109 protein-coding genes and 2 pseudogenes (2 of these 111 cut by a window edge) are annotated in these 114,813 nt (G+C 63.9%); 67 read left to right on the plus strand and 44 right to left on the minus strand.

The features are described from left to right. The 4 genes from F9288_RS12150 to F9288_RS12165 form a co-directional block, all read left to right on the plus strand. A protein-coding gene (locus F9288_RS12150) for a FadR/GntR family transcriptional regulator (protein WP_174837033.1) crosses the window boundary here: on the plus strand, positions 1-782 show its 3' portion. It extends 1 nt beyond the left edge of the window; the window shows 782 of its 783 coding nt (coding positions 2-783); its start codon straddles the left edge of the window (only 2 of its three bases are visible, at positions 1-2); it ends in the stop codon at positions 780-782. A gap of 103 nt (positions 783-885) precedes the next feature. Beyond that, on the plus strand, positions 886-1,956 hold the full coding sequence (locus F9288_RS12155) for a hypothetical protein (protein WP_254620859.1): 1,071 nt from the start codon (positions 886-888) through the stop codon (positions 1,954-1,956). Between the two features lie 29 nt (positions 1,957-1,985). Beyond that, the gene (locus tag F9288_RS12160) at positions 1,986-3,002 is read left to right on the plus strand and encodes a DUF2889 domain-containing protein (protein ID WP_174837034.1); all 1,017 of its coding nucleotides are present in this window, start codon (positions 1,986-1,988) and stop codon (positions 3,000-3,002) included. Positions 3,003-3,006: 4 nt separating this feature from the next. Beyond that, entirely contained in the window at positions 3,007-4,266 is a 1,260-nt protein-coding gene (locus tag F9288_RS12165) for an MFS transporter (RefSeq protein ID WP_174837035.1), read from the plus strand. On the opposite strand, the gene F9288_RS12170 is transcribed toward F9288_RS12165, so the two are convergent. Further along, on the minus strand, positions 4,245-5,378 hold the full coding sequence (locus F9288_RS12170) for an amidohydrolase family protein (protein ID WP_174837036.1): 1,134 nt from the start codon (positions 5,376-5,378) through the stop codon (positions 4,245-4,247). The genes F9288_RS12165 and F9288_RS12170 overlap by 22 nt on opposite strands. 107 nt (positions 5,379-5,485) lie before the next feature. On the opposite strand from F9288_RS12170, the gene F9288_RS12175 reads away from it, so the two are divergent. The 9 genes from F9288_RS12175 to F9288_RS12215 all read left to right on the plus strand — a co-directional run bounded on the left by F9288_RS12175 (position 5,486) and on the right by F9288_RS12215 (position 13,888). Continuing rightward, positions 5,486-6,160: a FadR/GntR family transcriptional regulator gene (locus F9288_RS12175; RefSeq protein WP_174837037.1), complete on the plus strand. Its 675-nt coding sequence runs from the start codon at positions 5,486-5,488 to the stop codon at positions 6,158-6,160. Further along, the gene (locus tag F9288_RS12180; RefSeq protein WP_174837038.1) at positions 6,157-7,365 is read left to right on the plus strand and encodes an alpha/beta fold hydrolase; all 1,209 of its coding nucleotides are present in this window, start codon (positions 6,157-6,159) and stop codon (positions 7,363-7,365) included. The genes F9288_RS12175 and F9288_RS12180 overlap by 4 nt, the downstream gene beginning before the upstream one ends. Before the next feature lie 55 nt (positions 7,366-7,420). Then, positions 7,421-8,647, plus strand: coding sequence for a thiolase (locus tag F9288_RS12185; protein ID WP_174837039.1), 1,227 nt, complete (start codon positions 7,421-7,423; stop codon positions 8,645-8,647). Continuing rightward, entirely contained in the window at positions 8,644-9,081 is a 438-nt protein-coding gene (locus tag F9288_RS12190) for a Zn-ribbon domain-containing OB-fold protein (RefSeq protein ID WP_254620860.1), read from the plus strand. The genes F9288_RS12185 and F9288_RS12190 overlap by 4 nt, the downstream gene beginning before the upstream one ends. After that, the gene (locus tag F9288_RS12195; RefSeq protein WP_174837040.1) at positions 9,024-9,587 is read left to right on the plus strand and encodes a hypothetical protein; all 564 of its coding nucleotides are present in this window, start codon (positions 9,024-9,026) and stop codon (positions 9,585-9,587) included. The genes F9288_RS12190 and F9288_RS12195 overlap by 58 nt, the downstream gene beginning before the upstream one ends. Further along, positions 9,538-10,709, plus strand: a protein-coding gene (locus F9288_RS12200) for an IS3 family transposase (protein WP_174834841.1) whose coding sequence is annotated in 2 segments (ribosomal slippage) — positions 9,538-9,805 and positions 9,805-10,709 — 1,173 coding nt in all. Because the reading frame shifts where the segments join, the coding sequence is not laid out codon by codon here. Before F9288_RS12195 ends, F9288_RS12200 begins: the two co-directional genes overlap by 50 nt. 64 nt (positions 10,710-10,773) lie before the next feature. Further along, the gene (locus tag F9288_RS12205) at positions 10,774-11,658 is read left to right on the plus strand and encodes a phenylacetate--CoA ligase family protein (protein WP_174837041.1); all 885 of its coding nucleotides are present in this window, start codon (positions 10,774-10,776) and stop codon (positions 11,656-11,658) included. Positions 11,659-11,660: 2 nt separating this feature from the next. Beyond that, the gene (locus F9288_RS12210; RefSeq protein WP_174837042.1) at positions 11,661-12,332 is read left to right on the plus strand and encodes a hypothetical protein; all 672 of its coding nucleotides are present in this window, start codon (positions 11,661-11,663) and stop codon (positions 12,330-12,332) included. After that, the gene (locus tag F9288_RS12215; protein WP_174837043.1) at positions 12,329-13,888 is read left to right on the plus strand and encodes an AMP-binding protein; all 1,560 of its coding nucleotides are present in this window, start codon (positions 12,329-12,331) and stop codon (positions 13,886-13,888) included. Before F9288_RS12210 ends, F9288_RS12215 begins: the two co-directional genes overlap by 4 nt. A gap of 41 nt (positions 13,889-13,929) precedes the next feature. On the opposite strand, the gene F9288_RS12220 is transcribed toward F9288_RS12215, so the two are convergent. Genes F9288_RS12220 through F9288_RS12230 form a run of 3 tightly spaced genes read right to left on the minus strand, consistent with a single transcriptional unit; the run spans position 13,930 to position 17,077 of the window. Then, the gene (locus F9288_RS12220) at positions 13,930-15,135 is read right to left on the minus strand and encodes an acyl-CoA dehydrogenase family protein (protein WP_174837044.1); all 1,206 of its coding nucleotides are present in this window, start codon (positions 15,133-15,135) and stop codon (positions 13,930-13,932) included. After that, positions 15,132-16,226 (minus strand): acyl-CoA dehydrogenase family protein, encoded by a 1,095-nt coding sequence (locus tag F9288_RS12225; protein WP_174837045.1) that lies wholly within the window; start codon positions 16,224-16,226, stop codon positions 15,132-15,134. The genes F9288_RS12220 and F9288_RS12225 overlap by 4 nt, the downstream gene beginning before the upstream one ends. Before the next feature lie 53 nt (positions 16,227-16,279). Next, positions 16,280-17,077, minus strand: coding sequence for an enoyl-CoA hydratase/isomerase family protein (locus F9288_RS12230; RefSeq protein ID WP_174837046.1), 798 nt, complete (start codon positions 17,075-17,077; stop codon positions 16,280-16,282). Here F9288_RS12230 and F9288_RS12235 point away from each other — a divergent pair. The 3 genes from F9288_RS12235 (at position 17,049) to F9288_RS12245 (ending at position 20,350) form a co-directional block, all read left to right on the plus strand. After that, positions 17,049-18,014 carry a FadR/GntR family transcriptional regulator gene (locus F9288_RS12235; RefSeq protein WP_174837047.1) on the plus strand — a complete coding sequence of 322 codons (966 nt, stop codon included), beginning with the start codon at positions 17,049-17,051 and terminating at the stop codon, positions 18,012-18,014. The two genes, F9288_RS12230 and F9288_RS12235, sit on opposite strands and share 29 nt — an antisense overlap. An 87-nt stretch (positions 18,015-18,101) precedes the next feature. Continuing rightward, the gene (locus F9288_RS12240; protein ID WP_174837048.1) at positions 18,102-19,298 is read left to right on the plus strand and encodes an acyl-CoA dehydrogenase family protein; all 1,197 of its coding nucleotides are present in this window, start codon (positions 18,102-18,104) and stop codon (positions 19,296-19,298) included. After that, on the plus strand, positions 19,295-20,350 hold the full coding sequence (locus F9288_RS12245; RefSeq protein ID WP_174837049.1) for an acyl-CoA dehydrogenase family protein: 1,056 nt from the start codon (positions 19,295-19,297) through the stop codon (positions 20,348-20,350). Before F9288_RS12240 ends, F9288_RS12245 begins: the two co-directional genes overlap by 4 nt. A 10-nt stretch (positions 20,351-20,360) precedes the next feature. Here F9288_RS12245 and F9288_RS12250 read toward each other — a convergent pair whose 3' ends face one another. The 3 genes from F9288_RS12250 to F9288_RS12260 form a co-directional block, all read right to left on the minus strand. Then, positions 20,361-21,341 carry an NADPH:quinone oxidoreductase family protein gene (locus F9288_RS12250; RefSeq protein ID WP_174837050.1) on the minus strand — a complete coding sequence of 327 codons (981 nt, stop codon included), beginning with the start codon at positions 21,339-21,341 and terminating at the stop codon, positions 20,361-20,363. Further along, positions 21,338-22,117: an enoyl-CoA hydratase-related protein gene (locus F9288_RS12255; protein ID WP_174837051.1), complete on the minus strand. Its 780-nt coding sequence runs from the start codon at positions 22,115-22,117 to the stop codon at positions 21,338-21,340. The genes F9288_RS12250 and F9288_RS12255 overlap by 4 nt, the downstream gene beginning before the upstream one ends. 186 nt (positions 22,118-22,303) lie before the next feature. Continuing rightward, positions 22,304-23,275: a nitronate monooxygenase family protein gene (locus tag F9288_RS12260; protein ID WP_174837052.1), complete on the minus strand. Its 972-nt coding sequence runs from the start codon at positions 23,273-23,275 to the stop codon at positions 22,304-22,306. 105 nt (positions 23,276-23,380) lie between these two features. Here F9288_RS12260 and F9288_RS12265 point away from each other — a divergent pair, with 105 nt between their 5' ends. The 14 genes from F9288_RS12265 to F9288_RS12330 all read left to right on the plus strand — a co-directional run bounded on the left by F9288_RS12265 (position 23,381) and on the right by F9288_RS12330 (position 39,873). Next, complete coding sequence (locus tag F9288_RS12265) at positions 23,381-24,361, plus strand: nitronate monooxygenase family protein (RefSeq protein ID WP_174837053.1); 981 nt, start codon at positions 23,381-23,383, stop codon at positions 24,359-24,361. 41 nt (positions 24,362-24,402) lie between these two features. Then, positions 24,403-25,185 carry an SDR family oxidoreductase gene (locus tag F9288_RS12270; protein WP_174837054.1) on the plus strand — a complete coding sequence of 261 codons (783 nt, stop codon included), beginning with the start codon at positions 24,403-24,405 and terminating at the stop codon, positions 25,183-25,185. Positions 25,186-25,233: 48 nt separating this feature from the next. Further along, entirely contained in the window at positions 25,234-26,337 is a 1,104-nt protein-coding gene (locus F9288_RS12275) for an acyl-CoA dehydrogenase family protein (RefSeq protein ID WP_174837055.1), read from the plus strand. A gap of 3 nt (positions 26,338-26,340) precedes the next feature. Continuing rightward, the gene (locus F9288_RS12280; RefSeq protein WP_174837056.1) at positions 26,341-27,546 is read left to right on the plus strand and encodes an acyl-CoA dehydrogenase family protein; all 1,206 of its coding nucleotides are present in this window, start codon (positions 26,341-26,343) and stop codon (positions 27,544-27,546) included. A gap of 33 nt (positions 27,547-27,579) precedes the next feature. Then, positions 27,580-28,875, plus strand: a complete 1,296-nt coding sequence (locus F9288_RS12285; RefSeq protein ID WP_174837057.1) for a MaoC family dehydratase N-terminal domain-containing protein — start codon at positions 27,580-27,582, stop codon at positions 28,873-28,875. Positions 28,876-28,955: 80 nt separating this feature from the next. Then, positions 28,956-31,001 (plus strand): 3-hydroxyacyl-CoA dehydrogenase NAD-binding domain-containing protein, encoded by a 2,046-nt coding sequence (locus F9288_RS12290; protein ID WP_174837058.1) that lies wholly within the window; start codon positions 28,956-28,958, stop codon positions 30,999-31,001. A gap of 38 nt (positions 31,002-31,039) precedes the next feature. After that, positions 31,040-31,780, plus strand: a complete 741-nt coding sequence (locus tag F9288_RS12295) for an enoyl-CoA hydratase/isomerase family protein (protein ID WP_174837059.1) — start codon at positions 31,040-31,042, stop codon at positions 31,778-31,780. Between the two features lie 79 nt (positions 31,781-31,859). After that, a complete protein-coding gene (locus tag F9288_RS12300) occupies positions 31,860-33,431 on the plus strand; it encodes an AMP-binding protein (RefSeq protein ID WP_254620861.1) in 1,572 nt (523 codons plus the stop codon). Positions 33,432-33,674: 243 nt separating this feature from the next. Next, on the plus strand, positions 33,675-34,355 hold the full coding sequence (locus F9288_RS12305) for an alpha/beta fold hydrolase (RefSeq protein ID WP_368076236.1): 681 nt from the start codon (positions 33,675-33,677) through the stop codon (positions 34,353-34,355). A gap of 185 nt (positions 34,356-34,540) precedes the next feature. Beyond that, on the plus strand, positions 34,541-35,008 hold the full coding sequence (locus F9288_RS12310) for a MarR family winged helix-turn-helix transcriptional regulator (RefSeq protein ID WP_174837060.1): 468 nt from the start codon (positions 34,541-34,543) through the stop codon (positions 35,006-35,008). Continuing rightward, a complete protein-coding gene (locus tag F9288_RS12315) occupies positions 35,005-36,072 on the plus strand; it encodes a phosphotransferase family protein (protein WP_174837061.1) in 1,068 nt (355 codons plus the stop codon). The genes F9288_RS12310 and F9288_RS12315 overlap by 4 nt, the downstream gene beginning before the upstream one ends. Positions 36,073-36,094: 22 nt before the next feature. Further along, entirely contained in the window at positions 36,095-37,411 is a 1,317-nt protein-coding gene (locus F9288_RS12320; RefSeq protein ID WP_174837062.1) for an acyl-CoA dehydrogenase family protein, read from the plus strand. Beyond that, positions 37,408-38,151: an SDR family NAD(P)-dependent oxidoreductase gene (locus F9288_RS12325; protein WP_174837063.1), complete on the plus strand. Its 744-nt coding sequence runs from the start codon at positions 37,408-37,410 to the stop codon at positions 38,149-38,151. Before F9288_RS12320 ends, F9288_RS12325 begins: the two co-directional genes overlap by 4 nt. Before the next feature lie 147 nt (positions 38,152-38,298). Then, positions 38,299-39,873 carry an AMP-binding protein gene (locus tag F9288_RS12330; RefSeq protein WP_174837064.1) on the plus strand — a complete coding sequence of 525 codons (1,575 nt, stop codon included), beginning with the start codon at positions 38,299-38,301 and terminating at the stop codon, positions 39,871-39,873. Positions 39,874-39,875: 2 nt separating this feature from the next. On the opposite strand, the gene F9288_RS12335 is transcribed toward F9288_RS12330, so the two are convergent. Both F9288_RS12335 and F9288_RS12340 read right to left on the minus strand, forming a co-directional pair. Further along, positions 39,876-40,028, minus strand: coding sequence for a hypothetical protein (locus F9288_RS12335; protein ID WP_174837065.1), 153 nt, complete (start codon positions 40,026-40,028; stop codon positions 39,876-39,878). 22 nt (positions 40,029-40,050) lie between these two features. Further along, on the minus strand, positions 40,051-40,758 hold the full coding sequence (locus F9288_RS12340; protein ID WP_174837066.1) for a FadR/GntR family transcriptional regulator: 708 nt from the start codon (positions 40,756-40,758) through the stop codon (positions 40,051-40,053). Positions 40,759-40,994: 236 nt separating this feature from the next. Here F9288_RS12340 and F9288_RS12345 point away from each other — a divergent pair, with 236 nt between their 5' ends. From F9288_RS12345 to F9288_RS12355, 3 genes are all read left to right on the plus strand, one after another. Then, positions 40,995-42,590 carry a tannase/feruloyl esterase family alpha/beta hydrolase gene (locus F9288_RS12345; protein ID WP_174837067.1) on the plus strand — a complete coding sequence of 532 codons (1,596 nt, stop codon included), beginning with the start codon at positions 40,995-40,997 and terminating at the stop codon, positions 42,588-42,590. Then, positions 42,578-43,123 (plus strand): hypothetical protein, encoded by a 546-nt coding sequence (locus tag F9288_RS12350; protein ID WP_174837068.1) that lies wholly within the window; start codon positions 42,578-42,580, stop codon positions 43,121-43,123. The genes F9288_RS12345 and F9288_RS12350 overlap by 13 nt, the downstream gene beginning before the upstream one ends. A 319-nt stretch (positions 43,124-43,442) precedes the next feature. After that, complete coding sequence (locus F9288_RS12355; protein WP_174837069.1) at positions 43,443-43,919, plus strand: MarR family winged helix-turn-helix transcriptional regulator; 477 nt, start codon at positions 43,443-43,445, stop codon at positions 43,917-43,919. Between the two features lie 54 nt (positions 43,920-43,973). Here the strand turns inward: F9288_RS12355 and F9288_RS12360 are convergent, their stop codons facing one another. After that, a complete protein-coding gene (locus tag F9288_RS12360) occupies positions 43,974-44,264 on the minus strand; it encodes a hypothetical protein (RefSeq protein ID WP_174837070.1) in 291 nt (96 codons plus the stop codon). A 119-nt stretch (positions 44,265-44,383) separates the two neighbouring features. Then, positions 44,384-45,256 (minus strand): alpha/beta fold hydrolase, encoded by an 873-nt coding sequence (locus tag F9288_RS12365; protein ID WP_174837071.1) that lies wholly within the window; start codon positions 45,254-45,256, stop codon positions 44,384-44,386. A 190-nt stretch (positions 45,257-45,446) separates the two neighbouring features. Here F9288_RS12365 and F9288_RS12370 point away from each other — a divergent pair, with 190 nt between their 5' ends. Further along, a complete protein-coding gene (locus F9288_RS12370; RefSeq protein WP_174837072.1) occupies positions 45,447-47,699 on the plus strand; it encodes a TonB-dependent receptor in 2,253 nt (750 codons plus the stop codon). 23 nt (positions 47,700-47,722) lie between these two features. Further along, positions 47,723-49,027: an MFS transporter gene (locus tag F9288_RS12375; protein WP_174837073.1), complete on the plus strand. Its 1,305-nt coding sequence runs from the start codon at positions 47,723-47,725 to the stop codon at positions 49,025-49,027. 2 nt (positions 49,028-49,029) lie between these two features. On the opposite strand, the gene F9288_RS12380 is transcribed toward F9288_RS12375, so the two are convergent. The 3 genes from F9288_RS12380 to F9288_RS12390 are packed head-to-tail and all read right to left on the minus strand — an operon-like array spanning position 49,030 to position 51,977. Beyond that, entirely contained in the window at positions 49,030-49,914 is an 885-nt protein-coding gene (locus F9288_RS12380; RefSeq protein WP_174837074.1) for an NAD(P)-dependent oxidoreductase, read from the minus strand. Continuing rightward, positions 49,911-50,930: an aldo/keto reductase gene (locus F9288_RS12385; RefSeq protein ID WP_174837075.1), complete on the minus strand. Its 1,020-nt coding sequence runs from the start codon at positions 50,928-50,930 to the stop codon at positions 49,911-49,913. Before F9288_RS12385 ends, F9288_RS12380 begins: the two co-directional genes overlap by 4 nt. Positions 50,931-50,936: 6 nt before the next feature. Further along, complete coding sequence (locus F9288_RS12390) at positions 50,937-51,977, minus strand: aldo/keto reductase (RefSeq protein ID WP_174837076.1); 1,041 nt, start codon at positions 51,975-51,977, stop codon at positions 50,937-50,939. An 86-nt stretch (positions 51,978-52,063) separates the two neighbouring features. Here F9288_RS12390 and F9288_RS12395 point away from each other — a divergent pair, with 86 nt between their 5' ends. Next, on the plus strand, positions 52,064-53,005 hold the full coding sequence (locus F9288_RS12395) for a 2-hydroxyacid dehydrogenase (RefSeq protein WP_174837077.1): 942 nt from the start codon (positions 52,064-52,066) through the stop codon (positions 53,003-53,005). Between the two features lie 4 nt (positions 53,006-53,009). On the opposite strand, the gene F9288_RS12400 is transcribed toward F9288_RS12395, so the two are convergent. Next, complete coding sequence (locus F9288_RS12400) at positions 53,010-53,924, minus strand: LysR family transcriptional regulator (RefSeq protein ID WP_174837078.1); 915 nt, start codon at positions 53,922-53,924, stop codon at positions 53,010-53,012. A 147-nt stretch (positions 53,925-54,071) separates the two neighbouring features. On the opposite strand from F9288_RS12400, the gene F9288_RS12405 reads away from it, so the two are divergent. From F9288_RS12405 to F9288_RS12485, 17 genes are all read left to right on the plus strand, one after another. Beyond that, positions 54,072-55,865, plus strand: coding sequence for a TonB-dependent receptor (locus F9288_RS12405; protein WP_174837079.1), 1,794 nt, complete (start codon positions 54,072-54,074; stop codon positions 55,863-55,865). Beyond that, positions 55,862-56,269: a TonB-dependent receptor gene (locus F9288_RS12410; protein ID WP_174837080.1), complete on the plus strand. Its 408-nt coding sequence runs from the start codon at positions 55,862-55,864 to the stop codon at positions 56,267-56,269. Before F9288_RS12405 ends, F9288_RS12410 begins: the two co-directional genes overlap by 4 nt. A 79-nt stretch (positions 56,270-56,348) precedes the next feature. After that, on the plus strand, positions 56,349-57,689 hold the full coding sequence (locus F9288_RS12415; protein WP_174837081.1) for an MFS transporter: 1,341 nt from the start codon (positions 56,349-56,351) through the stop codon (positions 57,687-57,689). Between the two features lie 3 nt (positions 57,690-57,692). After that, positions 57,693-58,910 (plus strand): CaiB/BaiF CoA-transferase family protein, encoded by a 1,218-nt coding sequence (locus tag F9288_RS12420; protein ID WP_174837082.1) that lies wholly within the window; start codon positions 57,693-57,695, stop codon positions 58,908-58,910. 46 nt (positions 58,911-58,956) lie between these two features. Then, the gene (locus F9288_RS12425) at positions 58,957-59,751 is read left to right on the plus strand and encodes an enoyl-CoA hydratase/isomerase family protein (RefSeq protein WP_174837083.1); all 795 of its coding nucleotides are present in this window, start codon (positions 58,957-58,959) and stop codon (positions 59,749-59,751) included. A 252-nt stretch (positions 59,752-60,003) separates the two neighbouring features. After that, the gene (locus F9288_RS12430; protein ID WP_174837084.1) at positions 60,004-61,518 is read left to right on the plus strand and encodes a class I adenylate-forming enzyme family protein; all 1,515 of its coding nucleotides are present in this window, start codon (positions 60,004-60,006) and stop codon (positions 61,516-61,518) included. A 331-nt stretch (positions 61,519-61,849) separates the two neighbouring features. After that, complete coding sequence (locus F9288_RS12435) at positions 61,850-62,299, plus strand: helix-turn-helix transcriptional regulator (RefSeq protein ID WP_174837085.1); 450 nt, start codon at positions 61,850-61,852, stop codon at positions 62,297-62,299. Between the two features lie 28 nt (positions 62,300-62,327). After that, positions 62,328-62,663, plus strand: coding sequence for a hypothetical protein (locus F9288_RS12440; protein ID WP_174837086.1), 336 nt, complete (start codon positions 62,328-62,330; stop codon positions 62,661-62,663). 55 nt (positions 62,664-62,718) lie between these two features. Beyond that, positions 62,719-63,240 carry a hypothetical protein gene (locus F9288_RS12445; RefSeq protein ID WP_174837087.1) on the plus strand — a complete coding sequence of 174 codons (522 nt, stop codon included), beginning with the start codon at positions 62,719-62,721 and terminating at the stop codon, positions 63,238-63,240. A 57-nt stretch (positions 63,241-63,297) separates the two neighbouring features. Continuing rightward, on the plus strand, positions 63,298-64,050 hold the full coding sequence (locus tag F9288_RS12450) for a LuxR family transcriptional regulator (protein ID WP_174837088.1): 753 nt from the start codon (positions 63,298-63,300) through the stop codon (positions 64,048-64,050). Positions 64,051-64,176: 126 nt separating this feature from the next. Further along, a complete protein-coding gene (locus tag F9288_RS12455) occupies positions 64,177-64,803 on the plus strand; it encodes an acyl-homoserine-lactone synthase (RefSeq protein WP_174837089.1) in 627 nt (208 codons plus the stop codon). Further along, positions 64,800-65,675, plus strand: coding sequence for a phytanoyl-CoA dioxygenase family protein (locus F9288_RS12460; RefSeq protein ID WP_174837090.1), 876 nt, complete (start codon positions 64,800-64,802; stop codon positions 65,673-65,675). The genes F9288_RS12455 and F9288_RS12460 overlap by 4 nt, the downstream gene beginning before the upstream one ends. Then, complete coding sequence (locus tag F9288_RS12465) at positions 65,672-66,277, plus strand: GntR family transcriptional regulator (RefSeq protein ID WP_174837091.1); 606 nt, start codon at positions 65,672-65,674, stop codon at positions 66,275-66,277. Before F9288_RS12460 ends, F9288_RS12465 begins: the two co-directional genes overlap by 4 nt. Before the next feature lie 681 nt (positions 66,278-66,958). Continuing rightward, positions 66,959-67,450, plus strand: a complete 492-nt coding sequence (locus tag F9288_RS12470; protein ID WP_254620863.1) for a sigma-70 family RNA polymerase sigma factor — start codon at positions 66,959-66,961, stop codon at positions 67,448-67,450. Continuing rightward, positions 67,447-68,544 carry a FecR family protein gene (locus tag F9288_RS12475; RefSeq protein ID WP_174837092.1) on the plus strand — a complete coding sequence of 366 codons (1,098 nt, stop codon included), beginning with the start codon at positions 67,447-67,449 and terminating at the stop codon, positions 68,542-68,544. The genes F9288_RS12470 and F9288_RS12475 overlap by 4 nt, the downstream gene beginning before the upstream one ends. A gap of 91 nt (positions 68,545-68,635) precedes the next feature. Beyond that, positions 68,636-71,188, plus strand: coding sequence for a TonB-dependent siderophore receptor (locus F9288_RS12480; protein ID WP_254620864.1), 2,553 nt, complete (start codon positions 68,636-68,638; stop codon positions 71,186-71,188). 128 nt (positions 71,189-71,316) lie between these two features. Continuing rightward, complete coding sequence (locus tag F9288_RS12485; RefSeq protein ID WP_217482511.1) at positions 71,317-73,335, plus strand: prolyl oligopeptidase family serine peptidase; 2,019 nt, start codon at positions 71,317-71,319, stop codon at positions 73,333-73,335. Between the two features lie 21 nt (positions 73,336-73,356). Here the strand turns inward: F9288_RS12485 and F9288_RS12490 are convergent, their stop codons facing one another. The 16 genes from F9288_RS12490 to F9288_RS12565 all read right to left on the minus strand — a co-directional run bounded on the left by F9288_RS12490 (position 73,357) and on the right by F9288_RS12565 (position 88,061). Then, positions 73,357-75,090, minus strand: a complete 1,734-nt coding sequence (locus F9288_RS12490; RefSeq protein ID WP_174837094.1) for an asparagine synthase-related protein — start codon at positions 75,088-75,090, stop codon at positions 73,357-73,359. After that, positions 75,087-75,734, minus strand: a complete 648-nt coding sequence (locus F9288_RS12495) for a lasso peptide biosynthesis B2 protein (RefSeq protein WP_174837095.1) — start codon at positions 75,732-75,734, stop codon at positions 75,087-75,089. The genes F9288_RS12490 and F9288_RS12495 overlap by 4 nt, the downstream gene beginning before the upstream one ends. Before the next feature lie 63 nt (positions 75,735-75,797). Beyond that, positions 75,798-75,935, minus strand: a complete 138-nt coding sequence (locus F9288_RS12500; RefSeq protein WP_174837096.1) for a benenodin family lasso peptide — start codon at positions 75,933-75,935, stop codon at positions 75,798-75,800. A 118-nt stretch (positions 75,936-76,053) separates the two neighbouring features. Then, positions 76,054-76,278, minus strand: a complete 225-nt coding sequence (locus F9288_RS12505) for a DUF2274 domain-containing protein (protein ID WP_174837097.1) — start codon at positions 76,276-76,278, stop codon at positions 76,054-76,056. Further along, on the minus strand, positions 76,278-77,525 hold the full coding sequence (locus tag F9288_RS12510; RefSeq protein WP_254620865.1) for a TrbI/VirB10 family protein: 1,248 nt from the start codon (positions 77,523-77,525) through the stop codon (positions 76,278-76,280). Before F9288_RS12510 ends, F9288_RS12505 begins: the two co-directional genes overlap by 1 nt. Beyond that, positions 77,522-78,535: a P-type conjugative transfer protein TrbG gene (trbG, locus tag F9288_RS12515; RefSeq protein ID WP_174837098.1), complete on the minus strand. Its 1,014-nt coding sequence runs from the start codon at positions 78,533-78,535 to the stop codon at positions 77,522-77,524. The genes F9288_RS12510 and trbG overlap by 4 nt, the downstream gene beginning before the upstream one ends. Next, entirely contained in the window at positions 78,532-79,215 is a 684-nt protein-coding gene (trbF, locus tag F9288_RS12520; RefSeq protein ID WP_174837099.1) for a conjugal transfer protein TrbF, read from the minus strand. Before trbF ends, trbG begins: the two co-directional genes overlap by 4 nt. Before the next feature lie 3 nt (positions 79,216-79,218). Beyond that, positions 79,219-80,496: a P-type conjugative transfer protein TrbL gene (gene trbL / locus F9288_RS12525; RefSeq protein WP_174837100.1), complete on the minus strand. Its 1,278-nt coding sequence runs from the start codon at positions 80,494-80,496 to the stop codon at positions 79,219-79,221. After that, positions 80,493-80,768: a putative entry exclusion protein TrbK-alt gene (gene trbK-alt, locus F9288_RS12530; RefSeq protein WP_174837101.1), complete on the minus strand. Its 276-nt coding sequence runs from the start codon at positions 80,766-80,768 to the stop codon at positions 80,493-80,495. Before trbK-alt ends, trbL begins: the two co-directional genes overlap by 4 nt. A gap of 9 nt (positions 80,769-80,777) precedes the next feature. Continuing rightward, positions 80,778-81,494: a P-type conjugative transfer protein TrbJ gene (gene trbJ / locus F9288_RS12535; protein WP_174837102.1), complete on the minus strand. Its 717-nt coding sequence runs from the start codon at positions 81,492-81,494 to the stop codon at positions 80,778-80,780. A 17-nt stretch (positions 81,495-81,511) separates the two neighbouring features. Beyond that, a complete protein-coding gene (gene trbE, locus F9288_RS12540) occupies positions 81,512-83,983 on the minus strand; it encodes a conjugal transfer protein TrbE (protein WP_174837103.1) in 2,472 nt (823 codons plus the stop codon). Next, positions 83,980-84,249 (minus strand): VirB3 family type IV secretion system protein, encoded by a 270-nt coding sequence (locus F9288_RS12545; RefSeq protein WP_174837104.1) that lies wholly within the window; start codon positions 84,247-84,249, stop codon positions 83,980-83,982. Before F9288_RS12545 ends, trbE begins: the two co-directional genes overlap by 4 nt. After that, positions 84,249-84,578 (minus strand): TrbC/VirB2 family protein, encoded by a 330-nt coding sequence (locus F9288_RS12550; protein WP_174839064.1) that lies wholly within the window; start codon positions 84,576-84,578, stop codon positions 84,249-84,251. Before F9288_RS12550 ends, F9288_RS12545 begins: the two co-directional genes overlap by 1 nt. Before the next feature lie 32 nt (positions 84,579-84,610). Beyond that, a complete protein-coding gene (trbB, locus tag F9288_RS12555; protein ID WP_174837105.1) occupies positions 84,611-85,591 on the minus strand; it encodes a P-type conjugative transfer ATPase TrbB in 981 nt (326 codons plus the stop codon). A 532-nt stretch (positions 85,592-86,123) separates the two neighbouring features. Continuing rightward, complete coding sequence (locus tag F9288_RS12560) at positions 86,124-87,083, minus strand: AraC family transcriptional regulator (RefSeq protein ID WP_174837106.1); 960 nt, start codon at positions 87,081-87,083, stop codon at positions 86,124-86,126. A gap of 108 nt (positions 87,084-87,191) precedes the next feature. After that, on the minus strand, positions 87,192-88,061 hold the full coding sequence (locus tag F9288_RS12565) for a DUF5710 domain-containing protein (RefSeq protein ID WP_217482512.1): 870 nt from the start codon (positions 88,059-88,061) through the stop codon (positions 87,192-87,194). 181 nt (positions 88,062-88,242) lie between these two features. On the opposite strand from F9288_RS12565, the gene F9288_RS12570 reads away from it, so the two are divergent. Next, positions 88,243-88,986, plus strand: a complete 744-nt coding sequence (locus tag F9288_RS12570) for a DUF3800 domain-containing protein (protein ID WP_254620866.1) — start codon at positions 88,243-88,245, stop codon at positions 88,984-88,986. Between the two features lie 224 nt (positions 88,987-89,210). Then, positions 89,211-89,426, plus strand: a pseudogene (locus F9288_RS12575) (transposase); the annotation flags it as partial. Positions 89,427-89,606: 180 nt separating this feature from the next. On the opposite strand, the gene F9288_RS22400 reads toward F9288_RS12575, so the two are convergent. From F9288_RS22400 to F9288_RS12590, 3 genes are read right to left on the minus strand one after another with little or no spacing between them, the layout of a single operon-like run. Further along, positions 89,607-89,840, minus strand: a complete 234-nt coding sequence (locus tag F9288_RS22400) for a hypothetical protein (protein ID WP_174837108.1) — start codon at positions 89,838-89,840, stop codon at positions 89,607-89,609. Continuing rightward, entirely contained in the window at positions 89,818-90,168 is a 351-nt protein-coding gene (locus F9288_RS12585; protein ID WP_174837109.1) for a hypothetical protein, read from the minus strand. Before F9288_RS12585 ends, F9288_RS22400 begins: the two co-directional genes overlap by 23 nt. 15 nt (positions 90,169-90,183) lie before the next feature. Further along, positions 90,184-91,902, minus strand: coding sequence for a long-chain-fatty-acid--CoA ligase (locus tag F9288_RS12590; protein ID WP_368076155.1), 1,719 nt, complete (start codon positions 91,900-91,902; stop codon positions 90,184-90,186). Positions 91,903-92,030: 128 nt separating this feature from the next. On the opposite strand from F9288_RS12590, the gene F9288_RS12595 reads away from it, so the two are divergent. From F9288_RS12595 to F9288_RS12610, 4 genes are all read left to right on the plus strand, one after another. Next, entirely contained in the window at positions 92,031-93,035 is a 1,005-nt protein-coding gene (locus tag F9288_RS12595) for an AraC family transcriptional regulator (RefSeq protein ID WP_174837110.1), read from the plus strand. Positions 93,036-93,184: 149 nt separating this feature from the next. Next, on the plus strand, positions 93,185-95,590 hold the full coding sequence (locus F9288_RS12600; protein WP_174837111.1) for an arylsulfatase: 2,406 nt from the start codon (positions 93,185-93,187) through the stop codon (positions 95,588-95,590). Positions 95,591-95,611: 21 nt separating this feature from the next. Next, positions 95,612-96,103: a 2,4'-dihydroxyacetophenone dioxygenase family protein gene (locus F9288_RS12605; RefSeq protein WP_217482513.1), complete on the plus strand. Its 492-nt coding sequence runs from the start codon at positions 95,612-95,614 to the stop codon at positions 96,101-96,103. Between the two features lie 2 nt (positions 96,104-96,105). Beyond that, positions 96,106-96,951, plus strand: a complete 846-nt coding sequence (locus F9288_RS12610) for an SDR family oxidoreductase (protein ID WP_174837112.1) — start codon at positions 96,106-96,108, stop codon at positions 96,949-96,951. Positions 96,952-96,973: 22 nt separating this feature from the next. On the opposite strand, the gene F9288_RS12615 is transcribed toward F9288_RS12610, so the two are convergent. Continuing rightward, a complete protein-coding gene (locus tag F9288_RS12615) occupies positions 96,974-97,600 on the minus strand; it encodes a TetR/AcrR family transcriptional regulator (RefSeq protein ID WP_174837113.1) in 627 nt (208 codons plus the stop codon). 184 nt (positions 97,601-97,784) lie between these two features. Between F9288_RS12615 and F9288_RS12620 the strand changes: the two genes are divergently transcribed. From F9288_RS12620 to F9288_RS12655, 8 genes are all read left to right on the plus strand, one after another. Beyond that, entirely contained in the window at positions 97,785-100,157 is a 2,373-nt protein-coding gene (locus F9288_RS12620; RefSeq protein ID WP_174837114.1) for a TonB-dependent receptor, read from the plus strand. A gap of 29 nt (positions 100,158-100,186) precedes the next feature. After that, on the plus strand, positions 100,187-101,146 hold the full coding sequence (locus F9288_RS12625; protein WP_174837115.1) for an alpha/beta fold hydrolase: 960 nt from the start codon (positions 100,187-100,189) through the stop codon (positions 101,144-101,146). A gap of 2 nt (positions 101,147-101,148) precedes the next feature. Further along, complete coding sequence (locus F9288_RS12630; RefSeq protein WP_174837116.1) at positions 101,149-102,576, plus strand: FAD-dependent oxidoreductase; 1,428 nt, start codon at positions 101,149-101,151, stop codon at positions 102,574-102,576. Then, a complete protein-coding gene (locus tag F9288_RS12635; RefSeq protein WP_174837117.1) occupies positions 102,576-103,271 on the plus strand; it encodes a hypothetical protein in 696 nt (231 codons plus the stop codon). The genes F9288_RS12630 and F9288_RS12635 overlap by 1 nt, the downstream gene beginning before the upstream one ends. Then, entirely contained in the window at positions 103,268-103,585 is a 318-nt protein-coding gene (locus F9288_RS12640) for a hypothetical protein (protein WP_174837118.1), read from the plus strand. Before F9288_RS12635 ends, F9288_RS12640 begins: the two co-directional genes overlap by 4 nt. A 49-nt stretch (positions 103,586-103,634) precedes the next feature. Beyond that, positions 103,635-104,711 (plus strand): tyrosine-protein phosphatase, encoded by a 1,077-nt coding sequence (locus F9288_RS12645; RefSeq protein WP_174837119.1) that lies wholly within the window; start codon positions 103,635-103,637, stop codon positions 104,709-104,711. A gap of 83 nt (positions 104,712-104,794) precedes the next feature. Then, positions 104,795-105,838, plus strand: a complete 1,044-nt coding sequence (locus F9288_RS12650) for a metallophosphoesterase (protein WP_174837120.1) — start codon at positions 104,795-104,797, stop codon at positions 105,836-105,838. Between the two features lie 140 nt (positions 105,839-105,978). Beyond that, on the plus strand, positions 105,979-106,251 hold the full coding sequence (locus tag F9288_RS12655) for a hypothetical protein (RefSeq protein ID WP_174834735.1): 273 nt from the start codon (positions 105,979-105,981) through the stop codon (positions 106,249-106,251). A 504-nt stretch (positions 106,252-106,755) separates the two neighbouring features. Here F9288_RS12655 and F9288_RS12660 read toward each other — a convergent pair. From F9288_RS12660 to F9288_RS12700, 9 genes and pseudogenes are all read right to left on the minus strand, one after another. Then, on the minus strand, positions 106,756-107,184 hold the full coding sequence (locus tag F9288_RS12660; RefSeq protein WP_174837121.1) for a ribbon-helix-helix protein, CopG family: 429 nt from the start codon (positions 107,182-107,184) through the stop codon (positions 106,756-106,758). Further along, positions 107,181-109,238: a conjugal transfer protein TraG gene (locus F9288_RS12665; RefSeq protein WP_174837122.1), complete on the minus strand. Its 2,058-nt coding sequence runs from the start codon at positions 109,236-109,238 to the stop codon at positions 107,181-107,183. The genes F9288_RS12660 and F9288_RS12665 overlap by 4 nt, the downstream gene beginning before the upstream one ends. Before the next feature lie 31 nt (positions 109,239-109,269). Further along, on the minus strand, positions 109,270-111,015 hold the full coding sequence (locus F9288_RS12670; RefSeq protein WP_174837123.1) for a DUF3363 domain-containing protein: 1,746 nt from the start codon (positions 111,013-111,015) through the stop codon (positions 109,270-109,272). A 364-nt stretch (positions 111,016-111,379) separates the two neighbouring features. Further along, positions 111,380-111,535, minus strand: a complete 156-nt coding sequence (locus F9288_RS12675) for a hypothetical protein (RefSeq protein ID WP_174837124.1) — start codon at positions 111,533-111,535, stop codon at positions 111,380-111,382. Between the two features lie 315 nt (positions 111,536-111,850). Beyond that, positions 111,851-112,606, minus strand: a complete 756-nt coding sequence (locus F9288_RS12680) for a lytic transglycosylase domain-containing protein (RefSeq protein ID WP_174837125.1) — start codon at positions 112,604-112,606, stop codon at positions 111,851-111,853. Between the two features lie 3 nt (positions 112,607-112,609). Further along, positions 112,610-112,954 carry a DUF736 domain-containing protein gene (locus tag F9288_RS12685; RefSeq protein ID WP_174837126.1) on the minus strand — a complete coding sequence of 115 codons (345 nt, stop codon included), beginning with the start codon at positions 112,952-112,954 and terminating at the stop codon, positions 112,610-112,612. A 180-nt stretch (positions 112,955-113,134) separates the two neighbouring features. After that, positions 113,135-113,608 (minus strand): annotated as a pseudogene (locus F9288_RS12690) (S26 family signal peptidase); the annotation flags it as partial. Next, positions 113,578-114,033 (minus strand): DUF2840 domain-containing protein, encoded by a 456-nt coding sequence (locus F9288_RS12695; protein WP_174839068.1) that lies wholly within the window; start codon positions 114,031-114,033, stop codon positions 113,578-113,580. The pseudogene F9288_RS12690 and the gene F9288_RS12695, both read right to left, overlap by 31 nt. Before the next feature lie 59 nt (positions 114,034-114,092). After that, positions 114,093-114,813 carry the 3' portion of a site-specific DNA-methyltransferase gene (locus F9288_RS12700; protein ID WP_174837127.1) on the minus strand. 50 nt of this gene lie beyond the right edge of the window, so only the last 721 of its 771 coding nucleotides appear in the window; its start codon lies beyond the right edge, outside the window; its stop codon occupies positions 114,093-114,095.

Genomic DNA, 114,813 nt, shown 5'->3' on the forward strand with positions numbered 1-114,813 from the left:
TGGCCGACAGCGACAATATCTCTCCTTCCCGCCGCATTCGCGTCCCCAAGACCTCCGAACTCGTCGCCGATCAGATCAGGGGTCAGATTGTGCGCGGCGAATTGCAGGAGGGAGATTATCTCCCTCCCGAAGGGCAGTTGCTGACGACGCTCGGGATATCGCGCCCGACCTTGCGCGAGGCATTTCGCATCCTGGAGGCCGAGGCGCTGATCAGCGTCGTTCGCGGATCGCGCACCGGGGCGAAGGTGCATAAGCCGTCGGTCGATCTGGTATCGCGTTATGCCGGCTATGTCCTGCAATCGAAGGGGACGACCATCGCTGACCTGTACGATGCGCGGCTGGCGATCGAGCCGCACGTCGTCCGCCGTCTCGCGCAGGCGCGAGACCCCGTAGCAATCGCACGGCTGCGCGAGGAAGTGGCGCGGCTGGAGACGATGCTGGGTGAGGAGAAGTTCATCGACTTCATCGCCGGCGTTTCGGAGTTTCACCGCGTCCTGATCGAGCTCAGCGGCAACAACACGATCATCTTCGTCAACCAGCTTCTACACCAACTGATCGCCGCGCATCAGGCGGACTATATCCAGCGTCATCCGCGTCCCGCGGCCGAGCATCGCAAATCGATGACGGTCGGTCCGCGCTCCTATATCAAGCTGATCGATCTCATCGAGGCGGGCGCGGTGGATGAGGCGATCGATCATTGGCGCCTGCATCTGCGGAATGCGAACGCAACCTGGGCGGCGCGCGGAGAGGCCGAACGCGTCGTCGATTCCCTGAGGCATTGACACATTGATCACCGTCCGCACCGCGACCACCAAAATAGCGCTTCACTAGTATAACTAGGTAATCTATCGTCGTTTCGACGAGAGTTCGACGAGAGGATGTCCTATGGAACGCGGCGCCGGCGGTATGATCCGTCGCGATCTCAGAATCGACGTGACCGATGCAGCGGGTATCGGTGAGCCGGCACATGTCGCACTGACCGTCGTCTTGCCCGATCGCCCGCCACAAAACCCGATCATCTGCTTCGCCAAACCGGGCGGAGGCTATTCTCGGGGCTATTACACCTGTGATCTTCCCGGCCCTACGAGTGGCGCGCAGGCCGACTGGCACGTCGCGCGCGGTTGGATATTCGTCGCGCTCGATCATTTGGGTGTCGGCGACAGCAGTCTGCACGCGCCGGAGGCATTGACCTATACGGTTGTCGCGGCCGCCAACGCGGCGGCGGAAGGCGTTGTTCGTGATCGCCTTGCCCGTGGCACGCTCGTCCCCGGCTATCCGGCGATCATCGAACCGGTCACGATTGGCATCGGTCAGTCGATGGGTGGATGCCTGACGATCGTCCAGCAAGGTCGGCACGCGAGCTATCACGGGATCGCCAGCCTCGGGTATAGCGCGATCCATACGCATCCGCCGGTCCGACCCGGCGAGCCGCCGATCGTCGCGCCATGGTTCGCGCGCGATACGCTGACGAATGCCCCGCCGCTCAATCTGACGGCATTGGCGCGCAATATCCCCGGACGTCGCGGCGGCGACGCGATGGCGTGGGGATTTCACTATGACGACGTGCCGCGCGAAGTGGTCGAGCGGGATCTCGCGCATTTCAACCGCAATATCCATGATCCGGCCAGTCAGTCAGGGGCGGCGGGCAATCCCTGGAATTCGCTGACGACCCCCGGCGCGGTCGCGCAGACCTGCCTCACGCCCGGCATCGTCGCGGTCGAGGCGGCCGCCGTCGACGTGCCGGTGCTCGTCGCCATGGGCGAGCGCGACGTATGCGCCGATCCGGCGGGCGAGCCGCGTGCCTATCGCTCGGCGCCTTCGGTCGATCTCTTCATCTGCCCGCGCATGGGCCACATGCATAATTTCGCGGGCACGCGCGCGTTGTTGTGGCAGCGTATCGCGAACTTTGGCGACTGGGTCGCGACATGGAAGGAGCATCATGCACATGGCGAATGACTCCGCACGAACGCGGGCGCACTGAACCCTTGTCCCATCCTTCGCAGGCTTTGACCGGGGCGGCGCCGCAGCGGCCATCCGGGCCTTCGCCGGTTCGGCCAGCAGCGTCGATCCGCCGCACCACGACGATCGACACCGTATGGCCGGAGGGCTTTGGTCAGCCGATGCGGATGGTGGCGCGCGGCCGCGATCTGGCTACGCGCGCGAGCGGCAGCATGGAGATATTGGACGAAGCGGAAATCGCGATCTCCGCCAGCGTCCGGCGGGAGATTCTCGCGATCGGCAGCGCACCTTCGATCCAGCGGCTGGATCGTCTGGTCGGCGTGCGGGCAGGGGGCGCCAGCCGTGCGACGCTCAACGACTTATTGGGCGAATTGCGCGGAACGGTCGCCTTCCAGTTGCTTGATGATTTCGCGGGAGCAAGCCTGGTCGCCGGCTGGGTGTGGTCGCGCTGGGTGCCTGATTGGGGCGCGGAACTCCGTCGCAGCGGAGCGAGAGGCAATGGCGGGCGCGGCGGGCAGATGATCGGTGTCTGCACCGGATTCGCGCCGGGATCGACCGCGCTCGCCGAAGACGGTGGTGCCGATCACACGCTGCAAAGCGCTTGTCCGGTCGGGCCGCTTGAAAACCCCGACGACCCTCACGGCTGGCATTCGATGACGCATCAGGACGGCGCGCCCGGAATGCGCCGCGCACGGCGGCTCGATCTGTGGCGCGAGGAAACGATGCTTCATGTCGATCTCGGTTTTCAGGACAGCGGCACCGCGCCATCGGGCGGCCGCATCGCGGTCCACGAATATCGCATGCGTGCCTTGATCGACCCGGCGGCGATGACACTCGTGTCGATCGACGCCGATCCGCGCATCCTGCCCTATCGCGAATGTCCTGGCGCGATCGCCAATATCGCCCGGATGGCGGGGGGGCGCGTCATGGATTTTCGCGCGGACGTGCTGTCGCGGCTCGCAGGAACGCTCGGTTGTACACATCTCAACGACGTCCTGCGCTCGCTCGCCGACGTCCCCGCGCTCGCGCGTCAATTGGAGTGACCGGATGACCGTAACCCTTGCCCGCCGCTGGGTGACGCTGGCGCTTGTCCTCATCGTCGCCGCGCTGAGCTACGTCGACCGGCAGGTGTTCACGCTGTTCATGGATGCGATCAAGCGCGACCTCGCCCTGTCCGATCGCGCGCTCGGTTTGTTGACCGGGCTGACATTTGCATTGTTCTACGCGCTCGCCGCCTTCCCGATCGCGCGCTACGCCGATCATGGCGATCGCCCGCGTGTCATCGCCTTGTGCGTGGTCATATGGAGCATCGCTACCGCCGCTTGCGGCCTTGCAACCGGCTTCTGGCAGATGGCGCTCGCGCGCGTCGGGCTGGCGGCCGGCGAGGCGGGGGCCGGGCCGGCCGGTCAGTCGCTCGTCACCGACGTGTTTCCGCCGGAGCGGCGTGTTACAGTGTTGTCGGCGATCCTCGCCGCCAGCTCGCTGGGGTTGTCGGGCGGCCTTGCGCTTGGTGGTTGGCTATCGACGATGTTCGGCTGGCGCGAGGTGTTCCTGCTCGTCGGGCTGCCGGGGATCGCGGTCGGCCTTGCGGTCTGGCTATTCGCGATCGAGCCGCGTCGGACGGGCGGTGGCGAGGGCGCGGTGACGCCGCTCGGATCGCTTGCCGTGTTGCGGGCGATGGCCGCCGTGCGGTCGCTGCGCTGGATCGGTCTCAGCGTGGCGGCGGTGCCGATGACGGGAATGGGCTATTTGTTGTGGTCGCCGGTATTCTTCCAGCGCGTTCACGGCTTTTCGGTCGCGGAAACGGGTTTCTGGCTGGGCGGCGCCACGCTCGTCGGGCTGGTCGCGGGGAACCTCGTCGCCGGCTGGCTGGGTGACCGCTTCGGGCGCGACGATCCACGCTTCAACGGGCGACTGGCGGGCATCAGCCTGCTTCTGTCCTTTCCCTTCGCCCTGATCTTCGCGCTGGCCGACGATCGCTATGTCGCGCTTGCGAGCTTTCTCGTCATGAAGTTTCTGATGACGCTCTATCTCGGGCCGACGATCGCGCTGGCTTTTGCGCAATTGCCTGCATCGATGCGGGCGATGACCGCGGCGACGATCAATATGTTCATCGGTATCGCCGGCACGGGTCTTGGCGGCTTTCTGGTCGGCGCGCTCAGCGATGCCTTTGCCGGTTATGGCGCAGCATCGCTGCGTTATTCGCTGGCCGTCATTTCGTTCGGGCTGTTGGCAGGCGGCTTCGCCGGATGGCGGGCGGGCGCGACGGCCCGCCCATTGCCGGCTCAGGCCACGTCGGCGGGCTGACGCGCCCAGACCGGATCGGTGTGAACCTTCGGTTCGATGCGGAACAAGCGCGCCGCGTTGAGGCCGAGGATATTCTCCTGCTGCTCGCGTGTCACGTCCAGCCCGTCGAACAATTCGATCGTGATCGGGCGGCTGATCGGGAAGGTGCCCTCATTGTGCGGGTAATCCGATCCCCACATCACGTTCTTTCCGCCCTTGAGCGTAGAGGTGAGGATGCAGCCACGGTCGTGCTGGAAGCTCGCCCAGACCTGGTCGTCGATGATCTCGCTCGGCAGGCGCGACAGCTTCGGGAAGACGAAATTCGCATGCGCCTCGCGCACCTCGTCGAGCCGCTCGGCGAGCGCGATCAGCCAACTCGCACCGGATTCGATGAAGGCGACGCGCGCCTGCGGATTGCGATCGAGCACCCCGCCGGCGATCAGATACATCGCCGATTCCATCGCATCGTTCATCTGGAGCGTATAGTTGACGATCGCCGCGCCGGGTCCGCGTTCCTGCACGACGCTCTCCAGGCCGGTGCCGGTGTGCATCACGAACACGATCCCGAGTTCGCCGGCGAGTTTGAAGATCGGATCCCACGCCTCGTCGTTATATTTCGGCAGGCCGGGCTGCATCGCCGCCGGCAGCATCGCGGCGGTGACGCCGAGCGAGTGGAGATATTTCAGCTCCGCCAGCGTGTTAGACAGATCGCGCACCGGCAACATGCCACAGCGTACGAACCGATCCTTGTGACCTCCGAGGAAGTTGTTGTTCCAGTCGTTATAGAGGCGCGCAGAGGCAGCTTCGGCATCCGGATCATCGAGGCAATAGAGCCACAGACCGAGGCTGGGAAAGATGATCTCGGCGTCGATGCCCTCGATTTCCATATCCTCGAACCGGCCCGGCAGCTCGCGTACGCCCTTGCGCTCGGCGTCGCCCAGCTCCTTCTCGCGATGCTTGCCGACGCGGAGGCGATAGATGATTTTTTCCTCGGTTCCGGTCAGCAGGAACTCACCCTCGCGGCGCGAATGGATTGCGTGCTTCTTCAGGCTGGCGGGCAGCCCGTCGAGGAAGATGGTGGGCGGCTCCATGATGTGGCTGTCGGCACTGAAGATATAGGGCTTCATCAACATCGCGATTCTCCTCTACCTGGTTAAATAGGTATCTGATTGAGTCGATCGATGCAAGATGGTGCGCTAGCGTCCTTGACAATCACCCTAAATAGGTATCGTTTCGACGTATGACGCTCGTGAAAGACACCGCCGATGCGCTCGCCGAACTGAGTCTGGAATCGGCGCCCGGGGACCATCTCGGCGCGGAGGACGAATTGATCGAACGTCTTGGCGTCAGCCGGCCGACGTTGCGGCAGGCGGCCAAGATCGTCGAATCCGACCGGCTGTTGCAGGTGCGGCGCGGGATACGCGGCGGCTTCTACGCTGCCCGGCCGGACGCCGCGGACGTGATCCGCGCGCCGGCGCGCTATCTTCGCCTCAACGGCGCGACGATCGCCGATGTCCATGCGGTCACGCGGCTGATCGCGGAGGAAGTGGCCGTGCTGGCGGCGCGCTCGACCGACCCGTTGCCACGCGACGAACTGACGGCGTTTCGGGACCGGATCGATCAGGCAGATACGGTGGCGGCGATGATCCGCTCCGAGACTGATCTCGCCCGTCTGCTCGCGCGCATGAGCGGCAACCCCGCCGCCGAATTGTTCATCGAGATCGGCTACACATTCGGACGCGAAGAGCATCATTTGCGCTTCTATCAGAGTGCCGAGGATCGCGCGCGCGCGCGATCGCTTCAACGCGATCTGGTCGATGCGGTACTCGCGGGCGACGCGGAGATCGCGCGGCTGATGATCCGGCGCCGCGCCGATCTGATCACCGGCTGGCTGGTGCGGGATGGGGCGCGGTGACGACGCTCGCGTTCAACGGGTTCGGCGGTGTCCGGCTTGTCGCGGATGCGCAGGGCGATCCGGATGCGCCTGCCGTGCTGCTGGTTCACGGCGCGGGTCAAACGCGTTCCGTCTGGCAAGATGTCGCGACCGCGCTGGCAGCGGCGGGTCGGCGGGTCATCAGCCTTGACCTGCGCGGGCATGGCGACAGCGCACGGCCGGCGGATCGGCGCTATGATCTCGACGCTTATGTCGCGGACCTGCGGGCGGTGCTGGCGCAACTCGAATCGCGCCCGGTAGTGGTCGCCGCGTCGCTCGGCGGATGGGTGGCGACGGTGGCGCTGGCCGGCGATGCGGCGACACTGGCGTCTGGCCTCGTTCTCGCGGACCTGCCGCCGGAGATCGATCCCGCGGCATCGCGCTCGGTGGTGGAGCGGTTGCGCGGGCTGGACGGAGACTGGGATCCGAGCGCGCTGGAACAGATTGATGCGGGCGCCATGCCGGCATTGCTCGCCGATGCCGCTGACGCGATCCGGGTCCCGGTGCTGTTCGTGCGCGGTGCCTTGAGCGATCTCGGGACGCCGGCGCAGGCGAGCGCTTTTGCCGCGCGGATCGCCGATTGCGAATATGCCGAGGTCGATGCGGCACGGCTGCTCATCACGGCCGATCGCACCGATCAGTTCAATGCGCTGCTGCTCGATTTCCTCGAGCGCCGCGTGCCGCGTGCCGCGCCCGAGTTCCGGCAGGGGTCGGACGCGCGGACCTTGCGTGATGCGCTGGGTTGTTTCGCAACCGGGGTGACGGTCGTCACCGCGATCACGCCGGATGGCGCGCCGATCGGGCTGACCGCCAACAGCTTCACTTCGGTCAGCCTCGATCCGCCGTTGCTGCTTGTATGCATCGCCAATGGAGCAGGGAGCGCGCCGGCGCTGCGCGTCGCGGATCGTTTTTGCGTCAACGTATTGCAGATCGGCCAGCAACCCGCTTCGAACCGTTTCGCCGGCAAGGGCGAGGATCGTTTCGCCGCGACCGACTGGATAGCCGGGGAGAATGGCGCGCCGGTTCTCGCCGGTTCGCTCTCGGCGTTCGAATGCGCCCGCCACGCGGTGCATGAGGGCGGCGATCATTTCATCCTCGTTGGCCATGTCACCCGCGCGACGTTCGAGCCGCGCCGCGACCCGTTGCTCTATTTTCGCGGCAAATATCGCCGGCTGCATTTCGCTTGAGGCTGGACAAGCAGCGCTCGGCACAATAACTAACCTAGTTATATACGTAGAATCGATGGGAGAGGCCGTCTTGGTCTGGGTCAATCAGGACAAGTGCGCGATCGTCGGGGTCGGCGCGACGGACTATTATGTCCGGGGCAAGAGCTGGCCGCGCACGATCAACGATATGGCGGGGGAGGCGATCCTCAACGCATGCGCCGATGCAGGGATCAACGTGCGCCAGATCGACGGCATCGCTTATTATTCCGGTGCCGGTGCGGGATATCTCGACAAGTTCGACACCGCCTCGCTGATGGAGACGCTGGGGATTCCGCATGTCGGTTTCTCCGCCTCGCTGACCAGCGGCGGCGGCGGGTGCCCCGGCGCGATCGGCCTCGCCACCGCCGGGCTGATGAACGAGGATTGCACCTATACCGTCACGTTGATGGCGTTGCAGCAATTGCCGCAGCATCGGCTGGGCGTGGTGTTCGGCGCGAGCGCGCCGAACCCTGAGAATAGCTTCCTCCAGCCGTCGGGGCTGGTCGGGCCAGGGCATCTGATGAGCGTCCTCGCGCGCCGCCATATGCACCTTTACGGCACCACGCAGGATGCGTTCGGCGAGATCGTCATGGCGACGCGCGCCAATACCGCGAACCGTCCCAAGGCGGTGCGCAAGGCGCCGCTGACGAAAGAGGAATATGAGGCATCGCCGATGCTCGCCGATCCCTTGCGGCGGCTCGATTTCTGTCTGGAGACCGATGGCGCGGTCGCGGTGATCACGACGACCGCGGAACGCGCGCGCGATTGCCGTCATCCGCCCGCGCTCGTCCATGGCTGCGTGCATGGCGGGACGCGGCGCTGGGGACGGGCCTTCGCCTGGATGGGGATGCCCGATCCCGAATTCGCCTCGTCGGGGCATCAATGGGTCGCCGACCGATTGTGGGAACAGACCGGCCTCAAGGCGGCGGACATGGATGTCGCGCTGCTCTACGATCATTTCTCGCCGATGGTGCTCATGCAGCTCGAAGATTACGGTTTCTGCGCCAAGGGCGAGGGCAATGATTACGTCCTTGCCGGCAAGACACGCTTCGAGGGCGGGCATGGGGTGAACGGCGGCGTGCCGGTCAACACCCACGGCGGCAATCTGAACGAAGCCTATATTATCGGCATGACCCACATTGTCGAGGGCGTCGAGCAGGTGCGCGGCAACGCGATCAATCAGGTCGCGGACGCTGAATTCGCGCTTGTCACGGGCGGCCCCGCTTCGCTGCCGGTCAGCGGCATGGTCCTGAGGAGGGCATGATGAACTACGGCCCCGCGCGCCTGTTACCGGGCAATGATATCCGCATCACCACCAACCCCGATACCGAACCGTTCTGGCAGTCCGTCAAGGAGCATCGTCTGACCGCTTGCCAGTGCGGCGATTGCGGCGCGTTTCGCATGCCGCCCTCGCCTTATTGCCCGGAATGTCAGTCGACCGCGAAGAACTGGCCGACATTGCCGGGGACGGCGACGGTGTTCAGCTTCGCGATCTGCAACAAGAACCCCAGAACCGGGGAGGATTATGTCTATGTCCCGGTGGTGGTCGATCTCGACGGTGCGCCAGGCGCGCGGCTCAACGCCAATGTCACCGGCTGCGATGCCGAAGACGTTGCGATCGGCATGAAGGTGGCGGTCGAATGGACGCCGATCGCGGACGGTTGGGTGCTGCCGAACTTCAGGAAGGCCGCAGCATGAATTATCCCGATTTCCTCGAACCGATCGAGCGCGCGACACGTGCCGAGCTCGATGCGCATCAGGAGGCGGCGCTTGGCGCGATCACGCGCCATGCGTTCGAGAACGCGCCGCTGATCCGCCAGCAATGGGACGCAGCCGGGATCACGCCGTCGGCGATCAAGTCGGTTGCCGATTTCGTCGCCAAAGCGCCGTTGATCGACAAGGACGACGTGCGCCGTTTCCGCGATGCGCATAACGATCCTTCGGGCGGGATGAGCAAGTTGCTGCCGGGCGAAACCATGTCGATCGGCACGACCAGCGGCACCACGGGCGATCCGACCCCGGTGCCCAACTGGGTCGTCGCGCCGAGCGAGGTCGGTTATGCGCGCGACACCTGGCACATGGGGGTGGTCTGCCATGGAAAAACTGGTCCAATTCTGAAGAGAGTCCGTTTGAGCATGAGAATTGGAGAAAGGCATGGGACGTCAGCGATATACGCCGGAACAGATCATCGCGAAGCTGCGTGAGGTGGATGTAATTGTCGGGCGGGGCGGGACTGCTGTTGAAGCTTGCCGCCAGATCGGGATTGCGGAACAGACGCTGTATCGATGGCGCAAGGAATATGGCGGGCTGAAGGTTGATCAGGCGCGCCGGATGAAGGATCTTGAGCGCGAGAACGCGCGACTGAAGAAGCTGGTGGCGGACCTCGCGCTCGACAAGGCGATCCTTCAAGAGGCATCGAAACTGACTTTTTGAGCCCCTCCCGTCGCCGTGAGGCGATCGAGCAGGTCCGTCGCGCGTTGCCGGTATCGGAGCGACGGACCTGCCGTGTTCTGGGCCAGCATCGTTCGACACAGCGCCACCCGCCGAAGGACGATGCCGACGAGCAGCGCCTGACGGCCGACATCGTCGCGCTGGCCAGGGACTATGGCCGATATGGCTATCGCCGCATCCATGCCTTGCTGGGCCATGCCGGCTGGCAGGTCAGTCTGTCGGTAGTCGAGCGCATCTGGCGGCGGGAGGGTCTCAAAGTGCCGAAGCGGCAACCGAAACGGCGTCGGCTCTGGCTGGGCGACGGATCGTGCATTCGGCTGCGCCCGCAGCATCGCGGGCATGTCTGGTCCTACGACTTCGTTGAGGATCAGACGTACAACGGGCGCAAATACCGGATGCTCAACATCATCGACGAGTTCAGTCGCGAGTGCCTGGCGATGGTTCCGCTACGGCGGTTCCGCTCGCACGACGTGATCGACGTGCTGGCCGACCTGTTCATCGAGCATGGGCCGCCCGAGCATATCAGATCCGATAACGGCCCCGAGTTCGTCGCCAACGCGGTACGCGAATGGCTCGGCCGGCTCGGCGTCACCACCCTTTATATCGAACCGGGAAGCCCGTGGGAGAACGGCTATATCGAAAGCTTCAACGCACGCCTGCGCGACGAGCTGCTCAACGGTGAGATCTTCTACAGCCTCGAGGAGGTACGGATCGTCACTGGCTGGTGGCGTGCACATTACAACCGGGCAAGGCCCCACAGCAGCCTCGGTTATCGACCACCGGCGCCGGAGACGATCGAGATGCCAGCCTGGCCGCTCGGCTCCGCTGCGCTCCGCCCCCCGCCCAGGCTGGCATCGGAGGTCCGCATCAACTAACTGTGCAACCGGACCAGTCATCGCGGGCAGTCCAGGGGCACGTCCGGGCGATTATCTCACCCATATGCTGTTCACCTTCCGCGGCGGTCATCGCCGCCGCGGCAATGCCCAGCTTGGCATCACCGAGATCTGCTATTCGATCGCGCCGGAAGAAGTCGCGCGAGCGGTCGCTGGATCGCTGCGCTTCCGGCCGACCGTGTGGTCGATGTGCTCCACCCCCGTGCTGCTGATGCTGGAGGGGTATTTCGAGAAGACCGGGATCGATCCGATCGACGTATTCTCCAGCTACAGGGGCGCGATCTTCGGCGGCGAGCCGCTGTCGGGGCGTCTCAAGGCGCTGACCGAAAGCTGGGGTTTCGAAATGTTCGAGACGACCAGCCTTGGCGACGTCGCGGGCGCGACCGAATGCCGGATGCACGACGGCTTCCACGCTTATGAGGATATCGCCTTCATCGAGGCGATCGATCCCGTCACCCGCGAGCCGGTTCCGGACGGCACGATCGGTGAACTGGTCGTCACGACGCTGATCGACCGGATGACGCCGCTGATCCGCTATGCCACCGGCGACCTCGCGATCATCGATCGCCGCCCGTGTGGCTGCGGGCGCAATCATGCGCGGTTCAAGGTGCTTGGCCGGGCGAGCGACCAGATCCTCGTCGAGGGCCGCTCGATCCTGCCGCGCGAGATCATGGGGCTGGTCGAAGGCCATAGTGAAACGCGCGGCGCCTTGTTCCAGATCATCCGCACCGATCGCGAGATGGATACGCTGCGCCTGCGCGTCGGCTACGACACCACGCGGCTGGCGTGCACCGAGGATGCGCTGCGCCTGCGTCTGCACGATCAGATCACCGCCGCGCTCGGCGTCTCGCTCGCGATCGAACTGATCGACGAGCAGGAGCTGCTCAAGCTCGGCCCCCCGCACAAGATTCCACGGGTGACGAAGGCATGACCATGATCCAGCAACGTCCCGATGTCGTCGGCTGCTACCATGTCGATGGCAAGCCTGAGTTCTTTCCCGCGCGGTACGACGAGCTGGAACGTCAGGCGGTCGGGATGGCGCGCCTGCTCCAGTCGTTCGTCTTCGCGCCGGGCAGCGTGATCCTGACGGTATCGTCGGTCGGCGAGGTGGCGCAATTCGCCGCGTTCGAGAAGGCGATCCAGGTCACCGGCCATTACGGCATCAATGCCGAGGCGAGCATGTTCGACGCTGGTCGCGTCGAATCGATCTGTCGCCAGTTCGCGCCGGTCGGCGTGTTCGGGGTCGGGCAGGCGACGCTCGAAGGGCTGAAGATGTTCGGGCACGATCCGGCGAAGGTGTTCGGCGGGCGTGTCGTCTGGGCGCGGCCCGATGCGGTGGAAAGCCTGTCGCGCATCGAGGGCGTCGATCTGCGGCGGATCGTCGTGCTCGGACCGACGATCGCGTTCGATTGCGCGAAACGCGGGCTGCACTTCCCGTCGCGCGACTGGGCGTTCTCCGGCGAGCCGACGCTGGCGATCTCGTCGCGGATGCCGTTCATCACGCCGCTCGAAAGCGTCGATACCGGCGTTGCGGGCAGGGTTTCGACCGCGCCGTGCGGCTGCGGCTCCCGCGACCTGACGATTACGCTGGAGGAGCGCGTATGAAGCAGCATCCGGCGCTCGCGCCTTATGCGGCGGTCCATCCTTACGGGCTGGGCGATCTGCTCCACGAACATGCGCGCAGTCGCCCGGCGATGCCGGCGGTCGTGGATGGCGCTCACCGTTTCACCTATGCCGAATTCCACGAGCGCGTGAACCGCCTGGCGGGCGTGCTGCGCGCGAAGGGGGTGGGGAAGGGCGATCGCATCCTGTGGCTCGGTCAGAACAGCTTCCGTGTGCTGGAGGCGCTGCTTGCAGCTGCCCGCGTCGGCGCGATCTTCTGCCCCGCCAACTGGCGCTGGTCGGTCGAGGAAATCGCCTTCGCGCTCGACGATTTCGATCCGAAGGTGGTGTTCTGGCAGGAGGCGGAGGTCGGCGCCAACATGCGTGCCGCGCGCGCCGGCTGGACCAGCCCCAACGGCAACTGGATCTGTCACGACGGCTGTGCCGGCGAGGATGAATATGAGGCGCTGATGGCCAGCGCCGATCCGGCGGCCGATTTCGATCCGGTCGAAACATCGACGCCGCTGCTGGCGATCTACACCGCCGGCTTCTCCGGTCGCCCGGGCGCCGCGCTGCTGAGCCATGAGTCGCTCATCATCATGGCGTGGCAGGGCATGATGGGGCAGGCGATCGACGAGGACAGCGCCTATCTGGTGTCCGGGCCGATGTTCCATGTCGGCGTGATGATGGGGACGCTGGGCGCCTTCCTTGCCGGCGGACGGAATGTGTTCGTCGCGCGGGTCGATCCGGTGGAACTGCTCGACAATATCGCGGCCAACCGCGTGACCCACGCTTTCATCGCGCCGCCGACGATCGCGCAGATGCGCGCGGCCAATGCCGACGGGCGATATGACGTTTCCTCGCTGTTCGCCGATCCGCAGATGAGCGATTATCGCATCCCGCTGGTAATGCCCCTCCATGCGCCGTCGATGAAGAAGATGGGAGGATATGGTCAGACCGAGATCGGTGGTCTCTCCTCGGTCTTGTGGATGGGCGGAACCGGCGCGGGGCGTGCGGTGCCGTTCGTCCAGTTCATGATCGCCGACGATGACGGCAATGAAGTGGCGCACGGGGAAACCGGCGAGATTTGCGCGCGCGGCCCGCTGGTGATGTGCGGCTATTGGAACCGGCCGGAGGAGAATGCTCGCCGGGTCGTCAACGGCTGGCATCGCACCAACGATCTCGGTCGCCGCGCACCCGACGGCAGCCTGATCTTCGTTGGCCCGAAGACGACGATGATCAAGACGGGGATCGAGAACGTCTATCCGGCCGAGGTCGAGAATTGCCTGCGCAGCCATGAAGGCGTCGCGGACGTGTGCGTGATCGGCGTGCCCGATCCGACCTGGGATCAGAACATCAAGGCGATCATCGTGCGCAAGCCCGATACCGCGCACGACGCGGAATCCTTCATCGCGCACTGCCGCGAGCGCATGGCGAGCTACAAGAAGCCGAAGATCGTCGAGTTCGCCGACAGTCTGCCGCGCAACGCCGCCGGATTTGTTGATCGCGCGGCGGTCGATGCGGCCTATGGCGGAGGCGGTTACCCGAAAGTCGGCTGATACGGAGGACGGTTGAATTGCTTCGACCGTCCGACCTTCGTTCAGGCCGGAATGGCGTTGAACGGCACCGCTTTGTCCGGCCGGTGATCCTGTGGCAGGCCGAGGATCTTCTCCGCGATCGTGTTGAGCAGCATCTCGTCCGCGCCGCCGGCGATGCGGCCGGTAGGGGCGTTCATCCAGCTTGCCGCCCAATCCTCCTTCACCAGCGCATGTTCGTCGTACGCCAATGCTGCCGGCCCCTGAAGGTCGATCGCCAGTTCGGAAAGGCGTTGGCGCGAGCGCACCGAGACGAGTTTGTTGAGCGAGCCTTCCGGCCCCGGCTCCATGCCGGCCTGCATCATCAGCATCGCGCGCGCGGTGATCGCGTCGAGCGCGGTGCGCATCGCATGGTTGCGCGCGATCGCCGAGCGGATCCGGCCGTCCTTGATCGCGGGTTTGCCATTGATCTCGACCGATTTGGCGAGGTCGATGAACAGATCGAGATGCGGGCCGAACCCGGCGCTGTCGGTGGCGACGTAACGCTCGATCATCAGCGTCGCCATCGCCACCGCGAAGCCGCCGCCGACAGGGCTCATGCGATGGCCGTCGTCGAGACGCACGTCGTCGAAGAACACCTCATTGACGTGGCTGTCCCCGCCGGCGAGCTTGATCGGCCGCACGGCGACGCCCGGTGCCTTCATATCGACCCAGAAATAAGTGAGGCCCTTGTGCTTGGGCACGGTTGGATCGGTACGCGCGACGATCACGCCGTAATCGCAATATTGCGCCCAACTGGTCCACAGCTTTTGACCGTTGAGCTTCCAGCCGTTGCCTTCCTGCTCGGCACGCAGGCGCAGGCCAGCGAGGTCGGATCCTCCCGCCGGTTCGGAGAAGAGCTGACACCAGATTTCCTCGCCCCGCAGCGCGGCGATCGTGCGTTCGCGGGCGAAGTCCTTGTCGCCGCCGAAGCGTTGCAGGATCGGGACCGGCATGCCGAGCGAGATGCCGAAATAGGCGGTCGGCATGCCGAACGGCATTTCCTCGGTATCGAAGGCGACCTTCTCGATATGCGTCAGGCCTTGCCCGCCCATCTCGACCGGCCAGTTGATGCCGGCATAACCCGCCTCATATTTCGCGCGCTGATAGCACCGCCCGAGCGCGAGATCGTCCTCCACCGAAAGACCGCGGCGCGCCTCCTTGCCGAACTCGCCGGCGACCGAGGTAAGCCATTCGCGCGCGCGCGCGCGGTACGTATCGATATCGGTCACGCCGCCTGCCTTTCGAGTTGGCTCACCAGCACGTCTTCCCAGAAGATCATATTGCCCTGTTCGTTCGCCAGGCTCCGCGCCCGGCGCATGTGAAGATGGAGGCCCGCCTCCCATGTCACACCGATCCCGCCATGCACTTGGATGCAATCGCGCGCGGCGGTGTCATAGGCTTCGGTCGCGGACAGGCGCGCGGCCGCGGCGGCGGCGATGAAATCGGGCTGGCCGACGCGCGTCGCGGCGTGGAGCGCGCTCGCACGGGCAAGCTCGACCAATGCGTAAAGTTCGGCGATGCGGTGCTTCACGGATTGGAAGGCGCCGATCGGTTGGCCGAACGCTCGCCGGGTATTGGCATAATCACGCGCGATCTCCATCAGCACCTCGGCTCCGCCGGTCTGCTCGTGCGCCACCACGACCGCCTGTTCGGCGAGCAGGCGCAGCGCTGCATCCACCGCTGCCGGCCCTGCGACCAGCACGTCGGCCGGAGTGTCGGAGAAGGTCAGATCGGCCGTGCCGCGGCCGTTGTCGAACGTCTGGAGCGCTTCGCGCCGCACGCCGTCGAGCGGTGCCGCCGCCAGCACCGGCTGCCCGTCCTGCGTTGCGAGGACGATGGCGATGTCCGCCTGCAGGCCTGCCGTCACGCCCGGTTTGCGGCCGGTCAGCCGTCCATTCGTCAGGACGACCTTAGGCTGCGAAGGCAACGGCGATTGGCCTTCCGCGAAGGCGACCGCACCGATCGCGTCCCCGGCGGCGAGCCGGCCGAGCCACGTCTGCCCGAGGCGGTCATCGCCATAAGCGGCCAGCGCCGATCCTGCGCCGAACGAGGTGGTGACGAATGGCGCGCCGCTCAGCGAGCGTCCGGCCTGAAGCGCGACCAGCCCCAACTCGATCAGGCCGAGGCCGATCCCGCCATGCTCCTCGCCGAGTGTAAGCGCGGTCCAGCCCTGCTCGCGAGCGAGGGTCCAGAAACCTTCGTCATATGCGCCTTGCCGCTCGAGAAGCGGCAATTGCGCCTCAAGCGACATGCGTGCTTCGAGCGCCCGACGTGATTCGGTCGCGATCGCCTGCTGCCCTTCGTCGTAAAGTAACGACATCCTCACCTCCGTTTCGCCCTACCTATATAACTAGGTAAGACGACGCAAGGCAGTCATCGGACGGTGAAGCGTTTCGCCTTGTCGGCCATCAGCGCGGCGCGGTCGACCTGCGGCACGCCGACGGGATTGCCGACCTGACAATATTTCAGGCCCTGCGCGAGCGCGGCGGAGCGCGGTAGGTCGAGCGATTCCCAGATCGCACGCACCGTGCCCTGCGTCGCGGCGGGCGGCTTGGCGGCGATGATGCGTGCCAGTTCGTCGGCGCGCGCCCATAATTGGTCGAGCGGCACGACTTCGGAAACCAGGCCGATGCGTCTGGCGGTGTCCGCGCTGATCCGTTCGTCATTGCCGAGCAGCGCCATGCGCAGTACGTCACCCAGCGGCATGCGATAGGTCGCGCCGATCGGTTCGAGCGCCGCCGTCATCCCGTACGTGACATGGGGATCGAAGAAGGTCGCTTCTTCCGAGCAGATGATGATGTCGCTTTCGTTGATCCAATAGAAAGCGCCGCCGGCCGCCATGCCATGCACGGCGGTCACTACCGGCTTCCAGCAGCGGCTCGCCTTGGGGCCAAGAAAATCGCCCGGATCGCGTGCGGTCCAGATATTGTCGTGCATGATCGCCTGATCCGGCTCGCGCGCGAGCTTGACGTCGACGCCGGTGGAGAAGGCACGACCGGGCGCCGCCCTTAGCACGACCGCGTGGATCAGATCGTCCTCGCCTATGTCCTTCCAGAGGTGGTCGAATTCCTCCAGCATCCGCCTGGTAAATGAGTTCAGGGCTTCCGGGCGATTGATCGTGACGGTGGCGACGTGATCGGCCTTGTCGACAAGGATCGTTTCGAATTGCACTGTCGTCGGTCCTCTAACTAGGTTAGATATCTATATGCGGCGGATCGGGTCGGCGCAACCATGCGTCGCCAGCAAGCCCTTGGGTAGCGTTTCGATTCACCGTCGAGGAGGCGATGTGGACGAAGAGACCAGCGCGAACGCAACCAGCGGAGGCTCGCCAAATTTCCGCGATGAATATCTGGCGCGGCAGGCGATCCGCGTGCCCAAGACCGCCGAGGTCGTGGCCGACCACATCCGCCGACGCATCATCCGCGGCGAATTGAAGGAAGGCGATTTTCTGCCGCCCGAAGGGCAATTGATGGCGACGCTGGGGATTTCCCGGCCGACGCTGCGCGAAGCCTTCCGCATTCTGGAGGCGGAGATGCTCATCAGCGTGGTCCGCGGCTCGCGCACCGGCGCGCGCGTGCATCAGCCGCGCGTCCGGAGCGTGGCACGCTATGCCGGGTTCGTTCTCGCCGCGCAGGGCACGACGATCGCCGATATCTACGAAGCGCGGCTGGCGATCGAACCCTTCATCGCGCGCCGCCTCGCCGAGGCGCCGGTGCCGGGCGCGACCGAGCGGCTGCGCGCCGAAGCGATGCGGCTCACCGCCTTCGTCGAGGCGGGGCAATATGTCGATTTCATGATCGGGCTGGCCGAGTTCCACCGGCTGCTGGTGGAATTGGGCGGCAACCAGACGTTGCTGTTCCTCATCTCGGTCTTGCAGAACGTGGTCGAGCATTATCAGGTCTCGTCCCTGTCGCGCCGCAAGATGCCCGAGGATTTGCAGCGTCGTCGCTCTCTGTGGGGAATCCGCTCGTTCCACAAGCTGATCGAACTGATCGAAGCGGGGCGTGGCGATGACGCGGCGGCGCATTGGGGGCTGCATGTGATGAACGCGAACCAGTCCTGGCTCGATACCGGCGACGGGGAACGACTGGTCGATCTGCTCGAATGAGGTGGCCAACAACATATTTGACCAAGTTGCCTATCTAGTGGCATGGCGCAGCAAAGGCAGGGCGCGATATGCGTCAAGGAGGAAGAGATGGACCTGAGCTACGGCGCGGACGCCGAGGCGTTTCGCACGGAGGTGCGCGACTTCCTGGGTGCCGCGTGGCAACCAGGCGCGTTGCGCGGCGCCGAGCTGAAGGCTTACATCAACGACTTTCGCCTGAAGGCGACCGGCGCGGGTTATCTCTACCGCTCGATTCCAAAGGAGTTCGGCGGGTCGGCGCAGCCGCCCGACGTGGTGCGCGCGCAGGTGATCCGCGAGGAGTTCGGCCGCGCCCGCGCGCCGATGGAAATCACCGGTAACGGCATGAACATGCTCGTTCCCACATTGCTCGAGCGCGGCACGCCCGAGCAGAAAGACCTGTTCATCCGCAAGACGATGTCGGGCGAATATACCTGGGGCCAAGGCTATTCCGAACCCGGCACCGGCTCCGATCTCGCCTCGGTGCGCACCAGGGGCGAGCTGGTCGGCGACGAATGGATCATCAACGGCCAGAAGATCTGGACCAGTCAGGGCGATCGCGCGACGCACATGTTCGCATTGGTGCGCACCGAGCCGAAAGCCAGCAAGCACGCCGGCATTTCCTATCTGCTGATTGACCTGAACCAGCCCGGCGTGACCCGCCGCCCGATCCGGCAGATGACGGGGGAATCGGGCTTTTACGAGTTCTTCTTCGACAATGCGAAGACTCCTGCTTCGTGGCTGGTCGGCGAGCGCGGCGACGGCTGGAACGTCTCGCGCACCACGCTGAAGCACGAGCGCGCCGCGATCGGCTCGGCGGCGGGGCTTGGCGCGCAATTCGACAAGCTGGTCGAACTGGCGCGCGAGGTGACGCGCAACGGCAAGCCGGCGATCGAGGACCCCGAGATCCGCCAGTCGCTGGCCCGTATCGAGGGCTATGTGATGGCGCATCGTTATTCGAGCTACCGGCTGTTCAGTCTCGCTGCCGCTGGCGAGGAGCCGGGAATCGTCCAGTTGATGATGAAGCTGCTGCTGACCGAAACGGGCCACGAAATAGCGCTCGCCGCGCAGGAATTGATCGGCGATGAAGCGCTGATCGAGCCGGCCGTGGCGGGCACACGCGGTCGTGGGCCGGAGAAATGGCTCGATCAGATCATGGGATCGCTCGGTAATTCGATCGCGGGCGGCACAACCAACATTCAACGCAACATTATCAGCGAGCGGGGCCTGGGCCTGCCGCGCGATCTGGCGATGGAGGCCGGCAAGTGAGGTTTCACCCGAGCGAGGAACAACGCGCCATCCAGGATGCGGTGCGCGGGACGCTGGCTGATGTGTGGCCGGCGGAACGGCTCCATGCCTTCGTCGACGGCGAGGCCGATTTCGACCCCGACAGCTGGCGCGCGCTGATGGCGCTGGGACTGGGCGGCCTGCTGCTGCCCGAGGATCAAGGCGGAGCCGGGCTGGGCTTGCTCGATGCGGCGATGGTCGCCGAAGTCGCCGGACAAGCGGCGGTAGCGGGGCCGATCGGCGCGCAGATGCTGGCGGCAATGATCGTCGCCGGATCCGCCAACGAGAGCGGCAAGGCGCATCTCGAAGGGCTGACGAGCGGCGACACCGTGGCGACCTTTGCGTTCGGCGGCGGATGGCTTCCCGAAAGCTGGGATGCGACGCCGGAGGCCGGCAGCGTGCGCTTCGTCCAGTCGGCGGGTGCGGCGAACCTGTTCATCCTCGGGACGAAGGGCGGCGGCATCGCGCTGGTCGAAGCTGGCGAGGGGATCACGATCGAGCCGATCAAATCGAGCGATCGCAGTCGGCGGCTGTCGACTGTCACCTTCGCAAACGCCAGAGCGCACATGCTGTTCGCGCCGGGTGATCCGTTCGTCGCGCGCATCTTCGACGCGGCGCTGGTCCTGCTTGCTGCCGATGCGCTTGGCGGCGCACAATATTGCGTCGATCTGTCGGTGGGATACGCCGGGGAACGTGAGCAGTTCGGCCAGCCGATCGGCCGCTTTCAGGCGCTCAAACACCAGCTTGCGCAAATGGCGCTGGAGGTCGAGCCGTCCCGCGCGCTCGTCTGGTATGCCGGTTATGCGCATGATGCCGGCCTGCCCGATGCGTCGCGCGCCGCCGCGATCGCCAAGGCCCATCTCGCCGATCGCTTCGTTTCGGTCGCACGCGCCGCGATCGCCGCGCATGGCGGAATCGGCTATACTTGGGAGTACGGCCTGAACAACTGGTTCCGCCGGTCCATGTTCGATCGCGCCTATCTCGGCAGCCCAGCCGTCCACCGCGCGCGCGCCGCTGATCTGGCGGGCTGGTGAGCGGATCGCGCTATCGCATGGTCAGCACGATCCGGCCCGCCGTCTCGCCCGCGCGCACTTCAACCATTGCCGGGGCGAAATCGTCCAGGGCATAGGTTCTGGCGATCGGCGGGTGGAGACGGCCAGCCTCGTACAGCTCGAACAATGCGGCGACATTGGCGATGGCCGTCTCGGGTTCATATTCGCCGAACTGGCGAAGATCGACGCCGATCAGCGATGCGCCCTTGAGCAAAGCCAGATTGGCCGGCAGCTTCGCGATCGATCCACCGGCAAAGCCGATCACCAGCAGCCGGCCGTTCCACGCGAGCGAGCGGAAGGCGCGCTCGGTCGCGTCGCCGCCGACCGGATCGATCACGACATCGATCGCGCGACCGCCGTTCGCGGCCTTCACGTCGTCGCGCCATGTTTCGGAGCGCGCATCCACGACCGCGTCGGCCCCGGCGGCAATGGCCAGCGCGCGCTTGGCCTCCGACGATGCCGAGCCGATCACGATCGCGCCCAGCGCCTTGGCGACTTCGATCGCAGCATAGCCGACTGCGCCGCCCGCGCCGAGCACCAGCAATGTTTCGCCCGCTTTCAACCCGCCACGCTGGACAAGTGCATAATAAGCCGTGGCATAGCTCACGCGGAACACTGCCGCTTCCGCGAAACTCATGCCGGCGGGGATCGGCAGCGCGAGCCTCGCCGGCACGACGGAGTCCTCCGCGAAGGCGGCCCCGAACGCGCTTGCCAGCACGCGCTGGCCGATGCGCGCCGGATCAACCCCTTCGCCGACGGCGGTGACGATCCCCGCGAATTCACTGCCGGGAATGAAGGGCAGGGGCGGCTTCAACTGATATTCGCCCGCCGCGACGAGTACATCGACGAAGCTGACGCCGGCGGCGTGGGTCTGGATCGTCAGTTTCCCGGGACCGGGCGGGAAGACCTCGCGCTTCTCCAGGTAGAAGGTTGATGGCGCGCCGAAAGCGTGGATGACGACGGCGCGGCTCACTTGCCGGCCCAGTTCGGCCCGCGCTTCTCGGCGAAGGCGAGCGCGCCTTCGGCAAGATCCGCGCTGGACCGCCATGCCACATATGCTGGATAGGCGGATTGGCGGGTCAGGGCCGCTTCGAGGCCCGGCTCGTCCAGTCCGCGATAGACAGCTTCCTTCGACGCGCGCAATGCAAGCGGCGCGCCCCGCAATATCTCGGCCACCCAGCGCGCGATGGCCGCATCGAGTGCGCCAGGCGCCACCACCTCGTTGACGAAGCCGAGACGATATCCCTCTTCCGCGCTTACCCGTCGCCCGGTGAGGATCATGCCCATCGCCCGTTTCGGTCCGATCTCCCGCGCCAGCCGATGCAGCCCGCCGCCCAGCGCGATCGCACCTACCAGCGGTTCGGGCAGGCCGAAGCTCGCCGTCTCCACGGCGATGACGAGGTCGCAGGCCAGAGCCACCTCGAACCCGCCGCCGAGCGCGAGACCGTTGATCGCCGCGATGACCGGCTTGGCGCAATCGAACCGCTCGATCAGGCCGGCATAGCCGTTGCGGGGATAGACGTGCCGCTCGTCCTCCAGTGCCGCCGCCTTCAAATCCGAACCAGCGCAGAATGCCTTGTCGCCCGCGCCGGTGACGACGCAGACCAACTGCTCGTCGTCGGCGGCGAAAGCGTCGAACGCGATCTGCAATTCGTTGTGCATCGCGCCGTTGATCGCGTTCATGGCCGCCGGCCGGTTGAGCGTGACGGTGGTGACGCGATCGGCCCTGGAAACCGTGATGAACTCCATCCTGTTATCCTCGAAAAGCCGGGCCCCCGCACAGGTGGAGCGGCGGGCGAAGGGGGACGGGTGATTGATAGTCGATCCACACCGATCGATGCGCGATATGCCAGCCGCCGGCGATGCGTATCAGTCGGTCGGTATAATGGCCATCGTGGCCGAGGCGGCTCGTCTGGCGACCCTCGCTCTCCGTCGTCACGACAGGCTCCTGAGCAGCGCGGCACGCCAGTCGCCGGGATCACGCGCGCCGTGGAACTCTGCTTCGAGCCGGTCGATGAGTTCGGCCACGCTCGGCACATCATCAATGAGGCCCGTCGAATGGCCGCCGCTCCAGATGTTCTTCCACGCCTTGATTCCGGGCGGCAGGTCGGGGCGATGCAGCCCCTTGGGCGGCGGCAGATTATCCGGATCTAGTCCGTTCTCGATCATCGAGGGGCGCAGGAAGCTTGCCGGCATCCCGGCAATGGCGTCGGTGAACAGCACGTCGTCGCTGCGCGCCTTCACCAGCATCTGCTTGTGCGGATCGAAGGTGCCCGATTCCCGCGTGGCGATGAAGCGCGTGCCCATCACGACGATATCGGCGCCGAGCGCCAGCGCCGCGGCGATACCGTTGCCGTCGGCGATGCCGCCCGCGAGCATGATCGTGCCGCCGAAGATGCGGCGCACCTGCGGAAGGAACGCGAACGGGTTGAGCGTGCCGGCATGGCCGCCCGCGCCGCCCGTCACCAGCATCAGCCCGTCGACGCCTGCTGCGATCGCCTTCTCGGCGAAGCGCATCGTCGTCACATCGTGAAAGACGGTGCCGCCCCATTCGTGCGCCGCTTCGACCTCCGCCTTCGGATCGCCGAGATTGGTGAGGATCAGTGGCACGCGCGCCTGCTTGCAGATGGCGAGTCGCTCGGCGCGAACCCGCTGGTCGATCGCGGTCGAGGCGAGCAGGTTGACGCAGAATGGCGCGAAACGCTCGCCGCGGCCGAGGCTTTCGGCCTCGGCTTCGCGAATCGCCGCGAGCCATGATTCCAAACTGTGCGGCGCGCGCGGATTACCGCTGGGAAATGCGCCGATCACACCAGCGCGGCAGGAAGCGATCACCAGTTCGAGGCTGGAGCAGATCAGCATCGGCGCCTGCATCACCGGCAGTCGAAGTTGCGACCAATCGATGCTCACCTATCCTCCCGGTTGCCGAACGCCGTCAAAGCGGCTAGCGAGACACTCGTCATAGGTAACTAGGTGTGATAAGACCGTCCAGGGTTTTCGAAGGAGCGGGGACGAATGGCAATCAGGACACGGATCACGGAGCTTCTGGGTATAGAGCATCCGATCGTGCAAGGCGGGATGCAGGGCGTCGGCACGGCCGAGATGGCCTCCGCCGTTTCGAACGCGGGCGGCCTCGGTATCCTCACCGGCCTAACCCAGCCGACCCCGGCGGCGTTGCGCGACGAGATCGAGCGCTGTCGTTCGATGACCGCGAAGCCGTTCGGCGTGAACATGACGGTGTTCCCGACGATCAACTCGCCCGATTACAAGGCGTATGCGCAGGCGATCATCGACGGCGGCGTGAAGATCGTCGAGACGGCGGGCACACCTGCGGTGCGCGAGATCTGGGCGCAGCTCAAGCCACACGGCATCGTCATCCTGCACAAATGCACCGCCGTCCGCCACGCGCTTTCGGCTGAGCGGGCGGGGTGCGATGTCATCTCGATCGATGGCTTCGAATGCGCCGGCCATCCCGGTGAGGACGATATCCCTGGCCTCATCCTGATCCCGGCGGCGGCCGACAAGGTAAAGATCCCGATGCTGGCGAGCGGTGGCTTCGGCGACGGTCGCGGGCTGGCGGCGGCGCTCGCGTTGGGCGCGGACGGCATCAACATGGGCACGCGCTTTTGCGCGACGCAGGAGGCGCCGATCCATGCCAACGTGAAGCAGGCGTATATCGACAATGACGAGCGCGGCACCTTCCTGATCTTCCGCAGCTTCAAGAACACCGCGCGCGTCGGCAAGAACGCCGTGTCGGAGGAAGTGGTGCGCCGCCTTGCCGTTCCCGGCGCGAAATTCTCCGACGTGCAGGAACTGGTCGCCGGCACCGCCGGGCGTGAGCTGCTCAAGACCGGCGACCTGTCGAAGGGCGTGTTCTGGGCCAGCATGGTGCAGGGCCTGATCCACGACATCCCTACCTGTCAGGTGCTGATCGACCGGATCGTCGCCGAGGCTGAAACTATCATTCGTGGCCGGCTGACGAGCTTCCTCGTCTGATCGCCCTTTTTCGACATCCAGCAATTCAGGGAGCATCGAGCATGGAAATCAACAACGAAACCGCAGCCGTCGTCACCGGCGGCGCCTCCGGCCTCGGCGAGGCCAGCGCCCGCGCGCTCGCCGCCGCCGGCGTCAAGGTCGCGATCTTCGACCTCAACGAGGAAAAAGGCGCGGCGATCGCCCGGGAAATCGGCGGCCTGTTTTGCAACGTCAACATCACTAGCGAGGAAAGCGTCGTCGCCGGCTTCGAAAAGGCGCGTGCGGCGCATGGTCAGGAGCGGATTCTCGTCCATTGCGCGCAGGTGTCGCGCGGCGGCAAAACGGTCGGCAGGAACAAGGAAACCGGCGGCCTGAAACGGTTTTCGACCGAGGATTATGAATTCTCCGTCCTTGGTATTCTCGTAGCGAGCTATCGGCTCGCTTCGCTTTCGGCGATCGGCATGGCGAGCCTCGAGCCGCTGGAAGATGGTGAACGCGGTGTCATCACGCTGACAGCCTCGGCCGCCGCGCAGGATGCACAGGTCGGGCAGGTCGCTTATGGTTCGGCCAAGGCCGGCGTGAACGGTCTCGTCCTGCCGATGGCGCGTGATCTGATGGATCTGGGCATCCGCGTTAATTCGATCATGCCCGGCATATTCGCGACGCCGCCGATGCTCGGCGTGCCGCCCAAGGTGCTCGAAGTGCTGTCGGCCTCCGTTCCGTTCCCGAAGCGGCTCGGCAAGCCCAGCGAGTTCGGCAGTCTGGTCATGGAACTGGTGCGCAACAGCTATTTCAACGGCCAGAACCTGCGCCTCGACGGCGCGATCCGTATGCCGCCGCGCTGATCGACCGCGTAAACCGTCAGACATCGCCAGTGCCTTCGAGGATCCAGGATGAATTTCGATCTTTCCGACGAACAGAAGATGCTCGCCGAGCAGGCGCGTGGGTTGCTTGGCGAGCGGTCCACCCCAGATCACCTGCGGTCGCTGATCGAATCCGGTGCCGAATGGGATGAGCCGCTCTGGCGCGAGATCGCCGGGATGGGTTTCCTTGGCGCGGCTATTCCGGAGGAGTTCGGCGGTCTGGGCCTGACCGAACTCGATCTCGGCGTGATCAGCGAAGAGATGGGGCGCGCCAATGTCGCGCTGCCATTCTTCTCGTCGATCGTGCTCGCGGCCGATGCGATTCGGTTGACGGGCAGCGCGGCGCAGAAAGCGGCATGGTTACCGAAGCTGGCGAGCGGGGAGGCGGTCGGCACCTTCGCTTATGTCGAAGGCGCCGGCGGCTGGACCGGACCCGCGCTCAAAGCGACATTCGAAGGCGGCGCGCTGAACGGGGTCAAGACGCCGGTTGCGGACGCTGGCGTCGCCACCGTTGCGGTGGTGCTGGCGCGGGCGGAGGGCAAGCCCGCGCTGGTGCTGGTCAATCTCGATCAGCCGGGCGTGACCCGCACCAGGCTCGACAGCTTCGATCAGCTTCGTCCGCACTACGCGCTGACCTTCGCCAACGCTTCGGCCGAATTGCTGGCGGGGCAAGCGATCGAGGAGTTGTTCGACCGCGCCGTCGTGCAGGCGGCGTTCGAGGCGGTTGGGGGGGCGGACGCCTGCCTCACGATGGCGCGCGATTATGCGCTGGAGCGCGCGATGTTCGGTCGCCCGCTGGCAAGCTACCAGGCGATCAAGCACAAGCTTGCGGACATTGCGGTGGCGCTCGAACTGGCGCGATCCAATGCTTATTTCGGCGGTTGGGCGGCAGGCGAATCCCCTGACGATCTGCCTGCGGCAGCGGCGGCGGCCCGGCTGACCGCAATAAGCGCGTTCGAGCGCGCGGCGCGCGAAAACCTCCAGGTTCACGGCGGCATCGGCTACACTTGGGAAGCCAATTGCCACTTCTATTACCGACGCGAGCGCACGCTGGCGATCTCTCTCGGCAGTCGCGAGGCGTGGGCCGATCGTCTGATCGCGCATCTCCCCGGCACGCAGGCAAAGGCGGCTTGAACGATGGATTTCAACGATACGCCCGAAGAAGCAGCTTTCCGCGCCGAGGCGCGCGCATGGCTCGACGCGAGCGCGCCGGCGCATGAGGTTCCCGAAGGGGTCAAGCTGGACGACGCCGACGAAGTGAGGCGTGGCCGCGCGTGGCAGCGCGCGCTCTACGATGGCGGTTTTGCCGGAATCACCTTGCCCAAGGCCCTTGGTGGACGCGGTGGCACGGTAATCGAGGGCGTGGTCTTCGCTGAGGAGGAGGCGCGGCACCGGCTCCCCAAGGGTCCGTATATGGGCATCGGGCTGGGGATGGCGATCCCGGTGATCGGCAAACATGGCAATGATACGCAACGCGCGCGTTTCATCGATCGAACGCTGAAAGGCGAGCTGACCTGGTGTCAGCTATTTTCCGAGCCGTCTGCCGGCTCCGATCTCGCCAATCTGCGCTCCAAGGCCGTGCGCGACGGCGACGACTGGATCGTCAACGGCCAGAAGGTATGGTCGAGCTGGGCGCACGAAAGCGATTGGGGCATTCTGGTCGTGCGCACCGACCCGACCGTGCCGAAGCATAAGGGGCTGACGTTCTTCGTGGTCGACATGAAGACACCGGGTATCGAGGTTCGCCCGATCAAGCAGATTTCCGGCGCCTCCGATTTCAACGAGACGTTCCTGACCGATGTGCGCATCCCGGATGCCAACCGCATCGGCGCGGTCGGCGAGGGGTGGGCCTGCTGCATGACCGTGCTGATGGGCGAGCGGCTGGGCAGCGGCAGTTCGAAGAGCGGGATGATGCCGATTATCGAATATGCTGCCGCGACCCCGCGTGGCGCGGGCACCGCGCTCGACAACTCGGCGGTGCGTCTGGCGCTGGCGGAAGCGCTGGCGGAGGAGCGTGGCGGCAAATATTTCGAGGCGCGGCTGCGTACGATGGTGTCGCGTGGCGAAAATCCCGGCGCACTCGCCGGCATGGTTAAGCTCGCTTATGCCGGACGCCAGCAACGCGCGCTGGGCCTCGCGATGGAGATACGCGGCCCCGAGGCGCTGGCTCCCTCGGCCGGCGACGCCGCGACGCATGACCTTCAATACGATTATATCTGGTCCACGGTGATGCGGATCGCAGGCGGCGCCGATGAGGTGCTGAAGAACCAGATCGCCGAACGCGTGCTGGGCATGCCGGGCGATGTGCGCTTCGACAAGAATGTGCCGTTCGATCAGCTTTGAGACTGACCCCTTCTTCAAACGAAAGAGACGATCATGGCGACCAAGAGCGAAGACATCCTGCAAAGTGACGAGTGGAAGAAGGCCGTCGACTATGCGATCACGGATGAGGATATCGAGCGGCAGAAGAAGCTCGTCGGTTTCTACGAACCGGCCAAGACGCGCGAATATATCCAGACTGCGACGACCGATAACATCCGTAACTTCAGCCACGGCAACGGCGACGACAATCCGCTCTATTGCGAACCGGATTATGCGAGGACGACGCGCTGGGGCGGGGTGATCGCGCCGGGCATGATGGCCGGGATCATCAATGCGCCGATGATGGGCGATCCGATTCCCGACGAGATCAAGGCGCTCAGGAAGTCACTGTTCCGCGGCGTACACGTCTTCGTTTCCGGCTCGACCTGGGACTGGTATCGGCCGATCCATCCGGGCGATACGCTCTACAGCTACCACGGCGAGGAGAGCTGCGAAGTCAAACAGTCAGAATTCTCGGGTCGCTCGGTCATCAACGTCCGGCGCGACGTGAAGATCAACCAGCGCGGCGAGGTGGTCGCAGTCTATCGTATCCTGCGCGTGCTCACCGAACGCAAGACGGCCGCCAAGAAGGGGAAGTATGCCGCGATCGAGCCGGCGACCTACACCGACGAGCAGATTGCCGACATCGATGCTGTCTATGCCGATGAGAAGGTGCAAGGCGCGGCGCGGCGCGATTTCGCGAGCGTGCAAATCGGGGACTCGCTCGGCAAGATGGCCAAGGGGCCGCTCACCGTCACCGACGTGATCTGCTTCCACGCCGGCGGTTACGGTTTCGTGCCTTATGCGCCGACGGTCGGCCGGCTCGCGCACAAGAACCGCAAGCGGATCGCACCTTTCTACGTCAAGAACGAATATGGCATCCCCGATGTTGCGCAGCGGCTGCACTGGGATCCGAAATGGGCGCAGGCGATCGGCAACCCGATGGCCTATGATTACGGCGTGATGCGCGAGAATTATCTGTTCCATTATCTCAGCGACTGGGCCGGTGACGACGGCATCGTGCTCCACGTCCACGACGAGATCCGCAAGTTCAACTATATGGGCGACACGCAATTCGTGACCGGCGAGGTGATCGCCAAGCGCGAGGAGGGCGGCCAGAATCTCGTCGACGTCGCGGTCCGCTTCACCAACCAGCGCGGCGACGAGACGGTGCGCGCCACCGCGACGATCGCGCTGCCGTCCAGCGGCAAGCTGCCGCTCTATCCCGACGTGCCGCGCGATCTGCAGGAGCAGGCCGCGACGATGATGGCGCGGCATTGGGAATTACTGGCGGCATCGAAGCGCAAGTAACACCGGCGATGATCGGGCGCGCCCTTGTCGCGGCGCGCCCTTCATGCGCCCAATTTTATCGGACTCACGGAGCGGAAATCATGAGCGAAGCTGGCACGTACACGGTCGAGGACGGCATCGGGATCATCATGATCGACAGCCCGCCGGTGAACGCGCTTGGCTTCAAGACGCGTGTCGCGCTGGATGAGGGGTTCCGTAAATTCGCCGCCGACGACAGCGTCCAGGCGATCGTGCTGATTTGTGGCGGCCGCACTTTCTTCGCTGGCGCGGACATTTCCGAATTCGGAAAGCCGCCGCAGGGCCCGGGTCTCCACGAGGTGTTCAACATCATCGAAAATGGCGCGAAGCCGGTCGTCGCCGCGATCCACGGCACCGCTCTTGGCGGCGGCTATGAACTCGCGCTCATCTGCCATTATCGCATCGCGGTGCCGTCGGCCAAAGTGGGGCTGCCCGAAGTCAATCTCGGCTTGCTGCCGGGCGCGGGCGGCACGCAGCGGCTGCCGCGCATCGTTGGCGTAGAGAAGGCGCTGGAGATCGTGACTACAGGGGCGCCGGTTCCCGCGCGCAAGGCGCTGGACATGGGCATGATCGATGCGCTCGCCGAGGAAGACCGCCTAAAGGACGATGCCGTCGCCTTCGCCCGGACGATGCTGGACAAGCCATTGGTGCGCGTACGCGACCGGCAGGACAAGGTCGCGCCATCGCGCGGCCACCCGGAAATTTACGCCGATTTCCTGAAGAAGAACGCGCGCGCCTTCCGTGGCTTCAAGGCGCCATTCAACATCGTCAAGGCGATCGAGGCGTCGGCCGAGATCGAAGATTTCGACAAGGGCCTCGCGCGTGAGGCGGAGCTGTTCCAGGAACTCGTCGCCAGCACCGAATCCGCCGCGCAGCGTTATTATTTCTTCGCCGAGCGTGAGACATCGAAGGTGCCGGATGTCCCGGCCGCGACTCCGACGATCCCCGTGAAGACGGTCGGCGTGATCGGCGCTGGCACGATGGGCGGCGGCATCACCATGAACTTCCTCAACATCGGCGTGCCGGTGACGCTGGTGGAGATGAAGCAGGAGGCGCTCGATCGCGGCATCGCCGTCATCCGCAGGAATTACGAGAATACCGTCGCCAAGGGCCGCATGACCGCCGAGCAGGTCGAGCAGCGCATGGCGCTCATCACCCCCGCGCTGGGGCTCGACGCGCTCGCCGAGGCGGACCTGGTGATCGAGGCGGTGTTCGAGGAAATCGGCGTCAAGCAGCAGGTCTTCGGCCAACTCGACACGATCTGCAAACCGGGCGCCATTCTCGCGTCCAACACCTCGTTCCTCGATCTCGACGCTATCGCGGCGGCGACCTCGCGACCGGAATGGGTGATCGGCCTGCATTTCTTCTCGCCCGCCAATGTGATGCGGCTGCTGGAGGTGGTGCGCGGGGAGAAGACCGCGATTGAGGTGATCGCGACCGCAATGAAACTCGCGCGGCAGATCGGCAAGGTGCCGGTGCTCGCCGGGGTGTGCCACGGCTTCATCGCCAATCGCATCATGTCACCGCGCGGCCGGCAGGCCGATGCGCTGATCCTCGAGGGGCCGACCCCGGCTGAGGTCGACAAGGCGCTTTATGATTACGGGTTCGCGATGGGGCCGTTCCAGATGATCGACCTGGTCGGGCTGGACGTGATCGGCCGCGACGAAATCGAACGCAGCGTGCGCGGCGATCTCGTCAAGATCGATCGGCTCGGCCAGAAGAAGAATGGCGGCTATTATGATTATGACGAAAAGCGCAACGCCACGCCCTCGCCGGTCGCGGCTGAACTGATCGCTGATTTCGCCCGGTACAAGGGCATCAATTCGAGCGGATCGCTCCCGGCGGAGGAGATCGTTGCACGGTTGCTCTACCCTGTCGTCAACGAAGGCGCGAAAGTGCTGGAAGAAGGGATCGCGATCCGGGCCTCGGATATCGATGTGGCGGCGATCCTCGGTTACAACTGGCCGGTCTATACTGGGGGCCCGATGTTCTGGGCCGACACGATCGGCTTGCCTAAGATCATCGCCGGGTTGGAAGCGATCGGGATCGAGCCGGCTGCATTGCTCAGGACGATGGCGACCGAGGGCAAGACCTTCACGCGCGGTTGATCCGGGCCGGCTCCTTCGCACCATTCAAGGGGAAGTGCATGTCCGACGAGATGCTCGTACTGCGCGACGATGCCGGCGGCGTCGCCACGCTGACGCTCAACCGGCCCGAAAAGCGCAATGCGCTCAACGTGGATATGTTCGTGGCGCTCGACGCGCATCTGGCCGCGCTCGAACGCGAGATCGATAACGTGGGGGCGGTCGTGCTGCGCGCCAAGGGGCCGGTGTTCTCGGCGGGTGCGGATCTCGGCAAGCAGCAACGGGCACCGGCAAGGAACTTTCAGGCGAAGACGATCGAGCGGCTGGCGCAACTGCCGCAGCCGGTGATCGCGGCGGTGCACGGCCCGTGTTTCACGGGTGGCCTCGAGCTGGTGCTTGGCGCGGACATCATCTTCGCCGCCGAGTCCGCGCGGTTTGCGGATACACACGCAAAATGGGGCCTCGTTCCCGGCTGGGGAATGAGCCAGCGGCTGCCGCGCCGGGTCGGCACCTACAAGGCGCGGGAGATGATGTTCACCGCTCGCGAGATCGGTGGACGCATGGCGGAAAGGGTTGGCCTCGCCAATATCTGCGTCCCCGACGATGCGTTCGACGCCGAGCTGGCGGCGCTGCTAAACGATATCACCGCGCTTTCCTGGCACAGTCATCGCGGCAACAAGCGCCTTTTGACGGAAACGCAGGACCTCCCGCTCGCGCAGGGCCTTGCACATGAAAGCTATCGCAGTCCCGGGATCGCGCCTGATTTCGCCCAGCGTGTCGGCTCGACTTTCGGGCAACGATGAGCGGTTTGAGCCAGCGGCCGGTTGTGATCGTTCGCTATGACAGGCGGACGCGAACCGCCGCCGGAAGGAGAGTGAGTCCGTGTCGATCCTGACCTTTGCGCGCACCACCCCGGACAAACCGGCGATGATCGCCGCGGAAACCGGCGAGGCGCTCGATTTTGCCATGCTCAACGCGGATTCCATGCGGCTGGCGCGGGTGCTGCGGCGCTCGCTTGATGAAGGCGCACGTGTCGCGCTGCTGATGGAAAATGTCGCGGCCATCTATGTCGCGGCTTGGGCCTGCCGCCGGTCGGCGCTGCGCTTCGTGCCGGTCAACTGGCATCTCAGCCGGGATGAGGCGGCCTATATTCTCACCAACAGCGATGCCGAGGCGCTGATCGTCTCGCCCGGCCTCGCCGGACTCGCGCTCGATCTCGCGGCGGCGGTGCCGGGTCTCAAGCTGCCGTTCAGTTCCGGCGAAGCATTCGGCCCGTTCAGCAGCCTCGCCGCCGCGATCGATGCCGAGCCGACCGAACCGTTCGGCATCGAGACCGAGGGCAATTTCATGTTCTATTCCTCGGGTACGACGGGGCAGCCCAAGGGCATCCTGCGCACGCTGTCGGGTGATCCGTTCAATACGCCGCTGCGCATCGAGCAGATGATGGCGGGTCTGTTCGCCTTTGATGACGCCAGCGTGTTCTACTCGCCCGCACCGCTCTATCACGCCGCGCCGATGGGCTGGTCGATGGGTGCGCAGATGCTCGGCGGGACCGCGGTGGTGCCGCGCCGGTTCGATGCCGAAGCGACGCTCGCGCATATCGAGCGCTACCGTATCACGCACGCGCAATTCGTGCCGACGCATTTCGTGCGGATGCTGCAGCTGCCGCCCGCAACGCGCGCGAAATACGATCTGTCGAGCTTGCGAATGGTCGTCCACGCTGCGGCGCCATGTCCGATCGACGTCAAGGAACGGATGCTCGAATGGTTCGGTCCGCTCATCTACGAATATTACGGGCTGAGCGAAGGCGGCGGTTTCACGATCGTTCGCCCGGAGGAATGGATGGCGCGCAAGGGCACCGTCGGGCGCTCGGTGACAGGGCCGATCCATGTCGTCGACGATGCGGGCAACGAACTGCCGCCCGGCGAGGTCGGCCATCTGATGTTCGAGGCGCCGGAGATTTTCGAATATCACAAGGAACCGGCCAAGACCGCCGACTTTTTCGACGCGCGCGGCTGGTCGCGCCCCGGCGATATGGGGTGGATGGACGCGGACGGCTATCTCTTCCTCGCCGATCGTTCGAGCAACATGATCATCTCCGGCGGGGTCAATATCTACCCGCAGGAGGCGGAAGCGGTGCTGACGCTTCACCCCGCAATCCGCGACGTCGCGGTGATCGGAGTGCCCGACAAGGAATTTGGCGAGGCGGTCAAGGCGGTTGTCGAACTCAAGTCCGGATTGCGGCCAACCGATGCGCTGGGCAAGGAGATCATCGACTATTGCCACGCCCGGCTGTCGAGATTCAAATGCCCAAAAAGCGTCGATTTCATCGATGAACTGCCGCGTCTGCCAACCGGGAAGCTGCTGAAGCGGGAATTGCGCAAACATTATTGGGGGGAGGGGGCGAACCAGATCATCGCGTCATCTGGCTCGGTTTCGGAGGTGCGAGGATGAGCAGGGTCGATCGGAATGAATATGCAACCGGGCGCATAGTCATGCCGGTCGGGCGGACAGCGCGCTATTCCGGTGGGATCGCCATCCTGTGATCCGGCTGTCGGGAAGCAAAGGGATTTCGCTCGCGGCGGACGAGGCAGGCGCGCGCGACGCACCCGCCGTGCTGTTGCTGCACGGCGGCGGGCAAACCCGGCTAGCTGGGGGAGAGCCGTCGATGCGCTCGCGAAAGACGGTTTTCATGCGATCACGGTGGATCTGCGTGGACATGGCGACAGCGATTGGGCGGCCGACGGCGACTATTCGCTCGACGCGCTGGCGGCGGACGTCCGCGCGATTGCGGCCGCGCTTCCCAATCCGCCGGCCCTGATCGGCGCGTCGCTGGGCGGACTATCGGCGCTGCTCGCCGCCGGGGAAGCGCCGCCGGCTAGTTTTCGTGCGCTCGTTCTCGTCGATGTCGTGCCTCGAATCGAGATGGCGGGCGCGAACGAGATTCGCGATTTCATGACCGGCAATCCCGATGGCTTCGCGAGCCTTGACGAGGCGGCGGAGGCGGTCGCCCGCTATATCCCGCATCGCCCACGCCCGAAGGACACGAGCGGTCTCGCCAAGAATCTCCGCTTGCGTAAGGATGGCCGCTACCACTGGCATTGGGACCCGGCGATGATGGCAAGCCGTCGCGGCGAAATCCGCAGCGGCGAGCAGCATGAACGGTTGGAGGCCGCAGCGCGCGCGCTGACGATCCCGACGCTGCTGATCCGTGGCGGGCGAAGCCGTGTGGTGAGCATGGAGGGCGTCGCGGAATTCCGCCAGCTCGTCCCGCATGCTGAGTTCGTCAATATCGAGAGCGCCGATCATATGGTCGCGGGCGATGCCAATGATGCTTTCAATACGCCTCTGCTCGACTTTCTGGAACGAAGCCGATGAGACGCCGCGCGATAGCCGGTGCTGGTTTAAGAGATTGAGGAGAGCGTAAAGGTGACGGAATCCCCGCCTTCCCGCCGCAGCGAGCCTGATGCTGCCTGACGGCCGGTTCGAGTTATTGATATTGTATATTTGACACCATTGTTCCGAATCGACATGATAGTTCCATGTTAGACTCGGCACGCTATATGATCCAGCTTCTCGACGAGCTTGCGCGGATGCGTGGCCGCACGGCCGTCGCGTTTCGCGATATTCGTGTGATGCATGGATTCACCGAGATCGAAAATGTCGTGCTCACCGCCGTCACCGGCGCGAAAATTCCACCGACCGTGCCGCAGATCGGCCGCAGCCTCGATCATCCTCGTCAGGTGATTCAGCGCGCGGCCGACGCGCTTGTCGCGCGGGGCCTGATCGTGTGGCGCGACAATCCCGACCACAAGCGGGCACGGTTGCTCGTGGCGACCGAGGAGGGGGATCGGCTGCGCCACCTTGCCGACCTGGCCGGGCTGGAACGTGCCGGGCAGCTGGTCGGAACGCTCGACCCGGCGTTGGTGGCCACCACCGTCGCCGGGCTTCGTACTATTCGCGAGGCGATCGAGGAAAATATTCGCAGTTTCTGCGAGCGGACCCCTTCCGCCGAGCGGGAGGATACATGAGCGACATCGAAGGTCTTTATGACGCCATGCGACTGACCGCCTGGCTTGACGCCAATATCCCGCAGCTCGGTGACGGTCCGTTGGCGGTCGAAAAGGTTCATGGCGGCACCAGCAACGTGATCCTGTCGTTGAACCGCGGCGGTGACGAGACGATGCTGTTGCGACGCCCGCCGCCGGTCGCACCACCGGGATCGGAACGTAGCGCGCTGCGCGAGGCACGTGTCCTGACCGCACTCAACGGCACCCTGGTGCCGCATCCCTTTTGTTACGGCGTATGCGCCGATGACGGGGTAATCGGTCAGCCCTTCTATGTGATGGAATGGGTCAAGGGCTGGGCCGCCGAACTGCGCGACGAGCATATCCATCACCGTGCGCCGTTCGATGGGCCGCCGAGCGAATACGGCATCGCTTATGCGATGGTCGACGGGCTGATCGCGCTCGCCAATGTCGATTACAAGGCGGTCGGTCTTGATGATTTCGGCAAGCCCGACAATTTCCTGGAGCGGCAGGTCGATCGCTGGGAAAGGCAGCTCAACAGCTACGGAAAGCTGTATGGTTACGCGGGGCGACACATTCCGGGTTACGAACTGACCCGGGACTGGCTGCGCGCCAATGTGCCAGACAGCTTCAGGGCAGGAATCATCCATGGCGATGTCGGCACGCCCAACGCGCTGTTCACGTTCGACCGGCCGGCGCGTCTCGTCGCACTGATCGACTGGGAATTGTCGACGATCGGCGATCCGCTGCTCGACCTTGCGTGGTTCAGCAATTCGCTTCGGGACGAAACCGCGCCTGATGTTGTCCCTGCAAAGAGTCTCTATAATGCGCAGAACTGGCCGACGCGGCAGGAAATGATGCGTTATTATGCCGCGGGCACCGGCCGGGATATGAAGGACTTCGATTATTACGCCTTGCTCGCGATGTATAAGGGCGGATGCATCCTCGAATATAAGGTCGCGCAGTCTGCCGCAGGCATGCTTTCGAAGGAGACCGGCGTCTTCTTCTCACGCCTCGTGCTCGAAAACTTCCGCGCTGCCGCAAGCCTCATCAATCGTATCGGCTGATCCGTTTTCAAGGGGGATCTCCATGGACTTTACCATCGAACCACAATTCCAGGCCAAGCTCGACTGGATGCTCGATTTCGTGAAGAACGAATGCGAGCCGATCGATTTGCTCTTTCCGTATCATGGCGATCCCTACGACACCGGGAACGCGACCGCGCGCGCGGTGATTGCGCCGCTGCAGGAGCAGGTGAAGGCGCAAGGTCTGTGGGCGTGTCATCTCGATCCGCGTCTCGGCGGCAAGGGCTATGGCCAGATGAAGCTGGCTTATATGAACGAGATTATCGGCCGCTCTTATTGGGCGCCCACGATTTTTGGCACGGCGGCGCCCGATACCGGCAATGCCGAAATCCTCGCGATGTTCGGCACCGAAGAACAGAAGGCACGCTATCTGCAACCTTTGCTGGATGGGGATATCGTTTCGACTTTCTCGATGACCGAGCCGCAAGCCGGCGCCGATCCCAAGGAGTTCGTCTGTCGCGCCTGGCGCGAGGGCGGCGAATGGGTGATTGACGGCTACAAATGGTTTTCGTCGAACGCGCGTTACGCCGCTTTCCTGATCGTTATGGCGGTGACCGATCCTGAGGCACCGGCGCACCAGCGCATGTCGATGCTCATCGTCCCGGCCGATACGCCCGGGATCAAGATCGTCCGCAACGTCGGCGTGATCGGCGACGATATCGCCGACGATACCCGGGGCATTCACGGCTACATCCATTATGACAAGGTCCGCGTGCCGCTCGATGCGATGCTCGGCAGGCCGGGCGAGGGCTTTAAGGTCGCCCAGGCGCGGCTGGGCGGCGGGCGCGTACACCACGCGATGCGCACCGTCGGCAAATGTCAGCGCGCGTTCGAGATGATGCAGGAGCGTGTCGTCTCGCGTCGAACGCAAGGTAAATTGCTTGCCGATCACCAGTTCGTGCAAGGGATGATCGCGGATACCGCGATCGAGATCGAGCAGTTCCGTCTGTTGGTGCTCAAGACGGCATGGGTGATCGATACCGAACCGCATGGCGTCGCCCGCACGCTGATCGCGATGTGTAAGGTGCAGATGGCGAAAATCTATCACGATGTCGTCCAGCGCGCGATCCAGATTCACGGCAGCTATGGCGTGACCAACGAGACGCCGCTCGCCGATATGTGGATGAGCCTGCCCAGTCTCGCGCTCGCCGATGGCCCGACCGAGGTTCACAAGGTGCAGGTTGCCAAGGCTTTCACGCGCAACGCCAGGCCGTCCACCGGCCTGTTCCCGAGCGAGCATATCCCCGATCGGCTGGCGGCGGCGCGCGCCAGATATGCCGATATTCTGGACAAGCTTTCCGCGCGCGAGGCGGCCGAATGATAGATCCGCTGTTCGATCTCACCGGGAAGGTCGCGCTCGTCACCGGCGGCAGCCGTGGCCTCGGGCTGGAGATGGTGCGCGCCTTTGCGGCGCATGGCGCCGATGTCATTATCGCCAGCCGCAAGATCGACAATTGCGAGGCGGCGGCGGAAGAGGTGCGCGCGATGGGCCGCCGCGCCCTCGCGGTGGCCGCGCATGTCGGCAAGTGGGACGAGATCGATCGCCTGATCGACACGGTTTATGCGGCATTCGGTCGCGTCGACATCCTCGTCAACAACGCCGGCATGGGACCGCGCATGCCCAGCCATGACGTGCCCGAGCAATTGTTCGACAGCGTGCTCAACCTAAATTTCAAGGGGCCGTTCCGCCTTGCCAGCCAGATCGCGAAAAGGATGCGCGACGGCGAAGGCGGCGCGATCATCAACGTCTCCTCGACTGGCGGCGCGATGCCCATGCCGGAGATCATACCCTATGGATCGGCCAAGGCGGCGCTCAACGCGATGACATTGTCCTTTGCGCACGAATATGGACCAAAGGTGCGCGTCAACACGCTGTCGGCGGGGCCGTTCCTCACCGACATTGCCAGAAGCTGGAGCGAGGAAGCGCGCCAGAAATCCCGCAATGCGCTTGGCCGGCCCGGCCAGCCGGAGGAAGTCGTCACCTCGGCACTGTTTCTCGCCAGCCCGGCGTCCAGCTACGTCACCGGCACGCTGCTGCGTTGCGACGGCGGAACTTGGTAACAATCTTCAGACACGACGCCGAACCGACAGGCTAGATTGGAACGACATCGCTATCTAGGTAATCGTAGTGTAATCGGGCGCACGGCATCGGTCCGGATTCTGATTCTTCCGGTTCGTGCCTGGATTCGACATGGGGAGAGGAAGGCGATGACGACCTTGGAGGGTGCCGATCATACATTGATCGAGGCGTTTCTCGATGGCGTATCGCACCATCCTGAGGCCGAACTGGTCGTGCATTCCGCGATACGTCCCGCGACGAGCCGGCTTGCGGACGTGGTTGCGCGCGGCACCCGGTTCGCGGCCGGGCTTCGGGCGCGCGGCATCGGTCCGGGTGATATCGTCGCGGTACAATTGCCGGCATGGAGCGAATGGCTCGTCGCATGCGTCGGCATCGCGCATGTTGGCGCCGTGATGCTGCCGATCGTCTCGATCTACGGCGCGAAGGAGATGGGCTTCATCCTGCGGCAGTCGGGCGCGAAGCTGCTCGTTACACCTGATCGCTGGCGCAACGTCCAATATGGCGAGGTGCTGGCGGCTTGTGGTGAGCTGCCCGCGCTGTCCACTCATGTCGTGATCGGCGACGACGTGCCCGTCAGGGCGATCGGCTGGGATGAGATGCTCGCCCACGAAGATGGCGCGCTGCCCGCCGCCTGTAGTCCCGATGATCTGGCGATGCTGGTCTATACCTCTGGCACCACAGCCGATCCCAAGGGCGTGTGCCATTCCAGCCGCACGTTGCTGTCCGAAATGGCGGCGGTGTCGCACGCGCGACGCCGGATCATCGAGACCAGCTTCTCGCCCTGGCCGCCGGGGCATGTCGCGGGTGCTTGCACCATGATGCGCTATCTGGTGCAGGGCAGGAAGCTGGTTCTGATGGATCAATGGGATGCCGCCGATGCGGCAATGCTGATCGAGCAGCACCGGATCAGCGCATCATCGTTCACGCCTTTCCACCTGAATGGTATATTGGACGCGGCCGATCGTGATGGACGCGATTTATCGAGCCTTGTGAGTTGCCTGGTCGGTGCGGCGCCGGTCCCGCCGACGCTGATCGAACGTTGTGCCGCGCGCGGGCTGGCCACGTTCCGCAGCTACGGTTCGAGCGAACACCCGACCGTCACCACCGGCGATCCGGATGACGCTATGGCCAAGCGCCTCACGACCGAGGGTCGGTTGATGGTCGGTTCCGAAATGCGCTTCGTTGATGATGACGGCAACGAGGTGCCGGCTGGGATGGACGGCGAGATCGTCACACGCGGACCCGAATTGTTCACCGGTTATTTTGATGCGCGTCTCAACGCCGCCGCCCTGCTTCCCGGTGGCTGGTACCGCACCGGGGACATCGGGCATTGTGACGCCGATGGCTTTCTGGTCATCTCGGATCGCAAGAAGGACATCATCATCCGTGGCGGCGAGAATATTTCGTCGCGCGAGGTGGAGGATATTCTGCTTGGCGATCCAATGATCGCGGATGCGGCGGTGGTTGCTTTCCCCGATGAGCGGATGGGCGAGATCGTCTGCGCCTATGTGATCGCGCGCGCTGGCGCGGACGTGACGCTTGAAAGCGTGCGCGCATTTTTCGCCACATCCGGGGTGGCGAAGCAGAAGACGCCCGAACGCGTCGTTTGCATCAGCGAGTTGCCGCGCAACAGCACGGGTAAGATACTGAAGCACGAATTACGCGCTCGTGCGCGTGCCGAGGCTCGAGAAATTGCAGCCTGAACCTATTTGATCGCCAGTACCCGATCATCGACCGGCGAGCCGCTCGCGGCCGGATTCAGATCATTGCGATGAGGCATGGCAATTGCGATCGCACCGAAAGACTCGTCGCGTGTGGCGCGCAGCCGTTCGCGGCGCAAGGCGATGGGCGGCGCCATAACACTAGCGAAATGGCGGTGCTCAAGGAGCGAGCCAATTACGAAGCAGCAGGCTGAAACGGCGCGCGGCCAGCATTGCTATCTCCGGGTCGCGATCCAGCACCGCGTCGATGAGCTGGAGGTGATGCTTGCTGTACTGGGCAATGCGCTCGGGCAGATGGACTAACGGCGAGTCCGGTGCCTGGAAGGCGTAACGTACCTGTATCCGCAACATGAATTCCAGAAACGGGTTGCGCACGAGGCTGAACAAGCAATCCCGCAACTCGAAATCGAATTCTTCCACGGCGTGTTCGTCGGCCAGACCCTCCAGCAGTCGCGCGCGCAGGGTTGCGAGCCAGCCCCGGCCTTCGGCGAGGTCAGAGATTGCTGCGCTGCGGACCAGTTCGACGTGGAGTGCGTTCATCGCCGCAAAGAGATCGGCGCGCGATCCTGCCCTCGTCTGCAGATAGGCGGCAGCGGCATCCGCTGCGGCATTCATGTCCGATCGTACACCGTAATAGCCGCCACCGACACCGCGCTTCACCTTCAGAAGGCGCTGCTCTTCAAGGAGGCGAGCGGCTTGTCGCAGAGTGTGCCGACCGGTCTCCAGCTGCTGGGCCAACTCATCCTCGGATCCGAGATGGGCCCCTTCGGGCTGGTTGAGAATATGAGCGCGCAAGCGATCGGCGACGATGCGTGCACCCGAGCGACGGAGTTCGGGGTAGGTGCTCGACGTTTTCACCGCTGACATTTTCCACCTTGGACGATCACTCGTGCTGGTGCTCGGGCAGCGACGCTGCTGACCAGCCAATTTCGTAATATAGCGTGCAGAATATAGCTTCAATATATGGAAATCAGCAAATTCCTGCGATCAAACATTGAAAGAGCGCTCTCAATTAGGCATTGAACCCGATGAGCGTTGCCGGACTCGCGGACGGGACTCCGCTGCAGGATACGGATCGCAGCTAGATGCAAGGGGAGGAATCCATGTCTTACCGGTCGACAATACTGTTCGCTTCGCTGGGCCTTCTCGTCGGCGTTGGCGGCATCGCCGCCAGCAGCGCGGGCCAGCCGCGGACGACACTTCCCGCCAACCCGAAATGCGACGTCAAGGAGATCAGTGCCCCAGAGGGAACGACAATCACCGGGGTCAAGTGGTTCGACGCGCCGGTCGGCTATTGCCGTATCGATGGTTATGTCACGACGACTAATCCTGGGCCGAACCGGGTGAACTTCATGGTGGCGCTGCCACAGCGGCACAATGGCCGCTATGTATTCACTGTACAGGGCGGCGCCGCTGGCTTCGTGCCGGATCCGAGCGATGTCAATTTGCAGCGCGGCTATGCGATCGCATCGACGGACAAGGGTGTGCGGGTCGCGCATGGCCTCGACTTTTCGTTTCGCAAGGACCCGGTCCAAGCGCTGGATTGGGGCGGTCGCGGCGTCCATGTTGCGGCAATCGCCACCCAGGCGCTGACGCGCGGCTATTACGGCGAGGAGAAGTTCCATCGCTACGCAACCGGCTGCTCCGGTGGCGGCGACGGCACGCTGACCGCAGCCGAGGTCTATCCCTCCGATTTCGACGGATATGTCGGGGGCGCGATGACCACCGCACCGCTGGAGATTACTCACATCTGGGGCGCAATCGCGCAGCGGTTGAGCAGGGACCCGTCGAGCTGGATATCGCCTGAGGAATACAAGCACATCGACCAGGTCTTGCTCGCCGAATATGACGCGGCTGACGGCGCGAAGGACGGTCTGATCTGGCGACCGGAAGCAATCGTCCTGCATCGCGCTTCATTCCCGTTTCTTAGCGATGCGCAATTCGGCACGTTGCAGTTCATCCGAGACGGCCTGAAGCCTGAGCTCGGCACCTGGTATCCCGGCTATTGGTTCGCCAACACCTCAGCCTTCCCCGGCTTCCTCACCGGTATGACGAGGCCACCGTGGACCAGGCCGGAGCAATATCCGGCCGGCTTCATGGTCACCGATACCAGCGCCAAGGCGCTGAACGGGGCCAACTACAGCGTTCTCGCCGATCTGGATTACGGCAACCGCAGCGCGCTCGTCGCCGACCGCGTGGCGCAAGAGGCAGCTGGTCGTCATCGGTTCAACCCCGCCAATCTCGCGGGCCTGCGCAAAAGTGGCGGCAAGCTGATCCTCTGGGCGGGCATGGCGGATCAGGCGGTGCCCCCGGCCAATGTGAAAAGCTATAGCGACGAAGCCACCAGGATTTTCGGTAAGGCTGGCGAGGCGCGGTTCGTCCGCACCTTCTTCGTGCCCGGCCTGCACCATTGCTCGGGCGGCGTCGGCGCGCCGACGGACGCGCCCGATCAACTGCTGGAAGCGATGGCGAACTGGGTCGAAAAGGGCCAGGCACCGGAGACGGTGGTCGTCGGCAATCCCGAACGTAAAGCGGCTGATCCGCGGCAGGCCATGGCACCCAACACCGCCGTTATTGGCGCGCCGACGCGCACTTACCGGCTCTGTGCGTATCCGAAGAAGTCGACCTTTGTAGGCGGCGCGAACAATGCGAGGAAACTTGACGTCAACGATGCTCGCAACTGGCGATGCGAAACGTGATCCGCGGTCAGTCCGCACTGCTGCTGGCGGCTGGCGGTGTCGCCGCCGCAGTCGGCTCGTCAACCCTGGCGCAGGTCGCAGCCGCGACCTGGCTCACCTTGCACGGTACCGTGCCGGCGCAGACAAGCGTCGTTGCCAAGGTCGACTACGCAACGACAATCAATACGGAGGCCTGCCAGTTCGACGATAGTGTCACCGGCATGCGGATCGCGTCGCACCAGATCCAGATCGTTCAGCCGCAGCGCGCCGGGACCACCTATCGCCTCGCCGTGCCGATGTCCCCGCCACGGAGCGACGCCGCCTGTCGATGGGTTCCCGCCACCATCTATCTGTGCGTCGGCGCCGAGGGCAGCGAACCGGACAATTGCACGACGCTCTATGTCGCTAGCCGCGCGCCTGTGTCGCCGCCCGCTGCGGCCACACTGATTTGCGCTGCCGGACATTGTCACGTCGAACCCGAGAGTGGCGAGCCGCTGCGTCAGCTGACCCTTGAGCCACATGATGTCGCTTTGGACATTGTAGTTCGCCCGTGATGCTGCAGCTTACCTTGGATTAAAGTGATCTGCGCGGGCAGCAACGCGACGCGCGTTCGCCGGACGAGCTGAAGCTCGGCCTGAGTATTGCGCTGGAGAGGGACGTTGCGCGGCGCGGACGAACCGGCCGTCGGCACGTTCCGTCCAGGCAGCAAGACACGGCTTCCTATCGGCGATTCGCTCAACGCCGATACGATGGCTGGCCATAGGGGCGCCCCTTATCCTATGATTGCTCATCTTATTGTCGGACCGGTTCGGGCGTCGGCTCGGCCAGCATTGGTGAGTAGGCGACATATTGCGACCGATACGAGCGGAGCCGGTGAAGAAGGCCACGACCATCAGCTATCGGATCAGCGTTATCGGGCGGCTCCAGCGGACGCGCTTCGACGCGCGCGCGCGTAGCCTCGGTATCACAAGGGCTCAGTGGCGTGCGATCTACGCGATCAGTGGCAACGAGGGGTCATCGCAGCGGCGCATTTCCGAGCTGATCAAGGTAGGTGACGTGACAGCGGGCCGGCTGATCGACCGGCTGGTGGACAATGGCTGGGTCGAGCGTCGCGCAGATATCGCCGATCGTCGCACCCATCGCCTCTATCTGACCCCATTGGCGGGGCCCGTGCTCGAGAAGCTGGCCGAACTTGGTGCCGACGAAGACAGAATCGCGCTAGACGGCGTTGATCCGGCGGCGCTGGAGACCGCGCTTGCTGTGCTGGATCGCGTCATCGCCAATATCGAGTCGGCACCGGCACTGGCGGAGGTCGATCCCGTCGACGAAACGAGCGTCTGCGATAGCTGATCGGCGAACTAACGCTGGTCGTCGGCCCGGCGGCGTGCGCCGGGCCAGCGATGCTCAGTGAAGTTTGGAAACTTCCGCCTTGGTTAGCGATGTTGAGGCGCCATCCTGTGATGTCACGATCTTGTCGGCGGGAATCGTCACGAACTTCGAGTCGAAGATGATTTGAACCGAACCGTCGGCGTTGACGCGGTCGATCGTGCCGAGCCGGATCGACTTGGCGTCACGCAATGTCGCGCCGCGCTTCAGTGCGACCGTCGCGGCGGGAGAGGTGCCAGTCGCCTCAGGCGCGGCGGAAAGCGGGCCGGCGGTGAGCACGGCAGCGGCGAGGGCAATGACAATGCGCATTGGGTGGCTCCATTTGCTGCGAACAGAAGGGTTGAAAGCAATTATTACGCAAGCTTAGTATAAGTCTGCGTATCTTTGTCAAGATAGAATGCTGCGCCGCAACATCGGCGATGCGAAGGCTATAGAAATGCTCGTAAATCAGCTAGAAAGCGTTCAAACTGGTCATGGTGCAGCCAGTGTCCTGCCTGATCATAGGCAATGACACGGGCCGCCTTGAAATGCGCCGCGCGACCATCCTTGGCCGGGTTCGAAGCCCAGCTGTCGTTGCCGTAAGCAAGCAATGTCGGGCATTCGATCCGCCCCCATAGGGCATGGAGCTCCGCGTCCGTCAGGTCGAGCGGCGGCGAGGAGCGAAGATAATTGTCGAACTTCCAGCTGAACGTGCCATCCTCATTGCGATTAACGCCGTGGATCGTCAGATGCCGCGCCTGCTCCTCGGAAAGATGACGGTTCTCGGAGCGCATCCGGGCCAGTGCGTCCTCGATCGTGGCGTAACGGCGCGGCATTCGGGCGCTCATGCCGCGCCGCTCCTCGATCCAGCCGCGCCACTCGTCGGCGAGGGCGGTCGCGTTGCGTTCGTCGATGCGGTCAGACGAGAAGCCCAGCCCTTCGATCGCGACAATTTTTCGTACCCGCTCGGGGTATAACCCCGCATATCGCAATGAGATCGCTCCGCCGAGCGAATGTGCGACGATCGTGACCGGTTCCGCGCTCTGCTGATGAATGAGCTGGGCGAGGTCGCAGATATAATAGGGCATCGTATAGGCCCCGTCCGGTGACCAGGCGCTGTCGCCATGACCACGAAGATCGGGGCAGATGATATGCCAATCGTGGCGGAGCGCGCGCGCGACCCAGTCCCAGCTGCGCGCATGATCCCGTCCCCCATGAACGAGGATCAGCGTCGGTGCGCCTAGATTGCCCCAATCGAGGTAATTGAGCTTGAGGCGTTGGGACACGAAGCTGTGCGAAGTCGGGCCGATATCGTCGTCCATATTGTGATCCCTGACAGGTGAATTCCCGAGCCGTCTCAATGATTGGAGTGAGTCAGGCCATTACCGAGCCGTATCGAAATCAAGCCTACTTGTATATCTATGTTGTCTAGGTGATATACATCCCGCGCCTGTTTGAAAATGCGAATCGCCCCGAAACGAGGGTGACGCGATAGGACGAGGGGATCAGACGATGACGCTTTCATCGGTGATGCGGTGTTCGTGTTCGGTTATGTTCGCAACCTTTGCTTGCGCGCCCGCGCTGGCTCAGGCTCAGGCCGCCGGGGTTGGCCAGGAAGATGTCGCCGGTTTGCCTTCGACGAGCGCCGACGCCGCACAGCAGGGCGACATCGTCGTGACCGGTCTGCGCCGCTCCGCCACGGCGCAGGACACGGCCGCCGCGATCTCCGTGCTCAATGCCGACCAACTCGACAAGACCGGCGTACTGGGTACGGCCACGCTCCAGTTCCAGACGCCGGGTCTGCTCGTATCGCAGGATCTCGGCCTGCAGACCCAGGTCTATATCCGCGGCATCGGTTCCAACCTGCAGGGCATCGCGACCGCAAACAGCGTCTCGACCTATCTTGACGGCGTCTATCTGCCCAATACGACGCAGACCAACCAGAGCTTCAACGATATCGAGCGTATCGAGGTGCTGAAGGGGCCGCAGGCGACACTATACGGTCGTAACGCAACCGGCGGTGCGATCAACATCGTGACGCAGGAACCCTCCAGCCAGATGGAGGGCAAGGCCGACGTCAGTTACGGAAATTACAATGACGTGAATCTGCGCGGCTCGCTCTCGGGGCCGGTTGTCGACGACGTGCTGCTCGCGCGGTTCTCCGCTCAATATGAAAACCGCGACGGCTATTACCGTAACCTCTACACAGGCCACAACATTGCGAACCTGCGGATCGCTGGATTTCGCGCTGCGCTCAAGGTCATTCCAGCCAGCAATTTCGATATCATTCTGCGCGGTGATTATACCTATACGGAGAGTGGAGATTTCCTGAAACTTCGTCCTGCGACATCGGTATATTATGCCGGCAATCCCCAATATTATACCAGCGATCCACGCGCAGTATATTATGATATAGAGCCGTCACAGCCGGCGCGCGATTACGGTGTCAGCGGCACGATCCACTGGTCCACCCCGATTGGTAAGGTCACGTCGATCACCAGCGATCGCGTCTATGCCGTCGGGCCGATCTATTATGACAGCGACCAGGTGCCGCAGCCGGGAACTTACTTCCCGAACGGTGTCGGCGCGATCGGCTCCTATGTCCGGTCGAATTCGCTCTATCACGAGACTTATTTGTCGACCGACGAGAAGCGCCCACTTTCGGCGATCATCGGCGGCACATATTTCCACGAGAATGCGTCCGAGTTCAAACGTATCCTCGGGCCAAGTCTGGCACAGCCGAGAACTTTCACCGATCGCTATGCCAGAACGACAGCCTATTCGGGCTATATCGATGCCAAGCTCAAGCTGGGCCAGCTCAGCATCGTCGGCGGCATACGCTATACCACCGAAAACAGGGCATATGACTTCTACCGGACCGATCCCGTCGGCGCGCCGACCTTCAATACCCGCAAGGACAGCAAATGGTCGCCACGCATCGGCGTCGAGTTCCGGCCGAGCCCTGATCTGCTCTTGTATGCAACCGCGACGAGCGGGTTCAAGAGCGGCGGATTCAACACCGACGTGCCGACCAACAGCTTCGGTCCGGAAAGCATCTGGTCATATGAAGGCGGGCTAAAATCGACGTTCCTCGATCATCGCGTGCGCTTCAACGTCTCGGGCTTCTATTACGATTACAAGGACATCCAGGTCCTGCAATATCTCACCGTCAACGGAGTGATATCACCGATTATCACCAATGCCGGCACCGCGACATTGTACGGAAGTGATGCGACGCTCGATATCAAGGCGACGCAGAACTTTACTGTGGGTGGGGGCTTGTCCTGGCTCCATTCGGCATTCGGTTCGGCATTATTCTGCGATCCGCTCAAGGGATCGTGCACCAACACCGATCCCGCGCAGCGGCCATTCTTCGATGTCAAAGGCAATCGCCTGCCGCGCGCGCCGGAAATCTCGGCTAACTTCTACGCCGATTACAAGATCGAGCTAGGCTCGGGCGACCTGACGTTTCACGGCGATGGTTCGTATCGTTCACGCACTTATTACACGGTGTTCCAGAACCCGATCTATTCCGCGCCGGGTTTCTGGCTGTTCGGCGCCAACGTGCGCTATACCGCGTCGACCGGGTGGTTCATTGAGGCATATGGGCAAAACCTCGCCAACAAGCTCGCGGTCACCCAGATCATCAACAGTTCACCGCTGCGCAACCCGGCGACCGGCGCGATCCTTTACGGCACGGCGGCCGAATTCGACCGGTTCGCTCCGCCGCGCACTTATGGCGTTCGTATCGGGACAAAATTTTGAAGCCGGAGGCGGCAGTCTCCGAGATGGACGGGCGCGGCCTTCCCGCGCCGCGGATCGCATGGACGGCGGTGGGCGTGCTGCTGCTGCTTTATGCACTTGCCCTGATCGATCGACAGATCATTGCTCTGATGGTCGGGCCGATCAGGGCTGATCTCGGAATTTCCGACACCCAGATCGGCCTGCTGCAGGGCTTTGCCTTTGCGCTGCTATATGCGCTCTTCGGCCTGCCGCTCGGTCTGGCGGCCGATCGGCTGCCGCGTTGCCGCGTGATCTTCGCCGGCGTATTGGTCTGGGCGCTTGCGGCAACGGCATGCGGGCTGGCGCGCGATTTTTCTGAGTTGCTCACCGCTCGCGTGCTTGTCGGCGCGGGAGAGGCGGCGCTTGCACCGGCCGCCTATTCGATGCTCAGCGATCTGTTTCCGAAGAAGCGGTTGACGCTCGCTTTGGGGGTTTTCGCGGTCGGCGCGCAGCTTGGCGCTTCATCGTCGCTGGCGATCGGCGGCCTGATCGTGGAGGCGGCGAAGAACGGTGTGACATTGCCCGTTCTCGGCCACGTCAATGCATGGCGCTTCGGATTTCTGGCAACGGGCGCGCCGGGCTTGCTGCTTGCCTTCCTGATCTTTCTGGTCCCGGAGCCTGCGCGGCGCGGCGTCTCCGCCGCGCGCGGCACATGGCGTGAGCTGTTCGTCTTCCTTTTTGCGAACGGTCGTTTCTTTGCTTGCCACTTCCTCGGTTTCGGCTGCGTGATGGCGATGGCTTACTCGAGGCTCGCGTGGTTACCCGCTTATTTCACGCGCCATTTCGGATGGGCGATCGGGCAGACCGGGCTGGTGCTTGCACTGTTCGGTTTCGTGACCGGCGCGCTTTCGTTGCCGATCACCGGGGCGATCGTCGATCGTTGGTATGGGCGCGGTATCCTCGACGCGCATATGCGTTTCTATGTTTATGGAGCCATCGCGGTGACCGTAACCGGCGGCGCCTGTTTCTTGATGCCCAACCCGACGCTGTTTTTCGTTCTCTCCGCGATCGCGACGATCCCGCTGGGCATGGCGGCGATCGCGGCTGGTGCGATCCAGATCGTGACTCCGCCGCCCCTACGCGGGCGTATGTCGGCGATCTACTTGCTGTTCACGGGGCTGTTCGCGCTCACGGTGGGACCGGGGATCGTGGGGCTGTTCACCGATTTCGTGTTCAAAGCGGACGGGCTGATCCATTTGTCGCTCGCGGCGAGCACGCTGACGCTCGGCCCGATCGCGACGATGGCGTTCATCCTCGGCCTCGCGCCGATGCGCCGCGCGGTCGAGGCGATGCGCGCGCGCGGCGAGTAGGCTCAGGCCTTCACGTTCCGCCAGCTAAAGCGCGGCTGGTAGCCAATCACCGCGCCAGCCCGCGCCGAAGATAGGAGCGAGGCGTCGCCTTCCAGCCTGCTCTTGAACGGGCTCTGCGGGAAATGAGCGGCGGCCAGCTCGGCGCTGGAATGGCCGGTGATGTTGTCGGCGGCGGCGATGATCATCCGCTCATGGCCGGCGAAGGCCGCCTCCACTGCGAGCCGACACGCTTCGCCCGCATCCCGCGCATCGACATAGCCCCAGGCGTTGAACTTGCGGAAATGCGGGTTGGCGGCGGCGGCGGGCTGCTGCGCGTAATCGGTGACATCGAACACGTTCGAGAAACGCAGCGACGCGATTGAGAGGGTCTGATGCCAGCGCGTCACCTGATCGGCCATCTGCTCCCCCAGAAATTTCGCCATCGCATAGGACCAATTGGGCAGGTCGGGATGCGTCTCGTCGATCGGCAGGAAAGCCGGGGGTGTGTTGAAGGGCAGGCCGAGGATCGTCTCGCTCGATCCCCACACGATCCGCCTGATGCCGAGCCGTGCGCAGGCGGAAAAGACATTGTAGGTCGAGAGGGTGTTGACGTCGAAGACGCGCGCGTCGTCCGAGAGCCCGGGGGCGGGGATGCCCGCGAGGTGGACGACCGCATCGGGCAATTGCGGCACCGGCGCCATGCCGAACATCGTATCGATGCCCGAAAGCGCGCCGAGCACCGCGCCAAAATCGGTGCAATCCACCGCCGCGGTACGCACTCCGTCGATCGTCGCCGCGCGCAGGTCGAGGCCAATCACGCGATGTCCCGCCGCCTTCAACGCGCGCACCGCTTCACGGCCGATCTTCCCCGCGCTGCCGGTGACGGCGACGCGCATCGGCGTGCTCACGACACCACCGATACGCGGCCGCTGAACCGCGACGGGAAGCTCACGCCGGTCACCGCGTGCGGCAGGTAAGGCGCTTCGAGCGTACCGATCTCCTCGGCGCTTAACGTCACGTCGAGCGCGGCGACCGCATCGGCGAGCTGCGCGGGCTTCGATGCCCCGACGATTGGTGCGGTGATTTCAGCTTTGGCGAGCAGCCAGGCGAGCGCGACCTGCGCCGGCGGCACGCCGCGCGCGGCGGCGATCTTCAGCACCGCATCGACGATGGTCGCATCCTGGTGCGCGGTGCGTGCGTAGATCGCCTTGCCGAACTGGTCGGTTTCCGACCGGGCGGTCGTTGCGTCGAGCGGGCGCGTCAGCTTGCCGCGCGCGAGCGGACTCCACGGGATCACGCCGACGCCCATGTCGGCGCACAATGGCAGCATCTCGCGCTCCTCCTCGCGATAGATCAGGTTGACCTGCGGCTGCATCGACACGAACCGCGTCCAGCCGTGCGCGCTCGCGGTATATTGCATCTTGGAAAATTGCCACGCCGCCATCGAGGAGGCGCCGATGTAGCGCGCCTTTCCCGCCTTCACGATATCGTGCAGCGCTTCCATCGTTTCTTCGACCGGGGTGTCGGCGTCGAAGCGGTGGATCTGATAAAGATCGATATAATCGGTGCCCAGCCGCTCCAGGCTGTCGTCAACCGCCTGCAACAGCGCCTTGCGTGAAAGGCCGCCGGTGTTGGGCGCGTTGCGCCACGGAACCCACGCCTTGGTCGCGATCACCACTTCGTCGCGCCGCGCGAAATCCTTGAGCGCTCGGCCGGTGATTTCCTCCGATGTGCCGCTCGAATAGCCGTTCGCGGTATCGAAGAAGTTGATCCCGGCTTCCAGCGCCTGGCGGAAGAACGGTCGGCTCGTTTCCTCGTCGAGCGTCCATTGGTGCTGGCCTGGCTGCGGGATGCCATAGGTCATGCAGCCGAGGCACAGGCGCGACACACGAAGGCCGGTTCGTCCGAGCGTTGTATAATGCATCAGTCCTCAATCCTTATAGCGCGGGAACAGTTGCGGGTTGCGCTCCAGCGTGAACAAGCGATGGTGGGAATTGGGATAGTGCATCGCGGTCTGGCTCGCCTTGTCGAGCTGTGCGACTTCCTCTGTCGACAGCGCCCAGGTCGCCGCGGCGAGATTGTCCGCCAGTTGCTCGTCGCTGCGCGCTCCGATCAACACGGTCGAGACGCCGGGCCGTGCGAGCAGCCAGTTAAGCGCCACCTGGCTCGGTGACGCGCCGGGATGCTCGGCCGCGATCTCGAACAGCGTATCGACCACGGCCGCGCCGCGCGGCGTGTCGTAGAGTTTCAAGCCGTTGTTGAGCATCAGCCGCTGATCGGCGTCGGTGCCCTCGCCGCGGAACTTGCCCGACAGGAAGCCTTGCGCCAGCGGACTCCAGATCAGCGCGCCGATCCCCTGATCGACGCCGCAAGGGAGCAGTTCCTCCTCGGCATCGCGTACCATCAGCGAATATTGAATCTGCTGGCCGATAAAGCGCTCGGTGCCGAGTCGTTCGGCGGCCGCCGTCGCCTTCATCAACTGCCAGCCCGCGTAATTGGAGCAGCCGATATAGCGTACCTTGCCGGCGGTCACGAGATCGTCCAGCGCGCGCAGCGTCTCTGCGATCGGCACCAGCGCGTCGAAGCTGTGGACCTGATAGAGATCGATCCAGTCGGTGCCGAGCCGTTTCAGGCTGGCGTCGCACGCGTCGATCAGGTGGCGGCGCGACAGACCAGTATCGTGCGCGCCGCGCCCCATTCGACCGAACGCTTTGGTGGCGACGACCACGTTCTTACGCTTCGCCCCCAGTGCCTCGCCGAGAATCTCCTCCGAACGACCGGCCGCATAAACGTCGGCGGTGTCGAACAATGTGACGCCCGCATCGATGCACAGATCGATTTGCCGCCGCGCATCTTCGCCGCGCGTCGCGCCGACGCCGCCGAACCTGCCTTCGCCATCACTGAAGGTCATCGTGCCGAAGCCAAACACCGAAACTTCGAGGCCGCTCCTGCCGAGAAAGCGCATTTCCATCGTCTGCCGCTCCTTGATGGTTTTCTATGTTGTATAACTATGTCATCGACGTGGCTGGACGTTTCGTCAACATCAGGGGAGTAACCATGAGCCGTCCCAGGCTGCTTGTCATGAGCGAAGCGATCGAGAAGCTGGTGCGTCCGCCGGAGACGGAATTCGATATCGTCCGGCTGGAAGGGGTGGGAGATCGCGATGCCTTCCTGCGTCAGCATGGTGCGGGGATCGCCGCCGCGCTGACGTCGGGCGTGGAGCGGTTCGACCAGGCGCGCTTCGATCTACTCCCCGACCTTCGGCTGATCGCCACGATCACGGCAGGCGTATCGGGCATTGATCTCGTCGCGGCAGCGGCGCGTGGCATTGCCGTCACCAATGCCGGCGATCTGAACGCAGGTGACGTCGCCGATTTCGCGGTGACGCTGATGCTCGCGCATGCGCGTGAGGTGGTCGCCAACGATCGCTGGGTACGCGAGGATCGCTGGCCGGAAGCCCGCCGCCGTCCGGCGCGTTCGATCGCCACGCACCGGGTCGGCATCGTCGGGCTTGGTCATATCGGGCAGGCGATCGCCGCCCGACTCGCGCCGTTCGGTTGCGAGATCGCCTGGTGGGGACCTCGGCCGAAGCCCGAAGCGCCATGGCCCCGGTTCGATTCGCTCGACGAGCTTGCCGCATGGGCGACAATTCTGATCGTGGCGGCGCGCGGCGACGACAGTACGCGGGGACTCGTCACGCGAGATGTGATCGAGGCGCTTGGGCCGGAGGGGCTGATCGTCAACGTCTCGCGTGGCTTTGTCATCGACGAGCCGGCAATGATCGCTGCGTTGAAGGACCGCCGGCTCGGTGGCGCGGCGCTGGATGTTTTCGATCGTGAGCCGATCAAAGGCTCCGACTGGGCAGAGGTGCCCAATGTACTGATGGCGCCGCACGTTGCAGGGGTCACGCACGAGGCGTTCGCCGCCGTGTTCGCCGGTGCGCTCGACAACATCCGGCGGCATTTTGCCGGTCAGCCGTTGCTGCGCCGGCTGGCGTGAGCGGTCAGGCGGCGGCTTCGTTCAAGCCGAGCGCCACGTAATCCCGGATGGCTTCCGCGAAGCGCTCGGCAACCTGGCGTCGTCGTCCCTTCTCGAAATAGACCACCAGATCGGTGAGCAACACATTGTCGGTAATCGGCAGCACGATGGAACTGCCGCGTTCGTGCCGCACGCGCTGGCTGGGATACCAGTGCAAATGCGGGAGACCCCGGACATGGGCGAATTGCTCGATTGCCCTGCGGTCGGCCTCGGGAGCCGAAATCAGCTCGATACCGCGCCGCGTAAGTTCCGTGGTGATCACGTTCAGGATTTCGGCGTCCTGGCGCCCCGGTGAGATCGCCAGCTGATGCCCGCACAGATCGCCGTAGGTAATCGCCTCGCGCGATGCGAGGGGGTGATTGAGCGGAAAAGCGACATGACATTGGCGTCGCTCGATGCGGATGAAGTCCAGATCGGATCGAGCCTGTCCGGGAAGCGCGAGCGCGATGAGCGCATCAAGGCCGCCGCTGCTCAGTCGGTGATAGAGATCCTGCCGCGTGCCGTGATGGACGTCGACCTGCGTGGTCGGATTGAGTTCGAGGAAATGCTCGACCAGCCGCAGCCTTTCCTCAACCAGGAAATTGTAGCCGCCGAGCAGCAGGGTCGAGCCACGCTGACTGCGGATCAATGCAGCAGCACGATGTGCCTCGTCATGCATTTCCAGCAGACGATGGGCATATGGCATGAACAATTCGCCCTCGACCGAGAGACGGACCCGGCGCGATGTGCGGTCGAGCAGATGCAGCGAGAGCTGGTCCTCAAGTCGCTTCACCTTCTGCGACACGGCCGATTGGGCAAGGCCAAGCCGCCGGGCGGCTGCGGAAAAGGAACGCTCCTCGGCGACCGTGATGAAGCTTTTAATCTCGGATGGATCGATCATCGCGGCTCCCCTGTCGGAGTATCTAGCACGTTTCGTGATTGATTCAGTGCCTATTCGAAGATGATCACGCATGCTGACTATGGAATTTTCTTCCTCACCGGAGAGGTCGCCTGACGACCCGAGACAAGCCGGGCGAGGAGAGGGGAAATGAGAATTCCAAAGGTGCCCGCGTGCCGTTTTGCGATCGTCGCAATCCTCCTGGCGGGAAGCTCGACCCAGGCTATTGCGCAGGAGGCTACGGTTGAACCGGACGCCAAACAAGCTAGCCAGCCGGATATGGGCGATATCGTCGTTACAGCGCAGCGCCGCGAGGAACGGCTGCAGAGCGTGCCGATCTCGATCTCCGCATTCAGCGGCAAGACGCTGGAAAGCTCGGGTATCCAGTCGAGCAAGGAACTGGCGCAAGTCGTGCCGGGGTTCAACTTCGCGCAATCATCGTTTTCGCCCCAGCCGACGATTCGCGGCATCGGCACCCGTGGCGTGGGCGCCGGCGACGAATCGGTGGTGCCGGTCTATATCGACGGCGTTTACCAGCCCTTCCTGGCCTCGTCGGTGATGGAGCTGAACAATATCGACCGCATCGAGGTTCTGCGGGGGCCGCAGGGCGCGCTTCTCGGCCGCAACAGCACTGGCGGCGCGATCAACATCATTACCTCCACGCCCAGCGCCACGCCAGGCTTCAAGGCGTCGGCCAGCTACGGCAGTTACGACGAGGTGGTCCTGAAAGGATATGCGACCGGCGGTAATGACGTGATCGCGGCCGATCTTGCCGTGCTGTACAAGGATGACAACGGCTATCTGCGCAATTTGCAGGGCGGCCCCGATCGCGGCGACGTGAACAGCCTGGCGCTGCGCGGCAAGATACGTCTGACGCCGAGCGATAATTTGGAGATGACGCTGTCGCTGGCGCATAATGCGACCCGCGATACGCTGGCGACTTCCGCCCAACCGCTCAATGGCAATACCGTCGCGCGGGTTCGCAACCCTGCCGTGCTGATCCCCTCCGACCCGTTCGAGGCATCGACCAACGGCGGCGCGTCGCGTTTCCGCCAGAACAGCGGTTCGCTCACCATGGTGTATCATGGCGGAGCGGTTGACATCACATCGATCACCGGGATCGATCGATCCCGGCTCGACATCTATTCGGACAATGATGCGACCTTCGAACCGGTCTCTATCCAGGCGGTCGATTATTATTCAAGATCGATTACGCAGGAGCTCTATGCGACAGGGCATGGCGGAAGGCTCGACTGGATCGTCGGTGGCACCTATTTCAACGCCACCGCTGGCAATGACCCGTCCCAGGTCATCACCACCAGCGCGGCCGGCGTCTCGACAATTTCGACAAATATCATCTCAAAGGTGAAGACGGATTCGGTCGCGGCTTATGCACAGGGAACATATCACCTGACCGACCGGCTGCTGGTTACGGTCGGCGGGCGATACACCGATGAGGTCCGATCGTTCGGAATCACGAACCAGAATCTTCCGGCCGGCAATGAGAAATTCGGCCACCGCCGCTATACGCAATTCACCCCGAGCGGCACGATCCAGTACAAATTCGACGAAAACACCAATATCTACGCCAAGGCCGGGCAGGGGTTCAAATCGGGCATCTTCGCCTCTTCGACGTACCCTGCGGGAACCGCGCAACCGATCCCGGTCAACCCTGAAACCGTCACGCAATATGAAATCGGCACCAAATTCCGACCGTTGTCGTGGCTGCGCGGGACTTTGTCTGCCTTCTATACCGATTATACCAACCTCCAGGTCAACGTCCGTAACCCCATCACGATGGCGTCTGATCTGCAGAACGCCGGCTCTGCCGAACTATATGGTGGCGAGGCGGAACTGTTCGCCAATCCGATCGCAGGACTGAACCTGCGTTTCGGCCTTTCGCTGCTCCACGCCAAATACACCAAATATGAAATGCCCAGGTGACGACGCCAACATTGTCGGCGACCGGTATTCCGGTAGGCGGCAATACAACGATCTACATCGACGCCTCGGGCAAGAATCTCATCCGCACGCCGTTCGTGACCGTCAGCGGCGGCTTTGACTATGGTTTCGATCTCGGCGCCAGCCGGATCACCATCGCCGGCAACGCTTATTACAGCGGCAAGCAATATTGGGAGGCGAGCAATCGCGTTGTCCAGCCGGGTTATACGCTGATCAACGGCGAGCTGGGCTGGCAATCGCCCGACCGGCATTTCCGCGCCTCGGTCTGGGTGCAGAATCTGCTCAATGCCGAGCATCAACTCTACATCCTCTCGTCGGCATCCGGCGACACGCAGGTATATGCGCGGCCGCGCTCGGTGGGCGTGAAGCTGGGCGTGGAATTCTGATGCCGGCCGGGCGGGTTCTGGACCGACGCGGCGCGGACTCCGCGTTTCAGGGGGATCGCGTGCCGTCATGCTGACATCAATGAACACGATAGCGTTACACCGGCAGGGAGGCGCGACACGCGGTTATCTGGCGGGCGGCGCGATGGTCGCGCTGTTTCTTTCATTCTACGTCGTCGCCTTCATCGATCGGCAGGTCATCAACATGATGGTCAAGCCGATCCAGGCGCAGATGGGCTTCAGCGAGCTTCAGATGAGCTGGCTGATGGGGCCATCGTTCGGACTGTTCTTCGCGCTGTGCGGGCTGCTGATGGGCGGGCTGATCGATCGTTTCTCGCGCCGCTGGCTGACGACGGGGGCGATCGTCGTCTGGGGACTGGCGACGTGTCTGTGCGGTCTGGCCGGTACTTTTCCGATCCTGCTGCTCGGCCGAATGGGTGTCGGGGTCGGCGAATCCGCGCTCACCCCGGCGGCGCATTCGTTAATCACCGAGCAATTCCCCCGCGAGCGCCTTTCGACTGCGCTCGCCACCTATTCCCTGGGATCGGTGATCGGCACCGGCATTGCCACCATATTGGGCGGCCAGCTCGTTCATCTGATCGCCGAAGGCAATCCCGCTGTCGTGCCGGTGATCGGCACGGTGCAGCCGTGGCAGATGGTGTTCCTGGCGGTGGGTATCCCGACCGTGATCCTCGCGCCGCTCGCGTTGCTGGTGAAGGAGCGGATCGACCGCGGCCGGAAGAGCGTGGAGACGCAGGGGGCGGGCATGTCGATCGCGGCATTCTTCGCCTTCTGCATGAAGAACCCGCGGTTGTTCTTCGGCCTGCCGATCGCCTTCGGGATGCTCAACATCATCACCAATTCGCTGCTGTCGTGGGTCCCGACCTTCATGCAGCGTACTTATGGCTGGAACATTGCCAACATCGGGCTCGCCTGGGGAACCGAGCACATCATCGCCGGCGCGATCGGGCAGATCGGCGGCGCGATGCTGGTCGACCGGCTTTATGCGCGGGGCGTGGCGGATGCGCATGTCCGCTATCAATGGATGGGCGTGCTGATCGGCGTGCCGGCGACCATCATCGGCCTGCTGTCGGGCAATCCGTGGATTTTCCTCGGCACGATGGCGATCTACTCGGTGCTCTGTTATCCGTTTCTCGGCTACGCGGTCGCCGCGTTGCAGCTTCACACTCCGTCGCATCTGCGCGGGCGCATGTCGGCGTGGTTTTATGCTGTCATCACCGTCATCGGTTCGCTCATCGGCGCGCCGATCACCGCCTTCATCACGCAATCGGTGTTCGTCGACAAGGCCAAAATCGGGCTGTCGATGGTGACGGTGATGGCGATCTTCGCTCCCCTCGTTGTGCTGATGCTGATGTGGGTCGGCAGCAATCTGCGCGCGACGCATGCCTCCAGGGGACAATGACGCATGACATTTCCGAAGCCGCTGGCGGGTATCCGCGTGGTCGATCTCGGCCGCACTTTTGCCGCGCCATTCTGCACCCAGATGCTCGCCGATCTGGGAGCCGAGGTCATCAAGCTCGAACGCAAGACGCGCGGCGACGAGATGCGCCACTATGGGCCGCCCTTCATCAGGGATGCCACGGGGGCCGACTTGCCGCTGTCGAGCTATTTTATCGGCGCCAATCGCGGCAAGAAATCGGTCGAGGTCGATCTGTCCAAACCCGGCGCGCAGCAGATCGTACGTGATCTCGCTGCGATCAGCCACGTCATGGTCGAGAACTTCAAGGTCGGCGATCTCGCACGCTATGGGCTCGATTATGCCGCGATCCGAAAGGGTGCCCCCGACATCATCTATTGCTCGATCACCGGCTTCGGCCAAACTGGCCCTTATGCCAGCCGCCCCGGCACCGACAGCGTGTTTCAGGCGATGAGCGGAATGATGAGCATCACCGGCGAGCCGAACCAGCCGCCGACCAAGATCGGGCTGATCATCAGCGATCTCATCACCGGACTCTATGCCGCGAACGCGATACAGGCGGCGATCCGTGTACGCGAGCAGGGCGGGCCGGGCCAGCATATCGACATGGCGCTGCTCGATGTGGCGGTCGCCACCATGTCGCACCGCGCCATCGACTATCTGATGACCGGCGAAATTCCGCAGCGGCTTGGCACCTCCGCTTCGGGATCGGCGCCAGCGCAAACCTTCGCCTGCAAGGACGGCATGATCAATATCCAGGCGAGCGCGGAGGATAAGTATCGCATCTTCTGCGGCGTGCTCGATCGCCCCGATCTCGTGGCGGACCCGCGCTTCCAGACCCGCGCCGACCGGTTCATCCATGTCGCCGAACTGGAGCGCGAGATCACGCGGACGCTGGCCGACTGGAAGCTGACCGACCTTTACGAGACGCTCGTCGCCGCAAATATCATCTGCTCGCCGATCTACACCGTCGACCAATGCTTTGCCGATCCGCAGGTAGTAAGTCGCGGTCTGGCGCAAACGGCGGTCAACAGCGCGGGCGCGGTCATGCCGATGATCGCCAATCCGATCCGCTTCTCGGAAACACCGATACAGGATGTCGCGCCACCGCCCCGGCTGGGTGAGAGCAGCGACGAGGTGCTGCGCGGACTGCTCGGATATTCAGACGGAACGATGGCCGCGCTTCGCGCCGAGGGGGCTATCTGACGGATTCGCAAACGGCCGGGTTGCCGGCAAACCTCTGGAATTGTTCATGACGGAATATGACGACATCATCGTTGGGCGAGCAGGCCGAATTGGAACGCTCACTTTCAATCGTCCGGAAAAGGGCAATACGCTGCGGCCGCAGACGCTCGCGGAGGTTTGCTGCGGACTGGACGAGTTGATCGCCGATCCCGAGGTTCGCGCGATCGTGCTCGCGGCGACGGGCAAGCACTTCTGCGCCGGCGCGGATTTCAGCTTCCTCGACGAGCTGACGCGGATGCCCGCGAGCGATATCAAGGCGCAGATCTACGCGCATTTCCAGGGAGCGGCGAAGCGTCTCTATACTTGCTCCAAGCCCACGCTCGCGCTGGTGCAGGGCGCGGCGGTCACGGTCGGATGCGAGCTTGCGCTGGCCTGCGATTTCCGCATCGTCGCTGAGACTGCTTTCTTTCAGGAGAGCTGGATCAAGCTCGGCATCATGCCGCCGCTTGGTGGGCTGTTCCTCTTGCCTCGCCTTGCCGGGCTCGGACGCGCATCGCAGATGGTGCTGCTCGGACAGGCGGTGAAGGCTGTTGAAGCCGAGCGGATCGGACTCGCCGGAGAAGTCGTCCCCGTCGACATGCTCGCTGGGCGCGGCGCGGCCTTTGCGGAGGAACTGGCTGCGATCGCACCGCTTGCCTACGCATCGGTCAAGGAAGCGCTGCACCGCGGCCTCGAAACATCGATGGAGGCCGAATGGTCGGCCAATCTTCTTAATCAGGCGCTTCTGCTCGGCACGGAGGATTTCAGGGAGGGGTTGGACGCGGTCAAGGCCAAGCGCGCGCCGGTGTTCGGCGCCAGGTAGCGTTGGCAGCGGCTGGGGCAATGGCTTGACGCAAGTCAGCGCGCTTGCACGGTCGCAGTCATTGTCGGCGGCCGATTTTTTGGTGTGAAACCTCGCGCCTTCCGCATGGCCGCCCGCGCACGCAATGCCTTTGAGTAACTGTTGTTGCACTTGGTAATATAAGTGTGCAAAACAACCCGCCTGGAATGTGTTGACCGCCATCGACATCAGCGGATCGCGCAGCATCAGGACGGCTGGAGGGATCGCATCGTAATGGCACTCATCACCGCAAAACTTCGCGCGATCATGGCGCTCGATCCCCAGCGTGCCGAGATCGATTTCAAGCGGCAGGATTATAGCTGGGGTGATCTCGCCCGCACCGTCGGTGCGATCGAAGCAGCGCTCGATACCATGGGGCTTCCGTCCGAAGCGTGCGTCGGCACATTGCTGCGCAACCGGCCGGGGCATATCGCGGCGATCCTCGCGATCCTTTCGACTGATCGATGTCTCGTCACGCTCAATCCGCTGCTGCCGGATGCAAAGCTTTTCGACGACGTGCGCGGATTGGATCTGCCCGTCATCGTGGCAGACGAAGAGGATATCGCGCGTGCCGGATTCCTCAATGCGGTTGCCTTGGCCGGCAGCGCGGTGATTGCGATCGACGGACGGCTAGAAGGCGTGCGGGTGCTTGATGCTCACGCCCAGCCGCGAATGCCGATCCGCACCGCGCCGGGGATAGCGATCGAGATGCTGACGAGCGGCACGACGGGTGCACCGAAGCGCGTGCCACTGAGCCGCGTGGCCTTCGATGCGAGCTTTGCCGGTTTCACGAGCTATGAGCGCGGAAGATCATTCGAGGATCGGCCGCAATTGCGCTCGGGCGTGGTGATGGTCACCAACCCCCTGACGCATATCGGTGGTATCTATGGCTGCATCGGCGCACTGATGGCGGGGCGCCGGATCGCGCTGCTCGAGAAATTCTCGGTCGCCGATTGGGTGGACGCCGTCCGTCGCAACCGGCCGAAGGTGGCCCCCGCCGTACCCTCAGCAGTGCGAATGCTGCTCGAAGCGAATGTCGACCCAGCGGATCTTGCCAGCCTCTCCGCGATGATAAGCGGCACTGCGCCGCTTCCGCCGGAACTGGTGGACGCATTTTACGAGAAATACGGCGTACCGATCCTCGGCAATTATGGCGCGACTGAGTTCGCCGGCGCGGTCGCTGGATGGACGATCGATGATTTTCGCGCGCACTGGCGTGACAAGCGTGGGTCGGTAGGCCGCGTCCATGGCAATGTCGCCGCCCGGGTAGTGGACGCCGGGACCGGGGTCGAACTGCCGCATGGCACTGAGGGGCTGCTCGAACTCAAGGGGGATCAACTCGGGCCGTCCTATGCGATGGATGGCGATCGCTGGCTGCGCACCACCGACCGGGCGATGCTCGATGCCGACGGTTTCCTTTATATCCGCGGCCGCGCCGACAATGCGATCATCCGAGGTGGTTTCAAGGTTCATCCCGACGATGTCGCGGCGGTGCTCAACCAGCATCCCGCGATCCGTGAGGCTGCGGTCGTAGGCGTGCCGGACGAAAGGCTGGGGGCCGTACCCGCTGCGGCGGTGATCCTGAAAGAGGATGCGGAAGAACCCGACGTAGCGGTATTCAGGAACTGGCTCCGGGAGCGGCTCATTCCATATCAGGTTCCGGTCCATATCCGGTTCGTTGCTGATTTTCCGCGTACACCGTCGATGAAACCTTCAACGCCCGGCCTTCAGAAGCTTTTCCGCGCGTGATCCGTCGACCGGCGAGGCAGAACGCGGAATGAGAGTTTTTTATCTTTGGCGGCGGGGGACTGATCGGGGGGATGCGGCGCGCGCAGTGGTCGCGAGCGGGCACACCAGCGTCAGTCTCGCATGCGGCGGAAACCACGAAATCGCTTGGGATGATTATCTCCATCTCTCGGTTTTTTCCGACATCGGATAGGGAAGCTCGCGGTTAATTTCATTGCTTAGAAATGGCAATTTCGGTAAGGTAATTACCTAATGATAGGGACTAAATGACTAGATTGGCCGCAGCCGTCCCGTTCTCGACGAGGCGCATGGTCGGTGACGAAGAGTTAAGTTGATGCCGGACCGAAGCGTGATCGCGGCTGATGAAGGTCGCTTCGCGAAGCTGACCGAGCGGCAGAAAAGGTATCTCCGTCACGTATTCCAGCACCGCACCTCCGACGAGATCGCGCATTTCGAGCGAGTAAGTGCGCGTGCTGTCGACAAGCAACTCTTGCTCGCGAAAGGTGCGCTCGGTGCAACGAGTCGGTTCGAAGCGGCGAGGATGTTTGCCGAGTTCGAGGCGGGGGTAGAAAGATTCTACCCTGCAAGCGTTGCACCTACCCGGCCCGAGTTCTGGCCGCTTCCATTGCCGCTGCCGACCAAGCGGGCGGCGCTGAACATCCTGTCGTGGCGGCAGGTTCTGGCATGGGGTGGGATCATCGCGATCGCCACTCCGATCGCCCTGACCGTCGCCGCCATGGTAATCATCGCCCTCTCGCTCCTGATCGGCGTCAACCCGAAATGACGGCGCCGAGGCGCCGGCGGAGGAGCATATGGATAAGCTGATAAAGACAAGCAGGGTCGTCGCAACCGAGCTGCGCAGGGCGGAGCGGTCGATCAATCTGGCGCAGCGCGACGTCGCGCAGTTCCTGCTGACGACGCTGGATGCGACCGAGGCGCACGGTCTGTCGCCGGCGATGTCCCAGCGCACGGTGCGGGCGACGGTCGGGGCGCTGGCCGCCCTTGCCGAAGGCCAGGGGCAGATGGCGATCCGCGCGCATCTCAGCGCGGAACGCGCGGGACGGGATCTCGGTCTCGATGTCACCGCCTGGGGTGCTGGTGCGCCAAAGCCTTCGTTCGCGACAATCGAGGAAGCCGAGGTCGCGTGAGCCGGGGGCGATCGGGCAGATGAATACGGGATGGCTTCTCGCAGCGATATACAATGTGGTGCTGTTCGGCGTGTGTGGCTGGGCGTTGCTGCGCGGAGGCCGTCCCGAGCGTATCGGGGCCGTGATCAACCTGCTCGCGTCATGCGTAACGACCGCATTGCGGTTGATCGACGCGCACTTCTATGCCCCGGCGGAGGTCGTGGTTCTGGCGATCGATCTGGGCGTCGCTGCCGGCTTCTTCTGGCTGGCGATCGCCACCATACGTTTCTGGCCGATCTGGGCATTTGGATTCGCGCTGGCCAACCTGTTCACCAACGTCGTCGGCCCCTGGATTCCGCGCACGCCGCTTTTTGCCTATCTTACCGGCCTCGGAATCTATGCGTACCTTGCTTTGGGTGCGCTGCTCCTGGGCACGCTTCGCTTGCCGCGTTCTGCGCAAGCCTGGCTGCGGCGCGGCATGCGCCGCGATCTGATATCGAACAACCGCGGCTCGAATTCTGACTGCCCTTCGCCCCCTTCGACAAAGAACGACCTGACGCTCGACGTGACAATTGACGCGGCCGGTCCCGGAAAATGAAAGGCGTGCCTCGGAGCTTGCGGGTTGGATACGCGCCCACGGCCGTAGCAGCGGAATATGCGTATCGAATTGACGGAAAGGCTTGGTGAAGGGATTCTGTCCGCTGGATCGGCAGATGATCTGCATGAGGCATTGTTGCGGTCAGTGCAGGAAATGGGCTTCAACCATTTCGCTCTGTCCATGGAGATCGGCTGTGGTGGCGAGGCCGGTACATCGGTTCTCATCCATGATTACCCGGCGTCCTGGGCTGACGTGTATGTCGGCTTCAATCTTGGCGCGACCGACCCGATCCGGCGAGCAGCGGAGCATAGCCTGATAGGTTTTTGCTGGAATAAGGTTTCGACATTGATCCCGGTCAGCGATCTGGAGCGGGCGATGTTCGAGACCGGACAGCGTCATGGAATCGCCGATGGCTATACCGTTCCTCGGCATTTGCCCGGCGAGGTGACGGCATCGTGCAGTTTCGTGACCAGCCCCGGCGGCGGACTTCCGGAATCGATGCTGCTGGTCGCGGAATTGATCGGCACCATGGCGATCGCGAGCGCTCGACGCATCGCGGGATGGGCGCCACAAGCCGCCCGTCCGAAACTCACCGATCGTCAACGCGATTGCGTGCTGTGGGCCGCGCGCGGCAAGACCGACTGGGAAATTTCGCGTATTCTGGGCATCAGCCACGACACGGTGATCACGCACCTGAAGGAGGCGCGTGATCGCTATGACGCACGAAAGCGCGCATCGCTCATCCTGTGCGCGTTGTTCGATGGTTTGATCAGCTTCGCCGACATTTTCCGGTGGCGTGAAAAGGTGTGATCGCGCTCGGCTGAGCTGACGACGCCTCTCAGGCGGTGAAGGAGCGCCTCCCCATTTCTTGGGATGGGCGACCGCTCCCGACCGATGCTCTCCTGCGCGCGCGGATGATCCGCGCAGGAGAACGAAATGTTGCGATCGGTTGATGAGAAGGCGGCGATCGACGGGGATACCGCGCTGCGAGCGATGTTCCGGGCGCGGAAGGAGGTCTTTATCGATCTGCTCAAATGGGACCTGCCGGTTCTCGCCGGCGAGTTCGAGGTCGATCAGTTCGATGACCCGGCTGCCGAATACCTGATCCTGCTGGATGGCAGGGGAGGGCATCGCGCCTCGGCGCGCCTGCTGCGGACCGATCGCTCGCATCTGCTCGGCGATCTTTATCCGCATCTCTGCGCCGGTCCGGTTCCGGCGGGGCCGACGATCCGTGAGATCACGCGCTTCTGCCTTGATCGCAATCAGCGCGCAATGGAGCGTCGGAGTGCGCGAAACCAGCTCGTGACCGCTCTGGCCGAGCATGCGCTGGCGAACGGGATCACCGCCTATACCGGGGTCGCTGATGTCGAATGGTTCGATCAGGTGCGTCGGTTCGGATGGGCTTGCGAGGCGCTCGGCCAGCCTGTTCGCCATGGGCGGCAATGGCTGACGGCGCTCCACATCACCATCGACGCAGATACGATCGAGAGCCTGCGTCTGGGCGGCACCTATGAGCCATTGGACTATGCGCTCGCGATGCCGGCGGCGGGAGGCGTCCAATGAACGCGGTCACTTCGTTCGAACGCCATGGCGTCGATTGGTCGGCGCGACTGCTGCGAGACGGATATTGCATCATCCCGGATGCGCTGCCGCGCTCGGTGCTGGGGGCTTTGCAAGCAGATCTTGAGCCTGATTTCCGGGCAACGCCGCTGTGCCAGGGGCGGTTTTATGGGGAGCGCACCAAGCGGTTCGGTGGCCTGCTCCGTCGCTCGGCACGCGCGTCGGCGCTGGTGCTCAACCCGACGATTCTGCACATGGTCGAGACGGTGTTGCGACCAGCCTGTGACAGAATCCAGCTTAACGTCGCGCAGGCGATCGAGATCCACTCCGGCGAGGTTCGCCAGTTCCCGCATCGTGACCATGACATGTGGCAGGGCGAGAAAGGCGCGCACGAATATCTGGTCAATGTGATCTGGCCGCTGACCCCGTTCCGGCGTGAGAATGGAGCGACGCTGATCTATCCCGGCAGTCATGGCCGCGAAGGGATGGCGCGTGAGGATCCCGGCGATCCGATCGCGGCGGAATGCGATCCCGGTGCGGCGATCTGCTTCCTTGGCTCTACCGCCCACGGTGCCGGCGCGAACCTGACGGACCTTCCGCGGCGCGGCATTGTCGTGGGCTATTGTCTGGGCTGGCTCAAACCTTACGAGAATCAGTGGCTCGCTTATCCCCCGGCGATCGCGCGGACCTTCCCTCGCGAACTGGCCGAGCTGGTCGGCTATGTCCAGCATCGCCCCAATCTCGGTAACTACGAAGGCCAATGCCCGTCGATCCTGTTGGGAGATGAGATCCCGGACCGTATCGGGGCAATCGACGCCTTGCGACCCGATCAGGAGGCGATGCTGGCGAATTTCGCGGGCGAGCACGAACCATGAGCCCGGCGCATGTTCTGGAGCCGACCTATGACGCGTTGCGGCGTCGGTTGGTCGCGGGGGATTGGTCACCCAGCTATCGGCTCGAGGCTGCACGCTTGGCGGAGGAACTGGGGGTCAGCATCACACCGGTCCGGGACGCGCTCAATCGGCTGACGGGCGAGCGGCTGGTCGAGTCCGAACCGGGAGAGGGATTTCGCGTTCCGCGACTCGACGGTGCCGATCTCAGGACGACGTTCGCGTGGCATCACCGATTGATGACGATCGCGATCCGGTGGCGCGGCGGGCCGTTTCCGTTGATTGAGATACCGCAAGGCCACGATGGGATCGGAGAGCGCACCGCGCTGCTGTTCGGCTCGATCGCCGCGACGGCGCGTAATGGTGAACTGAACCGCGCGGTCACCCAGACTGCGGCACGTCTCAACCCCTATCGGCAATTGGAGGCAAGAGCGCTCGATGATGTTGAGCTGGAGCTTGCCGCGCTCGAAGCGCTGGCCGGCGGCAGGTCCCGCACCGCCTTGTTGGGGGCGATCGGCGACTATCATGCGCGCCGGAAGGCGGCCGCTGACCGATTGGCTGAACTCGCGCGCGGTGATGCCTCGTGATTTCGCTCGATCCGAAGCGCAGAAATGACCGGGTGGTGACAACGCGCGTTGGATGCACGCGCCGACGCCTTTAGCTCCCGCCTGGACATACGCGCCAGCTACCCGGTCATGCCGTCCGAGGGAGGCCCGGAAGGCATTGAAGATATTGGGTTGGCAGCGGTGACAGGCAAGATGAAGCCATGCCAGATTGGGGAGGATTCCGACCCGAAAACCGCGCCTAAGCTGGCCCTACATCGCACCTTGGTGCTGACCTGTTGCCAGGTCACGGAACGATCGCGATTACCTCCCAGCCAAGAGTGCCGTGCACATAGGCGACTGCATAAGAGTTGTTCGCGCCGGTCCCCATATATTGCATTTTCGCTCGGCCTGAATCATTCTCGTACCGTACCGCGACATTCTGGCAGCCGTGGTGCTTCGACCATAGCCAGGCATTATGAACGGCAGACCCGAACGGTCCGCCGGCCGCATTGAAATCATGGCGCCGATTGTCGCCTGGTCGCGGCATGGCCCTGGGAATGCGGCAGACCGACACCGTTCGGCCTGGACGCCGCCGCGTAAGGCCTTCTTGTGTCTTCCTCGCCTTGCCCGCCCCTGTCTCCCAGCCGGCCGCCGCTGTCGGCGTCGTCTGGTTGCCATAATAGCCGATCCGAATTTGCGGCGGTGGAGGTAGACGCTCCGCCAGTGCCGACACTCGAACAGGTATTTCGCACTGAGCGGGGTCGATTGCTGCGCTATCTCACTCGGCGCATAGGCAGGGATCATGCCCCGGACATGGTCCAGGAAGTCTTCGCGCGCGCAGCCGGCAGCCAGCAGGCGACGCAGCTTGCCAATCCGGTCGCCTTCATCAGACGCATTACCCGCAACATGCTTATCGATAGGGCTCGCCGAAAGGAGGCGAACAAAGTCGTGCTATGTCCATTGGACGATGAACGTCATTTGAGCGCTCCCCCGGAGCAGGGTCTGGCGATAGAAGCGCAAGACCTTCTTCGCATTTACCATGAAGCCGTCGCTCAATTGCCAGAAAAGACTCGTGCGGTTTTCCTGCTGAGTAGAGACCAGCATTTGACGAATCGGCAGATTAGCGAGAAGCTTGGGGTCACGGTGAAGGCCGTCGAATATCACATGACGCGAGCGCTCGCGTATCTCGCGACGGTCGTGGAGGCGCATCGATGACGGGGGAATCAGGGCCGGACAACCACGCGTCGAGCAGGTTGACCAACGACGCGGCGGCATTGGTTCAACGCGTCAGGAGCGACCCTACCGAGGAAAACGTCGCGGCATGCAAAGCCTGGTGCGATCAGGGCGATGAATATCGTAAGGCATTTGCGTCCGTGATGCTTATCGCCCCGTTGTCGGACGAGGTGCGTCGTCGCATCGGGACGATGGTGGGTGAGCGTTTTCCCGCACTGGATGGCTTGCCGAGCGGGAATCACTTTGTACCCGCAGCCAAGCGAGCCACGGCGGGTCCGGGACCGTGGGAGACAACTCGGCCAACGGCCGGGCTGTCGCCACCGCCGCATCGTCGCGTGGGACGTGTAGTTTGGATTGGCGTCGGAGCTGCGGCATCGGCTGCGGTCCTTGCGCTGGCGATTGGCCTCGGTCCCAATCTGTCGACGGAATCTCTACTTTCATCCGCAAGAGCCGAGATCCTTGAAACCGGTCATGGTGCAATTCGATCATATTCTTTGGCCGATGGCAGTGGCGTGACGCTCGATGCCGACACCCGCCTGGAGATTACGATGGATCACGCCCATCGGCACGCTCTGCTCCGTCAGGGTCGCGCCCGTTTCACGGTAAAGTCGGATCGGCGCCCGTTTACCGTCGAAGTTGCAGGTGGCGAAATAGTGGCGGATCAGGGCTCGATCGACGTCCAACTCGATCGAGCCCATCGCGCCGATATCCGTCTTCGTGAGGGCGCGGCCACCGTTCGGTCGGATGGTCAGGACGCGCGCTCGCTCACCATCGGTCAGCCGCTCACCTTCTCGCAGGATAACCCTCGGGCAACGACAGTGGCTTCACCGCCAGCCGATACGCGGGACTGGCCGGCGGGGTGGGTCGAGTATCGGACGGTTTCGTTGGGGGCGCTCATTGCCGAGGCTAACCGGTACTCCAGGGTGCCAATAGTCCTCGACAGTCCCGATCTGGAAACATTGCAGGCGACCGGGCGATTTAAGCTCACTGACACCGACACCTTCGTGTCGCGGATTGCGGAACCGTTCGGACTTCGGGTGAGTCGGCGCAGCGACGGGATTCATCTGAGCCGATAGAACTGCAAAGCGTCCCTAGGGTCAGTTCGGCCCTCTGCGTCAACGTGTGGCCCTGAAGGCGAGCCGAGGGCTCGCAGGCAGGGGACGGATAATGACGGGCGGACGGATTAGTGGTTTCGCGATGCTGATGGCGGGCGCGGTTTTGGTCGGGGCCGCGTCCCCAGCATCAGCTCAGGAGCGGGAGACCTATCAGTTTGATCTTCCGGCGCAGGATCTCGGCGAGGCGTTGCGGGCGGTGGCAGCCAAGGCCGGCTGGGAGCTTTACGCATCTGCCGACGACCTGAATGGGGTCGCGGCGCCAAGCCTTCACGGCACGTTCTCCGCGCGCGAAGCGGTCGAGCGGCTCGTGCGCGGCACCAATTTGGCGGTTCGTTTCGACAAGGGGGCAGTGATTGTCCGGGGGCGATCGGAGGTAGCTGCTGGTAACAGCTCGTCCGAGAAGGACGTTATTGTAACGGGGAGCCGTATCCGTGGAGCGGAGCCGGCGGCGCCAACAATGGCGGTGACGTCAAACGATATGCGCCGTGCGGGTCAGATCGACCTCGGTGAGGCAATGAGAAGCCTCCCGTTCAACTTCGGCGGCGGGCAGAATCCCGGGATCGGGGCCACCCAGGGAGCGGCAAACGAAAATGTGAACGGTGCGTCGTCCGTCAATCTGTATGGTCTTGGCCCCAACGCGACCCTGACGCTCCTGAACGGCATGCGGCTGAGCTACACAGGGGTGAACGCGGCCGTGGACATCAGTTCAATCCCGGCAGCGGCGGTCGACCGGGTTGAGGTCTTGGCCGACGGTGCATCCGCGATCTACGGCTCGGATGCAGTGGCTGGCGTGGTGAACGTCATTCTGCGCCGCAATTATAATGGCGCTTCAATCGATGCTCGTGTGGGAGGGGCGACGGACGGCGGCTATTTCCAGCAGCAATACAATCTGATCGGCGGGAGGACCTGGCGCGGCGGCGGGGCGTTGGCCGTGTACGATTATTCGTCAAACTCGGATATCCGGGCGGGCGAGAGATCCTACACAGCCTCCATGGCGGCGGATTCGACGATCTACCCGCGGCTGTGGCGTCACAATGGCTTGGTGAGCCTGTATCAGAACGTCGGCGAGGCGCTGACAGGCAGCGTTGATGTCTTGTTCAACGATCGTCAACAGGCCTATGTCCAGAGCTTCACCAATCAACCGTACATCAATGCCGGTGCGACCGCGGCGGCGCACACCAGATCTTTTCTGGTCAGTCCTTCGGTCGTTGCCAGGTTGGGCGACGACTGGACCATCCGCCTTATCTCTTCTTACGGAACCGACAGGACCGAAATCAATTCGAACATCTATTTCGGTGGTACGTTCTATGGAACAAGTTATCGGCGATACAATAATGAGAGCTTATCGCTCGAAGCCAGTGCAGAAGGAGCGGTGGTGCAGTTGCCGGCCGGCGCCATTCGGGTTGCCATCGGCGGTGGATATCGGCGCAACGGCATCGATCTCGTCAGCACCACGCTTGGCGTGACCAGCAGGGTTTTTGATCAGCATCGCGTGAACCGGTTCGGCTATGCCGAGGTTTATATTCCGCTGATCTCTCCTGCTCAGGAGTCCGTCATCGGCCGCTCGCTATCGTTCACCGGGGCATTTCGCTACGAATCGAACTCAGGCGTCAGCTCCGTCGGCTTGCCGAAGGCCGGGATCATTTTCGAGCCTTTCGACGGCGTGACGCTCAAAGCAAGCTGGGGGAGGTCGTTCCGCCTGCCTACGCTCTTTCAGCAATATTCGAGCTACTCGGCGGTCCTCTTGCCAACAGCTGGTTATGCGACCGGCTATCCTACGGGGTCGACCTTCATTGCATTGCAGGGTGCTGGTCCGGATATGAAGCCGGAACGGTCGGAAAACTGGACGTTGTCAGCCGAAGTCAGGCCGACCGTCATTCCGGGGTTGACGGGCAGCATCAGCTATTTCCGTTTCAATTATCGGGATCGCATCGCGACACCGATCGTGTCGAGCGTCGGCGCTCTCAATAACCCCATTTACGCTAGCTTGATCACCAGCAACCCATCGCTGGCGTTGCAACAGGCTATCGCGGCTGGCGCCGATATCGGACTCCAGAACGGGACCGGGAAACCCTACGATCCAGGCACGGTAGTCGCCCTCCTTGATGGGCGGGATCGGAATGTCGCCCGAGAGACCTATCGCGGCGTCAATCTCTCGGTGCGATACGCCGTCGGCAGTCTGGATCACCAAAGGGTTGATTTCAGTCTCGATGGTACATGGTTGAACAGCAGCCGGCAGCTTCTGCAGGGACTCGCGGCTGCGGACCTTGCTGGCACGCTGTTCAATCCGCCGCAGTTCCGGGCAAGGATTGGCGTCACCTACTCGACGCAGGTCTTTTCGATATCTGGCTATGCCAATCACGCATCGAGGCTGACTGACAACCGAACGCTGTCCATCTACAGTATCCGTGGACCGTCGACTTTTGATATGGCGACGGTCGTCAAAGCCGGTAGTGGCATCGAGTTCAGCGCGAACATCAATAACATCTTCAACGCCAAGCCGCCCATCATCGTAACGGGGGCTCCGTCTGACACGCCCTTTGACACAACCAACTTTTCGCAAATCGGTCGATTCATTTCGGTCAGTGTCCGCAAGTCCTGGTAAATCCCATGCGGCTAGAAATACTTGCGTGCTGCGTGGCGGCATTCGCTGTCGTGGCGGACTGTGCACTGGCATCCGCAAGATCGCCATCGGGGCATTGGACAATCGACGACATTGTCACGATTCCCGAAGTGATCGACGTCGCGCTCTCCTCTGACGGTCGCTCAGCGGCATACCTCCTGCGCGTCGCTGATATTGGAAAGGATCGACCTGACTTCGAGCTGCACGTGCTGAATATCGGAACTCGCCGGGACCGGATCGTGGCCAGATCAGTCTGGATCGACCGTTTGCGATCAGTGCCAGCTCGTTCATCCTGGAGTATGCTCGCCGACTTCGGAAAGGGGGTGCAACTCTACGAGTTTGAAGACGACGGGCCGCCGCATCCCGTGATCGAGAACCCGGACACGGTGCTGGTGGGGACCGCGGACGGCGCAGAGTTTGGCTACACCGGAACGCTACCCATTCGCTTTGGCGTGACCTTTTATGATTGGTCGCCTGATGGACGGCGGCTGTTCTATTCCACGCTGCATGCCAAGGTGCCGAAGAGGCAGTTGATATTCGATGAGGATGTGGTCGCGGCCGGTGTGCGTCGGCGATGGTCGCCGCAGGTCTCGGTCCAGTTCTTTTTGCGAGAGGGCACCGGCACGCCTTATGCGATTGCCGAGGTCGCCGATACCGACGTGGTCGCGCGGGCACTCGGGGGCCTCCCGGTCTGGGGAGCCGGCTATGTCGAATATGGATTGCAGGCGGACGAAAGTAGCGATCCGTCCGTCGCTCGATATCGATGGTCTTTTGACACTCACAGGGCAAGCCGGGTTTCCGGGTCACCCGATCAAGCGGCGCGAGAGATTACTATTGGCCCGTGGGGCGGCCGACTGGCGATCGAATGGCAAGGAAGCCAGCGGCATTTGCTGGAACGCGTCGGTTCCGAGGTGATCGATTACGGCGCCACCGATCTATCGATTTCCGATCCGCGATCCCCGGGTTCATGGCGTGCTCCAGATGGCGAGTTTTCTGTGGTCGCAGCGAGAAGTCCCGTGGATGGGCGATATAGCCTTTTGCGTGTTGATCGCTCGGGTCGGCAAATGCCGATCGAAACGCGTGGGAGCCTTCGACACTGTGCGTTTCGGTCCGATGCGAGCACCGGGATCTGCGTGCATGAGGGCTTGACTCAGCCTCCCGAACTCGTGGCAGTGTCGAGCCGGACAGGGCGTATCAAGCGTATTCGCTCGATCGCCGCGAAGTACGATCAGCTCCAACCATTTCATGTCGAAAAGCGAACCTTCGTCAATGCGCTTGGTTTTAAGTCCCTCGCGTTCGTCATATTTCCGCGCGGGTACAAACGCGGTCAAAAATATCCAGCGATCATTATCAATCATGGTGGAGATGCTGACGAGCGGTTTGGCTCATTCGACTTGCAATGGAGCTATCCTGTGCAATCGCTCGCCGAGCGCGGGTATGTCGTCATTCTCGCCAACGAGCCGTATCCATCGCAGAGCAAAATGCTCGAGGCGGCAAACAGGACCTGGATCAGTTGCAACGGCGAAATCCCGCCTTCAGAAGTGCAGCGTCAGATATGGCTCAATGCCGTTGAAAGCTTCCGGGCGGTGATCACGACTCTAGCCGCCGAGGGTCTGATAGACGCCGACCGCGTCGGGATCGCTGGATACAGCTACGGATCGCAGCTCACGAATGTTGCCATCACTCAAACCGGGCTGTTCAAGGCTGCCTCAAGCGGGGACGGCGGCTATCTGGAAGTAGCATCCTATCGAAACCATATTTGCGGCTATCGGGCCATCTACGGGGGGCCGCCAAACGATCCTTCAGCACATCGAAACTACGTCGCATTCGCGCCTGCCTATCGTGCGAAGAACTCACGAACGCCGCTTCTCCAGCAGATGGCGGAACCTCATGATGGAGCGGTCGAACTTTACCAGGCGATGCGCGCTGCGGGTGTGCCCACGACCATAACGCTATATCCAGGAGAGGCACCGTCTGCGGACGAAACGCACGTCTTTCACATTCCTTCAAATCAGCGAGCGGCTATGGAGGAGAACATCGAATGGTTCGATTTCTGGCTGCGCGGTATCAGGCCAAGTGGATCAGGCTCGGTCGCGCGGGCGAAAGTCAGCACGGCGAACGCTCAATAGCGTCGGTCATTTTTCTCGCGCTCAAGCCCAGCAGCGCGCCCAAGTCTCCGCAGCCACCAGACCAAGCAGTCGCCGTGGCTGGGCTGGCGTGAAATCGTAGCGTTGCCCGCTGTGAGGATCGGCGGGAATACACGTTACAATTTCATTGTCTGCGAGGAATCCTGAGCGAAGCTGATCGAGGATCTTGGCCTCATTTTCCCAAAAAAGATGATCCAGGAACCCTGACGGGCCACCTTTCGATCGGCGACAAACGATGGGTGCGGGCAGGTCTTGCGTGAATGCTGATCGAGCTACCGATCGGTCGATGCCGTTGCACACCCATTCCCAACTTGGAATACCCAGACACATTTCGACGATCGGCTGCGCGAGAAGCGGCGAGATCGTGGGCGGATGTGTCAGTCGAGTGTGGAATCCATCATTTCCAAGGGCGCGCCTGATCATTCGGACATGAGCTGCGGATCCGGGCAGGGTCGCGCTTGGCGGCTTGAACCAGGGATGTGGTGGCGCACTGTCGAGTGCCTGATCCAATCGCGACGGAACGAGAAACGACGGATCGCCGGTGGCCGCCCTTCGCGAGGACCTTCCGAAAATGCGTCCAAGCGTATGTCTGGCTATTGTCGTCAGGTCGCCGCCGGTGAGGGTCGCGACATCGCGGATTGTTCCGACCAGCTCACGAAGCGGAGATCGTGCATATAGTCGGTCAACGACGGGAGTCACCGACTGCATGAGGCCAAAGACGCCGTCACCGCCCTCACCGGAAAAGAAGGCCGCCACCGGCATGCTTTCCGCCACCGCATCCTGAGCCAGCGCGATAGATTGCGCATAGGGCGCCAGGAATGGCCTCGGGACGGTTGCCACCACGGGGGCAGCGATGTTCACCTGATCAAGCTGATATTGGAAAGTGCGCAGCGGCATGCAGAACGCGTCAGCCGCCTGCTGGGCGAACGCGCGCTCATCTCCCTCCCGATCTGACCAGGCCATATTCAGGCCGCACGCTGAAATCGGCAAACGACCAAGCACCGAGCCGATGATCGAGGAATCCAGACCACCCGACATTCCGAGCACGATCCCGTCGAAGCAGCCTGCCCAGGCCCGCATGGTGTCAACGACGGTGAGCCGCAATTCCTCCGGGTCGATGACACGCGATCTTGTACGTGATGCGACATGGTCCCATGGAGACCAGAGCGCGCAGGTATCGGAGCCGCCGGAGCCGACGTGCAATGCGTAGCCTGGGAGGAGTTCTCTCACGCCACTTAAGCAGGTCCGCTCGCCCAGGTGATGCAAATCCCAAAGGTGGACGGTCAGCCCCTCGACGTCGACCCGAAGATTGGCGCGAGCCGTGCTCGGATAATCGAGGATCTCGGCAGCGATAATGATTTGTTGGCTGTGGCGGAGCCAGTATGCGGGAAGAGTTCCGGAAGGGTCACGAAGGACACGGCACCCGCCGTCTTGCGTTTCGACGAACGCAACGTAACCACCCCAGAATTCTTCGAACAAGCTGGAGCCGTTGGTTTTGCGGATTCTTTCCTCCTGCTCGCTCGTCAGCGTGAGAACGCGTCGCGCAGGTCGGGAGCGTGTGAAGAGATGACCGACAATGGCGCCAACGTCGCCAATCCGGATGGCCTCTTTCGACGCCCATAGCCGAAAATACGCTCGATTGACTATCAGGTGCAGATCTGGCGGCAGAATGCCCAAATTTTTGTCGGCCTCGGGAGGGACGTCACCGATCAGGCCGAGGTAGCGCGGCGCGGTCATGCGGCAAAGATCGGCTGGAAGGCGGAAACTCGCTCCAATGAATCGCCAATCAGCCGGTCCTCACACTGTACCCAGCAGTGCGCTGCTATCGGGAGCTGGACGCCGATTATTACGGTCGGGCTATGGCCGAAGCTTCGCAACATTTGTGCGATCGCCAGGCTTCGCGGGACGCACAGGTCGCGGGACGGCGTAAGCATCTGGATCGTGCAGAAGGCGCGAGAGATATCCGCCTCCGTGACCCGGTGACCTCGACGGGAAGACGTGCCATCCTGCTCGGACGCCGTTTTCAGCGATTTCAAGATATCGGCGAGATGAAGATGACAAATGCGCCGGATCGCCGAAAACTGCATGAAGAAAGCTTGGGGCAAAAGCGCGAGCGCCTGGCGAAAATGCCCAGCATGCGTATAGCTGGAACGGGGTTGGAGTATCTGAGGCATCTCCGGACCCGGATTCTCGGTCCAGGTAATTAGATGAGCGTCGAGTAGGGCGTGATAATCTCTGGCGCTCGCCGACCCGCGCAAGAATGACAGGAATCGTCGTCCTGTTTCACCGCGAAGAAGAAAGTATCGACCCCGATATTCGTCAAGTATGACCGGGACTTCTCCGACGGCGCACGCGTGCAGGCCGGTTGCGACCTTGAACATTCATCACTCCTGATCGCGCGATGGCAAAGGGACGCGCGGCCGAATGGCGCGCGTCCCATCCCATCAGTCGTCCTGGGTGAGGCCGAACTCCTTGCGCAGGGCGCCGCCGCTATCGTCGCCACCGACCGGCGAGATGCCGCGGGTGAGTTCGACGACGTCACCGAGATCGACGACGTCTTCCGAGATTTCAAAGCGGTCCATAATAACCTCCTTGTTTGATCGCGACTCTATTTGCCGCCTTTAGGAGGCTTCCACAGACGATCCGGGCGTTCTATTTTATAATCCGATTATAATCTTCTCAGGATGCGCCACGCATTTCTCATGGGTGTGGATCTTTCCGGCGTTTGAAGGATCGATCTCCAGCCATGAAGTGGGCGATCATCGGAACGATGAGACGTTCTGGTGGAAGGGGCGCGTGCAAGCCCGTCTCGGCTGCGTGCGCGCGAGCATAGGCAAGCAGATCGCGGTGCACCGATGCCGTCAGCTCGATCGTCAATTTGACCGGCTTCTCGTCCTCGATAGGGCCGAGCTTCAACTTCGCCATCACCGGCCTCCCGAAATCGGATCGAGGATCAGGTCGCGCGTGACCATCACGCGCAATGGAGCGCCCGGCCTGATCGTCAGCGTCGGTGGCACGTTCACCTCGCGTTGCACGAGCTGCCGGCCGGTCTGGTTGATCGTGTCCTGGGTGCCGTAGCGAAGCGCGCGAAGCAGTTCGTCATCGTTGTTGGTGGCGAACTCGGTCCCGACGCCGAGCAGGGTCGAAACCAACGCGGCCTTCAGCATATTGCCCCAATGATAGCTGGTGCCATCCTGAAGCCCGGCAAATCCGCGCGCATCCGCGCCGGGCTGGCGGTCGAGCAGGATCGATCGCCCGTCGGGCATGATCAGTCGGTCCCAGGCGAGAAGCACGCGGTTCTGGCCAGCGGAGACCTGACTGTCATATTCACCGATCAGCCGCGCGCCCTGCGGAATGAGGAGGGTGCGTCCGGTAGGGCTGTCATAGACATTCTGCGTCACCTGGGCGGTGATCTGGCCGGGAAGGTCGGACCGGATGCCCGTGATCAGCGCGGCAGGGATGATGCTGCCGGCCTGCACGATGTTCGGCGACGCCGGGGGCGCCAGCCGCTCCAGGCTGGCGGTCGTGCGATTTCCGCCGCTCTGGAGGAACGCCCGCTTCGACGTCTGATCCGTCGCCGCCGGTGTGGAACCTTGATCGGCTGACTGTCCCGCCGTCGCCGTCGCAGGAGGCGCAACGGGCGCGGCGGGATTGGTATCGACCGCTGCCGGGGCAGCGGCGCTGCCGAGAAACAGCTTGCTGGTGCGCGCGGTATCCCGCTCCTGCGCGACGCGCTGGCGAGCCTGCTCCGCAGCCGTGACCGCCGGGTCGACGGGAGGTTGTGCTCCGATCGATGGGGTCGGGACGTTCTGGCCATTGGCCTGCGCGCTGAGGATGGGCCGGCCGAGATCGCCGGGAAGCGGGGCGCCGAGCTTCGGCACCTTCGAATAATCGCTCGCCGCTGACGTCACCACGTCCGCCTTGTTCCGGCTGTCGGTATCGTAAAGGTTGGCGGCCGCGACATGGCTGCGCGGCTGCAACGCATAGATCAGCGATCCGCCAATCCCCGTTCCGGCGACGATGCCCATGATCGCGAGCGTCTTGCGGGACAAGCGCATCACACGCGGCGGATCGGCGCGAATCCGAAAGGCTTCCGCGGCATCTACGGCCGGTCCAGTGGGAGGCGCGGCCTCGCTCCCGGCGGCGTCGGCCGGCTGTGGTTCGGTGCTCACGATCCCCTCCGCCGACGCACGTCCTCGCGCCGGATCGTGACGCGCTGCTGGGTTTTCTTCGTTCCGAGCCGCAGCTCGGCTGCATCGAACAATCGGTCGATCACCATATAACGGCCCTGAACCCGGTAATTGACCAGTTCGGCGCCACCGTCGGCGCCCAGCACGAATACGGGTGGCATTTCTGCGGTCGCGATGCCCTCGGGAAATTCGATATAGGCCTGCCTGCCATCGTCGAACGCGCGCACCGGCCGCCAGGGTGCGCGATCGCCATCGATCCGATAGCGGAAATTGAGCGCCGCAACCTCGATGCCGGCGCTGACCGGCGCGGCGCGCTCCGCCGCAGCGGTCGCGCTGCGAAGGGCGATGAGCTGGTCCTGAGGATAGGTCCAGGAGACGCCCGCCATATAGGTGACCGGCGTCGCGCGCAGTTCGAGGTGATAGGTGCGGCGATCGGTGTTGATGACGAGGTTGGTCACCAGATCGGGCCGCGTCGGTTTCACGAGGATGTGGACGCGCCTGGTCACGCCCTGGCCGCTGCTGGTGTCCCCGATGATCCACCGCACTGTATCGCCAGCCGCGACCGGGCCGGGGCCGACCAGCTCCTCGCCTTCCTGCAACGCGATGTCCGTCACCTGTCCCGGTGCCAGATAGATCTGGTAGAGCGCGCCGTCGGCATAGGGAAATTGCTGGATCGCGTTGAGCCATGAGGTGCGATCGGGCTCGACCCGCGCCGCGGCATTGGCCGCGCCGACCCGCGTCCGGGTATCCCGCGGTTGCGCCCGCACCGGCGCGGCATGGACACGGTTATGCCGCTTGCTCTTCGCGCGAGGCTTCGCAATCGCGATGGCCTTGCCCTGCGGAGCAGCGACTTCGGTGCCCTTTGAAATCGCCGGTTGTTGCGGCGCCACGGTCGCATTCTGCGCGAGCGCTGGCGTGGGGCAGGAAGGGATGCCTGCAACGAGCAGGGCGCAGGTTAGCGTGCGCGTGCGCAGGCGCGAAGGGTTTGTCATTGGCTGAGTTCCTTTGACCAGTTGAGGGCGTCCACGAAGATGCCGAGCGGGTTCTTGCGGAGTCCGTCGGCTGTGCGCGGGGTCTGGTTCACGACGGTCACGATCGCCGACCAGCGCGAGGTTTCGGTGAGCGATCCATCCTGATAGCGCCGTTCGGTCCAGGCGACCCGGAAGCTGGTCGGCGAGGCCCGGATCACGCTGGAAACGTCGACGGCGACCTGGACCTTGCCGACCAGCGCGAACGGATCGTTGTTGCGCGCATAGTCATTGAGCACCTGCGCGCCTTTCTCGGTCGCGAAATCATAGGCGCGGAGCCAGTTCTGCCGCAGCACGATCGGATCGGCAGGAATGGTGCGCACATCCTCGATGAAAAGCGCAAGGTGCCAGGCGACCTGGGCATCGGTCGGCTGATAGCCGGCTTCGGCCGGTGCGACGGCGCGTGCCTCGCCGAGCTTGTCCACCTCGACCACCCAGGGCGTGATATGCCCGCGCGCGGCCTGCCAGACGAGGCCGCCGGCAAGGCCGCCCGACAGGGCGAGGCAGCCGAAGAAGGCGAGTCGCCAGTTTTTGGCCTGTACGCGCGCGGACCCGATGCGATCATCCCATAGTTGGGCCGCACGTTGATAGGGCGTCACCGGCGCGGGTGTGGTGCCATAGCGCACGGATGGTCGTCGAAACATCGATCAATCCTTTTCGGAAATATCAGGACCGGCGCCGCCACCGTGGCTGTCGCCGCTCTTGAGGGTCTGGCTGGCGATGCCGGCACCATGGGTGATGGCTTGGCGGCGCTTCATCGCTTTGGCCCAGGCTGGCTGACCGCCGTCTTCGGGGCCGCCTGCGGGGGTCGGAGAACCGGCGCGGCCGGCGGCGAAGTTCTGCTTCGCGGCATCCACCGCGCGCCGGAGCGGCGACATCGCACCCTGCACCGCCGCCTTGCCGACTGAGGAAAGTCCACCGGCGACGGCGGAGGCACCGCTTCGGTCAGCCGCCCCGGCGCTATAGGTGGCAGATGCGCTGCCGGCGGCGCGGGCGCCGCCCGAGGCGACGGCGGAGAGTGCCCCGGCTGCTGCCCCGCCGGCGAGACCGGCGACCGCCGCGCCGCCCGCAATCGTCGCGCCCGCGGCAAGCACCGTGCCGGCCGCCGCGCCTGCGCCGAGTTGGGGACCACCCGACACGATACCATTGGCGATGCTCGGCCCGAAGATCGAAAGCCCGCCAAAGACCAGCGCGGCGAGGATCAGCGCCAGCACCTGTTCGGCGGTCGGCTCGGTGCCGGGCGCAAGCGTCAGGAACTGGCTGAACAAGGTCGTGCCGATGCTGGTGATGACGCCGAGCGTCAGCACCTTGATGCCGCTGGAGACGATGTGCCCCAGCACCCGCTCGGCCATGAATGCGGTGCGATTGTAGAAAGCGAAGGGGAGAAGGACGAACCCGATCAGCGTCACCAGCTTGAACTCGATCAGGATGAGGAAGATCTGCGCGGCCATGCAGAAGAAGGCGAGGATGACGAGCACCCAGCCGATCAGCAGCACCGCGATCAGCGTGGCGTTGGCGAAGAACGCCCACAGGCTGGAAAACTGACCCGCCGCCTCGAGGAGCGGTTTCGCCGCGTCGATGCCGGCCGCCGCGACGCTGCTCGGCCGCATGAAGGCGTCGAGCGTGAGCGTGCCGCCGCCCGCCTTGAGGCCAAGGCCGGCGAAGCTGTTGAACAGGATCGTCGCCAGCGTCGCGAAGTTGCCGATGATGAAGGCGAAGGTGCCGATATAGAGCGTCTTCTTGATAAGGCGCTGCAACACGTCCTCGTCCGCGCCCCAGGCCCAGAACAGCCCAACGATCGTCACGTCGATCACGATCAGCGTCGTGGAGAGGAACGCGACCTCGCCGCCGAGCAGGCCGAAGCCGCTGTCGATGTAGCTGGAGAATATTCCGAGGAAATTGTCGACGATCCCGGTGCCATTCATCGTGCGGCGCTTTCCGAACGCGGCTGGCCGAAGAAGCGGCGCCGGTTCTCTGCCCATGCCGCCTCGCAACCTGCGTCGGGCATGGTGAGGGTGGAGCAACGATCCAGTTCCTGGGCGAGCCGGGTCGGGAGCGGATTCCCGCGCATCGCGACCGGCAGCGTCGGCGAAGGGGCAGGCGCTCGGGTGGCGGCGACGATCGCCACCGCCACCATCGTACCCGCGAGCGCCGCGACGCCGGCGATCTTCGCGTTGCGTGAGGAGGTCTGGGACATGGCGCCGGCCTAATTGCCGATGAAGCGGCGGAAGCGGGCACGGCCTTCCGCCTCCTCGGCCGTCTGGCGCGCCGCCTCCAGTGCCTGCGCGCGGCCCTGTGCGGCGATCATCGCGCTCATGTCGGCGAGCTGCTGCGATTGCAGCGCGAGGAGCTGGTTGCCGGCCTGCGTCGCCTGGAGCGCGCCCGTCGCCGACTGGCTGGCGGTGACGAGGCTGTCCATCGAGGTGCGGGTGCCATCGATATTGCCGACCACACCGGCCTGTACCTTGAGCGCATCCTCGAACGCGCCGACGCTGTCCTCCCAGCGCGCATTGGCGTTCGCGACCATCTCGGCATTGCTGCCGCTGAGCGCCGCGCCCTTGTATCGGCCGGTGAACGCCTGCTGGATGTTCTGGACATCATAAGCGATGCGCTGCGCCTGGCCGAGCAATTGCTGGGTGCGCTGCACCTGCTGCTGGAGTTGCTGGAGCGAGCTGAACGGCAGCGACGCCAGATTGCGCGCCTGGTTGATCAGGCTGGTCGCCTGCTGCTGGATCTGCTGGATCTGGTTGTTGATCTGTTGCAGCGACCGTGCGGCGGTCAGGACGTTCTGGGCATAATTGGTCGGATCATAGACGATCCCGCCGAACTGCGCCCAGGCCGGCGCGGGAGCGAGTGCGGGCGCGATCGTCGCCGCGAGCAAGGCGCTCACGGTCACGGCACGGCGAAATGAAGATCGGGTCATTGAGGCGTCTCCTTGCGCTAGTGAAGGCTGGGTTCCGGACGAAGCAGCTCGACCGCCCATCCGCAGTCGCGATGGCGCAGCCATTCGGCGGCGAAGCCGTCCGGACCGTGGGCGTTGACGATATCGGAGATCGCGGCCTGGTCGGCGCGGGAGGAGGCAGCGGCAAAGGCCAGCGCCACCTCGCCCAACCCCAGCTCGAACAGGCGATTGCCGCGCCGGGACTGGCAATAATAATCGCGTTTCGGCGTTGCCCGGCTGAGGATCTCGATCTGCCGTGCGTTGAGGCCGAACCGCGTGTAGATCGCCTGGATCTGCGGCTCCATCGCTCGCTCGTTGGGCAGGAAGATTCGCGTCAGGCAGCTTTCGATGATCGCCGGGGCGATCGCGCTGTTATCGATGTCGGCGAGGCTCTGGGTCGCGAAGATCACGCTCGCGTTCTTTTTCCGCAATGTTTTGAGCCACTCCCGGATCTGCGCGGCGAAGATCGGGTTGACCAGCGCCAACCAGCCCTCGTCGATGATGATGAGCGTGGGAGAACCGTCGAGCCGCGCTTCGATCCGATGGAAGAGGTAGGACAGGACGGCGGCCGCGGCTGCCGTGCCGACGAGGCCCTCGGTTTCGAACGCCTGCACGTCGGCCTCGCCGAGCCGCTCGGCCTCGGCATCGAGCAGATGACCCCATGGACCGCCGACGCAGTAAGGCGCCAGTGCCTGCTTGAGCATCTGATCCTGAAGGAGCACCGACAGGCCCGTCAGCGTCCGCTCCTGCACGGGGGCCGATGCGAGCGATGTAAGGGCGGACCAGAGATGGTCCTTGACCTGCGGGTCGATCAGGATGCCTTCGCCGACGAGGATGGCGTTCAGCCATTCGGTCGCCCAGGCGCGCTCGCCGTGATCATCGATCCGGGCAAGCGGCTGCAGGGCGACCGCGGCCGAGCCGGACGATGCTGCATCTTCGCCTGTGGCACGCTGCGCGCGATCGCTGCCGTGGAGCGCGCTCCCGAGATCCTGCCAGTCGCCGCCCATCGCGATCGTCGCCGCGCGGATCGATCCGCCGAAATCGAACGCGAAGATCTGCGCGCCGGCGTATCGCCGGAACTGCATCGCCATCATCGCGAGCAGGACCGATTTGCCGGCGCCGGTCGGGCCGACGATCAACGTATGGCCGACGTCGCCGACATGAAGGGAAAAGCGGAACGGGGTCGAGCCTTCGGTCTTGCCGTACAGCAAGGGGGCGTCACCGAAATGCTCGTCCCGTTCCGCCCCCGCCCACACCGCTGACAGAGGGATCAGGTGGGCGAGATTGAGCGTGGAGACCGGCGGTTGCCGGACATTGGCATAGACGTGGCCGGGCAGGCTCCCGAGCCATGCCTCGATCGCGTTCATGCTTTCGACGGTGCAGGTGAAGTCGCGGCCCTGGACGACCTTCTCGACCAATCGCAGCTTCTCGGCCGCCAGCGTCGGGTCGGTGTCCCAGACCGTGATCGTCGCGGTGACATAGGCGATGCCCGCCTGGTCGGAGCCGAGTTCCTGCAAGGCGGCGTCGGCATCGGCCGCCTTGTTGGAGGCGTCGGAATCGAGCAGCACCGACGCTTCGTTGGTCATCACCTCCTTGAGGATCGCGGCGACCGACTTGCGCTTGGCGAACCATTGCCGCCGGATGCGGGTGAGGAGCTTGGTCGCGTCGGTCTTGTCGAGCATGATCGCGCGGGTCGACCAGCGATAGCCGAACGGTTGACGGTTGAGTTCGTCGAGCAGGCCCGGAAAGGTGGCGCTCGGGAATCCGGTGATCGTCAGGGTGCGCAGATGATGGTCGCCAAGCTTCGGTTCGAGACCGCCCGACAGGCCCTCGTCGGCGAGCAGCGCATCGAGATAGATCGGCGTCTCGGGCACGCGCACCTTCTGCCGGCGCGTCGACACGCACGAATGGAGGTAGGTCAGCGTCTCCGTGTCATCGAGCCAGCGCGCCTCGGGCATGAAGCCTTCGACCAGATGGAGCAGGCGGTCGGTGCGATCGGCAAACCCGCGCAGCAATTCGTGCGGATCGACGCCGGTCGACGACTTCCCCTCATAGAGCCAGCCTTCGGCGCGCGCGGCCTCCTCGGCGGGCGGCATCCAGAGCAGAGTGAGATAATAGGCGCTCTCGAAATGCGCGCTCTCCTCGCGGAACTGCGCGCGGCGCTCCATGTCCACCAGCGCCGAGACGGGGTCGGGAAAGGTGCTGGCCGGATAATCGTTTGCGGGCACGCGCTGCGCCTCGACGAACACCGCCCAACCCGAGCCCAGACGGCGCAGGGCATTGTTGAGCCGCGCCGTGACCGCGACCAGCTCGGCCAGTGTCGCGCTGTCGAGGTCCGGACCGCGAAACGCGGCGGTGCGCTGGAAGCTGCCGTCCTTGTTGAGGACGATCCCCGGCGCCACCAGCGCGACCCAAGGCAGGAAATCGGCAAGGCAGGCGGCCCTGGTCCGATATTCGGCGAGCGACATCATGGCCGCATCCACGTCGGATAGCGGAGATGACGCCGGGCGACGTCGACGAATTGCGGATCGCGTCGTGCCGCCCATACCGACAAGGCATGGCCGATCCCCCAGATCACGATGCCCGCGATCCACAAGCGCAAGCCGAGCCCGATCGCGCCGGCGAGCGTGCCGTTGACGATCGCCAGCGCGCGCGGCGCGCCGCCCAGCAGAATCGGCTCGCTGAGCGCGCGATGGACCGGCGCGAAAAAGCCGGGAACAGGCTCATCGCCGATCATCAGATCAGCGCCCCGCCGCCGAACGAGAAAAACGACAAGAAGAAGCTCGACGCGGCGAAGGCGATCGACAGGCCGAACACGATCTGGATCAGCCGGCGGAAGCCGCCCGACGTATCGCCGAACGCGAGGCTCAGGCCGGTGACGATGATGATGATCACCGCGACGATCTTGGCGACGGGACCCTCGATCGATTGCAGGATGCTCTGAAGAGGGGCTTCCCACGGCATCGATGAACCGGAGGCGTGCGCGGGGCTGGCCATGACCGCCGTGGTGAGAAGCAGCAGCGCGCCGCTCGCCCTGGTCCGGGCATGGCGAAGTGAATCGAGCATGGTGCCGGCACGCAGGCGGGCCTTGAGTTCCTTCATTTCAAATCTCCGGTTGAGGGCAGGGGGGTGAGACAGAAGTCGCCGGTGGCGGGATCGAGGCCTTCGACGCGGGCGAGTTCGGCAAGCCGGCGTCCGTGGCCGTCGCGCACCAGCACCGCGATCAGGTCGATCGTTTCGGCGAGCAGCGCGCGCGGTACGGTCACGACGGCTTCCTGGATGAGCTGCTCCATGCGCCGCAGCGCGCCGATCGCGGTCCCGGCATGGATCGTGCCGACGCCTCCCGGATGGCCGGTGCCCCACGCCTTCAGAAGGTCGAGCGCCTCGGCGCCGCGCACCTCGCCGATCGGGATGCGGTCGGGGCGCAGTCGCAGCGACGAGCGCACAAGGTCGGAGAGCGACGCGACGCCATCCTTGGTTCGCATGGCGACGAGGTTCGGCGCGGCGCATTGCAGCTCGCGGGTGTCCTCGATCAGGACGACGCGATCGTTGGTTCGCGCGATCTCGGCGAGCAGCGCGTTGGTCAGCGTCGTCTTGCCGGTCCCGGTTCCGCCGGCAACGAGGATGTTCTGCCGCTCGGCGACCGCGTCGCGCAGGATCGTCGCGTGCGACCGCGACATGATCGCGGCATCGACATAATCGTCGAGCGAGAAGACGGCGACGGCAGGCTTGCGGATCGCGAACGTGGGGGCCGTCACGACCGGCGGGATCAGGCCTTCGAACCGTTCGCCGGTTTCGGGCAGCTCCGCGGACACGCGCGGACTCCGGGCATGGATCTCGGCGCCGACATGGTGCGCGACCAGCCGGACGATGCGTTCGCCATCGGCCGGTGATATGGATTTTCCGGTGTCGCTGATTCCCTCGCCCAGCCGATCGACCCACAGACGGCCGTCCGGATTGAGCATCACCTCTATGACCGCTGGGTCGGCGAGCCATTCGGCGATCGCAGCGCCCATCGCAGTCCGCAGCATCCGCGCACCGCGCGCGCTGGCTTCGGATCGGATCGGTTGTGCGAGCATCGTGGTCCCCGAGTTCGGTGCCGGCGAGCGGCATCCGGCGTTGCGGGGACGATTAAGAGACGCAGAAATCGGCGGGTTTCAACAGCGCATTGGCGCGGTCAAAGGCTGGAGAAGAAAGACAGGGAATGGCGTAAGGTGATCGTCCCCAACCGCACCAAGGCTGAGGGTAGTTTTGTGTCGCGAGCGAGGGTGCGCATCCCGAATCTTTGCGGGCCAGTGATGCCGATGATCGTCAAGTTCGGAGACATCTGACTGTTCGTGCTGCCTCAATCCGGATAATTCGTTAGAATTATTCGTAGGGTGGGTATTCTCTTTGGTATGGAGAACGGCGAAAATTGATCCTCCGCCCCCAACGATTCGGCGGCACATGGGGACCTTGCTGCCGTTCATGCGGGCCATAATCAGCGATCAGTCTTGTGAGGCGCTGTCTGTTGGGTAGTCGTCCGTGTATGCGGAAGGCTGGGCCGCGAACCGACCTTCCATCATTCTTCTCCTGGCGACGGAAGCTGTCGCCTTTTACGACGAAAACATTTCAGGTGATCACGCCATTGCGCCTGATCGGGTTCTGCCGTTCCAGCGCAATGCGCTTGGCGATCTCGCGGTTCAGTTCGGTCGGATGTTCGGCGAAGACATGCGGGGTCATTCCGGTGAAATGCTTGATTTCCCGGTTCAAGTGCGACTGGTCGTAGAATCCGTCGACAAGCAGTTCGTCGAGATCGGGGTCGCGATGCATCATCGCCACCGCTGCGCGCAGCGCCCTGTATTTGCGGGTCAGGACCTTGGGCGGCGAACCGAAATAGCGGTTGCAGCCGCGCTGGACCTGCCGCAACGACAAGCCGGTCAGTTCGAGCAAATCGTTGATGTCCGGCGCGGCGGCGCCGGCGAGCCAATCATTCACCTGACTGACGAACGCATGATACACCGGTTTCTGCCGCGTCATCAGCGTGACCAGCATCTCCTCGAGAATCGCGACGCGTGCATCGAAATCCTGCGTGTCACGCAGTTTCTCGTAAACCTCGACGACGATATTCCCGAAAAGACCCTTCGCGTCGAACAATCGGTTCGCCGCAGCCGAGGCGTCCATCGGGACCAGCGCCGCCCAGCCGTGCGGCATCAGCCCGACGCCGATCGCCTCGGCCGCGCCATCGCAGCTCAGGATTGATGATCCGGTCGTTGGCCCCATGATGTAGATGTCCGGCATTGCCTGCTCGAACCCGTCGACAAAACGATAACGCGCGTTGCGACCGCGCAGAATGAAGCGGAACTGCCCATAATCGGCGCGGTCGACTGCCTCAAAACGATCGTCGTCTTGCCGAAAATGATAGAAAAACGAGAAATGATTGGCCAGCCAGTCAGGCGGCTGGCGGAAATCCATCTTCATGTTCGACATGGGAAGCAGCTCAGTCGACGAAGTTTCTTGTCCTGTTCCGTTAGGGGAATCTGCCTTTCCTCGCAAACATGTCAAGTGAAGCAGACACGCGATCGTCGACAACTCCCGCGGCGCACGAGCCGCCGCGCTGACCGCGGGTCACTTCATCGCGCGCCAGCAGCGGACATTCGCGGTGGAATCAAGGAATGGCAGAAAGTGAGTTGAGAAGCGCTATTCGCCGAACAGCGATTTCATCAAGCCACGGATGGAGGATCTGTTGATCGACCGCATTCGGATCGTCGGATCGTTGTTTGAGGCCCGATAATCTTCACCATGGAGGAAGCTCATCCCGGTGCTGCGCTCGGTCGCATCGGCTCGCGCGGTCGCTTTTTCCACCAGCTCGCGATTGGCGGCCTCGGCGCGGCGCTCGCCCTGCTCGTCAGGCCGGAAGCCGTGGACGCGGGTGACCCAGCTATAGTCGCTGTTCCATTCATGGCGGGACCGGCGGTCCCACTGGTCGAAAGCGAACGCCGCGGCGTCCTCAGCCATCGTTCGCGTCCAGCGATTGATGCGCATGACCCAGGCGATGACTTCTTCCTCGCGGTCGTCGGCCGTCATCTTGCCCCAATGACGGACATGGTGACAGTTGGGGCACAGCGCGATCACGCCCTTGAGAGTCTGAGTCCGTGTTTGGTCGTCATAGTCCCAGGCTTCGTCGGCCTCGACCGGCCATTGCGGTCCACGTCCGCCGCAGACCCGACAGCGATGACCGGCGGTTTCATATGCGTGCTTGCGGACGACATCCCATTCGTCCTTCGACAGGAGCGCGCGCAGGTTCTTGCCCCATGAGGTTTGCGGCACCATCCACGGCCGGATGTAAGGCGGCTCCAGCTCCGGTCGATACATGCGCGGCACGAACGGGCGCAGCCCCGCATAGGCGTCGCTGCGCAGCAGACCGACCTCGCAGGTCCAGACCCGCTGCTCCCGGTCCCACCGGGCGCCGGCATGCCGCGCTTCATCCTTTCGGGCAAAGGGCACGCAAAGAGGGATCGCCGTCATCGACGACACTTTCGCCGATGGGCGCATCGGCGTCCAGACCATTTGCCCCGATGCGTCTGCACGAGGTTTTTGAGCGGCGCATCGGGTAACCAGTGTCCGGCGTCATACGCAATGAAAGGATCAGTTGGAGCTTTGGCCGCCAGCGGAGCGGCCCGGGCATATCGTGACACGCAGCGATGGAATCATTCGCGCTCGCGTTCGCGCTAAGTATATGCCTCTCCCCATGAGCTTCAGTGATTTCATCGTCTATGTCGACGAGAGCGGCGACCATGGGCTTCGGAACATCAATCGCGAGTATCCTGTCTTCGTGCTCGCGTTCTGTATCTGCGCGAAGGATGCCTATCAGCAGACGGTCGTGCCAGCGGTCCAGCAGCTCAAGCTTGATTTCTGGGGCCACGACGCCGTGGTGCTTCATAGTCACGAGATAAGGAAATCCCGGGGCGACTTTGCGATCCTCTTCGATGCCGATGTAAGGGCGCGTTTCATCGAACGGCTCAACGGGGTGATGGAAACGGCCGATTTCACATTGATAGCGGCGGTGATCGACAAGCAGCGGCTTGTAGATCGATATGCCATGCCCAACGACCCCTATGAAATTGCGCTCGGCTTCTGCATGGAGCGGTTGCAGATGTTCCTCGCCGAACGAGGTCAGGTCGACCGAACGACACATCTGCTGATCGAGTGTCGCGGCAGGGCAGAAGATGACAAGCTCGAGCTAGAGTTCCGGCGCATACGCGATGGCGATAACCGGGTCGGCAGAATGGAGAATCTCTCAATCCGATTTGTCGACAAGAAGCACAACTCACCTGGGTTGCAACTGGCCGATCTGGTGGCCCATCCGATCGGTCGCCATGTCATTGCCCCGGAGCAACCAAACCGCGCTTATGAGATCGTCGAGCGAAAGTTTCGCAGGAACGCTGGGGGCGGTATCGATGGCTACGGTCTGAAGGTTTTTCCGCGCCCCTGAAAAGCGAAAGGCCCCGATGGGTTCACCGGAGCCTAGCGCCGATCGAGAATTCCCGATCCATTTGTTCGCAATATAGGGCTTGAAAGTCAGTCTCGCAAGGTGAACGGTGTTCCCCCTTTGTATCGCAGGGAATTTCAGTTAACATGCTGACCTCTTTTCGAGGATTGACCTGCTCCCCGGAATTCATGCCATTGGTAGGTTAGCTCGTCAGATGGAGACGAGCGATGCGGCGAGGCCGTTTTGCCGAGGATCAGATCATTGGCGTGCTGCGTGAGCACGAGGCGGGCGTGAAGACCGCGGAGCTGTGCCGGAAGCATGGCATCAGCGATGCGACGTTCTACAACTGGAAGGCGAAGTACGGCGGCATGACGGTGTCGGAGGCGGCGCGGTTGCGCACGATCGAGGACGAGAACCGGCGGCTGAAGAAGCTGCTGACGGAATCATAGAATGGCCGGCAGTGGGTCGCAAACCATCCGACCGCTGTTAATCGCGGCGTTCCTCGCCTCGATCGACTGGGTTTGGGGACATTTCTGCCGTCCGTTACGGCGCAACTATCCGACAGCTTTTGGCTCAGAAGTTGCCGGTCAAGCAGCGACGAAAGACTGCTTTCGCCGATGCAGTCATCCCACTTTGAAGACGCGCGTTTCGAACGGCCCTTTTGACACCTGCAAGCCTCTGGAAAGACGTATTCGCGCATAGGTTGCCGCCTTCTGGAACGCGGCCTTGGCCACCATGACCTCCTGCGCGCCCACATTGATGCGCGCCGAGTTCATCATCGTGAACATGGCCTTGAGGCCGTCGTTCTCGGCACCGATCAGTTCGCCGATGCACTCATCGTTGTCGCCATCGCTCATCACGCAGGTGGCCGCCATGCTCCGCCGCCCCCGCCACCGCCACCGCCACCGCCACCGCGTTCCAGCCCTGCTCGACATAGGCGCGATAAGCCGCGACATAGCCCGCCGGCAGCGTAACTGCGCCATCGGCCAGCCGCGCGCCTTCGGTATCGCCGATGCGGGCCAACGGCGCAAACTCCCCGGCGGCGAACGCGCCGATCCCCTCGACGATCGCCGTCACCATGTCGGCCTCGGCAGCGGCGAAACGCTCGGTGGTGGCGAGTTCGGCGATCCCGGCGCTCACCTTGAGGGCGAACACCTGCTCGGCAACGGGCGGCCTGTACGACATCGGATGGCTCCTCGTTCAACGGTTGCGGATCGTCTCGCGCAGCGCCCGCTTGTCGATCTTGCCGGTGGCACCGAGCGGGATAACGTCGAGAAAGACGAACGCATCGGGCATCCACCAACGGGCGATGCGGCCACCGAGATAGGCGCGCAGTTCGTCCTCAGTCACCGCGGCGCCGGGGCGGGTCTCGACGATCAGCACCGGCCGTTCGTCCCATTTGGGATGCGGCACGCCGATTGCGGCAGCGTTGGCGACCGCAGGGTGCGAGAGCGCGATATTTTCGATCGCGATCGAGCTGATCCATTCACCGCCTGACTTGATGACGTCCTTGGCGCGGTCGGTGATCTGCATCGCGCCGTGCGCGTCGATCGTGGCCACGTCGCCGGTATCGAAGAAGCCATCCGCATCGAGAATATCGCCGCCCGCCCCATGCCAATAGCCGCCCGCCACGGCGAAGCCGCGGATCAGGAGCCGGCCGGGCGTCGCGCCATCCCACGGCGCTTCGGCATTCTCATCATCGGCGACCCTCAGTTCCACACCGAAGGGTGGCCGCCCCTGCTTGAGCTTGTGCGCCAGCCCCTCTCCTTCGGCAATCGTCGCGGGAACGCCGCTGATCGTGCCGACCGGGGAGGTCTCGGTCATGCCCCAGCCTTGAATAACCTCGACGTCATAGTCCTCCTCGAAGGCACGAAGGATCGCCTCGGGCAATGCGGAGCCGCCGATAATAACCCGCTCGAGATAGGGTAATTTGAGATCATGCTCGCGCAGATAATGCAGCAGGCCGAGCCATACGGTGGGCACCGCGGCGGTGATCGTCACCCGCTCGCGATCGAGCAGTTCATAAAGCGAGGTACCATCGAGCTGCCCACCGGGCATGACCAGTTTCGCGCCCGCCGCCGGGCACGCGAAAGCTAGCCCCCAGGCGTTCGCGTGGAACATCGGCACGACCGGCATGACGACATCGTCGGGGCCGATCCCAAGCGCGCCTTTGGCCATCACCATCATCGTATGGAGCGTGTTCGAGCGGTGCGAGTAGAGCACGCCCTTGGGATTGCCCGTCGTGCCCGAGGTATAACACAGCCCGCAGGCGGTGTTCTCATCGAACCCGCCCCAGATCGTATCGTGCCCGGCGGCGGCGATCCATTCTTCATAGGACAGCGCGCCGAGCGTGCTGCTCGGCATACCGTTGGCATCAGCGATGATGATATAATGCTCGAACGGAAGGCGGTCGCGGATCGGCTCGATCAGCGATATGAGGTCGCTGTCGAGCACGAGCACGCGGCTGCCAGCATCCCGGGCGATCCAGACGAGTTGGTCGGCATGCAGGCGTGGATTCAGCGTGTGCAGCACGGCCCCGATGCCCATCGCGCCGTACCAGCATTCCATGTGGCGCTCGCTATTCCAGGCCAACGTCGCAACCCGATCGCCCATAGCGATCCCGAGACGCCGGAGTGCCGCCGACACCTGCCTCGCGCGGGCGCGCAGCGTGGCATAGTCGCTGCGATGGATCAGCCCGTCGGTACGCCGCGTGACGATTTCCCGCCGGCCATGGACGCGAGCGGCGTGGTCGATGATACGATCGACGGTGAGCGGCCAGTTTTGCATCAGGCCAAGCATGGCCGTCTCTCCCGATCTATCGGATCCGAACCCGAAGCTTGCCGATATCTCCCAAGCGCAGGTTCCGTTGCCGCGTTCTCTGCGCCCAACGGCGCCTAACGCTCCCCCGATGCAGCCCACTTAGAGGAGCGCTGACGATCAGACTTAACTTATCGCGCCATATTTCTTTCTTTATCTGCCAGTTCTGGACTATCGCTACCGCCCGGCGCTGGGGACTGGTCCTGCTTGCGCCCGGAAGGGGAACGCCTGTGGCCAGGGATCTCAGCGGCATCGTTCTGATCGGCGCGGATTCGCTGATCGGTGAGCTGGGCGGCGACCTCACTGCGCTAAAAACGGAGGCCTGCCTCCCACCGGCTAGTTTCGATGATCCCGACGCGATGATTTCGGCGGAGGCGGCACTGTGCTTTTTCGAACTGGCCGCGGAGCGCCTGGACTGCCCTGATTTCGGCCTACGCCTTGCGCAGCGACAGGATCTCGCGGTGCTCGGTCCGCTTTATCTGATGATGCTCACGACCGCGACCGTCGGCGATGCGCTGCACCTGCTTGCCCAATATCTGCGCCTTCATTCGAGTAGCCTGGTCGTCGGGTTCACCCGCAATCGCGAGGGAGCGCTGATCGACTATGCTATCAGCTTCAGCCACGAGCATGATGATCGCCAGGTGATCGAACTCGGGCTGGCGCTGGTGACCGGGTTCGTGCGCTCGCGCGCTGGACCGGACTGGTATCCGCTCTATGCCCAGTTTCGCTACGGCGCGCCCACGTCGGCGACACTGCATCGCCGCGCATTCGGGACAGAGATCCTGTTCGGGCAGGAACGCAATGCGGTTTGTGTCGATAGCGCGACATTGCGGATGCCGATGCAATCACCTGGCGCGGCGGCGCACAAGCTGGCGGTCCAAATGATCCGTCGCCGCGATGCGTTCGACGGTGGTGCGCTGTCGCCGCGCGTCGAAGCCGCGGTCCGCGCGCGGCTCGCTTATGGCCAGACTTGTTCTGCCGAAACGATTGCCGGCGCGCTCGGCTATAGTGTCCGCAGCCTTCAGCGCGGACTGGCGGAGGCGGGCAGCAGTTTCGAGGCGATGCGCGATGCGGTGCGCGCCGATCTCGCCCGTAAATATCTCGTGCAGTCGCATGTATCGCTTGCCGAGATCGCCGATATGCTCGGCTATGCGCAGCCGAGCGCGCTCACCCGGGCGTTCCGCCGTTGGTACGGTGTCTCGCCGTTGCGATACCGCCGCGACGCACGTCCATAGACGCACATCTTTCGCAGCTGCTGTGTACTCGATAACCGCGATCGCGGTTGTGGCGCGTAAAGGTAACTTCTTGGCGCGTGAAGTTAATCATATGCGCCTCACGGCGCGTAGAAAGGCGAGGTGGCGCACAGACCATAACGGGGATGAGGATGGCATCGATCAGGCGCAGGACGGGATTCGCAATCGCGGCGACTGGCGCCTTGCTCGCGACGAGCGCGTTGGCACAGAGCGCTCCCCAGGCCGTTCCGAACGTCAATCGTACGAAGCTGCCGATCGCCGAGCCGGAGCGCCCGCATCTGACCACACTCGACGTGCGTAACGCTGTTCCCCCGGCACCGGTGTCGCCGGTCCATGCGCCGGCCGGCGCTCCCAACATTGTGGTGATTCTGCTCGACGACATGGGGTTCGGTCAGTCGAGCGCGTTTGGCGGCCCGATCCACATGCCCGCGCTTGAAAGCCTCGCCGCGCAAGGCAATCGCTACAATAATTTCCATACCACCGCACTCTGCTCGCCGACACGCGCCGCGCTACTCACCGGGCGCAATCACCACAATGTCGAGACCGGCTCGATCATGGAGACCGCGACGGTGTTTCCGGGCGACACCGGGCGCCAGCCGGCCAGCGCCGCACCGATTGCCACTGTGCTGCGCCTCAATGGTTATGCGACCGGGGCGTTCGGCAAATGGCACCAGACCCCGGCGGCAGACGTGAGCGCAGCCGGCCCCTTCGACCGCTGGCCGACTGGCTCGGGTTTCGACAAATTTTACGGCTTCGTCGCCGGGGAGACCAACCAATGGTCGCCGACCATCTATGACGGAACCGCGCATGTCGAACCACCGCGCAGGCCCGGCTATCATTTCCTGACCGACATGACCGACCAGTCGATCAACTGGCTGCGTTCGGTTTCCGCGCTGGCGCCGGACAAACCTTTCTTCCTCTATTACGCTCCCGGCGCGACCCACGCCCCGCACCATGTGTCGCCCGAATGGAGCGCTCGCTATCGCGGCGCATTCGACGCCGGCTGGGACGCAATACGCGAGCAGACGCTGGCGCGACAGATCAAGCTCGGCGTAGTGCCAAAGGGGACGAAGCTCGCGCCGCGCCCCGACGATATCCGCGCGTGGACCACCCTCTCGCCCGACGAAAAGCGTCTGTTCGCGCGCCAGATGGAGGTGTTCGCGGGTTTCGCTGAAATGACCGACCACGAGGCCGGACGGCTGATCGATACGCTCAAGCAGCTCGGCCGTTTCGACAATACGCTCATCTTCTATGTCGTCGGCGACAATGGCGCGAGCGCCGAGGGCGGCGCGTCCGGCCTCGTCAACGAGAACAGCTATTTCAACGGCTCTCCAGAGACGGTCGAGGATCAGCTGAAGCAGATCGACCAGCTTGGCGGCCCATCCACCTATAATCACTATGCCTCGGGCTGGGCATTCGCCGGTGACGCCCCGTTCAGCTGGACCAAGCAGGTTGCGTCCGATTTCGGAGGAACGCGCAACGGGCTGGTGGTGTCCTGGCCGGGCCATCTCGGCACACCGGGCCTGCGTCCGCAATTCCACCACGTCATCGATATCATGCCGACCGTTCTCGAGGCCGCCGGGCTGTCCGCTCCGGTCAGCGTCGACGGCATCAAGCAGATGCCGCTCGACGGTATCAGCATGGAATACAGCTTTGCGGATCCGAAGGCGGCGGATCGCCGGACCACGCAATATTTCGAGATACTTGGCAATCGTGCTCTGTATCGCAACGGCTGGCTGGCGCGCACCGTGCATTTCGAACCATGGGCGGCGAAACCTCGCCGGCCGCTCGACAAGGACATCTGGGAATTATTCGACACGCGCCGCGATTTCAGCCTCGCGCACGATGTCGCTGCCCAATATCCGGAGCGGCTGAAGGCGATGCAGCAGAGCTTCCTCGACGAAGCGATCAAATATCATGTGCTGCCGCTCGACGACCGGCGGCTGGAGCGGCTCAACGCAGCGCTCGTCGGTCGCCCCGACCTGATGGCCGGGCGCACCAGCCTGACGGTTTACCCGGGCATGACCGCGATGAGCGAAAACACCTTCATCAACATCAAGGACCGCTCGTTCGCAATCACCGCCGATCTGGCGCTGGCACAAGACGGCGTGGCCAATGGCGCGATCATCGCGCAGGGCGGCCGCTTCGGCGGCTGGAGCCTTTATCTCAAGGACGGGAAGCCCGCCTTCACTTATAATTACCTGGGCAGGCGCCGCTTCACCATCGCCGCAACGAACGCGCTGCCGGCGGGCGCCGCGAAGCTGCGATTCGAATTTGCTTATGACGGCGGCAAGATCGGTGCGGGCGGCACCGGGCGGCTGTTCGCAGGTGACAGGTTGCTCGCCGAAGGGCGGATCGACGTGACGCAGCCGATCATGTTCTCGGCCGACGATGGCGCGGATGTTGGCGATGATACTGCAACGCCAGTGATCGAGGATTACGGCACGGCCGGCCCGCACTTTACCGGCACGATCCGCGCAGTGACGATCGATGTCGCCCCCCTGATGCAGGCCGCGCCCCCGCCCACCACACACTGACCATTTTCACGGAGAAATACCATGACTGCCCCACGCATGAATTTCGAGAACGTCAACACCGCGCTGATCGACCACGAGGCGCTGCCCTGGGTGCCCTTCACCCCCTATACGCCCGACGTCCACATCAAGCTGCTGAAGGCCGATCCGGTGCGCGGTGAGACGATCACCCTGCTCAAGGTGCCCGCTTCGATGGAACTGCCGCGCCACCATCATAGCGGCACGGTGATCGTCTACACGATCGCCGGCGCGTGGCGCTACAAGGAGCATGACTGGGTCGCCCGGCCGGGCAGCGTCGTCTTCGAGACGGCTGGTACAGCCCATACCCCGGCCGCGGTCGCGGGGCATGGCGACGAGGTCATCACGCTTAACATCACGATGGGCGAGTTGCTCTACATGGACGATGCCAGCCAAGTCGTCGCGATCGAGAATTGGAAGACTTTGGTCGATCGTTACCTTGCCTATTGCGAGGCCCAGGGCATCACGCCGCACGACGTCACCAGCTTCGCCGGCTGAGGATGACGCGCTTCAGTCTTGCGGGGCGCCGCGTCCTGATCACGGGCGCGGCGTCGGGGATCGGTCTGGCCTGCGCCGAAGCGATCGCGGCGCGGGGCGCGCGGCTGATCCTGTCCGACATTGATGCCAATGCTCTTGCGCCAATCGCGGCGCGGCTCGGCGCTATCATGGCGCGGCCTTGCGACGTGGCGTCGGAAGCCGAGGTGATGGCCTTCGCGACGGAAGTGAAATTAGTCGCGGGTGGTATCGATGTGCTGATCAACAATGCCGGGATCGGTTATCTGGGCGCGTTCGAGGACACGTCGCCTTCTGCATGGCGACGGGTCTTCGACATCAATGTGATGGGCATGGTGCTGATGACGCGCGCGTTCCTTCCCGGAATGCGCCGTGCCGGCACCCGCGCGGCGATCGTCAACGTCGCCTCGACCGCCGGTTTCGCGCCAGCGGCGTGCATGTCGGCCTATGCCGCTTCCAAACATGCCGTGGTCGGCCTGTCCGAAGTGCTGGCGATGGAGCTGGATGGCGAACCGATCACCGTGACGATCGTCGCACCCGGCGTCGTCAATACCAACATCGTCAAGGCGCGACGGAACATTGCACCGCAAATCAGCGTCGAGCAGATCGCCGGCCTTCAAGCTTATTATGACGCCAAGGGCTGCGATGCCGAGATCATCGCGCGCGATATCGTGCGGGGAGTCGAAGGCGGTGAAGCGGTGGTCCGCTCGGGCCCTTATGCCACGCTGCTCTGTGGGATGATGCGGGTATCCCGTCGCCTCACGCGGCGCCTGTCCATCGCCAGTTCGCGCAAGATTGGATTTCTCGGCCCCGCGCCCACCGGGGGCTGGTAAGCGCGCTGCGGCCCGTAATGCGCTAATCGCTTTCCCCTGGAGCGCGCCGGGGAATCAGAATGACGACATGCTCCCGCAAGCGTTCCAGACATTGCGCCGAGGTCATGGCATCATCGCCAAGCCATAGGAAGAACAGTCCGTTGACCGCATTGAACACCAGGCGCGCCAGCGGCTCGGCTTCCACATCATCGCGAAACGCGCGCTGTGCCTGAAGTGCCAGCAGGAGATCGAGGATTCGGCGTTGCACCTCCCGATCGATGTCATCGTAGATCTGGCCAGCGAGCGTCGATCTCCCCATCGAGATGGCATGGGCGGTGACCAACCGGCTCTCGGCACGGGACCCGTCGGTAAAAATATGCGTCAGCATTTCCAGCAATTGCATCAGGCGATGCTGAGGATCGTCATCCCCCGCCGCGGTCAGTTCCGCAAGTCCTGCGGTCAGCTGCACCTCGGCTTCGGCGGAGAGCAATGCCGCCAATATGTCGATCTTGGCCGGGAACACATTGTAGACCGTCCGCAGCGCCGATTTGGACGCCTTGGCGATCTGGGCGACCGTCGTCGCCTCGAAGCCCTGCCGGTCAAAGAGCGTCCGCGCGGCAGCCAGCAGCTTGCGCCGTCTTTTTTCATTATTCTCTTCGCGCCGCGACATCGCTCCGACCGGACCCCTTCATTGCCATCTCCGCTGCTTGGCTAGGGCGCTTTCGTCCGCTCTGCCAAGGGGAAAATAATTATTGCACGTCGTGCATGATTTTGTCAAAGATGCACGGCGTGCAGAAAAATTGAGTCGGGGAAGCCAATCAGCCCGAGCACGTATCAAACGGGGAGAAACAGCCTTGCGGAAGATCGTTCTTCGGCCGGTCATGCTGGCCATTCTTGGGACCGCTGTCACACCGCTTTGCGCGCAGGACGCGCAGGCGCAGGAGGGACAGGCGCAGGCGACATTGCCCGATATCGTCGTGACCGCGCAGAAGCGCGAGCAGTCGTTGCAAAACGTTCCGATTGCCGTTTCCGCGCTCAGCGGGGCGGATCTGCGCAACTCGGGCGTTATCGGGATGCAATCGGCGACGATGCTGGTGCCGTCGCTGGCCGTTGTCCAGAGCGACAGCATGATCGCGCAGAGCTATCGCCTGCGCGGGATCGGCTCGGACGCCAATATTCCGACCTTCGAGCCCGATGTCGGCCTGTTCATCGACGGAGTTTACATGCCGCGATCGGGCCTTGGCGTTGACGATCTGGTCGATGTCGCACGGCTCGAGGTGCTGAAGGGGCCGCAATCCACCCTTTACGGCAAGAACGTGACGGCCGGTGTCGTCAATATCGTCACCGAGGGACCGTCGCATTCGCTCGAAGGGCATGTCGATGCCAGCCTGTCGACCCTCCATGGCGGCCGCGATGCGCTCGCCGGGCGGCTCGCCGGCTCGATCTCCGGGCCGTTATCGGATTCCGTTCGCGTGCGGGTGTCGGGCGTGTGGTATGATCAGGGTGCGACGACGCGCAATTTGATCACCAGCGCCGGCAACACGAACGACATGAAGCGCTATGTCGTGCGCGGACAGGTCGAGGTCGACCTGTCCGCGCAGACGCGCCTGCTGCTGACCGCCGCCCGCGCCAAGGTCTATGATACGCGCGGTATCGATCCCGGCCTGTATCTGGGGCCGACCGCCACCTATCTCGACACGGCGCTGGGCCCAATGTTCGGGGTCAAGCCCTGTCCCAACAATAACCCCAGCAACCGCATCATCTGCAGCGACGCCCCGGCGCGTGCGTCGAGCGAGAACAACATACTCTCGGCGACGCTGACCTCCAGCCTCGGCCGGAATACGCTGACCGCGATCACCGCCTGGTCGAACTACAAGTCGCTCAGCATCGAGGACGATATCGACCAGTTGCAGATCCCCGTGGCCGCTCAGCATGACCTGCAAAAGGGCAAGATCTTCTCGCAGGAGGTGCGTCTGGCTTCGCCGAGCGGCGGCCCCGTGGAATGGATGGTCGGCGGTTATTATCTGCACAGCAGTTTCGAGCGAGGGGATCGCGGCCGTACGCCGTCCTTCATTCTCGGACCCGCGGCCGCTTACATTCCGCTCGACGCCAGCCTGCCCGACACGGTTGTCCTGGGGCAGAATGGCGACCGCGGTTTCTTCGATTCCCGCGCCAGGTCGGACTATGGGGCAGTCTTCGGCCAGACGACCCTCAAGGTCGTGGACGGATTGTCGCTCACCGCCGGTCTCAGATGGCAGACCGAAACCAAGAAAGCGTCGCTGCACAATAGTTTCGACGTGACACCCAATCCGGCGCTGATCGGCACCGGCTATGAATATATCAACCTGCTCACGGCCGTCCTTTCATCGTCCGCCGGTGACGGCGACTACCGCCACCACACCGACGGCTTCACCTGGACGCTCACCGCCGACTACAAGCCGAGCGAGCATACGATGCTCTATGCCACCTGGGCGCGTGGCAGCAAATCGGGCGGCTTCAACATCGGTTATGGGAGCGCGCCACGCGAGGCGCGGCCGTTCGGCGACGAAAGGGTCGATAATTTCGAGGCCGGGGCGAAATTCGATTTCGCCCAGAAACGCGGCCGCGTGGCGCTCGCGGCTTTCCATACCGTCTATCACAATTATCAGAACGCGGGCTTTGTAGGCCTCCAGTTCCTCGTCAACAATGCCGAACAAGTCACGGTGAACGGGGTCGAGGCGGATGCCAGCTTCGCGGTCGCCAAGGGGCTGACCCTCAATGCTGGTGGGACCTGGCTCGATGCGCATTACGACAGCTACCTCGCCGGCGCATGCTATTTCGGTCGCACGCCGGACAGCCTGCCAGTGGGCGGCGTTTTCACCGCCTGCGACCTGTCAGGCAGTCGGCTCCCCTATACCGCGCGGTTCAAGGCCACCGCGGGCCTCAACTTCGAACGGCCGACCAGTTTTGGCGCGATCTACAGCCGCCTCGACGGCAGCTGGTCGTCGCGGGTGCTGACCGACGCCACGCTCGATCCGGGCCATGTCCAGAAGCCCTATGCGCTCGTCAACCTGCGAGTGGGGGCGCGGTTCGACGGCGGGTTCGATCTGTCGGTCTGGTCGAACAATCTGTTCAACCAGACCGTGATCCTGATCGACGGCACGCACAATCTGGTCAGCGACGGATCCTTCCAGCGCTATCTCGGGGCACCGCGCGAAATCGGCGTGACGCTGCGCAAGACATTCTGACGACGCAAGATGTTTGCGAGGAAATCGACATGAAGATGATCATCCGCTTGGGGCTCCGTCTCGCCTGCCTGTTGCTTCCGATAATGCTGGGCTCTGTCCCAGCGGCTGCGAAAGATAGCTATCAGACCGTCAACGGCCTCACCTATTTCGTGCGCGACAGCGGCGGGAGCGGAAGTGTCGTGCTGATGCTGCATGGACAGCCGGACGATTGCACCGTCTGGGACGCCCAGGTCGCCGCGCTGTCAAAGGCGGGCTATCGCGTCATCTGCCCCGATCTGGTCGGTTATGGCAAATCCGATAAACCCGAGGCGCTTGATCGCTATCGGACGGCCTCGGTCGCAGCCGATCTCGACAAGATATTGAACCAGTTGCAGATTCGCCAAAGCGTCCATGTCGTCGCGCACGATTGGGGCGTCGCGGTCGCCAACGATCTTTATTACGGCGTGCCGGGGCGCGTGAAATCGCTGGCGCTGCTCGCGGTCGGCCATCCGGGCCAATATGGCGAGGAATCGTTGACCTTCGAAAACAGCCGCTGGAACTGGTTCATCCTGCTTCAGGGGCATCCGCGCGCGGCAGAACTGTATCGGGCCAACAACGGCGCGTTCATGCGCCGGACCGTGCTGCGCTCGCATCCGCGGATCGATTCGGTGATCGCGCGACTGCTCCAGCCCGGCGCGGTTGAATCCATGCTGCGCTGGGATTTGGCGAACCCGGTCATCGAGTTCTACATCGCTGCCAACAAGGGCGAGCTTCAGGCGCTGCCCAAATATACCGTCCCCGTTCTCGGCATTGCAGCCACGGGCGACGAATATCTGTGGCTGTCGCAGATGAAGAACACCCGCGAGCGGGTCGCCGGTCGGTTCGACTATATGGAGATCAAGGGCGGCACCCACTGGATGATGATCGATCATGCCGCCGAGGTGTCCGCGCGGCTGCTCAGCTGGTTCGCCAGCCAGTCCTCCCCGACGGCGGGAAAGGACAAAAAATGACAATGGACCGTCGCACATTCACCAGCCTTGGGGCGCTCGGCGCCGCGTCGCTCGCGGCGACCCCTTTATTGTCCGGCTGCAAACAACACACCGGCGACGTGATGGACATCCTGATCATCGGTGCCGGTCTCTCGGGTCTCGCCGCGGGATGGGAGCTGAAGAAGGGCGGGTTCAAGAACTTCAAGGTGCTTGAGGCGCGCGATCGGGTCGGTGGCCGCACCTTGAACCAGGTCGTGAATGACGCGCCGGTCGAATCCGGCGCCACCTGGATCGGACCCGGCCAGACCGCGATCTATAACCTGTGCCGCGAACTCGGCATCGACACGTTCCACGCGCATTGGTCGGGCGACGCGCAGCTTGTCGAAGGCGGCGTGGTGCACCGACTGTCGGGCGATCTCGGGCCGCCGATCCAGAACCCGGCATTGCTCGCCAAGCTCGAAACGCTGGCAAAGACGGTGCCGGTCGAAGCGCCGTGGACCGCGCCGAACGCCGCCGCGCTCGACGCGAAAACCTTCGGCCAGTTCCTGCTCGACGAAGGGATGCCGCAGGAGGAGTTTCACGTCTTCAACCTGTTCGCCGCCCAGACCTTCGGCGCGCGGCCGGATCAGCTCTCCTTGCTGTTCGTGCTGCATTATATCCACGCCGCGGGCAGCTACACATTGCTCGAAAGCATGGATGGCGGCGCGCAGCAGGACCGGATCGTCGGCGGATCGCAGGCACCATCATTGGCGCTGCGCGACCGGCTGGGCCAGGCCGTGCGGCTGGGTAGCCCGGTCACCAAGATCAGCAACTGGAACGACCATGGCTCCGTCCGTGTCGAGACGTCCGAGGGGGTGGTCGAGGCGCGCCGCGTGATCCTGGCGCTGAGCCCGTCGCAGGCGGGAGAGATCAAGTTCGATCCGCCGCTGCCTGCGGCACGGCAGGCGATTCTGGATGGCTGGCCGCGCGGCGGCTCCGGCTTCACGATGCATTTCGGCTACCACCGGCCTTTCTGGCGCGACGCTGGCCTGTCCGGGCTCGCGGTGGAATTGCTCGGCGACATCTCGATGCTGATCGCCGACCTGTCGCCGCCCGACGGGTCGACCGGCATCATCAAGACGCTCGGGCTGGCCGGCATCGGCGGTCCGCCCGAAGCGCGCAAGGAAGCGGCCCTCAAAACGTTGGTCAAATGCTTCGGGCCGGAAGCCGCGACGCCCACCGAATGGGTGTTTCAGGACTGGTCGAAGGAACGCTACACGCGTGGCTGCGTCTCGCCGATCGGCCCGGGGTTCCTGAGCAAGGTCCGGGTCGGTCTGGGCGCACCCACCGGCGCATTGCATTGGGCGGGGACCGAAACCTCGACGATCTGGATGGGCTATATGGACGGTGCGGTGCGCGCCGGCCGTCGCGCCGCGGTCGAGGCGCTTGGCACGCTGGTGGGGCGCTCCTGATGACCGGGACAGATATGCAGAATGGCCGGCGGCTGGCTGCATGGGCGGCGCTGATGGCGGCGGTGCTCGCCATTGTCAATATAGTGCTCACGCTGGTGGCGCTTGGCGGCGACACGGCCCTGTTGTTTGATCCCGCGAGGATGCTCGCCCTGCCAACGCGCATGATCGATCTGTATCGGACCGCGATGGTGCTGGACAGTTTCAGCTACTATCTGCCGATGCTGCCGATCGGCGCCTATCTGTGGGCGAGGCTGCGCGGCGACGGCGGGCCGGCCGTGGATGCCGCCATACTGGCGCTCGTGATCTACGTCATCATGGGGATCGCCGGAACGTCGATACAGATCGTCACCCTGCCGCTACTCGCAGCCGCACATGGCAGTGCCGATCCGGTGATCCGGGCCGGGAGCGAGGCGGCTTGGCGCGTCACGGTCGAGATCGCGCAACACGCCCTGTGGTGGATGGAGGGGCCAACATTCGCCTTCTGGGCGATCGTGACCGGTGCAGCGATGCAAACGCAGGGCCTGCGCTTCGGCCGCTTCCTGATGGCGATGGGCGCGGCCTATGCGCTCTACTTCATCACTGCCCTCCTGTGGCCGGGCACCCTGGCCGAACTGGCGGAGCTCGTCGCCGTTCTCCCGGTCCCTGTGTGGTTGCTCCTGCTCGGGATCGACCTGTGGCAGGGGCGGACGCAATGAGGCTAGCTCTCCTGGCATTGTTGGCGCTGGCGGGATGCGCGCAGAAACCCGATCCTTATGCCGCGGTGGCGCCGATCATCGCGAAACATTGCTTCGCCTGCCATGCCAGCCACCCGACGCATGCCGGCTTCGACGCGCCGCCCGTTGGCGTCGCGTTCGACAGCCCCGCGGATGTCCGCAAGCACGCTGCCCGGATCAAGGTGCTGGCAGTGACGACCGACGTGATGCCACTCAGCAACGAGACGCGCATGACCAGAGCCGAACGGGAGGCTCTTGGGCGATGGATAGATGCCGGCGCACCTATCGGCGAGTAGCCATGACGGAGCTTCCCGCACTCAATCGCAATCCGGAGGGACGATCACAATGAAACCTTTGACGGCGTTGATCGCGCTCCTGGTGTTTACGGTGGCAACGACGTCACCCGTCCTCGCCGGCACGATCGAGAAGGCGACGGTTGAACGCGCCTCGGCCGATAAGGTGGTCGTCCGCTGGAGCGACATCGATCCCGTCGACGTCTTCCAGTCCGATCAGCCGGATTCGACCATCACCGAGGCCGCGCTCGTGTCAGCCAGGGATCGCGGCGGGAGCTATGAAGCGGCCTCCGCCTCGCGGTCGGGCAGGCTTTTCTTCCTGCTCAGGGACAGCCGGACCGGAAACGTCCTGCGGGTTGCCGAGCGTGCCTTGCCGCTTGAGCGGGGCTCCAACTTCCGTGATCTCGGAGGCTACGCCACGCGCGATGGCAAGCACGTCCACTGGGGCATGATCTACCGCACTGGCGGCCAGGCTATGCTCACGGATTCGGATGTGAAGCGTCTCCAAGCCTTGGGGATCGCCAATCTCGTCGATCTTCAATCGGACGAGGAACGCATCCTCGCGCCGACACGGCTCGATGGCATAGCCTACAACGCGGTCGGTTATTCGATCAGCAAGCTGATGTCGCCGGCGCCGGGCGGTGGCTACGCGATGCCGCATATGGAAGCGATCTACCGGACCTTCCCGACCCTGCTCACGCCCCAGATCAGGATCGTCTTCCGCAAGCTGCTCTCAAGGGAAGGCCCGCTGGCCTATAATTGTTCGGCGGGCCAGGATCGTACCGGGTTCATGACGGCCCTCGTCCTCAGTGCGCTCGGCGTCCCGCGCGAAACGATCTATACCGACTATGCGCTCTCGACCGCCAATCGGCGGCCACGATGGGAACTGCCGCCCATCTCCGAAGCGATGGCCGCGAGTAGCCCGGTCGCGGCCATGCTGGCCAAGGTCCAGCACGATCCGGCCGGCGACAAGCCGGAGCCGCTGATCTCGGACGATGGCGTGCCGCTGCTCGCTTACGCCCTTGCCGAAATCGAGGCGCGCTGGGGGTCCATTGACGCCTATCTTGAGCGTGAAATCGGGCTCAGCACACAGGACATCGCCACACTGCGCGCGACATATCTCGAATGATGCGTGGCGCGCTTGATACGGAAGCACCCCCACGCCGCTGGTCTGGCAATTCCCTCCTGTGGATCGAATAACGAGGTTGAACCATGTCTATCGCAATCAAACTGCGGCCCTGGTGGTTCACCGCGCTGACAGCCGCATATCTTCTCACGGGCACCACCATCGCGACCGGGCAGGTGTATCAGTCGCCGGTTGATGCGACGCCAGCCACGGCGAAACCCTTCGCCGACGCAGCGGATAGCTTTCGCTTCGCCATTGTCTCGGATCGTACCGGCGGCGCCCGGCCCGGCGTGTTTGAGCGCGCGATCGACGAACTGAACCTCTTGCGGCCAGAATTCGTAATCAGCGTCGGCGATCTGGTCGAGGGCTATATGAAAGACCCGGCGGTTCTCGCCCGGCAGTGGCGCGAGTTTGATGATATGATCGCGCGGCTCGACATGCGTTTCTTTCAGGTCGCAGGCAATCACGATCTCAGCAACGAGACCATGCTGGCCAATTGGAAGAAGCGCGCCGGCAGCCCCTATTATTCATTCGTCTACAAGGATGTGCTGTTCCTCGTCCTCGACACGGACGATCCGCCGATATCATCACACAATATCCTGTCGCGCCTGTTCTCCGAGCCCGGCACGGTCGCGGAGATGGAGCAATTGCTCGAATCCGACCCCCAACGCGCCGACAAGCTGATCACGGCGCAGATCGAGAAGCTCAAGATGCCGGCTGACGAGGTCATTCCGGCGACCATTTCGGAGAAGCAGGCGGATTGGGCGCGCCAGACCCTCGAAGCCCATCGCGACGCCCGCTGGACAATCGTGCTGATGCACAAGCCTGCCTGGCTTTACCGGAACAGCAACAGCCATTTTACCGCGATCCAGTCCGCGCTCGCCGGTCGGCCTTACACCGTGTTTGCGGGGCACGAGCATTATTATCAGCACGAGATGATCGATGGTCATGACTACTTCCGCCTCGGTACGACGGGTGGAGATTGGATGCGCAAGGGGCCGGGTTCGGTCGACCACATCGCTTGGGTAACGGTCGACAAAAATGGTCCACGCGTTGCGAATATCCGCGTGGACGGGGTGTTTGGTGCCGAGGGTCCAACGGATAACTCGGATGCAAGCGGCAGTAATTGATAACGTATTGATGATTCCCGAAGCTCCGAATCGATTCGCAACAGATCTTCAAGGTGATCTGAAATTAATTTAGAAGAATATGGATAAAAATTTGATCACGAGAAGGATATTTTTTCCAAAATATCGATGGCAAGGATGCCATGTTCGCTCATTTTAATAGTAAGATCGGTTACATGATCGGTCTACTCGTGATTGTAATGCTTGACGGACCTCACGGCAGTGTCGGAAACATTTTTCATTCCCTCCTTGTTCTTCGTACTCGTGGTGCTGGGTGCGATCGCAAGATTGACCCGTTTCTCGATTTTCGTATTCGGGGCGATGCGCTGCGCGTCATGCGTCTCTCGCGCAAGGCACTTGCCGCGCTTGGGGGCGCCGCCAGTCTCGGCATCGGCGGCTCGCTCTATTGTAAATAGGCGTCCAACCGGGACGCCCTTATCGGCGTCGAACAGGGACCCCCTTTCGATTGGGGGCGTGACGATGAGGAGCGATCCGCTCGCGCTGGTTGCGGCGTAGGGCGGCATAGCCCGACCGGAGGCGCAACCAGCGCGAGGCGTCCTGATCGACTGCCCGGATCTCAGCTGCGGTGCTTGAGGCGCCAGCTGTCGTTGCCGGTCTCGACGATGTCGCAGTGGTGGGTGAACCGCTGGATCGCGCTGCGGAAATGACTGCGCGCGCAAAGCGATGGGGTAGATAAGCGGAGCGTTGGTCTGACGCCGTTTCAGGCCCATACTCAGGACGCGTGACCCGATCCGAGCGAAGGCAGCTAATAGACGGGGCTGCTGGCGACCTAAATGTCTTACTTGGGGCGCGAGGCAGATCGTCCGCTCGGTGCGATTCGAACGGCTGCTTCTGTCACAAGCGGCCATTCACAGTTTGATGCACGAATGTCCGGGTCTGGTCGTGAACCGCCGGTGAGCTTAATTCTCACGATCTACCGGCGGAATGTCGAATCCCACTTCGCGCCGCAGTCGCGGCCCGACCTCCATCCGCTTGGTGAGGCTATCGACAAACCGAGACCACCTTTCCCTTCCCATCGCCTGGGCTGTCGCCTGGACTGTGTCGGGGAGAGGTGGCGTGCTGGTGAGCCAGAAGCGGACGAACAGGGCGAGAGTCTCGTTCGAAAGGTCCAGATTCCACGCCGCGCGATCGAGCTGACGCGAGAGGTGGTCGAGGCGCCGGGCGAGCGCGGCTTCGAGCCGCTCGGCGCCGTCGGGCGACAGGAAGGATTCCAGCGCCGCCTCGACCACTGCCGTCTGCGAGGCGCGCCGCGCACGGGCATGGTCGGCGAGCCGCCGGGTGAGATCGGCCGGCAGGCGGATGGTATATTTGATGCGCGGATTCGTCATAGCTCGATCCCATCATCCGGATCGAGCGCGGCGCGCCGGGCATTGCCCGACATCGTACGGTCGGCCGCCCGGCGAAGCTGGTTTGCTTCTTCGTCGGGATGCGGCGCATCGAAATCGAATTCTCCCTCCGGCGCTTTCGCGGGTGGTGCGATATCCTCGTGGCGTTCAAGCGCCGGATCCTGCCGGATGCCGCCATTGGCGTTGTCGGTTGCGGTTTCCGTGGCGGCTTCGCTGGTATCGCCGTTATCGGCATCCGGCGGTGCATCCGCCTGCGGCGGCGGAGCAGCTTCCGGCGCTGGTGCAGGCGGGGGCGGTGCCGGAACCGGGTCGAGGCTGGTCCAATCATCGTTGGGCAGATGTGCCGCGTGGGTCGCCGGTGCCTTGGGTGGCGGGAGGATGCGCGCCCGGAACTGCGGATCGACATAATAGCGCGCCTTGGTTCCCCGGATCGGCGCGAGGCCCGACACCATGATGATCTCGTCATTGGCGGGAAGCTGCATGACCTCGCCCGGCGTGAGCAGCGGCCGCGACGTCTCGGTCCGCGACACCATGAGGTGACCAAGCCACGGGCTGAGGCGATGCCCGGCATAATTCTTCATCGCGCGCAGCTCGGTCGCGGTCCCCAACGCATCGGAAAGCCGTTTGGCGGTGCGCTCGTCGTTGGTGGTGAAGCTCACCCGGACGTGACAATTGTCGAGGATCGAGTTGTTCTGCCCATAGGCCTTGTCGACCTGGTTGAGGCTCTGGGCGATCAACATCGCCTTGAGGCCATAGCCCGCCATGAAGGCGAGAGCAGCCTCGAAGAAGTCGAGCCGTCCGAGCGCCGGAAATTCGTCGAGCACCATCAGCACGCGATGCCGATTGCCCTTGGGAGTGAGTTCCTCGGTCAATCGGCGACCGATCTGGTTGAGGATCAGGCGGATGAGCGGCTTGGTCCGGCTGATGTCGGACGGCGGGATGACGAGATAGAGCGACACGGCCTGCGGTCCCTTGACGAGATCGGCGATGCGCCAGTCGCAGCGCCGGGTAACATGGGCGATGACGGGATCGCGATAGAGGCCCAGGAACGACATGGCGGTCGACAGCACGCCCGACCGTTCGTTGTCCGACTTGTTGAGCAACTCGCGGGCGGCCGAGGCGACGACCGGATGGACCTTGCCGTCGCCGAGATGCGGGGTGGTCATCATCGCGCGCAAGGTCGTCTCGATCGGCCGGCGCGGGTCCGAGAGGAACGCGGCGACGCCGGCGAGCGTCTTGTCGGCTTCGGCGTAGAGGACATGGAGGATCGAGCCGACCAGCAAGGCATGGCTGGTCTTTTCCCAGTGATTGCGCTTCTCGAGGCTGCCTTCGGGGTCGACCAGCACGTCGGCGACGTTCTGCGCGTCGCGCACCTCCCACTCGCCCTTGCGGATTTCGAGCAGCGGATTGTACGCCGCCGATGCCGGGTTGGTCGGATCGAACAGCAGCACGCGTCCGTGCAGCGCGCGGAAGCCGGCGGTGAGCTGCCAGTTCTCGCCCTTGATGTCGTGGACGATGCAGCTCTCCGGCCAGGTGAGCAGGGTCGGCACGACGAGGCCGACGCCCTTGCCGCTCCTGGTCGGGGCAAAGCACAGAATATGCTCCGGCCCGTCATGGCGCAGATAATGCGGTTCGAGCCGTCCGAGCACCACGCCGCGATCGCCAAGCATCCCGGCCTTGCGCACCTCGTCTTCCGTGGCCCAGCGCGCCGAGCCGTAGGTTTCGGCCTTCTTCGCCTCGCGGGCGCGCCACACCGACATGGCGATCGCGATGACGATGGCGAGGATGCCGCCGGACGCCGCGATGAACGCGCCGGTGACGAAGATCTCCGGGGCATAGGCATCATAGCCGAACCACCACCAGAAAAAGGCCGGCGGCGGATAGATCGGCCAGTCGCCCAGCATGAACCACGGCGCGCCGAGTTCGGGCTGATAGGCGAGCGCGTGGGCGGTCCATTGGGTTGCGCCCCAGATCGCGCCGAGCACGACCGTGAAGACGGTGATGACCTGACCCCACAGGATCTTGGTGGCGTTCATCGCAATTGCTCCTGGTTGGAAGGGAATGACATCACACGCCGAGTCCGCGACCGCGGCCGAGCGTCCAGTCGACGCTGCCGCCGTGGCCCATGGTGCCGATGATGTGCTGGCCGAGATGCTGGTCGAGCGCGGGCCGCCAGGGCACGAGCTGGAAGCCGAGCCCGTTGTCGATCATCGCGAACCGGCCCGAGGCGAGCGTCACGCGTTCACGGTAGATGCCCCTCACATAATCGCCGTTGGCGGAGGGCTGATGGGCAAGCCCGGTGCGCGCGGCGATCGCATCGGCCGCAGCCGTCAGCTCGCGTCCGCGCAAAGTGCCGATCAGATCCTGCGAGAACAGGAAACCGCGTCCGCGCCGCTGCGCGAGCCCTTCGCCTTCGAGATGCCGCGCGCGGGCGTCCATTGCGTCGCGGATCTCGATGCCGAAGCCATTGCCGGTCGCGACGGACTCGCGCGCGATGAGCTGGCGATCGAGCCAGTTGGCGCCCGGCGCGGCGACCTGCGCTTCGAGCGGCAGATCGGACCGGGTCGCGAGCGACTGTCGATCGCGGCCATTCCTGTCCTGCCACGAGCGAAGCTCGACGATCGCACCGGGCCGGGCGTCGCCGGTCATGTCGAGATCGCTGAAGGTGAGATGATGCAGCCGACCGTCGGCGCCGTCGATCACTGCATAGGCCGTGCCGTGCAGCTCGTCGTGCAGGCCGCGTTCGACCAGCCGGCCGATGACCGGATCGGTCGGCGCGCCGTCGTGGAGCGCGAAGGTCGCGGGGTCGGGCGCCAGGCCCTGACCGGACATCGCGCGGTGCATCGTCTTGATGATGTCGGTGCGGATCGAGAGATCGCGCAGCACGCGTTCGGCGTCCGGGCGGATGCTCCACAATGCAGGCCCCAATTTCTCCGCGAGGCCAAGCCGTTCGAGGGTCGCGGTGCGGCCGAGCAGCAGCCGGCGCATCTCGCGATCGTCCCCGCCCGCCGGCCGCAGATCGATCGTGCCGGTGACGTCATCCAGGTGCCGCTGGATCGTCCGGTCGAGGCTGGTCCAGCGCTCGGCATCGACCTCGCGCTCCAGCGCCGAGCGGATGTCGCGGGCGCTGCGCGGACCGAGCTCGACAGTGACGCGATCCTCGGCGCGGCCGCGCATCCCCTCGCGGATATAGTCGCGATCAATAACGAGATCGCTGCCGTCGTCAGCGACGCCGCGGACCAGGACGTGGATGTGCGGATTGTCAGTGTTCCAGTGATCGACCGCGACCCAGTCGAGATCGGTGTCGAGATCGGCCGCCATGTCGCGCATCAGCTCGCGGGTGAAGGCGCGCAGGTCGGCCATGTCGCCGGCATCCTCGGGGCTGACGATGAAGCGGAAATGGTGCCGGTCGTCGTCGCATCGTTCGGCGAAGGCGGCGCCGTCGGCGTGCTCGGACCGTGCATCGAACAGATCGGCATCGCGCCCGTCGCGGGTGACGCCATCACGCTTCAGATAGGCGATGTGGCGCGCGAGCGGGGCGGCGCGAAACCGCATCCCCTCGTGCCGGACGACGCGCGCCTTGATGACGACGCGCCGGTTCGCGTTCCGCCCGGTCGTGCGGAGCCGCGCGATGCGGCCGCGTCCGCGATGGCCGGTGCCCCGGCCGGTGGTGGGGCCGCGCCGGGTGTAGCCCGCCTTCGCCGCAGCCCGCCGGACCTGTGCCGCGAGGCTCTGGGCCTTCCGCCCGCTACCGGTCCCTGAATCCCTGCTCTTTCCGGGCCGAACCAGGAAATCATCGTCGTTCCGGCTCATAAGCGGCCCCGATCGCGGGGTGCCAGACGCGAAAATGACGGAAATGCTGGCGTTGCGCCGAAAGCTGCCAGACAGCGCAGCAGCGTGCCCGACAAAATCCTCCTGTCTATACAACCACATGGGCGCCGACGACTGGCGCCCCTTTTATCTCGCCGTGCTGCCTCCCTGACCTTCCTGTCCTGTCTGTCGCCAAATTCCCCCCTGACCGCTTCCCAACCGCCGCCACCCGAAGGCTGAGGCGCTGGATCGCCAACCCGCTGACTGCGACGCCAAAGATCGCCAGTTGCCAAGCGATCACGGCATTGGCCGGAACGGGGCGGAAGCGGCACCCGATGCGCGCCGCTTCCGCTGATCATCCGCTCCGTCAGACCGACCGGATCGCTGTGTCGAACCCCGCTCCGATGCGCGTCATCTGCGCCAGCGCGGCTTTGAGTTCGCGGCGGATTTGCCGAATCTCCTTCGCGCTGGTGCTTGCCGAAAGCTCCGCCCGCAGTTCGCTGATGTGCTGATAGAACGTCATCGTCGCCTCCTGATGAATGAAAAGGTGACGATGCCGCCCGGTGTGGAGCGGGTCGGGTCAAGGATCGCGAAGCGACCGCGCCAGCGGCGATGGGGGTCACGATTTTTTTCGGCGCGTCGACGTGGTTGCGGATGACGCGCTGACGCCTGATCGCCGGGAAAAATGGTGGGGCCCCGTCGTCCTTGAGGCGAGCCGCTCCGCGCCGGATGCTGGGGACGACTGAGCAGACATAGTCCTCTCCCCACGCGAAACGCTTCGGCGATGGTTGGTCCGGCTGCACGCTCTCGGCGCAATGGCGGCTTCCTGAAATCACGATCACGAGCCGGAAAGCGGGACGAATAGGCCATCGCGACGGACCGGCGTGGCGACGGCTGATGGCGACGCGGGCGTGGCGATATTGTGTGATGCTGGCGCGTTCGTTGATATGGGATCGGCGTCGCCGTTGCGCTGGGCGAACAGTCCGGCTGCGCGCCATGACGGTGCGGCGGGGATCGGAGGCGGAGCAATGGAAGTGTTGCCCGGTGTGCCGATCAGCGGCGTGATCCGCGCCACATAGGCGACGGTTTCGGTTGGCAACGGCCGCCCGCGTGTGCGCCACGCATCGACCCGCCCCGGCCCCGCATTATAGGCGGCGAGCGCGGTCGGCAGGTCCGCATAGCGGTCGATCAGTTCGCGCAGATAGGCGGTGCCGGCGAGGATGTTGGCGCGCGTGTCGAATGGATCGCGGCCGAGCGCATGGCGCGCCGTCAGCGTCGCCCATGTCGAGGGCATGACCTGCATCAAGCCCATCGCGCCAACAGGCGAGACCGCGCGCGGATCGCCGCCGCTTTCGATGCGAATGACCGCGCGGATCCATGTCGCCGGGATGCCGAAACGGGTCGCTGCCTCACCGATCGCGCCGCCATATGGATCGCGCGGATCGAGGGTAGTCGGCTGGGCTTGCGGCATGGATGCGACCGGAGAAGCGCCGGTCGCACCCGCGCCGATCAGCAACAGGCACGCCATCGCGCGGGCGGTGCGAAACCGCCCGCGCGCGTGTTCCCGGCCCGTCTTTGTCTGGCGAACCGGCATCGATCAGTCCTTTCCGGCGTGATCGCGCGGCCGCGACCAGCGCAGCCGCCAGTCATTCCGGACGTGGTCGTGGAACAGGTTGGCGCGGATCGGCTCCGCCAACGCCGGGTCGTCGATCTCCAGCGCGAGATAGTCGCCCGCGCGCTCGCCTGTGTGTTTCCATGCCGCGCCGATCTCCGCGCCCGGCTCGGTCCGGTCGTCGTCGCTGGCGTGAACGCGATAGTCGGGCGCGTTCCCGGCATCGGACGGCTGCGCCGGCACGATGATGATGCGGCGGAACAAGGTGAGGGTTTCGATGCTACCGGCGAAGGTGTCGCCGTCGCGCGTGAATCGACCGATTTCCGGCATGAGTGGATTCCTCTGCGGTGGTGTTGGAAAAGCCATTGGCGGGCACCGCTCCCGCCGATGGAGAGCGTTCAGCGCGCCGGCGCGCGCCATGCGAAGCGGCCGGTGCCGTTGCGCGTCGGTCCACACGGGGATGGCGCGACCGATGATCCGATCCGACCGCAGGACGCCGAAATAGCGGCCGTCGAAGCTGTCACGGACGCGCGCGTTCATGGGCAGGAATTCGCCCGCGACGATCCGGTGGCAGCCACGCCAGACCGGCAGCGCGCGGCCCGCCCGATCGCGCGCCAGCGCATCGCCGAGCCTGACGCCGTCGAGCGTGATGGCGCGCCGCGAACGGCAGACGGTCTGCCCCGGCATCCCGGCGATATGCTTGAGGAGCGGCACGCCTCTCGGCAGGTAGCGGCGACGCGCGAGGAAGGTCGCCAGCGGCTCGGGCGTGTCGATCGCGACGAGATCACCGGCCTTGAGCGGGCCGTCGACAGCGACTGCGTAGAGTCCGATCGGCGCGCTGGCGCTGGCGTTCCACAACAACCGGGGGCGTGGCGACAACAGCGCCGTGGCGACGAACAGCGACGCGAATGCGGGGCCGGCGGCAGCCAACGCGATGACGGACGCGCGCGCCCTCATTGGTCGAGCGCCTTGCGCTTGAGCCATGCGGCGTGGCGTTCAGCGGTATAGGGCCGCGCCGCTTCGCCGGCTGAGATTCGGTTATGGAGATGGCGCCAATGATCGGGCGCGGCATCGCAGGGATCGACCCCCGCAGACTCGACCGCATCGATCGCGGCCAGCGCGGCGGCGACCTTGGGCGACCCCTGCAATGACAGCAGAAGTTCGCCGCCGGGCCGCACGAACGGCGCGGTGGTATAGGCTTCGCCGGGACTCGTCGCGCGCAGGATATCGATACGCGAATGGACGGTGCCGTAATCGTTCGATGACCAGCGGGTGAAGGCGAAGATCGCGCCGGGAAGGAACGAGGCGATGCGCGTGCGGGGCGTGACGATCCGCTCGCCGGCGATCCGGCCGAAGCGAATCCTGTGTTCGAGACGCTGCGAGATCCAGATCAGCTCAACGTCGGTCATCGCGCCGCGGACGGCATGGGGATCGGCGACGCGCGCGCGCCGGTCGGGTCGTGAAACGGTCACGATGGTTCTCCGATGGATGGGTGGCGGGAAGGCGACGCGGCGCCGAACGGCAGCGTGGCGGCGATCCGCGCGTTGGCGTGCGCAGCCATCGCCGGGTCGATCTCGCAGCCGAGATAGCGCCGTCCGGTTGCGCGCGCGGCTTCGCCGATGCTGCCGGAACCGGCGAACCAGTCGCCGACCAGCCCGCCCGGCGGGCAACTGGTGCGGATCAGGATTTCGATCAGGCCGACCGGCTTTTCGGTCGGATGGATCGCGCGCCCATGGCAGTTTCGCGCATAGATGACCGAGCGCATCAGCCGCGGACCGCCATCCTCGCTGGTGTAGTGTCCGCGCTCGATCTGGCCGGTATGCGGTGGACGCATCTTGCGGCGCACGGTCCGCGCGGTGGCGTCGGGCGTGGTCTGGACGACGTTATGGATGCCGTCCCAGCGCGCATCCGAGCGATAGAATTGCACCACCAGCTCGTGGACGCGCTTGAAGCGATCGGCATGGAAGGCGCTGCCGTTCTGCTTCTCCCAGACGATCTCCTGCGCGTAGCGAAAGCCGGACGCGCGCAGATCGGCCGCGATGGCGAGGAAGCTGCGCAGCGATCCGAACAGCCAGAGCGAACCCGATGGCCGAAGCGCGGCCCGGGCGAGCGCGAGCCAGCCCTCGACGCGCCGGTCCCAGCCGAGCGACGTGTCGCCATAGGGCGGATCGGCGAGGATCATGTCGAAG

This window comes from Sphingomonas sp. CL5.1, assembly GCF_013344685.1.
Lineage (GTDB): Bacteria > Pseudomonadota > Alphaproteobacteria > Sphingomonadales > Sphingomonadaceae > Sphingomonas.

Coding starts and splice junctions, on each gene's coding strand:
- F9288_RS12165 (WP_174837035.1), top strand. CDS start 3,007: ATGACCGTAACCCTTGCCCGCCGCTGGGTGACGCTGGCGCTTGTCCTC.
- F9288_RS12390 (WP_174837076.1), bottom strand. CDS start 51,977: ATGGAAATGCGCTTTCTCGGCAGGAGCGGCCTCGAAGTTTCGGTGTTT.
- F9288_RS12570 (WP_254620866.1), top strand. CDS start 88,243: ATGAGCTTCAGTGATTTCATCGTCTATGTCGACGAGAGCGGCGACCAT.
- F9288_RS12335 (WP_174837065.1), bottom strand. CDS start 40,028: ATGGCGCCGCCCATCGCCTTGCGCCGCGAACGGCTGCGCGCCACACGC.
- F9288_RS12630 (WP_174837116.1), top strand. CDS start 101,149: ATGGACCGTCGCACATTCACCAGCCTTGGGGCGCTCGGCGCCGCGTCG.
- F9288_RS12430 (WP_174837084.1), top strand. CDS start 60,004: ATGGCACTCATCACCGCAAAACTTCGCGCGATCATGGCGCTCGATCCC.
- F9288_RS12375 (WP_174837073.1), top strand. CDS start 47,723: ATGGACGGGCGCGGCCTTCCCGCGCCGCGGATCGCATGGACGGCGGTG.
- F9288_RS12550 (WP_174839064.1), bottom strand. CDS start 84,578: ATGCTCGATTCACTTCGCCATGCCCGGACCAGGGCGAGCGGCGCGCTG.
- F9288_RS12290 (WP_174837058.1), top strand. CDS start 28,956: ATGAGCGAAGCTGGCACGTACACGGTCGAGGACGGCATCGGGATCATC.
- F9288_RS12215 (WP_174837043.1), top strand. CDS start 12,329: ATGAAGCAGCATCCGGCGCTCGCGCCTTATGCGGCGGTCCATCCTTAC.
- F9288_RS12695 (WP_174839068.1), bottom strand. CDS start 114,033: ATGACCGACGTTGAGCTGATCTGGATCTCGCAGCGTCTCGAACACAGG.
- trbJ (WP_174837102.1), bottom strand. CDS start 81,494: ATGACCCGATCTTCATTTCGCCGTGCCGTGACCGTGAGCGCCTTGCTC.
- F9288_RS12600 (WP_174837111.1), top strand. CDS start 93,185: ATGGCATCGATCAGGCGCAGGACGGGATTCGCAATCGCGGCGACTGGC.
- F9288_RS12345 (WP_174837067.1), top strand. CDS start 40,995: ATGTCTTACCGGTCGACAATACTGTTCGCTTCGCTGGGCCTTCTCGTC.
- F9288_RS12205 (WP_174837041.1), top strand. CDS start 10,774: ATGCTGTTCACCTTCCGCGGCGGTCATCGCCGCCGCGGCAATGCCCAG.
- F9288_RS12490 (WP_174837094.1), bottom strand. CDS start 75,090: ATGACCGCGCCGCGCTACCTCGGCCTGATCGGTGACGTCCCTCCCGAG.
- F9288_RS12450 (WP_174837088.1), top strand. CDS start 63,298: ATGCGTATCGAATTGACGGAAAGGCTTGGTGAAGGGATTCTGTCCGCT.
- trbK-alt (WP_174837101.1), bottom strand. CDS start 80,768: ATGTCCCAGACCTCCTCACGCAACGCGAAGATCGCCGGCGTCGCGGCG.
- F9288_RS12420 (WP_174837082.1), top strand. CDS start 57,693: ATGACATTTCCGAAGCCGCTGGCGGGTATCCGCGTGGTCGATCTCGGC.
- trbG (WP_174837098.1), bottom strand. CDS start 78,535: ATGACAAACCCTTCGCGCCTGCGCACGCGCACGCTAACCTGCGCCCTG.
- F9288_RS12240 (WP_174837048.1), top strand. CDS start 18,102: ATGGACCTGAGCTACGGCGCGGACGCCGAGGCGTTTCGCACGGAGGTG.
- F9288_RS12370 (WP_174837072.1), top strand. CDS start 45,447: ATGACGCTTTCATCGGTGATGCGGTGTTCGTGTTCGGTTATGTTCGCA.
- F9288_RS12365 (WP_174837071.1), bottom strand. CDS start 45,256: ATGGACGACGATATCGGCCCGACTTCGCACAGCTTCGTGTCCCAACGC.
- F9288_RS12195 (WP_174837040.1), top strand. CDS start 9,024: ATGGACGCCGATCGCGGACGGTTGGGTGCTGCCGAACTTCAGGAAGGC.
- F9288_RS12610 (WP_174837112.1), top strand. CDS start 96,106: ATGACGCGCTTCAGTCTTGCGGGGCGCCGCGTCCTGATCACGGGCGCG.
- F9288_RS12255 (WP_174837051.1), bottom strand. CDS start 22,117: ATGGAGTTCATCACGGTTTCCAGGGCCGATCGCGTCACCACCGTCACG.
- F9288_RS12440 (WP_174837086.1), top strand. CDS start 62,328: ATGGATAAGCTGATAAAGACAAGCAGGGTCGTCGCAACCGAGCTGCGC.
- F9288_RS12320 (WP_174837062.1), top strand. CDS start 36,095: ATGGACTTTACCATCGAACCACAATTCCAGGCCAAGCTCGACTGGATG.
- F9288_RS12685 (WP_174837126.1), bottom strand. CDS start 112,954: ATGCCGGAAATCGGTCGATTCACGCGCGACGGCGACACCTTCGCCGGT.
- F9288_RS12650 (WP_174837120.1), top strand. CDS start 104,795: ATGTCTATCGCAATCAAACTGCGGCCCTGGTGGTTCACCGCGCTGACA.
- F9288_RS12280 (WP_174837056.1), top strand. CDS start 26,341: ATGGATTTCAACGATACGCCCGAAGAAGCAGCTTTCCGCGCCGAGGCG.
- F9288_RS12640 (WP_174837118.1), top strand. CDS start 103,268: ATGAGGCTAGCTCTCCTGGCATTGTTGGCGCTGGCGGGATGCGCGCAG.
- F9288_RS12460 (WP_174837090.1), top strand. CDS start 64,800: ATGAACGCGGTCACTTCGTTCGAACGCCATGGCGTCGATTGGTCGGCG.
- F9288_RS12340 (WP_174837066.1), bottom strand. CDS start 40,758: ATGTCAGCGGTGAAAACGTCGAGCACCTACCCCGAACTCCGTCGCTCG.
- F9288_RS12625 (WP_174837115.1), top strand. CDS start 100,187: ATGAAGATGATCATCCGCTTGGGGCTCCGTCTCGCCTGCCTGTTGCTT.
- F9288_RS12210 (WP_174837042.1), top strand. CDS start 11,661: ATGATCCAGCAACGTCCCGATGTCGTCGGCTGCTACCATGTCGATGGC.
- F9288_RS12615 (WP_174837113.1), bottom strand. CDS start 97,600: ATGTCGCGGCGCGAAGAGAATAATGAAAAAAGACGGCGCAAGCTGCTG.
- F9288_RS12405 (WP_174837079.1), top strand. CDS start 54,072: ATGAGAATTCCAAAGGTGCCCGCGTGCCGTTTTGCGATCGTCGCAATC.
- F9288_RS12680 (WP_174837125.1), bottom strand. CDS start 112,606: ATGCCGGTTCGCCAGACAAAGACGGGCCGGGAACACGCGCGCGGGCGG.
- F9288_RS12645 (WP_174837119.1), top strand. CDS start 103,635: ATGAAACCTTTGACGGCGTTGATCGCGCTCCTGGTGTTTACGGTGGCA.
- F9288_RS12360 (WP_174837070.1), bottom strand. CDS start 44,264: ATGCGCATTGTCATTGCCCTCGCCGCTGCCGTGCTCACCGCCGGCCCG.
- F9288_RS12425 (WP_174837083.1), top strand. CDS start 58,957: ATGACGGAATATGACGACATCATCGTTGGGCGAGCAGGCCGAATTGGA.
- F9288_RS12465 (WP_174837091.1), top strand. CDS start 65,672: ATGAGCCCGGCGCATGTTCTGGAGCCGACCTATGACGCGTTGCGGCGT.
- F9288_RS12475 (WP_174837092.1), top strand. CDS start 67,447: ATGACGGGGGAATCAGGGCCGGACAACCACGCGTCGAGCAGGTTGACC.
- F9288_RS12285 (WP_174837057.1), top strand. CDS start 27,580: ATGGCGACCAAGAGCGAAGACATCCTGCAAAGTGACGAGTGGAAGAAG.
- F9288_RS12635 (WP_174837117.1), top strand. CDS start 102,576: ATGACCGGGACAGATATGCAGAATGGCCGGCGGCTGGCTGCATGGGCG.
- F9288_RS12265 (WP_174837053.1), top strand. CDS start 23,381: ATGGCAATCAGGACACGGATCACGGAGCTTCTGGGTATAGAGCATCCG.
- F9288_RS22400 (WP_174837108.1), bottom strand. CDS start 89,840: ATGAGCGATGGCGACAACGATGAGTGCATCGGCGAACTGATCGGTGCC.
- F9288_RS12605 (WP_217482513.1), top strand. CDS start 95,612: ATGACTGCCCCACGCATGAATTTCGAGAACGTCAACACCGCGCTGATC.
- F9288_RS12565 (WP_217482512.1), bottom strand. CDS start 88,061: ATGGTCTGGACGCCGATGCGCCCATCGGCGAAAGTGTCGTCGATGACG.
- F9288_RS12295 (WP_174837059.1), top strand. CDS start 31,040: ATGTCCGACGAGATGCTCGTACTGCGCGACGATGCCGGCGGCGTCGCC.
- F9288_RS12670 (WP_174837123.1), bottom strand. CDS start 111,015: ATGAGCCGGAACGACGATGATTTCCTGGTTCGGCCCGGAAAGAGCAGG.
- F9288_RS12315 (WP_174837061.1), top strand. CDS start 35,005: ATGAGCGACATCGAAGGTCTTTATGACGCCATGCGACTGACCGCCTGG.
- F9288_RS12350 (WP_174837068.1), top strand. CDS start 42,578: ATGCGAAACGTGATCCGCGGTCAGTCCGCACTGCTGCTGGCGGCTGGC.
- F9288_RS12400 (WP_174837078.1), bottom strand. CDS start 53,924: ATGATCGATCCATCCGAGATTAAAAGCTTCATCACGGTCGCCGAGGAG.
- F9288_RS12155 (WP_254620859.1), top strand. CDS start 886: ATGGAACGCGGCGCCGGCGGTATGATCCGTCGCGATCTCAGAATCGAC.
- F9288_RS12395 (WP_174837077.1), top strand. CDS start 52,064: ATGAGCCGTCCCAGGCTGCTTGTCATGAGCGAAGCGATCGAGAAGCTG.
- F9288_RS12415 (WP_174837081.1), top strand. CDS start 56,349: ATGAACACGATAGCGTTACACCGGCAGGGAGGCGCGACACGCGGTTAT.
- F9288_RS12275 (WP_174837055.1), top strand. CDS start 25,234: ATGAATTTCGATCTTTCCGACGAACAGAAGATGCTCGCCGAGCAGGCG.
- F9288_RS12545 (WP_174837104.1), bottom strand. CDS start 84,249: ATGATCGGCGATGAGCCTGTTCCCGGCTTTTTCGCGCCGGTCCATCGC.
- F9288_RS12585 (WP_174837109.1), bottom strand. CDS start 90,168: ATGTCGTACAGGCCGCCCGTTGCCGAGCAGGTGTTCGCCCTCAAGGTG.
- F9288_RS12175 (WP_174837037.1), top strand. CDS start 5,486: ATGACGCTCGTGAAAGACACCGCCGATGCGCTCGCCGAACTGAGTCTG.
- F9288_RS12500 (WP_174837096.1), bottom strand. CDS start 75,935: ATGGACCGCTTTGAAATCTCGGAAGACGTCGTCGATCTCGGTGACGTC.
- trbE (WP_174837103.1), bottom strand. CDS start 83,983: ATGATGTCGCTCGCCGAATATCGGACCAGGGCCGCCTGCCTTGCCGAT.
- F9288_RS12270 (WP_174837054.1), top strand. CDS start 24,403: ATGGAAATCAACAACGAAACCGCAGCCGTCGTCACCGGCGGCGCCTCC.
- F9288_RS12170 (WP_174837036.1), bottom strand. CDS start 5,378: ATGTTGATGAAGCCCTATATCTTCAGTGCCGACAGCCACATCATGGAG.
- F9288_RS12660 (WP_174837121.1), bottom strand. CDS start 107,184: ATGACGAATCCGCGCATCAAATATACCATCCGCCTGCCGGCCGATCTC.
- F9288_RS12325 (WP_174837063.1), top strand. CDS start 37,408: ATGATAGATCCGCTGTTCGATCTCACCGGGAAGGTCGCGCTCGTCACC.
- F9288_RS12435 (WP_174837085.1), top strand. CDS start 61,850: ATGCCGGACCGAAGCGTGATCGCGGCTGATGAAGGTCGCTTCGCGAAG.
- F9288_RS12225 (WP_174837045.1), bottom strand. CDS start 16,226: ATGTCGTTACTTTACGACGAAGGGCAGCAGGCGATCGCGACCGAATCA.
- F9288_RS12495 (WP_174837095.1), bottom strand. CDS start 75,734: ATGTTCAAGGTCGCAACCGGCCTGCACGCGTGCGCCGTCGGAGAAGTC.
- trbF (WP_174837099.1), bottom strand. CDS start 79,215: ATGTTTCGACGACCATCCGTGCGCTATGGCACCACACCCGCGCCGGTG.
- F9288_RS12505 (WP_174837097.1), bottom strand. CDS start 76,278: ATGGCGAAGTTGAAGCTCGGCCCTATCGAGGACGAGAAGCCGGTCAAA.
- F9288_RS12385 (WP_174837075.1), bottom strand. CDS start 50,930: ATGCATTATACAACGCTCGGACGAACCGGCCTTCGTGTGTCGCGCCTG.
- F9288_RS12190 (WP_254620860.1), top strand. CDS start 8,644: ATGATGAACTACGGCCCCGCGCGCCTGTTACCGGGCAATGATATCCGC.
- F9288_RS12330 (WP_174837064.1), top strand. CDS start 38,299: ATGACGACCTTGGAGGGTGCCGATCATACATTGATCGAGGCGTTTCTC.
- trbB (WP_174837105.1), bottom strand. CDS start 85,591: ATGCTCGCACAACCGATCCGATCCGAAGCCAGCGCGCGCGGTGCGCGG.
- F9288_RS12455 (WP_174837089.1), top strand. CDS start 64,177: ATGTTGCGATCGGTTGATGAGAAGGCGGCGATCGACGGGGATACCGCG.
- F9288_RS12480 (WP_254620864.1), top strand. CDS start 68,636: ATGACGGGCGGACGGATTAGTGGTTTCGCGATGCTGATGGCGGGCGCG.
- trbL (WP_174837100.1), bottom strand. CDS start 80,496: ATGAATGGCACCGGGATCGTCGACAATTTCCTCGGAATATTCTCCAGC.
- F9288_RS12665 (WP_174837122.1), bottom strand. CDS start 109,238: ATGAACGCCACCAAGATCCTGTGGGGTCAGGTCATCACCGTCTTCACG.
- F9288_RS12185 (WP_174837039.1), top strand. CDS start 7,421: ATGGGAGAGGCCGTCTTGGTCTGGGTCAATCAGGACAAGTGCGCGATC.
- F9288_RS12655 (WP_174834735.1), top strand. CDS start 105,979: ATGTTCGCTCATTTTAATAGTAAGATCGGTTACATGATCGGTCTACTC.
- F9288_RS12310 (WP_174837060.1), top strand. CDS start 34,541: ATGATCCAGCTTCTCGACGAGCTTGCGCGGATGCGTGGCCGCACGGCC.
- F9288_RS12675 (WP_174837124.1), bottom strand. CDS start 111,535: ATGACGTTCTATCAGCACATCAGCGAACTGCGGGCGGAGCTTTCGGCA.